Genomic DNA, 115,343 nt, shown 5'->3' on the forward strand with positions numbered 1-115,343 from the left:
CCTGGTCCGAGCTGTCGAACTCCTGGCGGATCGACGGTGACATCGGCGCCAGCCCCAGGGGCCAGAGCTTCCCGCTCACCAGCTGGGCGAACGTGTCCAAGCGGTTCGACGACGCGGCCAAGTACCAGCCGTACGCGGGGAAGGCCGGGTGGAACGACCTGGACTCCTTCGGCGTCGGCAACGGCGACAACGACGGCATCACACCGCCCCAGCGGCAGACGAACATGGCGCTGTGGGCGCTGGCCGCCTCCCAGTACATGCTGGGCGCCGACCTGACGCATCTCGACCCGGGCGACAAGGCGCTGCTGGCCAACAAGAGGCTCATCGCGATCGACCAGGACGGCATTCCCGCCGCCCGGGTCATCAAGAGCGGCAACGAGCAGGTCTTCGCCAAGCGGGAGAAGAACGGCACCTGGTACATCGGTGTGTTCAACACCGACACCTCCTCCAGCCACACCTTCAGCCTTCCGCTGGACCAGCTCGGGCTCAGCGGCTCGGCGAAGATCACCGACGTGATCAACAACGACAAGCCGCTGGGTACCGTCAGCACCTACACCACCAGCGTGGCCCCCGGCGGAGTAGCCCTCATCGCGGCGGTCCCCACCTCCGGGACGGGTGGCACCGGCGCCCTGGTCAGCGCCCAGTCCGGCAAGTGCGTCGACACCGACGGCGGCAACGTCTACCTCCCCGGAACCAAGGAGCAGATCTGGGACTGCAACGGCGGCCTCAACCAGCAGATCTCACCGACCTCCACCGGTGAACTGCGCACCATGGGCGCCACGGAGTGCCTGGACGTCTACGAGAACGGAACCACCCCCGGAACGAAGGTCTCGCAGTGGGACTGCCACGGCGGGACGTCCCAGAAGTGGACCGTGAGGAGCGACGGCACCATCGTCGCCCAGAAGTCCGGGCTGTGCCTGGACGTGAAGGGCGCCAAGACCGCGAACGGCACCGAGCTGCAGTTGTGGACCTGCAACGGCGCGGCGAACCAGAAGTGGAGCTGGGACCGGGGCTGATCCGGATCCCGGTGCCCCGGCCGCCGGCCGGGGCACCGTCGGATGCGGAGCGGCTCCCACGCGGCGGACGGGCCGCAGGAGAGGTCCTCCTCGGCGTGGAAGACCGTGCAACATGTCAGTGGGAACAAGGTCGCCGTGAGCTCCGCCACGGTGTGGTCTTGCCATGCCTGGCCGGCCATGGAATACGTACCCGGTTCATCGCGCGAACTTTGTCTCACCGGACAAGTTCCGTGAGTAGGCTGCCGGTATGGAGTACGAGACCCCAACAGCCTGGCCCGTACGTCGGAGCATGCCGGACCTCGCCACCCTCGACGCCCCGACCCACAGCACCGTCATCGCCGCCGTCGCGCGCCTGCGCACCCTGCACGACGTCTTCGGGGACCGCCTGGTCCCGCTCATCCGCCGGCACCTCCCGGGTTACGCGGTGCTCCCGGACGCGGAGATCCGGTCCTCCGCCCGGCGGTTCATGGACATCCTCGTCTCCGAGCTCGCCTCCCTGCGCGTTCCCGACGCGGCCCTGCGCGAAATGCTCCGCGGTTACGCGGTCGAGCGGGCCGCCCAGGGTGTTCCGCTCGACGTGCTCACCATCGGCTACCAACTGGGCTCCCGGGAGATGCTCGCCCTGCTGGACGAGGTGGCGGCCGAAGTGGGTCTGCCCCCCGACCTCCTGCTCGCGGTGCATGACAGCACCTGGGAGTTCTCCAACGAGGCGTCCGCCATCTTCGCCCGGGTCCAGCACGATCTCGCCCTGGAGCGCGCGCACTTCGACGCCGAACGCCGCTCGGCCTTCGCGAGCGGTGTGCTCGGCGGGACCTTCCCGGCCGAGCGGATCAGCCGCGACGCCCACCTCTTCGGTCTCGCGCCCCAGGCCCACCACGTAGCCCTCGCCGCGCAGGCCGCGTCGACGGGCGAAGCCGACGCGGTCCGCCGCGCCGTCGCCTCCGTCCTATGTGTGCCGGCCGATCGGCTGCTGCTCGCCCAGGTCGGGTCGGTACTCGGCTTCATCGCGCCGAGGGCACCCGAATCCATCGCCGGTCACCTGGTCGCGGCCGGTCCGCCGCTCCCGCTCGACGAACTCGGCGCCGGGTTCGACGAGGCGGTGCTGGCCCTGTCGACCGCGCGGCGGTTCGCCATGTCGGGCCTCGTGCGCCTGGCGGACCTCGGGCCGCGACCGCTCGTACTGTCCGACGCGCACACCGCGGAGGGGCTCTGCGCACGCCACCTGGCGGCACTCGACGCCGCCGGGCGTTCCAGCGGCGAGATCGAGCAGACCACACGCGAGTACCTCGAACGCGACCAGGACGTGCGCGAGGTCGCCGCACGGCTCGCCGTGCACCCGAACACCGTCCGATACCGGGTGAACCGGTTCCAGGAACTCACCGGACTCAACCTGCGCCGCACCGAGGACCTGGTGACCTCGTGGTGGCTGCTCAACCGCCGCCGCACCTGAGTCCGGACGGTCCGCCCGCGCCGGCCGGCGCGGGCGGATGCCGGTCAGGGCAGGTTCCACTTCTGAGCGTTGGTGCCGTTGCAGGCGTAGATCTGCACCTGGGCACCTCCTTCGGTGGAGGCGGCCGGAATGTCGAGGCACTTGCCCGAACCCTGGTTGAGCAGCGCGCCGTTGGACTGCGGCTTCCAGACCTGAGCGCCGGAACCGTTGCAGCCGTAGATGCCGACGGGGGTCTTGTCAGCCGTGCCGGCGGCCTTGACGTCCAGGCATTTGCCCAGGACGCGGAGCGTGTCGTCCGAGCCCACGGTCCACTGCTGGGCCTGGCTGCCGTTGCAGGCGTAGGTCTGCACCGGGTTGGAGTCGGCGGTGTCCGCCGCACGGTCGTCCAGGCAGAGCGAGGACGACAGCCCGGAGGTGACCGGCCCGGACCTGCCGGGCTTCACCACGGACCACACGAAGGTGGTGCTGCCCTTCGCTCCCGTCCCGTCGGTGGCGGTGACCGTGACCGTGTTCGTGCCGGCCGATGTCGCCTTGCCGGAGATCACCCCGGTGCCGGAGTCGATGGAGAGACCGGCGGGGAGCGCGGAGGCGCTGTAGGTGAGCTTCTGCCCGGAGGCCGAGTCGGAGGCGTGCATCGCCAGCGTCGCCGAGTTGCCCGCCAGGCTGCTCATACCGGCCGGGTTGCTCACGGTGACGGAGTTGCCGGTCGAGGTGGAGGCGACCTTCAGCGTGCCGTCGAGCTTGCTGCCCGCGGACGAGCCGCCGACGTAGATGCCGTAGTTTCCCTTGTCGGCCGCCCATGCGTGGGCCTGGGTGTCCCAGTGCGACAGGTCGCGCATGGAGACGGGGAAGGCGACCTGCTTGCTCTCGCCCGGCTTCAGGTCCACCCGCTGGAAGCCCTTGAGCTGCTTTCCGGGCTCACCGGCGGCGGGCGAGGTGACGTAGAGCTGAGCGACCTCCGCGCCCGCGCGGCTGCCGGTGTTGGTGATGGTGGCCTTCACCGTGGAGTCGCCGTGCGCGTCGGGTCCGCTGATGCCCAGGCCGCCGTACCCGAACGTGGTGTAGGACAGCCCGTAGCCGAACGGGAAGAGCGGTTCGACGCCCTTGCTCTCGTACCAGCGGTAGCCCATGGCCAGGCCCTCGCTGTAATGCACCTGGTCCTTCTGCCCCGGCCACTGAGCCGCCGTGTTGGCGGGTACGTCGTTGAGCGACTTCGGGAACGACACCGGGAGCTTGCCGGACGGATTGACGTCGCCGAAGAGCAGCGAGGCGATCGCGGTGCCCTCGCTCTGTCCGGAGTACCAGCCTTCGAGTACTGCGGACACCTTGTCCAGCCAGGGCATGGTGACGGCCGAGCCGGTGTTGAGTACGACGACGGTGTGCGGGTTGGCCGCGGCCACCTGCGCGATCAACTGGTTCTGGTCACCCGGGAGTTCGATGTCCTTGAGGTCGGAGCCCTCCGATGTGTCGGTCTTGGCGAAGACCACCGCGACCGAGGACTTCCTGGCCAGCGAGACGGCTTCGGTGATCGCGCTGTCGGTGTAGTCGGCCGGCGTCCAGGACAGGCTGAGCCGGCTGTCCTGGGACTTGTTGTAGTAGTCGACCTCGATCGGGACGGACTGTCCGGCGGTCAGGCTGACGCTGGCCGACCGGGTCTGTTCGGCCTGGTCACCCCACTGGTCGACCAGCTTCTTGCCGTTCAGGATCAGCCGGCTGCCGTCGTCGCTGGTGGTGGCGAAGGTGTAGACGCCGGTCGCCGGGGCCTTCAGCGTGCCGGTCCACTTCGCCGACCAGTTGCTGGAGTTGACGCCCTGGCCGGGGCTGGAGCCGTTCCAGTTGTAGTCCAGGCCGGTGGTGTTCTTGGTGAGCACCGGTGAGCCGGAGAGATCGGTGTTGTTGTAGAACTGCCCGGTCAGACCGTTCCCGCTGCCGGAGGCCGGCTTCAGCGCTCCCGCCGGTATGCCGGCCAGCGTGGACTTGGCCGTAGAACCCTGCGCGTACTGGACGTTCACACCCGAGCCCGCCCGTGCGGCGATGCCCTGCTGCGGGGACACCACGGAGTCGGCGTGTACGGAGGCGCTGCCGCCCCCGGAGTTCTGCCAGCTGCCCAGGACGGCGACCGATGATCCCTTGGTGGCGCTGAGCGGGAGGACGCCGGAGTTCTTCAGCAGCACAGCGCCCTTCTGGGCGACCTCCGTGCCCGTCGCGACGTGGTCCGCGGTGCTCACATGGGTGCCGGTCGAGCCCGAGGGCGCCTTGTCGAACAGCCCGAAGGTGAACATCTCCGTGAGGATGCGCCCCACCATCGTGTTGAGGGTGGACTGCTTGACGGAGCCGTCGGCCAGCGCGGTCTCCAGCTGGTCACCGAAGTAGTTCCGGCTTCCCATCTCCATGTCCATGCCGGCGTTGGCCGACCCGGCGGCCGCGTGGGTGGCGCCCCAGTCGGCGGTGACGAAGCCCGTGAAGTCGAACTGATCGCGCAGGACGGTGGAGAGCAGATTCTTGTTCTGGCAGGCGTAGTCACCGTTGACCGTGCTGTACGAGCACATCACCGAGGACGGCGCACCCTTCCGCACCGCAGTCTCGAAGGCCGGCAGATAGAGCTCCTGCAGCGTCCGCTCGTCGATGGAGACGGCGTCGCTGGGACTGTTGCGGTAGGTCTCCTGGTTGTACACCGCCAGGTGTTTGAGCTGGGCCATCACACCTTGGCCCTGCACGCCCTGGATGACCGACGTGCCCATCGCCCCGGCGAGGTGCGGATCCTCGCCCATCGTCTCGAAGGCCCGGCCGAAGCGGGGGTCGCGGACCAGGTTCACGGTCGGACCGAGATCGACCTCGGAGCCCTTGCCCGCCTGCTCGGCACCGACCACCGCCCCGTACTCCTTCGCTGCGGCGGTGTCCCAGGTGGCTGCCGCGCTGACGGCCGACGGCAACTGCGTCACGCCGGTGAGCTGCTGGCCCACTCCGGACGGGCCGTCCTCCAGATCCAGCTCGGGCACGCACAGCTCCGGAATCGCCCGGACCACACCGGCGTACGTGTTGCTGCCGGTACCGGCGACCATGGACAGCTTCTGATCCTGGGACATCGCACCCAGCAGCTGCGACACCCGGTCGGCGACCGGCGCGCCCGTCCCGACCCAGGGACACCGCGCGCTCGCGGCGACGGCCGAGGGTGCGCTGTCAGCCTGTCCGGCGAGTCCGACCATCAACAGAGTGCCGCCGACAGCGGCACTCAACCAACGGTTCCTTAACATGAGATTTCTCCGTTCAGCACACTGATGACGTGGCCGTCCGCAGGTCAGGACGGCCTGACGGGCGGGAATGCCGTTGCGGTCACGGCGTGATGGTGACGAGAGCCTGATCGGTCGGTCCCGCTGCCTTGCCTGCGGCGATCGTGGTACCGGTCGTCGGGGGAGCCGGCCGAGCCCGGCCGTACTGGCCCGCTGGATGAAGATGCTCTCCACTCAGAGAACGGGCGTTGCACAGTGTGCAGTTGTGTTTCTTTTAAGGTCAAGGTGAAAGACAAAGAAACAGTTATCAACACTTGCTGGCCCGGCAGTCAGCCGCAGGTGGCGGCGCATTTCGCAGGTTGCGTTCATTCATGTGAACTCTGACGCTGGATTCGGGCTGGTCGAGTCCGGCGTCATTGCCTCGTCCGGCAGGGTTGACCGCCGAGTTGGCCGGGCCTACCGTCACGTCCTGCAACGTTCATACTGCAGACGAATGTTCATATCCTTGAACTTCCTGAGTCAGGCTCAGCTGCCTCCGCCGTGCGTGTGAGACAGGCGCCACCCAGGAGCCCCCCACTTTCCACGGAGGCACGTCATGAACGAACTTCCAAGTCGGCGACTGGTTCTGGGAACCATGGCGGGTGGAGTCCTCGCCGCGCTCGCCTCGGGCGGTGTGGCTGCCGCCTCGTCGGCGGCGGTGCAGAGTTACACCCCGCCCGCCCGGCGCGTCCGGCTCGGCCTCAACTCCGGATGGCTCTTCCACAAGGGCGACGTCACCGGAGCCGAGGGTCCCGGCTTCGACGACAGCGCCTGGGACTCCCTGAGCGTCCCGCACACCTGGAACGCGCAGGACGGCGCCGACGGCGGCAGCTACTACCGGGGCGTCGGCTGGTACCGCAAACGCGTGACGGTTCCGGAGAACCTCTCGGGAATGATGCTCTTCCTCCAGTTCGCCGGGGTCAACCAGGTAGCGGACGTCTGGGTCGACGGAGTCCACCTCGGTACGCACGAGGGCGGCTACGCCCGTTTCCGGTTCGGCGTCACGGAGGCCTTCACGCCAGGGGAGAGCGGTGTTCTGGCCGTGAAGGTGACGAACGCGCCCAACCCCGACATCGCACCGCTGGGCGCGGACTACACCTTCCAGGGAGGCATCTACCGCAACGTCAGCCTGCACGCGATCGACAGACTCGCGGTGCGGATGCTCGACTACTCCGGGCCCGGCGTCTATCTGCGCCAGCGCAGCGTCACGAGTTCCTCGGCGACCGTCGATGTGAAGGCGACCCTGTTCAACAACAACAGCACCGGCCGCTCCGTGGTGGTGCGTGCCGTCGTCACCCACGCCAACGGCACGGTCGTGGCCGACCGGAGCACCGCGCCGCAGACGCTCAAGGCCAACAGCGGCATGGACGTCGTGCAGACGCTCACGATCGCCAACCCGCGCCGGTGGAACGGCCTGGCCGACCCCTACCTGTACCGCGCCCATGTCGAGATCCGGGACGCCGCCTCCGACACCGTCACGGACGTGGTCACCGAGCCGCTCGGCCTGCGCAGCTTCAGCCTCGACGCCGCAGACGGCTTCCGACTCAACGGAAACCACCTGAACCTGCACGGAGTCAACCTGCACCAGGACCGCGCGGACGTCGGCTGGGCCGTCACCGATGCCGACCACGAGCAGGACTTCGCCCTCATCAAGGAGATCGGTGCCACCGCGGTGCGGATGGCGCACTACCAGCACGACCAGAAGGACTACGACCTCGCGGACGCCGCGGGAGTGGTGGTGTGGGCGGAGATTCCCCTGGTGGACGCCATCACGGACTCGGCCGCGTTCACGGCGAGCACCCAGACCCAGTTGCGTGAGCTGATCCGGCAGAACTACAACCATCCGTCGATCGTCTTCTGGGGGATCGGCAACGAGCAGCGCAGCGACAACGCCCCCACCAACAAGCTGCTGGACCAACTGGCCTCGCTCGTCGAGAGCGAGGACGCGGAGCGCATCAGCACCTACGCCAACAACCTCGGCAACGACGCCGGGGTGGCCGGCCATGCGGAGACGACGGCGTACAACAAGTACTTCGGCTGGTACGGAGGCTCCTACAACGACCTGGGCGGCTGGGCCGACGGCCTGCACAAGGACCTGCCGGAGCGCAGCTTCGCCGTCTCCGAGTTCGGCGCGGGAGCCAACCCCGACCAGCACGCGCTCAACCCCTCCGCACCCAGCTCGGGAGGCTCGTTCCACCCGGAGGAGTACCAGGCCCTGCTGCACGAGGCGTCCTGGAAGCAGCTCGCCGGCCGGCCCTTCGTCTGGGGCTCGTTCGTCTGGAACATGTTCGACTTCGCCTCCGACGGGCGCAACGAGGGCAGCCGGCCCGGAATCAACGACAAGGGGCTGGTGACCCGCGACCGGAAGATCCGCAAGGACGCCTTCTACTGGTACAAGGCCAACTGGTCCGCCGTGCCGACTCTCCACATCACCAGCCGTCGCTGGACCTCGCGCACCGACGCCGCGACCGAGCTGAAGGTCTACTCGAACGCGTCGGAGGTCACCGCCGTGCTCAACGGCGCGTCGCTGGGCAAGCGGAGCAGCGCCGACCGCACCTTCAAGTGGACCGGCGTGAAGCTGCGTTCAGGAGCCAACACCGTCACCGTGACGGCCTCGATCGACGGGGCGACGCACACCGACAGCGTTACCTGGAACCTGGATTCCGGTGTGCCGGCTGAAGGCTGACCACCCTGACCGGGCGCCCCTACCTCCATCCGCTGCGTACCCTGACCGGCGGTCTCGTCTCCGGCTACCGGCCCAACGACCATCGCTGGCACAAGGGCCTTCAGCTGGCCGGCGCCCATCTCTCCGGTCAGAACTTCTGGGGCGGTGACTGCCTCCCGGGGAGAGTTTCGGCTGCCGCTACCGCGTTGTGGTCGCGGACGGTGCCTGGGACCGCGCCCACGCCGAGGCCTACCTCGGCACCCACCGGTGGTAAGTGCCGTTCACCCGTTCTGGGCGGCAGCACCAATCAAGTGACCTAGTACGCCGTCCAGTTGGTCCCCACGACAAGTCTTGTTGGAGTTCTGTTCATTTTTGTGCGGACCGTTGACGCTCAATCCAACAGGTCTACACACTGTGCCGCACTGCCCCCACAGAAGGAGTTCGCCATGTATGGGAGCAAGCTCAGAAGTCCACGCCTCCTACTCATGTACATGCTCGCGGTCGCCCTCGCCGCTGTCGTCCTCCCCGCGGCTCCCGCCCGCGCCGCCGCGGCCACCACGTGGACGGTCACGGGCCCCTCCGCCGACGCGCCGGTCTCCGCACAGGTCAGCCTCGGCGGCGACGACGGAGTGTTGCGCCTCGCGGTCTCCCGCCAGGGAGCAGCCGTACTGAACCCCGCCCCGATCGGGATCGAGACCACGGCCGCCGATCTGACGAAGGGCCTGTCCTTCACCGGGCGCAAGGACCGGACGGTCACCGAGTCCTACACGATGACGACAGGTAAGAAGCGCTCGCGGAAGACCGACTACACCGAGACGACCCTCTCCTTCACCGGCTCCGGCGGTGCACGGCTGGACGTCCTGGTGCGGGTGTCGAGCACCGGCGCCGCATACCGGTACGTCCTGCCCGGCTCCGGGAGCGTGACGGTAAAACGGGAGGCGTCTTCCTGGGAAGTGCCGGCATCGGCGAAGGCCTGGCTGGTCCCGGCCCATCGCGAGGATCAGGGACAGTGGGTCAGCACGACCGCGGGCGGCGCTCCGGCCAACGACTACGCCGTACCCGCTCTGTTCCAGGTCGGTTCGAGTTACGCGCTGCTGGCCGAGACGGACATCGACGGCCGTTACGCCGGCAGCCGCCTGACACACCGGGCGGGGTCCGGGAACTACAGCACCTCGATCACCAACGCTCCCGTCACCGCGGCCCTGCCGCTGGCCACGCCGTGGCGCACCGCCGCCGTCGGGGACCTGGCAAGCGTCACCGAATCCACGATCGTCGACGACCTCGCGCAGCCGTCCAAGGTGAGCGACACCTCCTGGATCAAGCCGGGCGCATCCGCCTGGTCCTGGCTGACCGAGCACTCGAGCCCTTCGGACCCCGCCCGCCAGCGCAAGTACATCGACTTCGCCCAGCACCACGGCTGGGGCTACGTCCTGGTCGACGAGGGCTGGCAGTCCAGCTGGATGCCGGACCTCGTGAAGTACGCCGACGCGCGGGGCGTCAAGGTGATCGCCTGGTTCAACTCCTCCGGCCTCCAGACGGCCGAGCAGCGTGACAAGTGGCTGCCCCTCGTCAAGAGCTGGGGCGTGGCGGGAGTGAAGATCGACTTCAGCTACGAGTACACCCAGCCCACCCTCAAGTGGTACGACACCGTGCTCGCGCAGACCGCCCAACTCAAGCTGCTGGTCAACTTCCACGGCTCCGCCACGGAGCGCGGCATGCAGCGAACCTGGCCGCATGTCATGACGGGTGAGGCGGTCTACGGCGCGGAACAGCAGAACAACCGGGCCGCCCGCAACACCGTGCTCCCGTTCACCCGCAACGTCATCTCCAGCATGGACTTCACTCCCGTCGTCTTCAGCATGAACAATCGGGACACCACCGACGCCCATGAGCTGGCGACCGCCGTGGTGTTCGAGTCGGGCTGGCAGCACTACGCCGACAACCCCGAGAGCTACCAGTCCCGGCCCGAGGCGCTGCGCATCCTCGATCAGCTCCCGACGGCCTGGGACGAGACGCGGCTTCTCGCCGGCACCCCCGGCCAGGACGCCTACATGGCTCGCCGGGCGGGCGGCAAGTGGTACGTCGGCGGCATCTCGTCCGTGTCCGCGAAGAAGTTCCAGACATCGCTCGGCTTCCTCGGCGACGGCCGGTGGCTCCTGGAGACCGTCCGCGACGGCTCCGGCCCGCTGGTACGCGAGACCAGGGTGGTCTCCCGCACGGACACCCTGTCCGTGGCGATGCAGCGCAATGGCGGCTTCGCCTCGGTCCTGTGCCCCTACACGGAGGCCATGACGACCTGCGGTTCCTCCGATACCGACGGGGTGCTCAAGGGCCAGGAGTCCGGCCTGTGCGTCGACGTGCCGGACGGTACGCAGACCAACGGGACCGACGTCCGGCTCGCGGACTGCAACGGCGACAACAACCAGCTCTGGACGCAGAACCCGGCCAAGCAGCTCCGGGTGTTCCCCGGCAAGTGCCTGGACGTCGACGGCGGAGCGACCGCCGACGGCACAGCGGCCCAGATCTGGGACTGCAACAACACCGGCGCCCAGACGTGGACGGTGAGGGACGACGGCTCCGTGCTCAACCCCGCCTCCGGCAAGTGCCTGGAAGCCCGTGACCACGGTACGGGAGCCGGTACGGGGCTGGTGATCCGTGGCTGTGACGGCGGAGCCCAGCAGAAGTGGGCGCGCGGCGCGGCGACCGGAGCGCTGAAGGGGCAGGAGTCCGGTCGCTGCCTCGATGTGCCCAACAGCGCGACGGACAACGGAACCCGCCCGGCGTTGTGGGACTGCAACGGCGGAGCCAATCAGACCTGGACGTCCACGGCCTCCAACCAGCTGCGTATCTACCCCACCGAGTGCCTGGACGTCCGCGACGGCGCGAGCGCCGACGGAAGCGCCGTCGTCATCACGGACTGCACGAACGCGACGAGCCAGAGGTGGCGTGTCATGGCCGGCGGTTCGATCGTCAACGTGGCGTCCGGCAAGTGCCTGGACGCCTACGACCGCGGCACGACGAACGGCACTCAGGTGATCATCTGGCCGTGCAGCGGAGCCGTCAACCAGAAGTGGAACCGCGGCTGACCTGTCCTGTCGCCCCAGAAACAGGAACAGGAACAGGAACAGGAACACAGGAACAGAACGACTCGCTTCCCCCCACGGAGGTCCAGACACCATGACCATCTCACGACGTCAGTTCGGTCTCGGAGCGGCGGCAGCAGTTCTCGCTGTGCCGCTGATCGACCGGATGGGCAACCGGAGCGCGGACGCCGCCGAGCCGGCGGCCGCGGCGACCGTCACGACGTATCCCACTCCTTCCTACTTCAACGAGAGTTCCTCCTATTCGCTGAAGGTGGAGTCGGACGAGATCGATGTCGTGAAGAACTTCGGCTACTCCTGGGCGCGGTTCTCGTACTCCGGAACAGCCGAATTCACCGTGACCGCGAAGGAGGACATCGATTCGTATGACATCAGCCCGCACAGCTACGGGGTAAAGGCAACCACGAACGGCAGGGACCTCACCTTCTCCCTCTCCCAGGAGGAGTCGCGGTACCTGGTCATCAAGATCAACGGTCTGGAGAACCTCGCCATCACGGCCGACCCGCTGGAAACGGGGAGGCCGTCGCCCAATGGTCGCGAGGTGAAGAGCATCAACGACTACTCGGGCGTCGACAACACGGGCGGCAAGTTGATGACTTCGATCATCCAGGACGCCATTGACGACGCGAACGCCCGCGACGGCGGCGGCACGGTCTACTTCCCGAACGGCGTGTACAAGTTCTCCCAGATCGAGCTCAAGAGCGATGTCACGCTCTACCTGGCAGCCGGTGCCGTGCTCCGCGGATCGGAGAAGCTCAGTGACTACGACTGGACCGGTGACCACTTTCGCGCGGCGAACATCCGTATCAACGGAGCGTCCGATGTCGCCATCACGGGAAGGGGGATCATCGATTCCAACGGGAGCGCACTGACGTCAGGAGACAGCGGGCCGAACCGCGAGAACATCGTCTCGTCCTACAAGGGTTCCAACGGGAGCAAGCCGAAGGGGCTGACCTTCGAAGGGATCACGCTGAGGGACGGGACGACCTGGAACTTCAATCTCCAGAGCTCCACCGACGTAAAGATCCACAACGTCAAGATATTCAACAACGACACCTGGATCCACGGTGACGGATTCGATCTCGTCACCACGTCGCATGCGGTGGTCGACCAGTGCTTCGCCTACACCGGGGACGACGCGTTCTGTGCGAAGGGCTCGGCCGACGACACGATGACGGACGTCGTATTCCAGAACTCGGTCGCCTACACCAGGTCCGCCGGCGCGAAGGTGGGAATGCAGGGGGCCTCCGACATCAGTGACATCTGGTTCAAGAACATCGACGTGATCCAGGGGTACCGGGGCGTGAGCGTGGACCACGACCAGGGATCCGGAAGCTGGACGGACCTTCACTTCATCGACATCCGGACCCAGAAGATCTATGACAACGGAACGCAGGGGCAGTTCAGGACGGCTCCGATCCTCATCTGGACCGAGGAGAAGGACGGAGTGGGTCCTGTGAGCAAGGTGGAACTGACCCGCTGCAGCTTCGAGGACATAGAGGACTTCCACTCCATCATCCAGGGGCATGACGAATCGAGCAGAGTCACCGACGTGACCATTACGGATCTGACGGTCAACGGCGAACTGATCGAGAAGGCCTCGGATGCCTTGATCGACATCAAGGAACACACCTCCGACATCACATTCGCCACCTCCTGACGAGCTCGTGCCAGGAAAGCGGTGGGAGCCCGCCGCCCACGAACTCGTCATCGCCCAGCCCCACTCTCGCGGGACAATCCTCAGGAGCCGCACATGTTCAACGAACGGCATGATCTCAGACGACGCATGGCGGCTTCGGTCGCATCCTTCACACTGACCGTCGGTGGCCTGGCAGGCGCGGCCGCGGTGACCTCGGGAGTCACTGTCGGCGTGCAGGCCGCCACCGTGGCGGCCGCGCCGCAGGCCGCCGCGGTCGAGAACGGCCTCGCCCGGACCCCGCAGATGGGGTTCAACAACTGGAACACCACGGGCTGCGGATCGCAGTTCAACGAGGCGATGGTCAAGGGCATCGCTGACCTCTTCGTCTCCAAGGGCCTCAAGGCCGCCGGTTACACCTACGTCAACCTCGACGACTGCTGGGCGCTGCCCTCGCGGAACGCCTCCGGCAACCTGGTACCCGACCCGGTGCGCTTCCCGAACGGCATCAAGGCCGTCGCGGACTACGTCCACTCCAAGGGGCTGAAGTTCGGCCTCTACTCCAGTGCGGGCACCAAGACCTGTGCGGACAACGGCTTCCCCGGCGGTCTCGGGCACGAGAAGCAGGACGCCGACCAGTGGGCCTCCTGGGGCGTGGACTACCTGAAGTACGACAACTGCAACAACACCGGCGCCGATGCCAAGACCCGTTACACGACGATGGGCGACGCGCTGAAGGCCACCGGCCGTCCGATCCTCTACAGCATCTGCGAGTGGGGCTCCAACTCGCCCTGGAACTGGGCGCCGGCCATCGGTAACTCCTGGCGCACCACCGGAGACATCAACGACACCTGGTCGAAGATGATCGAGATCGCCCACAAGAACCAGCCACGGGCGCAGTACGCCAAACCCGGTGCCTGGAACGACCCGGACATGCTGGAGGTCGGCAACGGTGGCATGACCGACACCGAATACCGCACCCACTTCAGCCTCTGGTCCCAGATGGCCGCGCCCCTGCTCATCGGCAGCGACATCCGCAGCGCGAGCCCGGCGACGTTCACCATCCTGGAGAACAGTGACGTCATAGCCGTCGACCAGGACCCCCTGGGCAAGCAGGGCACCGTCGTCTCGTCCTCCGGCGGACACGTCGTCATGTCCAAGCAACTGGCCAACGGCGACCGGTCGGTCACCCTCACCAACGAGAACGGTTCCGCCGCCACCGTCAGCACCACGGCCGCCGAGGCCGGGCTGCCGGCGGCGTCCTCGTACCGGCTCGCCAACCTGTGGTCCAAGGCGGTGTCGTCGACGAGCGGCACGATCAGCGCGTCGGTGCCCGCGCACGGCACGGTCATGTACCGGGTCTCGGCCGGCACCGGCAGCAGCACCGGCACGACCCATCCCCTGATCAGCGCCTCGTCCCAGCGCTGCCTGGACGCGGAAGGCGCTGAGACGGAGCCCGGCACCAAGATCGAGATCTGGGACTGCAACGGACGCCCCAACCAGGCCGTGACGCTCACCGCCGCAGGTGAACTGCGGCTCTACAACGGCTCGCAGTGCCTCGACGCCTACGACAAGGGGACCACCCGGGGCACGGCGGTGCAGCTGTGGACCTGCAACGGCGGTGCCAACCAGAAGTGGAGGCTCAACCCCGACGGATCCATCACCGGTACCCAGTCGGGGCTGTGCCTCGATGTGACGGGTGGCGACAAGCCGGCAGGGAACGTCAACGGCGCCGCGCTGGAGCTGTGGACCTGCAACGGGGGAGCCAACCAGAAGTGGAGCCTGGGCTGATCGCCTCCGATCGCCTCTGATCCGGCCGGATCCGGACAACCAGGCACCTCAGAGGCCGTGGACGTGACGGCGCGGCTTCGAGAACAGCAGACCCACCCACTCAGGCATGGGAGACACGATGAAGCGCGAACAGATCAAACGCAGGACCGTGCTCGCGACGGCAGCGGGCGCCCTGGCCGCAAGCGCGGTCACCGCTCTGCCGCAGCGCGCCCTCGCGGCCGGTGGCGAAACGGAGCGGCTCGGGGACTACGCCAAACACAGCGTCGAAGGCGGCCGGAGCGTCACCGTCACCAGCGTGAGCGGACAGCGGCTCCGGCTCACCGCGTACGGAGACCAGATGGTCAGGGTGAGCGCGGCCCGCGCCGAGGAGGACTTCTTCTCCGACACCCGCTACGAGATGGTGCAGCCGGAGAGCCATACCGCTCTCGGCGGCAGCCTCAAGGTCACGGTCACCAACGACACGCTGGAGATCCGCACCGCCGCGGCCGACGGTCTGCGCATAGTGCTGCGCAAGAAGCCACTACGGCTGGAGTTCTACTCCCTGGCCACCGGCGCCCTGCTGACAAGGGAGGACGCCACACGCGGCATCTCCTGGAGCGGGGCGAACAACACCGTCGTCACCGAAGCGTTCGTCCCGCCGTCCTCCGGTGAGCGCTTCCTCAAGGCCGGACACGGCATGCTCGGCCGCACACCGCGGCTCGACCGCACCGGTGACACGGTCTCCCACAACTACGCCGACGCCTCGGCCAAGAACCCGGACAACCAGGCACCGGCCATCGTGCCGTTCTACCTGTCCGACCAGGGATACGGCGTCTTCTTCAACACCACGTTCGACACGACCTTCCACTTCGGCGGGGCGAACGGGTACGGATTCCTCGCCGACGGGCACGACTCCGGCGGGGTGAGCCCCCAGCTGGACTACTTCCTGATCAACGGCCCCCGGTTCGCCCAGCTCCTCGACCGCTACACGCAGCTCACCGGCCGTCCGAGGCTGCCTCAGCGATCCGTGTTCGGGCTCCAGCTCTCCGACAAGAACTTCGCCGACGTGAGCGACCAGAACTGGTGGCGGGAGAAGATCACCCAGCACCGCGCCGCCGGCTTCCCCTTCGACCACCAGGTCAATGACAACCGCTGGCGCGAGGGCTCGGGCTCCTGGTCCGGATCGTGGTTCGAGTTCAGCCACGACCGCTGGCCCGACCCCGCCGGCTACCAGAAGTGGGCCGCCGGGAGCGGCGTCACCGTGACTCTGGACTACAACCGGAACAACACCAATGAGATGGCGGGATGGAAGGGGGGCCCGCCGCCCGGATACAGCTTCGCGACGGCTGACCTGAAGGACGTGAAGGAGAACAACGCCGTCCCCGACTGGAGCAACCCCGACACCCGCGCCTGGGTGTGGAAGGTGTTCTGGGACAAGGCCCTCAACCCGGCGCTCAAGTACCCCGGCGACGCCTTGTGGATCGATGAGGTCGACGACCTCGGAGCGATCCCGTACACGGCGAAGACGGCTGATGGCCGCCGCTGGGCAGAAGAGCGCAACGCCTACTTCCTGAACGTGCACAAGGCAGTCGGCAAGGAGGGCTGGGACCCCGACAAGAGCGGGCACATCGGAGCCGCCAAGCGCCCCTGGAACTGGAGTCGTGGTGCCACCGCGGGCCAGCAGCGCTACGGGCACTACTGGACGGGCGACATCCGCTCGACCTACGACGAGATGCGGAACCAGATCCGGGGCATGCAGACAGCCGGTCTGGGCGGCTTTCCCTTCGCCAACATCGACGGCGGCGGCTTCGGCGACGGCAACCTGATCTCCGACGCGTTCTACCGCAACTGGCCCGCAGGCTGGTCCAGCCTCGCACCGATCTGGCGCCCCCACGGCACTGCCTCGACCAAGGACCGGGGCAAGCTGGCGTCGCGCTGGCCGCTCGACCAGGGCACCCAGGCGCGGGCGGACTTCGCCAAGTACGGTCAACTGCGGTACGGACTGATGCCGTACATCTACACGCTCGCCCACCAGGCCAACGCCACCGGCATGCCCATGGCGAGGGCCATGGTGATCGACTATCAGGACAGGCCGCAGGCCTACACCCACGACCTGCAGTACATGTGGGGTCCCTCGCTCCTCGTCGCCCCTGTCACCTCCGACGGCGGGAGCGTCCAGCAGATCTGGCTGCCGGCCGGAACCACCTGGTACAACTTCTGGGCGGACATCAAGCACACCGGCTCCGACAGCGCGGACCTCCCGTACACCACCCGCACCGGGGAAACACCGCTGTTCGTCAAGGCGGGCGCCATTCTGCCCAGGTACCCCTACGCGCAGAGCACCGCCTACCTCACCGGGCGGCAGCTGGAGATGGACGTCTACGCGGGGGCCGACGGCGCCTTCGAGGTCGTCGAGGACGACGGGGTGACCGAGGCGTACCGGACCGGCAAGAAGACAAGTACCACTCGTCTCACCTACACCAACGCCTCCAAGCGTGTCGTCATCGCCCACCCGAAGGGCACGTACGAGGGCGCGCCCGGCAAACGGCGCTACGTGATCCGCATCCACGGCCTGGACGCACCCGTGGGAATGCGGGTCAACGGCGGCGCCACCCTGCCCGCCTTCACCAGCGAGGCAGCGGCCCTTCTCAGCGAGAAGGGAGCCGGCAGCGTATGGGACGCGAAGGCGAAGGTCCTGAGCGTCGTCACGCCGGAGATTCCCGTCGCGGAGGGCGGCGGCAACGCCGCCACCGTCGAACCCAGCGGTGGCGCCTTCCCCGCCGTCGGAGGCGGCACGGTCTACCAGGCCGAGAGCGCACGGCTCGACAGCACCTTCGCCATCGACACGAGCCACCCCGGTTACACCGGCACCGGATACGCCGATTTCACCGGCACATCCGCGGACGGATCGACCATCGCGTGGACGGTCTCCGCCGCGACGGCCGGCACGAAGCGACTCCTCGTCCGCTACGCCAACGGAAGCGACAGGGACCGCCCCGTGACCGTCGACGTCAACGGCAAGAAGGCCGGCACCCTGGCCATGGCACCCACCGGCAGCTGGGACACCTGGGCGACTGCCTCCGTCACCGCGGACCTCCCGAAGGGGGACAGCATCACCGTCCGTGCCGTCCTCACACAGGCTCAGGGCGCCAACATCGACAGCCTGACCCTGCTGTAGCGAAGGGGGACGCCGTGCTCGCACGCATCCTGACGTCCATTCGACGCCTGTCCTCCGGCGTCCTCACGCTCCTCGCCGCCGCTGCCATGGTGCTGGTGGCGGTGGAGCCCGCGCACGCCGACCCGACCAGCGCGTTCACCCCCGGCAAGGCCTGGACCGACAGCTCGGGCCGCACCCTTCAGATGCACGGACTGGGCATCGTCGAAGTGGGGTCCGCCTGGTACGCCTTCGGCGAGAACAAGACCGGCGAGAGTTCGGCGGACACGAGCTTCCAGTCCATCGACTGCTACCGGTCCACCGACCTGTCGCACTGGACCTACCAACGTACGGCGCTGAGCCGGCAGGCCGACGGTGACCTGGGGCCGGGCCGGGTGGTGGAGCGCCCCAAGGTCCTCTACAACGCCTCCACCGACACGTATGTGATGTACCTGCACATCGACAGCCCCTCCTACGGCGAGGCGAAGGTCGGCGTGGCCACCAGCAGGACTCCGTGCGGTGCCTACGACTACCGGGGAAGTTCGAGGCCACTGGGCGCCCAGAGCAAGGACATCGGGGTCTTCCAGGACACCGACGGATCCGGCTACCTGATGCGCAGGGATCCGGAGCAAGGCCTGCGCATCGAGAAGCTCTCGTCCGACTACCTCACCGTCACCGGTACGGTCCGGACCTTCCCCGACTACGAGTCCCCCGCGATGGTCAAGTCGGGGGGCCGTTACTACCTGCTCGCATCCAACCTGACGGGCTGGCGGACCAACGACAACGTCTACGCGACCGCCACCTCGCTCTCCGGCCCCTGGACTCCCTTCCGCACCTTCGCACCCCCCGGCACCATGACGTACAACTCGCAGACCGCCAACATCATCCCGGTGCAAGGCACCGCGGCCACCACCTTCATCTACGCGGGCGACCGCTGGAACACCGGCGATCTCGGCTCGTCCCCCCTGGTGTGGCTTCCCCTGACCATCAGCGGGACCACGGTGACGGTCAGCTGGCAGAACTCCTGGACGCTCGACACGGGGACCGGCACCTGGACGGGCACCTCCAACCCGGCCGACGCGGCCCGCCACCTCACCAGTGCCGCGAGCGGACACCTGATGGACGTGAGCGGCGGCGCCACCGCCAACGGAACGGGGGTCATCCAATGGCCCTCCACCGGAGGGCCGAACCAGCGATGGGCGCTCCATCGGATCCGCGAGAACGTCTACACCCTCGTCGGCGCCGACAGCGGCAAATGCCTGGAGGTACCGGGCCGGTCCGCGGCACAGGGCACCCGCCTCGACGTGTGGACCTGCGACAACGGCACCAACCAGCAGTGGGCGCTGCAGGCAGCCGGCACCTACTCCTCGTCCTCCAACGCCTCCTACGCCCTGGTCAACCTCAGCAGCGGCTTGGTGGCCGACGTGGCAAAGGAGTCCACCGCCCCCGGCGCGGCGCTCCAGCAGTGGGCCGCCACCGGCGGGACGAACCAGATCTGGAGCCTGAACTGAACGACGCGGCCCAGCCCGCCTGGACCTGCAACCAGGGCGTCGTCCCGGGCGCGGCGGGGTCATCGCACCCGGCCGGGTGGCTCCGCAGATCCCGACTCCGTCAGGGCGCGCTCCTCCAGGGCCCAGTACTGGGCCCTGGACCTCGGCCCGGACCCCGTCGTACGGCTCGCGGCCCACCCGGTGAGGAAGCCCACCGGCACGGACACGAGGCCGGTCGACTCCAGGGGGAACCAGGCGAAGTCGGCCCCGGGCAGGACGGCGGCTGCCGCGGCCGTGATGGCGAACTGGGCGAGGAAGGTGACTTCCCTTCCTTCCAACGCGACCGCGAGCACCACCGCCGGCGCGCCGACGGCGACCGCAGACCAGCGCAGAGTGCGCATCTCACCCGTAGCTCGCCGGTCGTACCCGTCTCTGCCGGCGAAGATGTCGTGCGCCAGAGAAGCTGCCGACGAAAGGGTCAGCGCGGCCGCCACCGTGAGGCTGGTCAGGAAGAACATGGATACGGTGAGGGCGATGGTCATGCCGTCGGCGGAGCCGTCGGCAGCCAGTCGTATGGCGGCTTCTTCATGTACCTCGGCCCGTACCGGTACGACGTGGACCATGGGTGAGCAGGGCTGGAGGGCAGGAGGCCGGTGCGATTCGTGCCTCGGTGCGGCGGGGGATTGCCCCGAGCCCGGGTCTGTCCCGTAGCGGGTGGTGAGACGGGCGCTCTTCAGGCCCGCGGCCGGCCTTCCGCTACCGGTCGCAGGGCATCCACCACGAGGTCCAGCAGCCGCCCCGTCAGCTCCGGGCTGTTGCCGGCCGTCGTGGACAGGAACACCCCGAGGAGCATCATCGTGACCTCGTCCGGCTCGACGTCCGCCCGTAGTGAGCCGGCCTGCGCCCCGGCGTCGAGGATGACCGCGATCGCCGCAGTGAGCCGTTCCCGGGTAGCCGGTGTCGCGATGGCGCCCGAGGCCCAGCCTGCGCGGAGGGTATCGGAAATGCCGCGTTTGGCCGCGAAGAACGCCGCGTAGCGGTCCATCCACGCACGCAGCGCTGCCTCGGGCGGCAGCGTGGAGAGCAGGGCCGGGGCGCTGGTGACGACGGCGTCGAGTTCGGCGGCATAGATGGCCTCGACGAGCGCTTCGCGGGTGGGGAAGTGACGGTAGAGCGTGCCGATCCCGACGCCGGCCTCGCGGGCGATGGCGTCGAGGGGGGCCTTGCCACTGGTCGCGGTGAAGGCATCGCGGGCGACTTCGAGCAGCCGCTCGCGATTGCGCCGGGCGTCGGCGCGGGCCGGGCGCCCAGCCGTGTTCGCTGATCCGTCGGGCGCGGTCGAGTCTGACGCGGTCAAAGCGGAGGCCCTCCGTTTAGTGTTACGGTCGGTGGTAACGGAGTCTCTCCGTTTACTTCCATCGTCTCATGAGAGCGGCCCTGCCATGACGTCCACCGCGCGATCTACCCAGCTCACGGCCACCGGAGCAGCACGAGTCGGCGGGCCCGGCGCGCTCGCGGGCCGCACCGTCTCCCGCGTCGGCTACGGCGCCATGCAGCTGCGGCGGTTGGATCGCGCTGCGGCGATCACGCTGTTGCGCCGCTCCGTCGAACTGGGCATTGATCACGTCGACACCGCCCACTTCTACGGCACGGGCTTCGTCAACGAGGTGATCGCCGCCGCCCTCCGCCCCGAGGACGACGTCCTGGTCGTCAGCAAGGTCGGGGCCGAACCCGCTGCGGGTGGTCCCGTCCCGCTGCGCCTCGCCCAGCGGCCCGAACAGCTGCGGGCCGGCGTAGAGGACAACCTCAAGAGCCTCGGATTCGAACAGATTCCCCTGGTCAACCTGCGCCGCGCCGACCACGGTCCCGGCCTGCGAGCCGAAGGCGACCAGATCGTCGACCTCGACGATCAGCTCGCCGTCATGGCCGAACTGCGGGACGAGGGAAAGATCGGCGCCATCGGTCTCAGCAGTGTCTCCCTCGACGGCCTGCGCCGAGCCCTCTCCGTGGGCATCGCCTGCGTGCAGAACGCCTACAGCCTGGTGTCGCGCGACGACGAGGACGTGCTGCGGCTCTGCCTCGCCGAGGACATCGCCTGGGTGCCGTACTTCCCGCTCGGCGGCGCCTACGCGGGCCTGCCGAAGGTCACCGACGAGCCCGCCGTCGCCGCAGCCGCGCAGGCGCTGGGCGTCGCCCCCGCCCAGATCGGCCTTGCCTGGCTGCTGCAGCACACCCCGAACACGCTCCTCATCCCCGGCACCGCCGACCTTGAGCACCTGCGGGCGAACACCGAGGCAGGCGCGATCACCCTCGATGAGGCCACTCTCGCCGCACTCGACGCCGTTCCCTCGCGCCCCGGCGACATCGAGGTCGGATAGCCCCGTTCGCCCGCACCACCACACCGGGAGGTCACCCTTGACACTGAACGCCGCCGAACGGCACCGCACGGGCGAGGAGTTCGCCCAGAACCTCGCACTGTCCGGGCTCACGCCCCACGACGTCGCCACCGATCTGGCCTTCACGCCGGAGCGGCTGCGCCGGACGCTCGACGTCGACCCCGCATCCGACCCCGTCGACGTATGGCAGCTGCGCGACTACCTCCGGCAGGCCGTCCTGGACGCCGGGGGTACGCCTGCCCCCTATACCGTGCTCAACGACCGCTCCCGGCTCAGGGCGCGCCTCTGGTTCCGACTGCGCGACGCCCCACGGCACGTCTTTACCAGGGCGTGAACCGGCCCAGGACCGCAGAGGAGCACGAGCTCACTCCCTCCTCGCACAGTGGAGCGCTTAGGCTGCCTCGCAGCGTCGGCACGGTGCGGGCCAGGACGCGGGAGGTCCGATGGAGCCGATGGGCCAACCGCAGGCCGACGATGTGCTCGCTTCGTGGGCGCCGGCCGGGATGGGAAGCATCGTCGTCGTCCTCGGCCGGGGCGTGGTGATCCACAAGGCGATCGTCTCGGGCAAGGCCGGTGCCGCCTCTTCGCGCGGTTGGAGACCGGCTTCTGCCGCGGGGCTCAGAGGGTAGTCGTGCGAGAACCGGTGCGAGTGCGCTGGTAGCGCGCGGGCGTGGTGCCGACGTGGCGTGTGAAGTGCCGGTTCAGGTGGGCTTGATCGTGCAGGCCAACAGTTGTGGCGACCTCGGCGGGTCGGTGGCCGTCGAGCAGAAGGCGACGTGCGTGTTCGATGCGCTTACCGGTGAGGTAGGCGTGTGGGGGCAGGCCGTATGCCTGTTTGAAGCAGCGGATCAGATGGGTGGGGTGGGCGTGCAGGGTGGCTGCGGCCTCGTGCAGGGAGAGGCCGGCGCGGGTTCGTGAGTCCAGCAGTTCTCGCAGCCCGGCGGCGAGGTGGTTCGTCTCACGCCCCGGTGCGCGGGGCTGGAGCGCGGTGAGGTGGAAGCGAAGCCGCTCTTGGATGAACGAGAGGCGCGACTCGGCTTCGAACCCGTCTCCGGCGTGGATCAGGGTGGTGTGCAGTTGGTCGATCCGCCGATGCAACAGCCCATCAGTGAGGACCGGAGTGTCCGCTGCCCGGCCGGCCAGACTCTGCGGGAGTACGGAGTCGTCAAGGTAGAGGTTGCGCTTGCGGAACCCGGACTCGGTAACGGTCCGGCCGTCATGGGGGACGCCGGGAGGCAGCAGGAGGACGCCGGCGCTGCCGGTCGCCCCGTGGCGGCGACCGTCCAGGCCGAAGTCCACCGAGCCGTCGTCGAGGATCATCAGGTCCCACGTGTCGTGGGTGTGGGCCGGGTAGGCGTGGTCGGTGAAGTGTGCGTGGAACACCTCCGCCCCGGCGGAAGTCCTTCGCGGCCCGGAGTGCGCCTCCAGGGTGAGCATGCCGGCCGGCCCCGGGTGGTGCGGGGCTGCCGCCTGCCGGGATGAGACGGGCAGGCACGCCATCACTGGCGTCGCAGCCTCCGCCGGAGCACCAGGAGGTCGATGCCGGCGGTCGCGGCGAGGAGGGCGCACACCCCTGCGAGAACGGCCAGCTCCGTGCGGGTCGGTGTGTCGCCGGGACCGGCGGCAGCCGCCCCGAGGGCGAGCAGCACCGCGGCCACCACGAAGACCGACAGAGCCGTCGTGGCGAGAATTCTCCTGAGGCGCAGCGCACTGCGAGCGTTTGCGGGTTCCGTGCCTCGTCGCATCCGAATCTCGCGCTCCTCCGGCGTGTCGTGTCAGCCCTTGGCCACCGTAGCGGTCAGGAGTCTGCCTGGACGGTGCCGGCGGTCTCCCGGAACGCCGGAATGCGCAGTGGCGCTGGAGCTGCCCGGGGACCGAGAGCAGGAGGCGGCATCGTGCATTGGGGTGAAACCGGCAGCGCGTAGACGGTTCGGCATCGCACATGTCGCCGTTGCGCAGCCGCCACCGCTGCCTCCACTCGCGGTCCACGGCCGAACGAGGTCAAGCGGGCCGGAGATGTGATGGATCGCCCGGATCAGGGAACTCGTCTCCCGTCGCACGGTCTCTCCCCCTCGCACCCGTACGAAAGGCCCGGCCATGCCCACCCGACCGACCACGCTCGATTCCAGCAGCGACCTGCACCAGATCTTCGAGCTTGCCCAGCAACTGCGCGTGGACTCCGTTCGGTCCAGCACGTCCGCGGGTTCGGGGCACCCCACCTCCAGTCTCTCGGCGGCCGATCTGATGGCCGTCCTGCTAGCCCGCCACCTGCACTACGACTGGTCGGCGCCGGACAATCCCGCCGGTGACCACCTGATCTTCTCCAAGGGGCACGCGTCACCCCTCCTCTACGCCATGTTCAAGGCCGTCGGAGTCGTCGGTGACGAGGAGCTGATGACCACCTACCGCCGATTCGGTCACCGCCTCCAGGGCCACCCCACCCCGGTGCTGCCCTGGGTGGACCTGGCCACCGGCTCGCTGGGCCAGGGCATCGCGTACGGGGTCGGCATCGCGCTGGCCGGCCGGGACCTGGAGAAACAGCCCTACCGGGTATGGGTGCTCTGCGGGGACAGCGAGATGAGCGAGGGTTCCGTCTGGGAGGCGCTCGACAAGGCGGGACGGCACCAGCTGGCCAACTTCACCGCGATCGTCGACGTGAACAGGCTCGGCCAGAGCGGACCGACCGAGCTGCAGTGGGACACGGCTGCCTACGCGCGGCGGGCGGAGGCATTCGGCTGCCGGGCCGTCGTGGTCGACGGCCACGACCTCGAAGCGGTCGACCGGGCCCTGACCACGGCCGCCGACGGGCAGGCGCCCACCGTCATCGTCGCGAGGACCGTGAAGGGCCAGGGCGTCAGCGAGGTCGCCGACCAGGAAGGCTGGCACGGCAAACCGCTGCCAGAGGATCTGGCCGAGCGGGCCGTGGCGGAACTGGGCGGCATCCGCGATCTCCGGGTGCGCGGCCCCCGGCCCCCGGAGGCCACGCCCGTCCCGGCCCCGGCAGCGGGTCCGGTGGAGCTGCCCCGCTATGACGTGGGGGACGAAGTCGCCACCCGGGTCGCCTTCGGCAAGGCACTGGCTGCCCTCGGGGCCCGCCCCGACGTGGTCGCCCTGGACGCCGAGGTCGGCAACTCGACGCACGCGGAGGACTTCAAGAAGGCCCACCCGGAGCGCTACTTCCAGACCTACATCGCCGAACAGCAGATGATCGCCACCGCCGTCGGCATGGCCGTGCGCGGCTACCGCCCCTACGCCACCACTTTCGCCGCCTTCCTCACCCGGGCACACGACTTCATCCGGATGGCCGCCGTCTCCGGGGTCACCATGGCCCTGTGCGGGACCCACAGCGGTGTGGAGATCGGGGCCGACGGCCCGTCCCAGATGGGTGTCGAGGACCTCGCGATGATGCGTGCCGTCCTCGGATCCACCGTCCTCTACCCGTCCGACGCGACCTCGGCCGCCGCCCTGACGGCCGCCATGGCCGACATCGACGGCATCTCGTACCTGCGCACCACCCGCGGCGCCTATCCGGTCCTCTACGACGGGGACGAAACCTTCCAGCCCGGAGGCTCCAAGACCCTGCGCGCAGGTGACGGCGACCAGGTCACCCTGATCGGCGCCGGTGTGACCCTGCACGAGTGCCTGGCCGCCGCCGACGAACTCGCCGCCGATGGCATCCCGGCCCGCGTGATCGACCTGTACTCGGTCAAGCCCGTCGACGCCGGGACCCTGCACCGCGCGGCCTCGGACACGGGAGCCCTGGTCGTCGTCGAAGACCACCATCCCGAAGGCGGTATCGGCGAGGCGGTCCTCTCGGCACTCGCGACGTCCGGCGGCAACCCGCGCTTCGCCCACCTCGCCGTCACCGGCCTGCCGGGATCGGGCACCCCGCAGGAGCTCCTCGACGCGGCCGGGATCTCCCGCTCCCACATCGCCGACTCGGCCCGCGGTCTGGTCGGGCGCCGCTGACATGCGGTCAGGGAGCGTTCTTCCGCCATGTCTCGCTCAGGGTCACAAGGGACCCGAGGCTTTGAGTTCGGTCCCGTCCCGTTGGTGCGGTTCAGGAGGATCAGCACGCGATCGAGGAGCTTGCTCACGTTCTGAATGCCCGGTTCGAGCCCTCGTCGGTGGACGAAGGCGGTGAGTTCAACGACGACGTGGGCGAAGCAGTAGGCAAGGGCGCCGGGCCCGGCGGCCCGTTCGCCGACGGTACTGAGGATGTCCATCGTGCTGATGCTGCGGTCACTCGGCCTTCGCCGCGACCGGGTACGAACTCCTGAATCCGGTAGCCGAAGCCTTCTGAGGTGGCGCCTACGGCAAGCCAGGCCGGGGTGGGACATCCAGTGGAGCGGATCTTCGGGACACCGCCGGCGGCACGGGCGATCTGTGCGGCCCAGCTGCGGTCGGGGCTCCATTTCAACACCGCCTGCTGCCGAGCTGCTCGCCCGGCGGCTACCCCGGGCTGCCCATTCTTCCGGCGGATGGTGGTCTCGGGCCGGGAGGAACTGCTGCCGGAGGAAACCGCGGAGGCCAGGGCCCAGCTGGAAGTCGAGTTGGACTGGCGCGTGCGTACCGTCCGGGTCGGGCCGGTGGAACCGACTGTGGCGGGAAACTCTGAATGGTGGTTCACTTTTTATATGGCCTACCGCAAGACCCCAGCCGAAATCAGTCGGCTCGAAGCCGCCAGAGAGCACCTGATCACCTGTGCCACCTCGGTGATCACGGAAGTGGGCTGGTCACAGGCGTCCGTCACCGCCGTCGCCGACTCGGCGGGCATCGCGGCCGGTTCCGTCTACCAGCACTTCGCGTCCAAGACCGCCCTCGCCGTCGAGGTGTTCCGGCGCGCCGCCGGGCGCGAGGTCGACGTACTGGGCGAGGTGCTCCAGGGGCCGGGCGACCCCGTCGGGCGGATCGGACGCGGCGTCGAGGTCTTCGCCCGCCGCGCCCTGGAGAACCGAGGGCTGGCCTACGCGCTGCTCGCCGCCCCCGCAGAGCCGGCGGTCGGCGCCGAACGCCTCGAATTCCGCCGCCGCTACCGCGCCCTGTTCGCCCAGGTCGTGCACGAGGGCATCGAGTCCGGCCTGCTGCCCGCCCAGAACGGCGAGATCACCGCGGCCGCGCTCACCGGGGCGATCGGTGAAGTGCTCGTCGACCCGCTCGGCGCCCGCGACGAGAAGGCCGCGGAGGCGCTCCTCGCCGAACTCGTCGCCATGGCGTTGCGCTGCGCGGGCGCCCCGCCCCCCGCAGCCCTGACCGGACCCGCGCGAACCCCTGCCTCCCGTCCATCCCACTCGGAGGAAAACCGTGACCACGACCGACGCCCCCCGCAGCCACCCCACCGCCCTGACTCACGAAGTAACGAACCAGACACCGCCGTTGACCGGCCATGACGTCGCGGACGACGCCGTGCTGCTGGAGGGCGTGCGCCGCGAGGGCGCCGAGTGGCACACCGGGGAACTGCACCGCCTCGGCCGCCTCGTCGGCAGCGAGGAGGCGCAGGGCTGGGCCGACCAGGCCAATGACCACGAACCCGTCCTGCGCACCCACGACCGCTACGGACACCGCGTCGACGAGGTCGAGTTCCACCCCGCCTACCACCACCTGATGGACACCTCGGTGGGCGCAGGCCTGGCCGGAGCCGCCTGGGCCGACGAGCGACCGGGCGCCCACGTGGCCCGCGCGGCGGGCTTCATGCTGATGACGACCCTGGAACCGGGGCACCTGTGCCCGGTCTCCATGACGTACGCCGTGGTCCCGGCGCTGCGCCACTCACCCGACCTGGCCAAGACGTACGAGCCGCTGCTCACCAGCCGGGTCTACGAGTCCGGCCTGCGCACCCCGGCCGAGAAGCCCGGACTGCTCGCCGGGATGGGCATGACGGAGAAGCAGGGCGGCACCGACGTGCGCGCCAACACCACCGCGGCCACCGAAGCGGCCGACGGAACCTGGCGGCTGCGCGGGCACAAGTGGTTCACCAGCGCGCCGATGAACGACCTCTTCCTCGTGCTCGCCCAGTCGCCCGGCGGGCTCTCCTGCTTCCTGGTGCCGCGCGTACTGCCGGACGGCAGCCGCAACACCTTCCGCATCCAGCGGCTCAAGGACAAGCTCGGCAACCGCGCCAACGCCAGCAGCGAGCCCGAGTTCGACGACACGGTGGCCTGGCTCGTCGGCACCGAGGGCAAGGGCGTACGCACCATCATCGACATGGTCACCATGACGCGCCTGGACTGCGTCCTGGGTTCCGCCGCCGGTACCCGGGCCGCCCTCGCCCAGGCCGCCCACCACGCCCGCCACCGCTCGGTGTTCGGCGCCAGGCTGATCGACCAGCCCCTCATGCGCAACGTACTCGGTGACCTCTCCGTGGAGTCGGAGGCCGCGACGACGCTGGCGCTGCGGCTGGCCGGCGCCGCCGACCGGGCGCAGCGGGGCGATACCGGGGAGCGCGCGTTCCTGCGGCTCGCCACGGCCGTCAGCAAGTACTGGGTCTGCAAGCGCCAGCCCGTCGCGGTGGCCGAAGCGCTGGAATGCCTCGGCGGCAACGGATACGTCGAGGAGTCGGGGATGCCGCGCCTCTACCGGGAGGCCCCGCTCAACGGCATCTGGGAGGGCTCCGGCAATGTGAACGCCCTCGACCTGCTGCGGGCGCTGGCCCGTGAGCCCGAGTCCTTCGAGGCCTTCCACGCCGAGATCGACGCCGCCGCCGGCGCCGACCGGCGACTGGACGCCGCCTGGCAGGACCTGCGCGGCGAACTCGTGCTCACCGAGGACGCCCCGCTGCGCGCCCGCCGTCTCATCGAACGCGCCGCGCTCGTGCTCCAGGGCTCACTCCTCGTCCGGCACGCCCCGGCCCCGGTCGCGGACGCCTTCTGCGCGTCCCGGCTGGACGGGGACCGGGGCCTGGCGTTCGGCACCCTCGCGCCGGGTACGGACTTCGCCGGACTGCTGGAGCGGCTCCCCGCCTGAGACCGGGGAGACGGAGGAGATGGGGGAGACGTGGGAGACGGGGGTGGGGACAGACGCGCCCCCGTCTCAGGCGACCTCGTCCATCAGGCGGCGCGCGTCGGCCGCGTGACGGATCCCCGCCGGATACGGCAGCGCCCGTACCAGTTCCTCGGCCCGCTCCAGGGCCTCCCGCGCGGCCGCGTGCTCCGCGAGCCGGAACAGGGCCACGGCCAGGGCGATCCGGGCGTCCGCCTCGGCGATCCGCTCGCCGGTCCGCGCCGCCCGCTCGACCTCCGCGTGCGCGATCCGCCACGCCGGTCCGGCATGTCCCGCCCGCAGTCGCCCCCAGGCGGCCAGCACCGGGGCCTCCTCCGCGAAGCCGTCCACGGCGCTGAGCGCATCGCCCGGAAGACCGGCGAGCAGGGCGAGTTCGGCACGGGCCGTGCGGACCTCGCGGCCGGCCTGCCGGTCCACCATCCCCACGGCGGACCGCTCGGCCCGGTCCAGCAGGTCCGCCGCTTCCGAGGGCTCTCCGGTGCGTATCCGCACCAGGGCCAGCGTCGCCAGGGTGTAGGGCAGACACCACGCGTCGTCCGGTTCCGCGCTCGCCACCGCCGCCTCCGCGAGCATCCGCGCGGTGGTGAACTCTTCGAGCAGCAGGAAGAGTTCGGCGAGGTTCGCCCGCTCGAACGCGGCCGCGATCGGATCGCCCGACTGCTCGGCGAGATCGAGGGCGCGCTCTCCCATGGCCACCGCCTCGCGCAGCCGGCCGCCCCGCCGGCGGTTCTCCCGCAAGGTCGACAGGACCGAGCCGAGCAGGGTCGGATCCCCGTACTCCTCGGCCGGAGCGAGCGCCTGGCCGGCCGCCGTACGCGCCTCGTCCAGCCGCCCGTTGAGGCCCAGGTTGCTGGCCTGGAGGGCGTACGAGCGCGCCACGAGCCCCTGCCCCTGTTTTCCTGACACCCGCAGCGCGACCGCGAGCGCCTGCCGGGCGGCCAGGTAGCCCTCCTCGTACCGCCCCTGGATCTTGCAGATCATGGAGAGCGCGAGGTAGTGCCCGGCGGCCGGCTCCACCGGGGTGTCCTCGGTCACCGGATGCTCGCCCAGTACCTGCCTGCCGGAGTCCGGGCCCCCCGCCCGCGCCAGTGCGTCGGCCAGCCAGGCGGCGGTGAGTACGACGTCCTCGTGGTCGCCCCGGCGGGCGAACTCGTCCAGCGCGAGCCGCAGCACCTCGGCCGCCTCACCGAAGTTGCCCATCCGGCAGAGCACCTGGCTGTGCGCGAGGCGGGCACGGGCCGCGTCCACGTCGAGCCGTGCCACCAGGTCCCGGTAGTAGCGGTCCGCGGTGTCGTTGGCGAAGAGGGCCGCGGCCCGTGCGGCGGCCCTGCGCAGGTACTCGGCGGCGCGCGGATCGTCGGCGTGCGCGAAGTGCGAGGCGAGGGTGTCGACGGCGTCGGGGCGGCGGCGCAGCACCGCCTGGGCGAACGCGCCGTGCAACTGCCTGCGGCGGACGGCGGAGAGCTCCTCGTAGCAGGTGAGACGGACCAGGGGGTGCCGGAAGATCAGCCCGGCCTCGTGCTGGCCCGCCAGCACGATATCGCGCTCCTCGACGAGGGAGGCGCCGATGGCGTGCTCCAGCGCGTCGGTGGCGGCGCCGCCGGAGACCGGCGGATGGAGTCCGTGCGCGGCGACGTCGAGCAGTTCCGACAGGGCGGTCTCTGGCCCCGCGACGGAGAGCGCCTCGACGATGCGCCGCGTGTCGGGGTCGAGCCGGCCCAGGCGCTCCGCCACCAGCTGCCGGATTCCGTCCGGCGCCGGGACACCGGGCACGTCCTCCGCCAGTCCGTGGGCGAGCTCCACGGCGAACAGCGGATTGCCGAGGGAGAGTTCCCACACCCGGTTCAGCCGTTCGTCCTTCGCGACGTCACCGGCCGGGGCGTCGGGTCCCGGCGCCGGATGCCGCGCGGCGGGCAGCAGCACCGTGTCGCGCACCACCGCGAGACAGGCCTCCTGGCTCAGCCGCCCCACCTCCTCGCGCGTGGCCAGCCCCTGGCGCAGCAGTGACGTCAGCCCGGTCCTGCGCGGATCGCCGTCGGGTATCTCCTCCTCGCGGCACGTCACCAGGAACCGGGGGCCGCCCGTCTGTGCCGCCCTCCGCGCCAAGTGGCTCAGCAGCTGGAACGAGCCCTCGTCCGCCGCGTGCAGGTCGTCCAGGACGATCAGCACCGGCTGCACGGAGGACAGTTCGCCGAGCAGCCCGGCCGTGGCGCGGAACAGCCGGTCCCGCTCCTCCTCCGGGCTCCGCTCCTCGTCCGCGCGCACCCGGCCCAGCGCCGGGAGGAACGCGGCCAGCTCCGGGTACTCCGTGCCGACCCCGGCCCGTTGGTCCGGGTCGCGTTCGGCCAGCCATCCGTCGAGCGCCTCCGCGAACGCCCCGTACGGCGTGTGCCCCTCCGCGTCGTGCCCGCCGCCCCACAGCACCGCCGTACCGGATGCGGCGGCCCGCCGCGCCACCTCGCCCACCAGCCGGGTCTTGCCCACCCCCGCCTCGCCGGTCAGCAGCCTCACGACCGCGGGGCCGTCCGCCGCGAGCAGCCGTTGCAGGACGGCCTCGCGTCCGCGCAGCGGGGTCGTCACAGGGACCCGCAGGACGGCCGGCAGGGACGGTGCGGACGGTACGAGCGGAAGCTCCGCCGCCAGTGCGACTCGGTGCAGACGCTCTGTCTCCGCGCCCGGCCGCACCCCCAGCTCCGCGTCCAGTGCGGCCCGGCACACGTGGTACTGCCGCACCGCGCGACGCCGCAGCCCCTGCCGGGTGTACACGTCGATGAGGATGCGGTGCGCCAGCTCCTCGGCGGGACTCGATTCGAGCACCCGCTCGGCGGCGGCCGCCGCCTCCGGCACCGCGCCCGCCTCCAGATGTGCCGAGGCGAGCCCGAGCAGCACCCGCTCCTTCAGCTCCGCGAGCTGCGAGCGACGGCCCTCGGCCCAGTCGGCGTAACGGTCCTCGGGCAGCAGTTCGCCGGAGAACCACTCCAGGGCCCGCGCCAGCTCCGCCACGCCGCCGCTCGCCAGCGCGTCGAGCGCGTCCCGTTCGGCCTGGTCCGCGTCGATCCACACCGTTTCCGGGTTCAGGAACAGCAGCGCGCCCTCGGCGACCAGGTAGGAGGACGTGGCGCGCGAGGCGAGTTCGGGCTCCAGGATCCGGCGCGCCGAGTGGAGAGCGACGCGCAGGCTGCCCTGTGCCGCGTGCGGCTCTGCGCCGGGCCAGCAGATGTCGATGACCTGCTCGCGGTGCAGGCGGTGTTCCGGCACCACGGCGAGCAGCTTCACCAGGGCCTGTGCGGTCAGTCTCGGCCAGCGTTCTGCGGGCGCCGCGCCGGACTCCCGGGTGACCCGAAAACCGCCGAAAAGGTGCAGGTTCAAACGTGGCGCCACGGGATCGGTGCCGGTGGTACGTCGTGCGTTCATGAGGGCGCAACTGTAACCGAGCATGCCGAGGACCCCCGGGCGCGGCCCGGGAGTCCTCAGTGGTCAACGCATGCACGGGTCGTCACGGCGCGGTGCCGCACGGACCCGGCGGTGCGTCAGGACAGGGTGTACACCGCCATCTGGCGACCGGAGTCGTTCAGGGACAGGACGCCGCCGCCCAGCTGCTCGGCCATGCGGTTGTTGCCGTGGTCGTCGAAGTTCAGCGAGACCATGTCGTCGACGCCGTCGCCGTCCAGGTCGGCGGCGAGGTAGTTGCGGCCTCCGCCGTTGGTCACGCTGCCGAGGCCGGACTGGAAGGACGATTCCTCGGTGAGGACCGACGGGTCCCACACGCCCAGACCGCCCTCCACACCACCGGCCACCAGCCGCCGGCCGCCGGGTCCGTCGATGAACTGGGCGGTCCGCAGGGGCGCCACCACCGAACTGGTGGTGTCCTTGCCGTCGGCGCCGTAGCCGCGGAAGGTGCCGAAGCTCAGGTCGTAGAGCGGGTCGCCCTTGCCGTCGATGAAGAAGTTGCCGTGCGACCACGGACTGCCGTTCACGGTGCGGTGCAGCAGTTCGCCGGTGCGCCCGTCACGGATCTCGATGACATCGCGCGGGGTGGCGGTGGAGATGTCGCCCGCCGTGGTCGGATCGGCCAGCACCATCCAGGTGTAGACGACCGCGTGCCCGTCCGCGTACGGAATGTTCGGCGAGGCGAAGACGGCGTGGTCCAGGAGCGCGCCGTGCAGCTTGCCGTCGACCGCGTTGGCCGGTGCCTCGGGATCGGCCTTCCAGTTCACCGTGCCCTTCGCACCGTCGAGCGCGACACCGTTCTCGGCGGCGTCGGGCAGGTCCAGCGCGTTCTTGGAGGCGTACTGCGTGTACACCTGGCCGTCACCGGTCACGGTGTCGGAGAAGACCACATCGCCGTCGGCCGCGGGGGCCGAATACGTCCACAGCGCCTTGCCGTTGCCCTTGTAGACGCGCAGCGCGTCGGTCGGGACCAGGATCTCGGCCTTGCCCTTGCCGTCGGTGTCGGCGACCGTGACGGAGCGGACGTACTGCCCGCCGCCGTCGATGGTCGTCAGGATCTTGCCGGTGGTGCCGTCGAGCACGACCACCGCCGTCTCCGCGGCGACGATCACCTCGGGCTTCTTGTCACCGGTCACGTCACCGGTCTGGACGCTGAGGACGGAGCCGGGGACGGTGGTCTTCCACAGCTGCTTGGGCGCGCCCTTGACCAGCGACGGGCCCGACCACGCCCAGACACCGTTCGAGGTGCCGCCTGCGACCACGTCCAGCTTCTTGTCGCCGTCCAGATCGGCGGCCTGGGCGTAGTTGAGGTCGCCCTGGAGCGGCGTCAGGCTCTGCTGCTTGCCGTTGCCCAGCTTGTACTCGTGGATGTTCTGCTGCGGGTCGATGGTCCGCACGTAGTCGCTGCCGCCGGAGCGGTACGCCTGCTGGAACATCGGTGAGGCGGTCAGCCCGGCGTGCTGCCAGCTGATCTTTCCCTTGGCGTTGAACGCCGTCAGCGAGCCGTACCGCAGGCTGCTGACGTTCTGCGCCAGCGCGCTGTCCGTGTCGTCCTGGGCAGCGGTGATCAGCTTGCCGCCGACGACGTCCATGTGCCAGGTGGCCGGAGCGTTCCTCGTGTTGCCGGGCGCGCGCTTGGTCGTGTGCGTCCACTGGACCGTGGCACCGTCAGAGCCGCTCAGGAGGCGGACGGTACTGGAGTTCAGCGACATGGCGGAGTCGAGGGTCGACTCGCTGACCGCGTACTCGGTCCCGCCGCCCGCGGCCACGTCACCGATCGTCATGGCGGTCGGCAGGGCGTTGATCCGGGTGTCCAGCGCGATGCGCTTGCCGCTGCCCAGTTCGTAGGAGACAACCTGGTACTCGACCGCGTCCGAGGTGTCCGCCTGCTCCAGGGCCACCATCCGGCCCCGGGCGGCGTCCAGGTGCAGCTGACGCCCGTACAGCTCGCTGTCCTTCTGCCAGACGACGGAACCGTCGGCGGTGTCCAGGACCAGGGTGCGCCCGCGTGCGGCGGCCGTGGCGGTCTTGCTGAGGTTCCAGGAGGCGGCGACCTTCCCGTCGCCCGCGTCCTCCAGCGAACCCCAGGCGGCCGCCCCGGTCTCCCCGGTGTCGTAGGTCCAGGTCGAGGAGGGGGTCAGCGCGCCGTCGGCGTACGAGAACCGGGTCCCGTACAGGGCGCCGGTCGCCTCGGCCGGCGCTGTGCCGTTCAGCTGGGGCGAGTCGGCGACCAGCAGCGTCCCGTCGACGATCTTGACCATGCCGGCGTAGGCGTACACCTTCGACCAGAGCGTGTTCCCGGACTTGCCGTCCAGGACGGTCACCATCGTGCCGGACGTCATCTTGGTGCCGGGGATGGTGACGCCGGTCGGCGGGTTCATGCCGACGCTCGCCGAGAAGACCAGGTCCGGGACGCCGTCACCGGTCAGGTCGCCGGTGTCGTAACCCTGGTCGGAGTAGGGAGAGAACGGGCTGACAGCGTTGTACCCCATCAGGACCCGGGCCGGGTAGAACTCGGTCTCCCACGGCCGCAAGTGGGTGATGCCCCAGTCCGCGTACAGCGAGTTGCTGCTGCGGGACCAGGTAGTGGAGCCGTCGGGCTTGTGGAGCTGGATGGTGGCGAGGCTGTGCACGGTGAAGTAGCCGTGCGACCCGGCCTGCACGGTGGCGCCCAGACCGGTGACGCCGTCCAGCGCGGACTTCTTGGTGAAGGTGACGGGCGTGTCCGCGGCGGCGGTGCCGGACGCCGCGCCGGATGCCTTGGACTTCGGTGCGCCCTTGCCGGACGAGTCCTGGAGCGAGGTGCCGTGATCCGTGGCGGCGGGGTCGTCCGACGCGCCGTCCTTGGCCGTGCCGTCGCCGTACACATCGACGTGGGCGTTCGCGGCCAGCTGCTTCGCCTGCTCAGCGGTGAGCCGCATCGCCGTGGGGGAGCTGTCGGCGGCCAGTGCGTGCGGGGCCACGGTCAGCGCGAGACCGGCCGCGACGAGGGTGGAGGCGAGCCGCAGGGCCCGCCGCGAGGCGTGGGTTCTCATTACTTGCCTTCCGGCGCGATACGAACGGCGGAACCGGCGGTCAGCACCGGCTGGTTGTACGAGTACTGGAGTGCGTCGACGCCGGCCTGGTTCTCGATGCCGACCGTCGCACCGACGCCGCGGTCGTCGACCGTGTTGTACTGCAGCGTCACCGCACCGGTGGCCTCGTCGAAGACGGCCTCGAAGGTGGCGCGGCCGCCGGAGCCGTCCGCGTAGGCGGCCTTGTTCCACACGACGGCGAACGTACGGTGGCCGACATCGCCCTTGGTGGCCGTCTGCACGCTGGACTTCTTGTCCAGGACCAGGTCGTCCCAGAGGGCGGCGACGGCGCCGTTGGGTTTGGCGACGGACGGCAGCGCGACGTTGTCGAAGTCACCGAGCCGCGGCTCCATGAAGTTGATCAGACCGTTCGTGGTGACCGAGGCGCTGGTGTAGGAAACGCCGTACAGCTCCACGGGGAACGGCAGCGAGATCGTCTTGGCGTCCTCGTCACCGCTGAGCGCCACCTTCGTGGTGCCCTTGACCCAGGAGTACGTGGCCGGGGAGCAGGTGTGGCCGTAGGAGTCGGTGCGCAGCGGGAGCTTGACCTTCTCCGACATGTCACCGGCCACCTTGAGGGACTCGGCGTACACACCGTTGCAGAGCACCGGGGCGGTGGGCGTCACGGTCAGGGTGTAGCTGCCCTCGGCGACCGCGGGCAGGGTGAACGTGCCGTCGGTACCGGTGGTGACCGGCTTCACCGGCGTACCGGAGACCGCGACGGTGGCCTTGCCCAGCGGCCGGCCCTGGACGTCCTTGACGGTGCCGGAGACCTGGTGCGAGGCGACGGCGTCGAGTGCGAAGTCCTGGGTGAGGTCGCCACTTTCGGTGACCTCGACGCCGGAGACGCTGGACGTCGCGTAGCCGTAGCCGCTCACCGTGAAGTCGTACGTGCCGGCCGAGAGGGTCAGCCGGTAGCCGCCGGTCCCGGTGGTGTGCACGGTGCGCGAGGTGCCTGCGGTGTCGGTGGCCTGGATGGAGAGGCCGGACAGCGCGGTGCCGGTGGCCTTGTCGGTGACCTTGCCGGTCACGGTGCCGGCGCTGTGCGGAGCCTTCTCGACGGAGGAGTAGATGTCGAGCTTGCCCTCGCCCCAGACGTTGTTGGCGGCCGTGGTGCCACCGCAGTGCGTGTCGTCGACGTCGGTCGCGCCCTCGTTGAGCAGGGTGCGGGTGGTGTCGATGTCACCGATGAGCGACGGGGCCGCCGACCAGAGCAGCGCCACCGCGCCCGCGACGTGCGGAGTCGCCATCGACGTACCGGAGATGGTGTTGTACGAGTCGCCCGGCCAGGTGGAGCGGACGTCGACGCCCGGGGCCGAGATGTTCGGCTTCATCGAGCCGTCGACGAGCGACGGGCCGAAGCCGGAGAACTTCGCGATCTTCCCGGTCGAGTCGTACGCGCCGACACCGTAGGCCGGAGCCTGCGCGCCGGGCGCCTCCGTGGTCGAGCAGGTAGCGCCGTCACCGGCGTTGCCGGCCGCGAACGCCTCGAAGATCCCCGCGGCGTTCCATGCCTCGACGATGTCCTGGTAGAACGTCGTCTGGCCGCCGCCCCAGGAGTTGTTGACGATGTTCGGCGCGAGGTCCGGGCGCGGGTTCTCACCGTTGTGGTCGGTCGGCGCGAGAATCCACTGGCCGGCCGCGAGCAGCGCCCCGTCCGAGCAGCTCTCCGTCTCGCAGCCCTTCGCGGCGATCCAGGTCGCGCCGGGGGCGACGCCGACGCCGCCCTTGCCCGCCATGGTGCCCATGGTGTGGGTGCCGTGGCCGTTGTTGTCGCACGGAGCGCTGGTCGGGCACTGACCGCTGGCGTCGAACCAGTTGTAGTCGTGCGTGAAGGAGCCGTCGCCGTTGTTGCCGCGGTAGTTGTCCACCAGATCCGGGTGGTCGTACTGGACGCCCGAGTCGACGCTGGCGATGACGATGCCCTCGCCCCGGTCCCGGTACTCGTCCCAGACCTGATCGGCCTTGATGTCCTTGACGCCCCACTCGGGCGCGCCGTCCTCTTCGGTGGCCGCGGCCTTCGAGGCGGCGTTGACGGCCGCCTTCGTCGCTGCCTTCGAGGGCTTGCTCTCGATGTCGTCGAGCTTGTAGTGCTGCTCCTTGACGATCTGCGCGACGTCGGAGCGCTTCGAGAGTTCCGCGATCAGGTCCGCGTCACCGGTGACCTTGACGGCGTTGGCGATCCAGAAGTCCTGGTGGCCGACCTTCTTCTTGTCGAGGAAGGAGTTGAGCGAGCGCTGGCTCGTCTGTGCCTTCGTCTTCAGCTCGCTGAACGCCGACTTCGCCTTCGCGGCGTGGGCGCGCTTGCCCTTGGCCGGCGACAGGTCGGCCTTGTCCTTGAGGACGACGAAGAACGACGCGTCGCCGCCGCCGTCCACGGCGTTCAGCAGGGCGGCGTCGACCTGGGCGGTCGGCCCGGAAGCGGCGGCCGCGGACGGTGGGCCGATCAGCAGGCCCGTGACGGTGAGCGCTGCGGCCGCCCATGCGGCGGTTCTGCGCCGGGGCGATCGGGACAGGTGCATCGGGATGCTCCTCCAGGAACGGTACGGGGGAGTCCGCACGCTAGAAGGGCACCGTTACTCGGGCATTACAAGGCCCTCAGGGGCGTTGGCCAGGGGACTTCGTCCGGTTCAGGAGCCGTCCGGCGAACCGTCGCCCGAGTGACCGCGGGCCCACGTACGGCTCTGCGCGAGCGCCTCCTCCAGCGGCTCGAACAGCGCGCCTCCGGCGGGGATCACCCCGTCGGGGCCGAGATCCCCGGCGATTCCGGTCGTCTCCAGGAGGCGGCCGAGCTCCGGCTGCACGCCCACGAGGACCAGCCGGGCCCCGTTCCGGTCGAGTTCACGGATCCGGCGCCGCAGCAGCTTGACCACCATGGAGGACGGTACGTCCGGCAGCCCGCGCATCACGAGGACGAGCACGGCGCCCGTCGCCCCGTCCGCCCGCGGCAGCGACGCCTCGATCCTGGGCAGCTCCGCGAACAGGCTGACCCCGTCGTAGTACAGGACGGTGACCTCGCCGGGCGTCAGCCGCTCCGGAACCGGCGCCGGATGCCAACGCCCCTCCGGGTCGCGCACCAGTGCCAGCAGCCGCGCCCGGCGCGCCGCCTGCGCGCAGTACAGCAGGAGCGACAGGACCGCGCCGAGCACGATCGCCCGCTGCAACGGGATCTGAGTGGTGGCCAGGAAGGTCACCGCCATCGCCGCGAACGACAGCCGCGAGGTGCGCAGCACCAGCCGCACGTCATCGCGCTTGCCCAGGATCAGCTCCCCGCCGACCACCAGGATCAGCCCGCCGATGACCGGCATGGGGATGCGTTCGGCGAGCGGCGCGCACACCAGCACGACGGCGGCGAGCAGCACCCCCGAAAGGACCCCCGCCCACCGGGTACGGGCGCCTGCGGACACGGCCACCCCGGTGCGGGACAACGAGCCGCCGGCCGGCAGCGACTGGAAGAAACCGCCCGCGAGGTTGGCCAGCCCCTGGGCCGCGAAGTCGCCGTTGACGGAGGAGCGGGAGCCGTCGGGGTTGGGCATGGACGGCCCGATCCCGGCGGCCTGCGCCAGCGCCACCAGGGCCACCGCGCACGCCCCGCCGAGCAGCTTCGGCGCGGCGGACAGGTCGGGCGCGGAGAACCCGGGGAGGGCGGCGGGGATGTGCGCGATGTCGCGCACCAGCTCGACGTCCACTCCGAACACCGCGACTCCGGCGGTCGAGACGGTCATGGCGATCAGCAGGGCCACCGGCTTCAGGGGGCGCACCAGCCGGGCGAGCGCCCACACCGCGATGGTGACGAGGGCGACGAGCGTGGTGTCGAGCTGCCAGTCCGTGAGATGCGCGAGCCAGTCGCCCAGCTGGTACAGGCGGTTGTGGCCGTGCGGGTCGTAGCCGGTGGCGTCCTTGAGGACGCCGGTGACGATCTGCAGTGCGATCCCGACGGAGAAGCCCGTCATCACGGCGTTGGACACGAAGCTCAGCAGCACCCCGAGCCGCAGCGCACCCATGAGCAGCATGACCACGCCCGCCATGAGCGTCAGGGTGGCGATGCTGCCGGTGTCCTTCGGGTCGAGTCCGGCGTCCTTCAGCACGCTCTGGGAGGTGAGGGCGATCGCACTGGTGAGGGTGGTGACCATGAGGACGGTTCGGGCGGTGAGCGAGCCGACGATCGCCGGTACGACGCCCGCGTACAGCCCGGCGACCGGATTGAACCCGGCGATCGCCGCGTACGCCATGCCCTCCGGGATGGAGAACAGGCCCGTGACCAGTCCGGAACCCACATCCGCCGGGCGCGGCCTGCCCAGCCGGGACCTCGCAGCCTTGAACACGGCCCGCACCGGGATCACGCGGCCAGACCGCTCACCGCGTCACCCACGTACTTGACGCCCAGGACGATCAGCAGCGTCGTCATGATGGCGGCGTTGTGCAGTGCCATCCACTCCTTCCAGCCGCCGAGCACCCGAGCCGAACGTTCGCCGCCCAGGAGATAGACGGCGAGCGGGACCACCGTGCACAGCGACGCGATCAGGACCATCACCACGATGGCGACCACCCGGCCGGCCACGGTGGCGTCGGCTCCGGCGACGGACACACCGCCGCCGACGGCCAGCACCAGGTTCTTGGGGTTGGCGACGACCAGCGCCACGGCGAGGCCCGCCGTCCGGGCCGGGGTGAAGGCGTCGATGGCCGCCATCCAGCCGGGGTTCTCGGCCTTCTGCCCCTCCCTGGGCCGGAGCGTCCACTGCCGGGCGCCGAGCAGCAGGAAGAGCACGCCGAAGGCCAGCTTCAGCCAGGAGGTCCAGCTTGCGGGCGTGCCGCCGGAGGACGCGTCCGCACCGGCGCCGACCAGCACCACCACGGTGACGAGGACGGACAGCGAGACGATCCATCCGACGGTGAACACGATGCCGTTGGTCCGCCCGCGCGGTGTCGCCAGCATCAGCACCATCGCGATCAGCGGGACGGGGCTGATGGCGATGCCGACCGCCGGGGCGAGTACTTGTCCGATGGCGTCGCCCATGCCCGGCCTCCGTGCTGCGTCGGTTCTGCGGCCTTCTGTGGAGACCGGCGGTGCATATGGGTCAAGGTAGTTGAAAAAGATGACAAGCTGCCATGTAGTGACTTGATCCCCTCGTTAATACCCCGAATGGCCCAGCTCGGCTCGCGCCCTCCTGCCGCAGACCGTTCCCTGACAGGCAGACAGACAGAAGGCGAGCCGGACGGGGCAGGGGAGCAGGGGGCAGGGTGGAGGACGGAAGCACGCGAGGCGACGACGCAGCCGAACAGCCGGAGCGATCGGAACAGCCGCGGCGTCCGGAGCAGTTGGAACAGCCGCGACGTCCGGAGAAGTTGGAGCAGTCGGAACAGCCCCGGCGTCCCGAGCAGTCGGAACTCGATGCTCTGCGCACGCGGATGGCCGCACTCGAGAGCGAGCGCGCCAGGCCGCCCCGGCACCGCGGCCGGTCCTTCCTCGCCGCGGTGCTCATCACCGTGGGGTGCCTGCTCGCCCCGCTCTCCGTCGTCGCCGCCTGGGCGGCCGACCAGGTGGGGGACACCGGCCGTTACGTGGACACGGTCGCGCCCCTGGCGTCCGATCCCGATGTCCAGGACGCCGTGGCCGGGCGGGTGACCGACGCGCTCATGACCCGGATCGACCTCCCGGCCCTCCTCGCGGACGTGGCGCCCGCGGACCGGCCCCGCCTGGAAAAGGCGCTCGGTCAACTCGGCGACTCGTTGGAGGGCGCGGTCCGCAGCTTCGTGCACGACAAGGCGCACGCCGTCGTGTCCTCCGACGCGTTCGCAACGGTCTGGACCGAGGCCAACCGGCGGGCCCACAGCGCCGTGGACAAAGCGCTGACCGGCAAGGGCGGCGGAGCCGTCGAGCTGACCAACGACGCGGTCACGCTCGACCTCGCACCCGTGATCGACCAGGTCGAGCAACGCCTGGTCGACGCCGGCCTGACGGCCGCCGGACGGATCCCCGAGATCCACACCGACATCACGCTCGTCAGGTCCGACGACATCGGCAAGGTCAAGACCTACCTGCGGGTCCTGCAGTTCCTGGGCAACTGGCTGCCGGTGATCGCGGTCCTCCTCATCGCCGCCGGTGTCCTGCTCGCGGTACGCCGGCGCCGGGCCCTGGTCGCGGGAAGCCTCGGCGCCGCGGCCGCCGCCGGTGTCCTCGGCATCGGACTGCGCGTCTTCCGGGCGGTCTACCTGGACGCGCTGCCCGCCGACGTCTCCCAGGGCGCCGCGGGCGCGGTCTACGACGCGATGACCCACTTCCTGCAGACCACGGTCCGGATGGTCGTCGCCGTCGGCGTCGTCATCGCCCTGGCGGCCTGGCTCACCGGTCCGGGCCGGCGCGCCGGACTCGTACGACGGCTGTGGGTCACCGGCATCGCGGCGGTGCGCTCCACCGCCGACGGCGCCGGGCTGCGCACCGGGCCGGTGAGCCCCTTCGTGCGCCGCCGGCGCACCTGGATCACCTGGGTGCTGGTGGCCGCCTCACTGCTGGTGTACCTGCTGTGGTCGCGCCCCACCGGCTGGGTGGTCGTCGGCATCGCGCTCTGCCTGCTGTTCCTCCTGGCCGTGGTGGAGTTCCTGGCAGCCCGGCCGGGCACGGGGGACCGGGCACCGGTGGCGCCCCCTGCCTGACCGGCGGTCACCGACAGAAAGGACCTCTGCCATGGCGGGAGTCGACCCGGACGCGGTCCGGCGGATGACCGGAACCCTGTTCATCGAGCGCGGATTCCGCAGCCCCGGCTCCACCCGGTTCTGGGGCCTGCTCGTGCTGGCCGCCGTCATCGCGAGCGCCGGCGTGGTCGGGGACTCGACCGCCACCGTGATCGGCGCGATGATCGTCGCCCCGCTGATGACCCCGATCCTCGGCTGCGCCCTGGCCCTCGTCCTGGCGCGCCGCCGCCAGGTGACACGTTGTCTGCTGCTCGTGATCGGCGGCGCCCTCGCGGTCGTCACGATCGGTCTGCTGCTCGGCTGGATCGTCACCCCGCCCGACGCCTACGCCTCCAACAGCCAGGTCTCCTCACGCATCAGCCCCCGCCTCATCGACCTGCTCGCGGCGCTGGCCACCGGCACCGTCGGCGCGTTCGCCCTCGTGCGCGCCGACATCTCCGACACGCTGCCCGGTGTCGCGATCGCCATCTCGCTCGTGCCACCGCTCGCCGTCACCGGACTGCTGCTCACCGTGCACCGCTACCACGACGCCGGTCAGTCGGCGCTGCTGTTCGCCACCAACGTGGCCGCCATCGTCGCCACCGGAACCGTGGTCTTCCTGATCTACGGGGTCCGGGCGGGAGCCGAAAGGGCGGACATGCGGGTCGGGGAGTTCCGCGGCAGAACGCTCGCCGCGGTGGTGTGCGTGGTCGTGCTCGTCGCGGCGCCGCTCACCGCGGGCACCGTCACCGTCGCCCGGGACCGCTCGCTGGCAGCCGACGCCCGGCCGGTCGCGGAGAAGTGGGCCGCCACCGGGAAATGGCAGATCGCGTCCGTCGAGGCCCGCAACGGCATCGTCGTGATCGGCGTACTCGGACTCCCTCCGCAGCCCGCGCCGACCGCGCTGCGCGCCGCTCTCGACGAGCACGGCATGCGCGACGCCGACCTCGAACTCCATCTGTTCGGCGGGCGCACCCAGTGGTGCCCCGCGGACACGGACACCTGCACGGTGCGAGTGGGCGGGCGCAGCTGACGGCTTCCCCAGAGGCCCTAGCTCTGCGGGACGTCCTTGACGAACACGATGCCGTCGATCCGGTCCAGGTGGGCCGGGTCGAGCGGTGAGTAGCCGTAGTACGGGGACATCCGGGGGGCGGGCCGGCTGTCACCGAGGGCGGCGGCCAGCCCCGCCGTGTCGACGAGGCAGCGGTCGTCCGGGAGCGCGTACAGGAGCCCTTCGACGCTGTCCGGCGGCGGGGTGTCCACGCCCTGGTGCCGGATCGTGCCGAGGACCGTGGCGAGGAAGGCGTACCCCTCGCCCAGGCGGGCGCTCACGAGTGCTCCGGCGCTCCACCACTCCAGCGGCCGGCCCGCCATCCGCGTCGTGCTCCTGTCCCGCTGGAGGTGCCCGTTGTGGGCGTTGACCAGTGCCGGGCCCTGCTCGGCGAGGGCGAGCAGGTTGGCGGCCATCATCGAGTCCCGCAGGCCCATCAGCCAGGAGAGGCGGCTCGGTGACGTGTCGGCCATCCAGAAGTGGTACCGGAGCAGTCCGACGGCGGTGCGCCCGTACAGGCGCGCCCGGTGCCAGCCCGCCCGCGAGTCCGACGCGATCAGCTGCGGCGCGCGGGCATCGAGCAGCGCCACCAGATCGTCGGTGAGCAGCCGCAGCCGCCCGGCCTCCTCCGACCGCCCGAACGACCTGGCCGGGTCCATCATGGCGGCGGGCTCGGTCCACCGGTCGTCGGGGCCGAGCAGCCGGTCGAGCGTCTGCGCGGTGCACGGGAGCAGCTCCGCGTCCACGTGGGAGGAGAGCCGGCCGTGGAGCGCGATGAGGGCCTGCCGGGGGCTCGCGGCGCCGGTGATCTCCAGCGGCCCGTCGAAACCGGCGAAGCGGACCTGTTCGGACGCGGGCCGGCCCTCGTTGTGCGCCCTCATCCACCGTACGAGCTCGCGGTTGCCCGCGAAGGCGCCCCACTCGTGGCTGAATCCGTGCTCCATGACCTCGTCGAGCGTCCCCGTGCCCGAGGTGACGTAGTCGTCCACGAGCAGGCCCATCAGGCAGTCGCTCTCGATCGCGATCGTCCGGTAGCCCTCCTGCTCGACCAGCTGACGGAACAGCCTGTTGCGTGCGTCGAGCACCGTGCCCGCGCCGTGGGTGGGCTCGCCCAGAGCCAGCAGCCGAGGCCGGCCCGGGAGCAGCTTCATGACTGCGTGGGCCTCCACGGCCCGTGTGGTGTCCTTGATGTCAGTAGCCATGCCTTAAACGCTATCGTTGAACCTACGGTGGAAACTTCTGCTCACAACCGGGGCCATAATGCAGGGGAGTACGAGAGGCTGTGAGGCAAAACCTTCAAAGCAGTGAGAGGCTCAGGCCGGTTGATCTGGCACGCGGGCACGGTCTGTCCACCCAGGCGGTGCGCAATTACGAGGAGGCCGGCATCCTTCCGGCGGCCGGCCGCACACCCAACGGCTACCGCACCTACACGCCCCTGCACGCGGTCGCCCTGCGCGCGTTCCTCGCCCTGGTGCCCGGCCACGGGCACCGGACGGCGACGCTCATCATGCGGGCGGTGAACGAGGGCGCCGTCGATCAGGCGTTCCACCTCATCGACGAGAGCCACGCCCAGCTCCTCGACGACCGCCGGACCCTCCAGGCCGTGGAGAGCGCCCTCCGCGACCTGGAGCCCGCTCCGGCTTCCGAGCCCGGTGCGGGCTCCGGGGGCCCGCCCGGTTCGGTCACCGGGGCGACCGGCGTCACGTTCATCGGGCCGCTAGCCGGGAGGCTCGGGATCAGGCCCGCGACGCTGCGGAAATGGGAGGGCGCCGGACTGCTGAGCCCGGACCGTGAACCGCTGACCGGCTACCGCGTCTACGACGAGGCCGACGTGCGGGACGCCCGGCTGACCCACCAGCTGAGGCGGGGCGGATACCTCCTGGAGCAGATCGCCCCGCTGATCGCCCAGGTGCGGGCGGCCGGCGGCCCCGAGCCGCTGGAGGCCGCACTGGGCGACTGGCGCGCCCGGCTGTCCGCCCGCGGCCGGGCGATGCTGACCGGAGCGGCGGAGCTGGACGGATACCTCGGCGAGCGCGGCTGAGACCTGAGCGCGGAGTCAGGAAAGCACGCCTGAGCGCGGAGTCAGGGGAGCACGGCCTTGTCGCCTCCCTCGCTGTGGCTGTGGCTGGGGCGCGGCACGGCCCCGTTGCCGGGCGGCGGTGGGTAGAACCGCCGGGCCCAGCGCCGGAACGGGCCGATCGGGCCGTCACCGGAGGCCAGCCGGGGTGGCTGCTGGTACTGCTTGTGGTGCCAGATCGGGAAGTCGGCCGCGGTGAACTCGCAACTGGACCGGAAGATGACCCGGTCCAGAAGCCGGGCGGCGGTACGGCTGACCGCCCGCGCGAGCGGGGCCGGCAGCCGGCCCGGCTCGGTGAAGGCGATGCGGTTCAGCTGCCGGAACTGCATCCGGTTGGGCGCGATCGCCGTCGGCATCACCATCGTGCACATCCGCAGCCCGAAGCGCGGCGTGAACACGTCGGCGTGCAGGCAGCCGAGCCCGTATCCGTCCACCTCGACATCGACGGTCAAGCTGCCCACGAGCGGCGCCGTCTCGTGGGCCCGCATGGATACGTGGAACGCGGCGTCGTCGTACACCACCGGCCCGCCGATCTCGGCCTTGGCCCAGCCGTGCAGGGTGGCGAAGTGCCCGAGGTCCACGGAGTTCTCGATGACCTCCTGGACGTTTCCGGCCAGCTCCCAGGCGGCGGTGCGGGCGGGCCGGTGGCCGATCTCGTGCCAGCGGGGGACCGTCCAGTCCGGGGCGCGCCCATCGTGGTGCCGCCACACGAAGACGGCGCCGTTGACCTCGTCCACGGGCAGCTGCGTCAACGGGGAACGCGGCGGCGGCGTGCCGTACCCCGTGCGTACGCACGCGCCGTCGGGGCCGAACGCGAAGAAGTGGAAGGGGCACGTGAGCTCGTCCCCCTCGACCTTCGCCAGCCCGAGATGGGCGCCGAGGTGTGGACAGTACGGATGGACGGCCCGCAGCGCCCCGCTGCCCAGCCGGTACAGCACGACGTCCTGCCCCGCCAGCGGGCGGGTCAGGACGGTGCCCGGCCGCAGCTCGTGCGAGAAGGCCAGTGCGGACCAGCCGCTCGGGTAGGGCAGGGCCGGCGCTCCGGCGGCGTCAGCCGGGGTCGGACCCTCGCTGATGGTGTGCCCGTACTCGGGTGACACTTCCAAGGCTTCCTTTCGACGAATTCCCTTTGACGGTCTTTCGCCGGGAGGCTGCCCAGATCTCCGCGTGATTCCCTCGACACGTCGCACGCCACCCGAACGGGATTCGGTGCGTGACGAGTTGACGACGGGGGAGCAGGTGGTCCCTCAGGGACGGCGGGCAGCCGTTCCTGACCCGCGTTCCACGTTCTCGGTGAGCGTGATTCCCGCTCCTGTGGGACGAATGGAGTGCCCCACCCGGAGGCGGGCCGGGCGCCGCCGGAGCCGGGGGCGGCCGAGGACATCAGGTGACGGGGCCGCCATGCATCGGCGCCGGTCGCCCGGGTACCTGCAACGGGTGGGATGCCTACTGGAGGAAGTGAGCACATCGTGAACGACGTTCACTCGAATGGCCGCGGGAACAGCGCGGACCCGATTCCCCGTGACCCGCCCGATCAGCAGGCCGGGGCCGACGAGGACCCCCTGGACGTGGTCGGCGGCACGAAGCGGCGGACGGCCGATGAGCGGCCCGATCCGGGGATACCCGACACGGACGAGGCGGGCACCGGCCGACGCGGTGCTTCGCAGGCCGGCCATCGGCCCCATCCCGAACACCCCGTGCCCGACGAACCGTCCGGCTGACCCGGTCCCGGTACGGGCGGCGGGCCGGAAGCGGCGGGCGCCGGGTCCGGTGCGGGCGGTCCGGTACCGCTCTCCTCAGGCCTCGCCGAGGTCCGAGGAGAGCCAGTGCTGCGGCCGCAGGTGGATGACCACCTGCTCGCCGTGCTCCTTCCAGGCGAAGTCGACGTAACCCTCGACCTTCTCCGCGGCGAGGTAGCGCGACGCCATCTCCACCAGTTGCTCGCGGGTGGCCGGGACGGTCGAGACGACGGGGCCTTCGACCGAGACGTACCGGACGGTCGGTGAGACGCGTTCGACCATCAGGGAGAACCGGCCCGCCGCCGCGATCGCCTTCCCCTTGCGGGAGTTGAGCCCTGTCATGATCCAGACGTCGCCGCCCGGCCGGTACTGGTACCAGATCGGGACCGTCAGCGGGGACCGGTCCCGCTCGATCGCGGTCACGGCCAGTGCCGCGATGTGCGGCTCCGTCAGAAACTGCTCGCGCTCTTCACGGGTCAAAGCCACGGGGACTCCTTCGTGGTGGGTGTCGTGAGCTCCTGGTGCTGTGAATTATGCAGGGTTCGTGTCGTCTCGTCCTGGGAGCCGCGGCAGGGGTGTCAGGGGGTCAGGACGATGCGCTGGCCAGGGGCTGTTGGAGTGTTCCACGCCTCCTCGATCTGGCTGAGCGGGATGAGCAGAGGGTCCACGGCGAGTGCGCCGGAGACGATCTGCTCGGCCAGGGACGGCAGCTCGGCGACGATCCCGGCGGTGGTCACCGAGCCCTGGCCGCTGCCCATGATGTTCAGGTTCGCCGCGCGCAGCAGGGACGAGGGCAGGTTGATGTTCTGGCCTGCCATGGACCCGATCTGGATCCAGGTCAGCGCCCTCGCTCGGTCGGCGCGGGCCATCAGCAGTGCGGGCATGGCCTGCTGGGTGACGTGGCCCCACAGGTAGTCGATGACGACGTCGACGTCAGCGGCCGCCTGCCCGAGCCGCTCCGCCACGGTCTCGTCGTCGCCGGTCAGGCTCACCGTCTCGTCGGCTCCGATGCCCTCCAGCAGCCGGAGCCGTTCCGGGGAGCGGCCCGCGCCGATCACCCGGCCGGCCCCGAGGTGCCGGGCGATCTGGACGGCCAGCTGTCCGGCGTTGCCCGTGGCGCCCAGGACCAGGACGGAACTGCCGGGCCGCAACGTGATGCGGGAGCGCAGCGCCACCCAGGAGGACATGCCGGGGTTCATCGCCGCGGCCACGTCGGCCGGGTCCGTTCCGGACGGCAGCGCGATGGCCCGGCGGCGGTCGACCACCGCGTTCTCCGCCATGGTGCCCGGAGCCGTGTCCGAGGCGACGAAGTAGAGCAGTTCGCCCTGCGGGGTGCGGCCGACCGCGTCGAATCCGGGGATCAGGGGCAGTGTGCCGTCGGAGGTGTAGTGGCTGCCGTTCGCGGCCGAGCGGACCCGGGGGTGCAGACCGGCGGCCAGTACGTCGACCAGGACCTCGTGGTCCCCGGAGGCGCTGGGGGTCGGGAAGCTCTCGAACCGGGGCGGCGAGCCGAAGGACCGTACGACTGCGGCGTGCATGGGGTTCTCCCGTTCCGATGTGGCTGCCGCGACCATTTGGTTTGCGGCACGTACTAAAATCGAAAATAGTTTGTGCCGCGTACTACGTCAAATAGGCTGGCCCCATGACCCTCGAATCCGACCCGTCCGGCCTTGCCGGCGACGGGCCCCCGAACACGGTGGACGCGCTGGTGCAGCTGTCCTTCCTGATTCACCGCATCGTCTCCGCCGCCGGTGCCGAGCACGACCTGTCGGTCATCCAGATCAGGCTGCTCGGCATCCTGCGCGACCGGCAGGCCGGGATGGTCGAACTCGGACGCCACCTGGGCCTGGACAAGTCCTCGATGACCGGACTGGTCGGCCGCGCGGAGAAGCGCGGCCTGGTCGAGCGCACCCCCTCCCCGTACGACGGCCGCGCCGTCCTCGTCACCCTGACCCCCGACGGCAGGCGGCTCGCCGGGCGGTGCGCGGACGGGATCGGCCGGCGGGTGAACGCGCTCACCGACGAGCTGCCCGCAGAAGGGCGCGCCCGGCTCACCGAGCTCGCCGCATCACTCCTGGCACGGGCGGGCCGGTCCGGCCCCCCGGAGCAGGCGCGCTGAGAAGGGCGCGAAACCATGGGGCGGCCGCGCGGGCGGAGGTACCCTCGTCGCATGGACGACCAGCGCCTCGCCAACCTCGCGCACCTGCGCCGGGCGCGGGATCTCGTCGACCGGGAGTACGCGCGGCCGCTCGACGTGGCGGCCATGGCGAACCGGGCGCTGATGTCACCGGGGCACTTCTCCCGGGCGTTCCGGGAGGCCTACGGCGAGACGCCGTACAGCTACCTCATGACCCGGCGGGTCGAGCGGGCGATGGCGCTGCTGCGCGCGGGCATGAGTGTGACCGACGCGTGCATGACGGTCGGCTGTACCTCCCTCGGCTCGTTCAGCTCACGGTTCACCGAACTGGTCGGCATGACGCCGACTGCGTACCGGGCCGGAGACCACAGTGCCGTGCTGGCGCTGCCCGCGTGTCTGGCCAAGGCGCACACCCGGCCGGTCAGGGACCGGCCGGCCACGATCGGTGAGGCGTCGGCCTGACGCGCGCGGTCGTCGGCGCAACGGCGGCAGCGGCGGCGGCGCATGTGCAAGTCATGTTCCGGACGCACCGGGTTCACCCCGGGCGATCATGAACTGCGAGCCGGTGGCGACGGGCGGTTACTTCTACGACGCCGACGACCTGGAGCGCTGCTTCGGGCGCGCCACGTCCTGACATCCCGTCCCGCGGGCGTGAGCAGGACCGCGGCGACGGCGGGCCCAACGACACCTACTCGCCGGACGGGGCATCCCCGGAAGCGGCGGCGGTGGCCCCGGCGGCCGACGCGAGCATCGCGATCAACCCCCGCACCTGCTCCCGGGGGTCGGCGCCGCCGGGCCGGCCCGTCATCAGCAGGTGATGGGTGGTTCCGACCACGGCGAGCGCGACCGCGGCCGTGTCGGTGCCTGCCGAGACGCGGCCCAGGCGCTGTTCGGCGTCCAGGTAACGGGTGATCGACTCCTGGACCGCCGAGAAGCCCGGCGCCCCCGACTCCAGTGCCTGGCGCAGCCGCAGGGAGGCGGCGGGGCGGGTCATGGCGAGACCGGCGATCGTGGGACCGGCGGAGTCCAGCAGCGCGAGCGCGACATCGCAGAGGTTCCCGGCCACTGTGTCCCCTCCGGCCCGTCCGGCGAGCTCCTCGGCCGCCCGAGCCGTGTGCGCGAACCTGTCCAGCACCAGATCCGCGACGAACTCGTCCAACCCGGCGAAATGGGCGTGCAGTACGCCCTTGGCGCAGCCCGCCTCCGCAGTGACCGCCCTGCTGGTCAGCGCGCCCGGCCCCTCGCGGGCCAGTACGCGCTCCGCCGCGGCGAACAACCGCTCCCGAACGTCCGGCATCGCCACTCCACGCGGTGACATGAGGCTCCTTCCGCTTCCTGATTCCCGGTTCCCGATGTGATGTCGCGGCCCGCCCGGCAAGGCCGGGGTTGCCAGTATGGGCGCGCGCCCATACCGTGATGGGCACACGCCCATCATAGGTCCGGCGTTCCCGCATCCAGCAGGAGGCACCCGATGTCCGACATCGCAAACATCGCCAACACCGAGCAGGCGCAGGCATGGAACGGCTACGAAGGCGCTTACTGGGCCCGCAATCAGGACCGCTGGGACGCGGTGAACGGGGGGTTCGACGAACCGCTGCTCACCGCCGCCGCGATAGGTGAGCGGGACCGGGTGCTCGATGTCGGCTGCGGGGCCGGAAAGACGGCACGGCTCGCCGCGGGGCGAGCGCCGCGCGGGAGGGTGCTGGGGGTCGATCTGTCGCTCCCCATGCTGGAGCGCGCCCGGCTGACGGCGGCGCGGGAGGGCGTCGGCAACGCGACGTTCGACCACGCGGACGCCCAGGTCCACTCCTTCGCACCCGCGGCCTTCGACGTGGCGGTCAGCCGGTTCGGGGTGATGTTCTTCGGTGACCCCGTCGAGGCCTTCGCCAACATCGGCCGGGCCCTGCGCCCCGGCGGCCACCTGGCGTTCATCTGCGCCGCGGAGGCCGGGGGCAACGAGTGGATCACGGCCATGGCCGCGCTGCGGGACCACCTGCCCTTCGGGGAGTTCGGGACGTCGGGCGGTCCGGGCATGTTCTCGCTGGCCGACCCGGACCGCATCCGCGCCGTGCTGTCCGCCGCGGGGTTCGTGGGCATCGGCGTCGCGGGTGTGGAGGCGTACGGGGACTGGGGGCGCGACGCCGAGGACGCGGCGGACTTCCTGCTGGACAGCGGCCCCGGACGCCATCTGACCGGCCAGGTGGACCAGGAGACCCGCGGTCGCGCCCGCGAGGCGCTGGTGAACCGGCTGCGCGAGCACGAGGAGCGCGGCGCCGTCCGGCTGCGCGGCACCGCTTGGCTGGTCACCGCGGACCGCCCGGCGTGATGGTGCCTGATGCCATCGTGCCCGAGTTGACCGTGTCCGCTGGTTGAGCGAGCACCCGGGCGGCCGGTGAGTGGGACGTGCCTCGCTTGCGGCAGGGAGGCGGGGGCGGCAGGGTTCGGGGGTGTGGCCACCTTGCTGATCGTCCATCACACGCCCTCGCCGAACTGCCAGGCGCTGTTCGAAGCCGTCGTCTCCGGTGCGACGACGGAGGGGATCGAAGGCGTCCGGGTCGTGCGGCGCGCGGCGCTCGCCGCCACGGCGTCCGACGTGCTCGACGCCGACGGGCTGCTGCTCGGGACCCCGGCCAACCTCGGCTACATGTCCGGGGCCCTCAAGCACTTCTTCGACCAGGTCTACTACCCCTGCCTGGACACGACGCGCGGCCGGCCCTTCGGGTACTACGTGCACGGCGGCAACGACGTCACCGGGGCGGTCCGGGCCATCGAGTCGATCACCACGGGTCTGGGATGGCGCCGGGCGGCGGACGCCGTGACGGTGACCGGAGAGCCGGGCAAGGCCGATACCGAGGCGTGCTGGGAGCTGGGAGCGACACTCGCGAGCGGCCTGATGGACTGAGCCCAGGGCCGTCCGCCTGCGAAGACGTCACCCGCTTGCCGGTCCAGCGGTTGCCGCTGATTCCGGCGACGACGCACAGGAACCGGCACCCGCCGCCACCCCCGCCGTCGACACCCGGCTGCTCGTCCGCGAGGAGGGGATCCGGGGGTACCTGTGGGAGTTCTGGCGCAAGACGCGCAGCGGTGAGTTGGGTTCCCTTCCGGTCGTCCTCGCCGTGATCATCATCTGGACCGTGTTCGGCAGCCTCAACAGCACGTTCCTCTCGGCACAGAACCTCTCCGACCTCAGCTGGCAGATCGTCGGCACCGGCATGACCGCCGTCGGAATCGTCTTCGTCCTGCTCCTCGGCGAGATCGACCTCTCCGTCGGCTCCGTCAGCGGTGTGTGCGCCGCGGTCTTCGCCGTGCTCAACGTCCTGAACGGGATGAACGAGTGGCTGGCGCTCCTCATCGCCGTCCTCGGCGGAGCGGCCGTGGGCCTCATCCAGGGATTCTTCTTCGCGCAGGAGCCAGAAGGCCGCAGGACGGGCCTGACGCGAGCCCGGCCTGATCCAGACGAAAGCCTTTAGAGGGTCACGACCGTCGTCTCGGTCGCCTTGACGCTCGTCCACACCGAGACCCCGTCGGCGAGGCCGAGTTCGGCCGCGGCCTGGGGGGTGATCTCCGCGACGAGATCCGGTGCCTGCGGGGACGTGATGAGCACGCGCAGCCGGCTGCCGCTGGTGGTGATCTCCCGGACGGTGCCCGCCCAGATGTTGCGCGGGCTGCCGCCGGGCTCGGTGCGGTGCACGGAGACCGCTTCTGGGGCGATGACCGCGAGTGCGGCGGTGCCGGCCGGCAGCGGGTCGGCGATGACCAGGAGGCCGCCGTCGTGGAGCCGGAGCCCCTCGGCGGTTGCGGTGCCGGGCCACGCGTTGCGGCCGAGCATGCGCGCGACCCAGGGGGAGTGGGGGTGCCGGGTGACCTCGCCGGGCGGGGCGTCCTGGAGGACGTGGCCGTCCTCCAGGACGAGGACCCGGTCCGCGAGGGAGACGGCCTCCACCGGGTCGTGGGTGACGATCAGGCAGACGCCGCCGAAGCCGTTGAGGTGGGTGCGCAGGGTGTGCCGGACATGTGCCCGGGTGGTCTGGTCGAGCGCGGCCAGCGGCTCGTCGAGCAGCAGCAGCCGGGGCCGGGTGGCGAGTGCCCTGGCCAGAGCGATGCGCTGGGCCTGGCCGCCGGAGACCTGGGACGGCTTGCGGGCGCTCAGGTGCCCGACCCCGAGCCGGTCCAGCCACTCCTGGGCCCGGCGGCGGGCCTCGGCGCGCGCCATGCCCTGGGCACGCAGTCCGTAGGCGGTGTTCGCGAGTGCGCTGAGGTGCGGGAACAACGCACCGTCCTGCGGCACCCAGGCGACGCCGCGGCGGTGCGTGGGCAGGGTGCTGACGTCCAGCTTGCCGAGTTGCAGCGCGGCGTGGGCGCGCGGGGTGAGTCCGAGCAGGGCGCGCAGCAGGGTCGTCTTGCCCGCCCCGTTGGGTCCGACGACAGCGATGGTGGTCCCGGCGTCGGCGTCGAGCGTGAGCTGGTTGAAGCCGGTGACCTCGGCGTGCAGCGGCCAGTTGTCCCGGCCGGTCTCGTTCCCGGTCTCGGCCTCGACGTGGTCCGGCGCGGCCGGCCGGACGTCCTGGGACGGGACGGAGGCCGGCTCGTCGGCCGGTCCGCGCGGACCGGCGGTCGCCGCGCTCGGGGTGCCGGTCCACCGCCCGCGCAGCCCGATGAGGACGAGCATGGCGATCGCGAGCAGGAGCAGCGAGACCGAGGTGGCGGCTTCCGGGTTGTCCTGGAGGAGCAGGTACACCTGGAGCGGCAGGGTCTGGGTGGTCCCGGGAAGGTTTCCGGCGAAGGTGATGGTGGCGCCGAACTCACCGAGTGCCCGCGCCCAGGTGAGCGCGGCTCCGGCGGCGAGGCCGGGGGCGACCATGGGCAGGGTGACGGTGAAGAACACCCGTACCGGCGAGGCTCCGAGGGAGGACGCCGTCTCCTCGTAGCGGGGACGCAGCCCGCCGAGCGCCCCTTCGAGGCTGATGACGAGGAACGGCATCGCGACGAAGGTCGCCGCCAGAACGGCGCCGGAGGTGTGGAAGGGCAGCGTGATGCCGAACGTGTCCTCCAGCCACGGCCCGAGCAGACCGCGCCGGCCGAAGGCGAGCAGCAGGGCCACACCGCCCACCGTGGGCGGCAGCACCATCGGCAGGAGTACGAGCGAACGGACGAAGGTCTTGCCGGGGAACTCGGTACGAGCCAGCAGCCAGGCCAGCGGCACGCCGAGCACGAGCGACAGCCCGAGCGCCCAGAAGGAGACGAGCAGCGACAGCTTCAGCGCCTGGGTGGTATCGGGGCTGGTCAGGTGAGTGCCCAGGTCGCCCCATGAGGTGCGGGCGAGGATCCCGATCAGCGGCAGCAACAGAAAGGCGATGGCCAGCAGCGCGGGGACCGCCAGGGCGATCGGTGCGCGGGGGCCGGTCGTGCGGCTGCGAAGGCGTCTCATCGAAGTCCCTGAAGCTGGAGGTCCCTGAAGCAGTAAACACCGTGCGGGCGGCCGGACCCGGGGCCCGGCCGCCCGCACGGGGCGGTCACCGGTTACGGCTGCTGGAAGCCGGCGTCGGTAAGGATCTTCAGGGCCTCCGGGGTGGAGAGCCACTTCACGAACGCGTCCGCGGCTTCGCTGTTCTTCGTGGTCTTCAGCGTCGCGGCCGGGTAAGAGGCGACGGCGTTCTGGGCATCGGGGATGTCGATGGCCTCCACCTTGTCGGTGGCCGTCGCGGCATCCGTCTTGTAGACGAGACCGGCATCCGCCTCACCGAGCTCGACCTTGCTGAGGACGGCGCGGACGTTGGGCTCCTGCGAGACCGGCTTCACGGTGATCTTCTGGGCGTCCAGGATCTGCTTGCTGTAGCGGCCCACCGGCACCTCGGGGGCGGCGAGCACCACCTTGAGCTTGGTGTCGGAGAGGTCCTTGAGGTTGTCGATCTTCTCCGGGTTGCCCTTGCCGGTGGCGATAACCAGGCGGTTCTTGGCGATGACGGCCGGCGTGCCGGTGTCGGACTTGAGGCCGTCCATCGTCTTGGTGTCCGCGGTGACCAGGGCGTCGGCGGGCGCGCCCTGCTTGACCTGGGCGGCGAGTTCCTGCGAACCGGCGAAGGAGAACTTCACCTCGGTGCCGGGGTGCTCCTTCTCGTACGCCGCACCGGCCGTCTTGAAGACGTCGGTGAGGGACGAGGCGGCCAGCACCGTCAGGTCCGCCTTCGGGACTCCGGTGGCGGAGGCGCTCGCGTCGGCGCCGGAGTCCTTCTTGTCGTCGTCACTGCCGCAGGCTGCCAGCGGGACGAGGAGAGCCGCCGTGAGGATCGCGGCGGCGGTACGGCGTCTGGTGAAGGCGAGGGACATGAGGGTCGGGACTCCTTGGGAACGCGGTCGGCTGGTGCCGCCCGAGCGGATGGTGGTGAGCCGCGCCGGGGACGGGCGACGCCGCTTGGTGGAGCTGTGGGGATTGTGGGGTCGTGGGCTCAGGTGCGGTCGGTGTGCACGCCGGGCGACGTACAGCGGGTGGTGGTCACCCGAGTTGCGAGATCGCCCGAGACGGGGGGCCGCATGTGCCACACAGTAGGTGCTTTCACTTTGCATTTACAACGTGTAATGCGATGCTCCATAGCAGATGCGGTGCCGTTCAGAGGAAGCTCCGAAGCGGTTGCCGCAGGGCAGCCGTCCAGCTGACGGCAGGCGGACGTCGTCATACGGAGACCGGCCACGCCCCGACCCACACCCGCGTGATGGCGCTGATGTAGCGCGCGCCGCACCGGTCGGCGGGCACCACGAGCTGGCTTCCCGCCTCGTCCAGCCCGCGGCCGTCCATCCTGGTGGCCAGGAGGACCGGGACGTCGCCGAAATCGGCGTCCACCTCCGCCCACGACAGCACCGTGTGGTGCCCGTCCCCGCCGGTGACCGCCACCAGGTAGCGGGACCGGTCCTTGCGCTTGCGCGCGTCGAACGCCGGGTGGGCGTCGAGCACCACCTCGCGGAGCAGGGGGCCCTCGAAGCTGTGGTGCTGCGGGCCGTTGGTGGCGCAGTCGAAGACCACCTCCGCCCGGTGCTGCTCCCAGCCGCTGCGCAGGTCCGCCACGGTCAGCGTGGCCGGGCACTCGACGTCCCCGCGCAGGGCGAAGGGCGTGAACAGCGAGGCGGGTGTGCGGGGTTGCGCGCTGAGTCTGCTCATGGGGATCCCCAAATCGGACGGCCCGCAGGGCGGCTGTCAGAAGGTATGCCCAGCAGTCGCCCCACGAAATCGCGCGTACGAGGCGATGTCCGCCAAAAGCCTGGCGTTTGTGAACCGACACCAGCAATATCAAGCGTTTCTGCCGCATCCCCGGATCACTGACCGCCCGGTCGGCCGGACCGGACCCGGGCCCGTTCGTCCAGGGCCAGCCAGACGCGGTCCCTGGTGACGGGCAGTTCGGTGAACCGGACCCCGGTGGCGTTCCGCAGCGCGTTCACGAACGCCGGCGCGACCGGATTGAACGGGCTCTCACTCATCGACTTCGCTCCCAGCGGGCCGATCGAGTCCTCGGTCTCCATGAAATGGACCTCCGTACGGGGGATGTCCGCGTACTGCGGCAGCCGGTACTGCCGGAACGCGGCGGTGGTGACCTTGCCCCGCTCGTCCAGCCTGACGTTCTCGAAGAGCGTGGCCCCCAGCGCCTGGGCGATGCCGCCCTCGACCTGGCCCCGGCACTGCATGGGGTTCATGACCTTGCCCGCGTCCGCCGCGTGCACACTGCGCAGGATCCTGATCTCACCGGTTCCCGGATCGACGGCGAGCCGGAACCACTGGGCGTTGAAGGCGACGGAACGCGGCGTCCCGCCGAAGTGGCCGTCCGCCGCGAGTTCCCGGCCGGCCGACTGCGCCGCGGCGTACAGCTCCTTCAGCAGGATGCGGGTGTCGCGGTACTCGACCGCGTCCTCCAGGAGGCGGCACTCGTCGCGGTGCCCCCCGAGGTGCTGGGCCGCGAAGGTGAGGAGGGTCTCCGCCAGGGCCTGGGAGGCGCGGAGCGTCGCCTTGCCGGCCACCACGGTCCCGGTCGATCCGAAGGCCCCGGTGTCGTGTTTCACGACATCGGTGTCCGACTGGCGCACGGTGATCCGGTCGACGGTGGTGCCCAGTTCACCGGCCGCGATCTGCCGGTGGACCGTGGTGGTGCCGTTGCCGAACTCCGCGGTCCCCACGGCCAGATCGAGGGTCCCGTCGGCCAGCAGACTGATCCGGGCGTCGGCGATGTGCCCGCCGGGCGGCCCGGTCGCGATCATGGACAGCGCGGACCCTTCCCCCACGAGCCACCCCTCGGGCGCCGCTCCGGCCGGCTCGGCACGGGCGTCCCGCACGATGCCCAGGCACTGGTCGAGCCCGTAGCTGGCGATGTGCAGGTCCTCCTCCTCGCCGCCCGGACTGATCATGGGTTCCCCCGGACCGATGATGTTGCGTTCCCGGAACTCCAGCGGGTCCATGGCGAGCAGCCGGGCCAGTTCGTCCATGACCGACTCCATGGCGAAGACGACCTGCCCGAGCCCGTAGCCGCGGAACGCGCCCGCCGGCACGGCGTGCGTGTAGACGGCGTAGGCGTCCGCCTTCTTGTGCGGCGCTCGGTACACGGCCATCGACTCACCGACGCTGTGGAACATCACGGCAGGCCCGTGGTTGCCGTACGCCCCGGTGTTGGACACCACCCGCAGCTGCAGTGCGGTCAGGCTCCCGTCACGACGGGCCCCGGCCTTGACCCGGACGGTGAACGGGTGCCGGGTGGTGGCACCGAAGAACTGCTCGGCGCGGGTGTACTCAAGCTTCACCGGACGGTGCAGACGCATCGCGGCGAGTACGACGATGTCCTCGACGATCATCTCCTGCTTGCCGCCGAACCCGCCGCCCACCCGCCCCGCCAGCACCCGCACCTTCTCCAGCGGCAGGTCGAACAGAGCGCAGAGCGCCCGCCGGGTGAGGAAGGGGGTCTGGGTGCTGGACCGCACCACGACGCGCTCCGGCCCCTCCTCCGGCTGCTCGAACCAGGCGACCGCGCCGTGCGTCTCCAGGCTCGCGTGCTGGACCCGCTGGGTACGGAACGTCTCCTCGTACACCACCTCGGCGGCCGCGAACCCCTCCTCGACCGAGCCGATCTCGCCGTGCGACTCGCCCACGACGTTGTCGAGCGGCCGGGCGATCCGGGCCTCCTCGGCGTCCTTGGCGTGCACCACAGGCGCGCCCGGCAGCATCGCCTCCTCCGGATCGAGGACCGCCGGCAGCACCTCGTACGTCACCTCGACGCGCCGGCAGCCCTCCTCGGCCGCCGCCTCGCTGTCGGCGACGACCGCGGCCACCCGCTGGCCGATGTAGCGCACCGTGTCGTCCAGGACCCGGGTGTCGTCGGGGTCCTCTGTGGGGTGCTCGTGCCGGGCGGTGGAGTAGTGGCGTTCGGGGGCGTCGTGGTGGGTGAGCACCAGACGCACCCCCGGGACGCGCAGCGCGGCGGACGTGTCGATGCCGGTGATCCGGGCGTGCGCGTGCGGGGAGCGCAGCAGCTTCATGTGCAGGAGGCCGGGGACGTCGATGTCGAAGGTGTACCGGGCGGTCCCGGTCACCACCTGGGGGCCCGCCGGGGCCGGCAGGTTGCGGCCGACCGCCGCGCCCGCGCACGGGGCCTCGACGTGCTTCACCCCGCGGACCGCGTCCTCGATGGCGCGGTACCCGGTGCAGCGGCACAGGTTTCCCTTGAACGCGCGCGGCAGGTCGGTGAGTTGTTCCTCGTCGAGAGCCGCGGTGGTCATCAGGTACCCGGCGGTGCAGAAACCGCACTGGAATCCCTGCGCGTCCAGGAACCCCTGCTGTACGGGATGGAGTTCGCCGTCCGTGGCCAGGCCCTCCACGGTGGTCACGGAGCGGCCCTGCGCCCGTACGGCCGGGTAGATGCAGCTGTGCACCGGCTCCCCGTCGACATGGACGGTGCAGGCCCCGCAGTCACCGGCGTCGCAGCCCTTCTTCACGCCGAACCAGCCGCGTTCGCGCAGATAGGTGCGCAGGCACTGTCCGGGCCGCGGTTCGGCGTCGAAGGGCTGCTCGTTGACATGGATACCGAAACTCATCGCGTTCCTTCCGTGGTCAGCTCGCGCCGGACCTCCTCGGCCAGGCGGAAGGCCATATGGCGCCGCCAGGCGGGCAGCCCGTGGATGTCGTCGAACCAGTCGGCGTCGTCGATGGCCGCCTCCATGGCGCCGCGCAGGCCCGCCCGGTCCGGTGGCAGCGGGAACCAGAACCGGAAGGGGCGCACGGTCGCCGCGGTGACCGTCACGGCCAGCGAGCCGTCCTGCTCGTCGAGCACCCCGATGACCAGGGCGCCGGACCTGCCCAGTCCGTAGAGCGAGGCCTGCCGGAAGGCGGTACGCGAGGCCAGTGTCCGGGCGGGCAGGGTGACGGAGCGCAGCAACTCGCCCTCGCCCAGGTCCTTGCGCCCCGCGCCGGTGACGAAATCGGCCACCCGGACCCGGCGCAGCGAGCCGTCCTGCGCCTGGAGGAGGCACTCACCGTCGAGGGCCGAGGTGAGGGAGATCATCGGCCCGGCCGGCAGCGCGTTGCAGAGGTTCCCGCCGACGGTGGCCATGTTCCAGATCTTGAAGGAGGCGAGGAACGCCCGGCAGCACTGCTCGAACAGCGGCGCGGCCCGTACCCGGCTCCGCTTCCCGTGGCGGGACAGCTGGGCGATGGTGCACGTCGCGGCGAACTCCACGGAACCGTCGTGGTGGTGGGTGACCGGCTCCCAGCCCATCCTGCTCAGGTCCACCAGCCGCCGCAGGTGTGGCTGGGGCTCGGAGAACAGGTAGGTGCCCCCGCCGAGCCAGGCGTCACCGGGCCGCCAAGGCTCGTGGGAACGGGCGTCCCGCACGTCCCGCACGGTGTTGAGATCCATGTCGTTCTCCACTCCGGCCGCTGCGTCGTCGGCCATCGAGAAGCCCAGTGAAGCAACGCCGCCGCCCCGCGCACGACTGGTGCACCACACGGAAAAACACCAGTCCCCGCGTCGCGTCCTGGAGGATCGACCAAGAGGTGTATCGATCCCTTCACCTTGCATTTACGATGACAGGACTCGCAGTCGCCTCGTGAATGTGAGATGTCGGGGCCCGGACCCGGCAGTCGCGCAAGGAGCCACACCATGCACGTCGAACACCTTCTCCAGCTCGAATCGCTCGGCCTCACCCTGCTGTGGGGCGAAGAGCCCCTGCCGGTCCGGGAGATCAGCGGGGTCACCGCCACCGACCTGGAGGACCCGGCCCGTTTCCTCCAGCAGGGGGAGATCGTGCTCAGCGGCCTGGTGTGGTGGCGTCCCGACGACGAGCCCGAGAAGGCCGCGCGATTCGTCACCGCGCTGCGGACGGCCGGAGCCGTGGCCCTGCTCGCGGGCGAGGAGACGCACGGGACCGTGCCCGATGTCCTGGTCGACGCCTGCCGGACCCACGGAGTCACCCTCGTCGCCGTTCCCGCGCGCACCAGCTTCCGGGCCATCACAGAGGCGGTCTACCTACGGCAGTGGGGCGATCTCAGCCGCCGCCCCACCCACCACTACGCGACCCCTGAGAACGTACGCAACGAACTCAGCGTCCTGCTCGCGGCCGGCGCGCACCCGGACACACTGCTCGACCGGGCCTTCGCCCACCTGGGCACCCCGCCCGCCTACCTCCTCAGCGCGACCGGGCGCAGCCTCGCCCGCACGCCGTCCGCCCCGCCGCTGACCGCGCGACGGGGCGCGGAATGCCTGCACGGGCCCGCCGGAGTCACCTTGCGCATCGAGTCGGACGGATCCCCCTACGACGTCTGGCACCTGTACGTCCCCGACACGGCCGGGGCGCCGCCCCGTGTGCTCCACGAGATAGCCGACGTGCTCGCCCAGCACCGGCACCGCGCCGCCCCGGCCGAGAACGCGGCACGCCGCAAGGGCGACGAACTCGTCTCACTGATCGACGCCCCGCACACCGACGGGACATCACTGCGCACCGCCCTCCACGGCTGCGGCCTCTCCGACCGGGGGCCCTACCAGGTCCTCACCGCCCGGCCGGCCCATGAGGACGACGCGGACGCGGCGGCGGACGCCCTGGCCGAGGCACTGCACCACGACTCGGAGCGCCCCTTCGCCGTGGGCAGACTCACCGGAGGCACGGCCGTGGCCGTCGTCCAGGGCGAACCGGGGGACAGCGGGGCCCGGTTGCACGCCCTGTGGCCCGTACTGGACGGCTGCCACCCCGGCGCGCCGCTCCACGGCGGGCTGGGCGCCGCGGCAGCCGGTCCCGAGGAACTGCACGGCAGCCTCGTACAGGCGCGCTATGCCCTGACGGCGTCCCGCACCACCGCACCCGCGGGGGCCGGACTGACCTCCGTGGACGACCTCACCACCCTGCGCACGCTGCTCGCGGGACTGCCCGGAGAGGTCCGCGAGGTCTTCAGCGCCCGGACCCTGGGCCCGTTGACCGAGGAGGACGGCGCCTCGCAGCGCATGATGCTGCACACCCTCGAGGTCTTCCTCGCGCACAACTGCTCCTGGGCCCGCGCCGCCGAGGCCCTTCACCTCCACGTCAACACGGTCCACTACCGGGTCCGGCGCATCGAGCAGCTCACCGGCCGCGATCTGTCGCGCCTCGATCACCGACTCGACCTGCAGGCCGCGCTGATGTGCCGCTGACCGGAAACGGGCCGGGGCCCGGGATCAGCCCCGGCTGCCCGGCCGGTCGATGTGCACGTTCGTCGACTTCACCCGGGCCGTGGCCATGACCCCGACCTCCAGACCGAGTTCATCGACGGACTCGCGGCTGATCAGCGACACCAGCCGGTGCGGCCCCGACTGGATCTCCACCTGCGCCACCACGTCGTCGGCCGTCACCGCGACGACGATCCCGGCGAACGAGTTCCGTACCGACGTCAGGACCTCCCCGGGTACCGGATGCAACCCGGCGGCACGCTCCGTCGCGAAGTACGCGAGGCTGACACCGTCGATCACCCGGTTCCCCGAACCGCCCCGGTCCATCGTGAGGTGACCGCCGTCGGCCCAGCGGCGGACGGTCTCCGGACTCACGGCCAGCAGCTCCGCGGCCTGGCCAATGCTGTACGAGGGCACCCGCGCACTCTAATCCCTCTCGTCCGGCTCAGGCTGGGCCCGGTGCCATGGGGTGCCCGCCGGACGCGCCCGCCCGCAGCCCGTCCATCACGAGGTCCAGCAGCCGGGCCGCGCGCGGCGGCCAGTCGCTGTGCGGGTCGATCTGCCAGAGCCCGGCGATGGCGAGCAGGAAGTCCTCCGCGGTCAGCCCCGGACGGATGGTGCCGGCCTTCTCGTTGGCGTCCAGCAGGAGTGTGACGGCCCCGGTCACCGGACCGTGGCCCAGCCGGGCCAGGCCGCCCTGCCGGCTGACCGTCGTGCGCAGCGCCTCGGCCAGACCCGCCTTGGCCATGGCGAACTGCGCGAGCCGGTCCATCCACTCACGCAGGGCCCGGTCGGGATCGTGGGTGAGGAGCAACTGGGCGGCGGAGTCCGCCACCTGCTGCATCTCGTAGCGGTAGACCTCCAGGACGAGCGCCTCCCGGTCGGGGAAGTTGCGGTAGAACGTCCCCTGTCCGACGCAGGCCTTCCTGGCGATCACGCTCACCGGAGCGTCCGCCGCCCGGGTCAGCTCGGCCAGCGCGACTTCAAGGATGCGTTCGCGATTGCGCTGTGCGTCAGGACGCAGAGGGGTGCTCTTCCGCTCCCGCACACGTCCTCCTTCCGGGCCCGCGGCCGTGGCCGCTCTTGATAACCGGACAGCTGTCCACTAGGTTCGATCATCGGCGGACAGCTGTCCGCTTAGCCTTACCCTAGCGGCAGTTCAAGCCACTCCTGCTCCTCCCGGACCGTCCACCGGGACCGGTCGACGCGTATCAGCAACGCGAAAGAAGGCTGATCATGGCCCCATCGACGTCCAGTGCGATCACCCTGAACATCAACGGCGAAAAGCACACGCTGCCCGTCGATCACCGCACCACCCTCCTCGACGCCCTGCGCGAGCGTCTCGATCTGACCGGCACCAAGAAGGGCTGCGACCAGGGCCAGTGCGGCGCCTGCACGGTACTGCTCGACGGGCGCAGAGCCGTGGCCTGTCTGCAACTGGCGGTCGCGGCCGAGGGGCGCGAGATCACCACCATCGAAGGAGTGGCCGACGGCGACCGGCTGCACCCGGTCCAGCAGGCCTTCCTCGATCTCGACGGCTACCAGTGCGGCTACTGCACCCCGGGGCAGATCTGTTCCGCCCTCGCGGTGATCGAGGAACACGCGGCGGGCTGGCCGAGCGCCGTGACCGACGATGTCCGGCCCGAAGCCGGGGTGCCCGCACTCACCGCGGAGGAGATCCGCGAGCGGATGAGCGGCAACCTGTGCCGCTGCGGCGCCTATGTGTCGATCGTGCGGGCGGTCGCACGGGCCGCGGAGACCTCCGCGGCCTCCGTCGACGGAGTCAGGGAGCCGCTCGCATGAGGGAATTCGGCTACGAGCGCGTCCATGACGTCTCCGGAGCGCTCGCGCTGCTCGGCACGGACCCGGAGGCCCGCTTCCTCGGCGGCGGCACCAACCTGGTGGATCTGATGAAGGCCGGTGTGGAGCGCCCCGCACTCCTCGTCGACGTACAGGAACTGCCGCTGGACACCATCGAGTTCACACCGGACGGCGGCCTGCGCATCGGCGCGACCGTCACCAACAGCGATCTCGCCGCCCACGCCGAGGTGCGGCGTCACTACCCGGCACTGGCGCAGGCACTCCTGGCCGGCGCGTCGGGACAGCTGCGCAACATGGCCACAGTCGGCGGGAATCTGCTCCAGCGCACCCGCTGCGGCTACTTCAGCGACCTCGCCAAGCCGTGCAACAAGCGTGTCCCCGGCAGCGGTTGCCCGGCCATCGCGGGTGAGCACCACAACCATGCGATCCTCGGCGCCTCCGAGCACTGTGTGGCCACCCACCCCTCGGACATGGCGGTCGCGCTCGCGGCGTTCGACGCCGTCATCTCGTACGAGACGGCCGACGGGCCCGGTGAGCTGCCGATCTCCGAGTTCTACCCGCCGGTCGGCGCCACCCCGCACATCGAGACCGCCCTGCCGCCCGGTGCCCTCATCACCGGTGTCACCCTGCCGCCGGCCGCGGTCGCCGCGCACTCCCGCTACCGGAAGGTGCGCGAGCGCGCCTCTTACGCCTTCGCGGTCGGTTCGATCGCCGCCGCGCTCGATGTGCGGGACGGGACGGTGGCCGAAGTACGCCTCGCGTTCGGAGCGGTCGCCTCCCGGCCGTGGCGGGCCCGCGCCGCCGAGCGGGCGCTGACCGGCGGACCGGCGACCGCCGAGGCGTACGCCGCCGCGGCGGACGCCGAACTGGCGGCGGCCGAGGCGCTCCCCGAGAACGGATACAAGGTGACCCTGACGCGCAATCTCGTGGTGGCCGTGCTGAGCGAACTCGCCGAGGAGGCAGCCCGATGACCACGACGACCGACAGCACGGCGTTCACCGGGGCCGTCGGCTCCGGCCTCACCCGGGTGGAGGGCCGCGACAAGGTCACCGGAGCGGCCCGCTACGCCGGCGAGATCCCCTTCGCGGACCTCGCCCACGGCTGGCTGGTGCTCTCGACCGTGGCCCGGGGCCGGATCAGTGAGGTGCGGGACGCCGACGTCCTGGCCATGCCCGGAGTCCTCACGGTGCTGCACCACGGGAACGCGCCGCGCGTCGAGACCGACTACGTCGGCATGCTGGGACGGCCCAACCCGGTCGTCGGGCTCTTCCAGCACGACCGGGTCCCCTTCGTGGGCTGGCCGGTGGCGATGGTCGTGGCCGAGACGCCGGAGCAGGCCAGGGAGGCGGCCGAGGCGCTGGTCGTCCGCTACGACGAGGAGGAGCCGCACGACGTGGCGTTCTTCGCCGGGCACCCCGGCGCGTACATGCCGCCGAGCGGTGTGATGGCCGAGGCCGAGACGGCGAAGGGTGATCTGGAGGCCGAACTGGCGGCGGCCGCCTTCGTCGTGGACGAGGCGTACACCACCCCGGAGGAGCACCACAGCTCGATGGAGCCGCACGCGGCGACGGCCCGCTGGGACGAAGGCCGGCTCGACGTCGTCGACTCCAACCAGGGCAGCACCTGGGTCGCCGCCGAGCTGGCACTGATCTTCTCCCTCGACCCGTCAGCCGTACGGGTACGGTCCGAGCATGTCGGCGGCGCCTTCGGCTCCAAGGGCCTGAGCCCCCATCAGGTGGCCGCCGTGATGGGCGCGACCGTCCTCCAGCGTCCCGTGCGCGTCGTCCTGACCCGACGTCAGATGTTCTCGCTGGTGGGGTTCCGCAGCCCCACGGCACAACGGGTCAGGCTCGCCGCCGACGCGGACGGCCGACTGCGCGTGTTCGACCACCGCTCGCAGAGCCTGACATCGACCGTGCACGAGTTCGTCGAGACGAGCGCCGTGCTGGGGCGGGTCCTGTACGACGCGGACGCGCACCACACCCTGCACACGCTGGTACGGCTCGACGTGCCGTCCCCGTCCTGGATGCGCGCACCGGGCGAGGCGCCGGGGTCCTTCGCCGTCGAATCGGCGCTCGACGAACTGGCCGAGAAGTGCGGCGTGGACCCGATAGCGCTGCGCGTCCGCAACGAGACCTCGGTCGGGCCCGTCTCCGGGCTGCCGTTCAGCAGCCGCAACGTGGTCACCTGTTTCGAGGAGGGGGCCCGCAGGTTCGGCTGGGCGGACCGGGACCCGCGCCCCGGCGTGCGCCGCGAGGGACGCTGGCTGATCGGGACCGGAACGGCCGCGGCCACCTACCCCTCGGGTGTCAGCCCGTCCACCGCGGCCGTGACCGCGGAGCCGGACGGCAGCTTCACCGTACGGATCAACGCGGCCGACATCGGCACCGGTGCCAGGACCGCGATGACGCTGGTCGCAGCGGACGCCCTGGAGGTGGACCCGGACCGCGTCCAGGTGCGGATCGGGGACAGCGACCTGGGACCGGCGATGATCGCCGGCGGCTCGATGGGCACCCGCTCCTGGGCCTGGGCGGTCATGCTGGCGGCGGGCGAGGTGCGCGAGCGGCTGGCGCTGGGCGGAGGTATCCCGCCGGAGGGAATCACCGCCAGGTCGAACACCGCGGACGTCATCGGCGCCCTCCCGCAGCTGGAACGGCACTCCTTCGGGGCGCAGTTCGCGGAGGCGGCGGTGGACGTCACCACCGGCGAGGTGCGGGTACGCAGGCTGCTCGGCATCTACGCCGCGGGCACCATCGTCAACCCGCTCACCGCCCGCAGCCAGTTCATCGGTGGGATGACCTGGGGACTGTCGATGGCCCTGCACGAGGAGGCGATCAGGGACCAGGCCTCCGGCGGCCATGTCGGCGCCGACCTGGCCGACTATCACTTCGCCTCGCACGCCGATGTGCCGGTCATCGAGGCGGACTGGGTGGACGACCACATTCCCGACGACCCCATCGGCATCAAGGGCATCGGTGAGATCGGTGTCGTCGGCGTCGCAGCCGCGATCGCCAACGCGGTGTGGCACGCGACCGGCGTCCGCCACCGGGAGCTGCCGATCCGCCCCGACCGCGTCCTGCGCGCGGCGCAGGCGGCCAAGGAGGCCAAGAGCGCTTGAGCAGCGGACGCCGTTCCCGGCCGCGGCGTGACCCGTAAGGGCCACGCCGCCGCCGTACGGGACAGGGAACCCGCGTCAGAACTTCCGCAGGGTGACAAAGCCGCCGGGTCGCAGTTCCACCCGCCGCGTCACGCCCTTCCAGCTCACCTCGGTGCTGCGGCCGCCGACACTGCGGATCCGCGCCTCGCGCACCTTCCCGTCGCGCCGGCTCAGATCCACCACGAACTCATCGAGTCGGCGGAGGCGGGCGTCCGGTACCACATCTCGGTGGCCCGCCCCCGGGGCGCGCGGCGGCGCCGCGGCGGGCCGCTCCGGGGCAGGCGTGGCGGCGAAGGCGGGCAGCGCGCCGAGGACGGTGGCCGAACCCACGGCCGCGGCGAGCGTGAGCAGGCGGCGGCTCGGCTGACCGGGCTCCGGCTGCGCGGGCGGCCGCGGGTGCTGGTCGTTCTGCGCCGGAGGTACGGCGATGGCCACGGCGGCGGTGACGGCGAGGGCCATCGCGGCCCGCGTCGGGTGACCGTTAGGACAGCGGTGCACGGCGGGCGCACGGCCTTGCTCGCGGCGGCCGACGTGGGCGCCGGGGACGTCTCGACGGGCCTGGTCGATGACATGGCCGGAAACATAGGGGAGTTAATTTCCTCTGCCAAGAAAAAAAGTACCCCGACCAGATGTGGCAGCGGCGGACCTCAACCGCCCGGAGGGTTCGCCCGGAGTGGCCGCGCCCGGTGCGGGCCGGGCCGTTGGCCGAGTCGTCATCGCCGCGAAATCCCCTGTACCCGGCAGGATTTCGGGGTTCCCCGACTATCGACATGGGCATGTCATCGCATGGTGCGGCCCCACCCGCTTCGACCAGGAGGAAGCAGTGAAGAACAGACGACGGATCCGCAACGTGCCACTCGTGCTGGCCGCGGCCGGGGTGTTGGTCCTGGCCTCGCCGGGCAGCGCCTTCGCCGATGTGCCGGGTGCGCTGCCCGCGAACGCGGACGGACTGGAGCAGACGTTCCAGCCGGCCTACGACTACGACGGTGACGGGTGCTATCCGACGCCCGCCATCGGTCCGGACGGCACCATAGCCCCCGGGCTGAAGACCACCGGAGCCGTCAACGGCAGCTGCCACGACTCCTGGGACCTGGACAACACCAACGGATACGCGCGCTCCAAGTGCAACAACGGCTGGTGCGCCATCATTTACGGCCTCTACTTCGAGAAGGACCAGGCCGTCGCCGGCAGCGGGCTCGGCGGACACCGCCACGACTGGGAGCACGTCGTGGTCTGGGTGCAGGACAACGAGGCCAAGTACGTCTCCACCTCGGCCCACGGCGGGTTCAGTGTCTACGGGCGCGACCAGATCCAGTGGGACGGCACCCATCCCAAGGCCGTCTACCACAAGGACGGGATCGGGACGCACTGCTTCCGTCCCGCGACGACGGGCGACGAGCCGCCCGAGAACCACTACCACCAGTGGCAGTTCCCCGACCTCATCGGCTGGAACGGTTACCCGGACGGCCTCCGGGACAAGCTGGTCCAGGCCGACTTCGGCAGCGCGGTCTTCGGCCTGAAGGACGGGAACCTCGCCGGCCACCTCCAGAAGGCGATGCCCGCCGGCATCCCCTTCGACCCCAACGCCTGACGGGACGGGAAGCGCCGGCACGGCGGGGCGGGGCGGCGCGGGTCAGTGCCGCCCCGCCCCGCCGGACCGGCCGGGGAGCGGGGCGAGGAGCCGGTGGGCCGCCATCGCCGCGCCACCGCGTGCCCACGCCTCGAACGGCAGCGGCCGCACCAGGAGTTCGCACCCGGCGGCGGCGCCGAAGGCCTGGTCCGCGAAGGCCCGCCGGATCTCGTCGGAGAACAGGTCGTACGCCGCCACGCCCTCGCCGGAGATGATGACGCGCTCCGGGCCGATGGGGTTGGCCACCGAGGCGATCCCCAGCCCCAGTGCCCGTCCCGCCCGGGTGAACACCTCGCGGGCGGCGGTATCCCCGGACCTGGCCAGGCGGACGGCGCCGGACAGGGAGAGGGTCCCGACGCCGGTCTGTTCCCGTACCTGGTCGACGATGGCCTGGGTGGACGCGACGGCCTCGACGCAGCCGGTGTTTCCGCAGGTGCAGACGCGTTCCGTACCGCTGACGGGCAGATGTCCCAGTTCGCCGGAGACCCCGTACGCCCCGGATACCACCCGCCCGTGGAGGGATATCCCGCATCCCACCCCCGCGCCGACCGTGACCAGGGCGAACGAGGAGAGTCCGACCCCGTCGCCGAACCACTGCTCGGCGACGGTGAGGCCCGGACGTCGTTGTCGATCACCGTCGCAATGCCGGTGGCCTCCTCGACCAGTGCGGCGAGCCGGACGCCGTGCCAGTCGAGGAAGGGTGAGTAACGGACCGTGCCGCCCGGTCCGTCCAGATCGCCGGAGACCGTCACGCCGACGCTGTGCACGGCCGGGCCGGACTCGCCAGCCCCCTTTCCCGCCCGGCCGGGGAGGGTGCCGACCAGTTGGGCGACGGCCCTGACCACTGTGCCGACATCCCGTGAGCGGAGCGGGGTCCGCCGGGTGGCCAGCGGGGCGGCCGTGAGGTCGACGAGCATGCCGATGAGCTCGTCGGACGTGATCTTGATCCCGATGAACCCGGCCCGCTCCGGCCGTACCGCCACCAGCGTGGCCGGGCGGCCGGGCTGCCGGTCACCGGCCGGGCCGAGCTCGGTGATCCAGCCGTCGTCGAGCAGTGGCGCCGAGACCTTGGTGACCGCCCCGGAGGAGAGGCCGGTGCGGCGTCCGAGCTCCGCCCGGGTCAACGGCCTGGGCAGGGAAATGACCCTGGAACAGCGCTGAATATATTGAACTCGGAAGGAAACTCTCGCTGCATTCGCCGCGCTCTCGCCGCAGGCGGCAGCCGAGCGGAGCCCCGTCCGCACCCGCTGGTCTCGAGAGGACATGCCATGACCCGCACCACCACCCGGATCGCGCATCTGCGGGCGGCCGGAGTGAGCTTCGTCGTCGAACTGCGCGCTCCGCTGCCCCGCGTCCTGCACTGGGGCGAAGACCTCGGCGAACTGACCGGCGAAGGTCTCGCGGCCCTCGGACTGACGGCCGAGGCCGCCGCACTCAACAACTCGCTGGACGGTCCGAGGCAGTTCACCGTCTGGCCCACGGAGGCCGATGGCTGGCCGGGCACCCCGGCCCAGCAGGGTCACCGGGCCGGGGCGGCCACCGCGCCCAGGGTCGTGATGACCGGGGCGGAGGAAGGCCCCGGCGAACTGGTCATCGCCCTCCACGACACCGACGCCGCCCTCGACATCACCCTCACCTATCGGCTGGACCCGTCAGGTGTCCTGGGCGTGCGCACCAGCGTCTCGTGCCCGGCGCCCGATCCCGGCCAGGACGCCACCCCGGCACCCGCCGCCGTGCCGTACGACCTCGCCGCCACCACCGCGCTGCTCCCGCTGCCGAACCGTGCCCAGGAGATCCTGGACTTCACCGGGAAGTGGTGCCGCGAACGCACCCCGCAGCGTGGCCGGCTGGCGTTCGCCGGCCATGTCCGCGAGGTACGCCGGGGCAAGCCCGCAGTGGACGCGCCGCACCTCCTGACGGTCGGGGTACCCGGATTCGGGTTCCGTACCGGCGAGGTCTGGGCCCTGCACGTGGGGTGGAGCGGCAACCAGCGCTGGCTCGCCGAGCGGCTGCCGGAGGGCGCCGGGGTGCACGGGGGAGTCCTCGGCGGCGGCGAACTGCTGGCTCCCGGTGAGATCCGGCTGGCCCCGGGCGACCGGTACACCTCGCCCGAATGCTTCTTCGCCTGGTCCGGTGAGGGCCTCGACGGGCTGGCCGGACGCTTCCACACGATGCTCCGCGCCCGTCCCGGTCACCCGTCGTCGCCGCGTCCGCTGACCCTGAACACCTGGGAGGCGGTCTACTTCGACCACCGCCCCGAACGGCTGCTGGCGCTGGCCGACGCCGCGGCCGCCGTCGGGGTGGAGCGACTGGTCCTGGACGACGGCTGGTTCCTCGGCCGCCGGGACGACACGGCGGGGCTCGGTGACTGGACGGTGGACCCGCAGGTGTGGCCCGAGGGGCTGACCCCGCTGGTGGACCGGGTGCACGGCCACGGGATGCAGTTCGGCCTCTGGGTGGAGCCGGAGATGGTCAATCTCGATTCGCGGATGGCCCGCGAGCACCCCGAGTGGATTCTCGGCCCGTCCGCCGGGGTGGGCCCCAGCTCCCGTCACCAGTACGTGGTGAACGTCGCCGACGAGCACGCCTTCGCCCATCTGCTGGAGCGGCTGGACGCGCTCGTCACCGAGTACGGCATCGACTATCTCAAGTGGGACCACAACCGGGACCTCCACGAAGCGGTGCGGCGCGGCGCGCACGGCGCCGACCGGCCCGGGGTGCACGCCCAGACGGCGGCCCTGTACCGGCTGATGGACGCCCTCAGGGCGCGCCACCCCGCGCTGGAGATCGAATCGTGCTCCGGCGGCGGCGGACGCGTGGACCTCGGCGTCCTCTCCCGTACGGACCGGGTCTGGGCCTCCGACTGCAACGACCCGGTGGAGCGCCAGTCGATCCAGCGCTGGACCGCGCAGCTGCTGCCGCCCGAGCTGATCGGCGCCCATGTCGGGGGCCCGCGCAGCCATACGACGGGGCGGGTCGCCGACGACTCGTTCCGGCTGATCACCGCGTTGTTCGGCCACGCGGGCATCGAGGACGACCTGACCGCGCGCACCCCGGAGCAACGCGCGGCGCTGGGCCGGTGGGCGGCGCTCTACAAGGAACTGCGCGGACTCCTGCACGGCGGACGGGTCGTCAGGGCGGACCTCGACGACGAGGCGACCCAGCTGCACGGTGTGGTCTCACCGGACGCCGGCTCCGCGCTGTACTGCTGGGTGCGCACGGAGACCTCGGTGCCGGGTCAGTCCGGCCGGGTCCGGCTGCCCGGTCTCACCCCCGGCCGGCCCTACCGGGTCCGGATCCGTACGGAGGCGGGGCTGCCCGCCCTCCACCAGGTCGCCGGCCCCCTCTGGTGCACGGCCGCGCTCGACGGCTGGGTCCCGGTGCCGGGCGCCGTGCTGACCGGTGCGGGGCTGCCGATGCCGACGCTCAACCCGGGGCAGGCCCTGCTGATCGAGGTCGCGGCGCAGGTGTCCGCGAGCTGACCGGCGGTGCGCCGGCCCGGGTGGGGCCGGCGCACCGCCGGCCGGGGTCACGGGCTGGCCGCGTCGTAGCCGTAGCGCAGCGGGCCGTCGCCCGGGGGCAGGCCGAGCCGGTACACGTACAGGGCCTCGGCCCGGACGCCACCCGGCGCGGCCTCCACCTCGCAGGGGCGGGTGACCTGTACGACCGTGGGCCGGTCGGTGACGCGCAGGCGCAGGCCGTGGGCGGGGCCCCCGACGAGCACCGCGTGCTCCTCGCGTGTCGTGCAATCGGTATCCATGCCCATACTTTAAAGGTTGCGCAATGAAAGGAGTGTGCACCTCCGCCCCTTTCGGGACCCGCTCCTTTCAGGCTTCGGACATTCAGGCTTCGGACATTCAGACCGCGGCCGGGGCCGCCGAGGCGCCGGACGCGATGCCGAAGGCGGGCTCGGGCACCTCTGTGGGGCTGATGAGGGTGGAGTGCCGGCCGTCCGTACCGACCGGGACGTCCCCGTCGATGGTGACGCGCCGCAGCTTGCGCTCGTGGGTGTCCGAGTCGTCCACCCCGTAGTGCTGGGTGGCGCGGTTGTCCCAGATGGCGACGTCGCCGGCCTGCCACTGCCAGCGCACGGTGTTCTCCGGACGCTCGATGTGGGACTGGAACAGGTCGATGAGGGCCCGGGAGTCGCGGCCGGTGAGTCCGCTGATGCGCTGGACGAAGTTGCCCAGGAGCAGCACCCGTTCGCCCGTCTCGGGGTGGACGCGGACCACCGGGTGCTCGGTGAGGAACTTCGTCGAGGTGAACACCTTCTGGTACTGGGCGAGTGCCTCCGGCAGAGCGTCGGGGCGCAGCGCGACGTAGTCGTAGTCGTTGGAGTGGACGGCCCGCAGGCCGTCGGCGAGGGTGCGCAGCGGCTCGGGCAGCCCGGCGTACGCGGCGGCGGTGTTGGACCACAGGGTGTTGCCGCCGTAGGGCGGGACGGTGACCGCGCGCAGGATGGAGAAGGCCGGATAGGCGGGTACGAAGGTGACGTCGGTGTGCCACTGGTTGGCCCGGCCTCCGTGGTCGGAGTCGATGCCCAGCGAGTAGCGGCCGTCGGCGGACGGGACGGTCGGGTGGGCGACCGGGGTGCCGAGCAGCCTGCCGAACGCCTCGTGGCTGTCCTCGTCCAGGTGGTCCTGGCCGCGGAAGAAGACGACCTTGCTGGCCAGCAGTGCGGACCGGACGGCCGCGACCGTCCCCGGGGCGAGGTCACCGCCGAGACGTACCCCGGAGATGACGGCGCCGATGCGGCCGCCGACCTTCTGGACGGTCACGGTGGAGGCGGGAGCGGAAGCGGTGGTTGCCGAGGACATTGCGGGAATCCTTTCGTGGGGTACGCCCCGCGGGGCGGCGGACTGCCGCCGCCGGACGTGGAGGGTCCGGTCGCGGGTTGCGTGCAGACGCGGGGATTGCGAGACGCGGGGGCTGCGAGGAGTGGGGATGCCGGGACGGGGTGTGCCGGGACGTGGCAGTGGCGCGGGATGGGGAGGCGCGGTGCGACAGGGGCGGTCAGGCAGCGCTACAGCGGCCCGGACACCCGGGCGGCAGTGCGGTGCGGCCGACGCGCGGGGCGGGCCGCGCATCGGGAGTGGCCGTCGCGAACATGTTCCGGAGACTCGCAGCGCCCCGCCGGGTACGTCAACCACGTACCCGTACGCCGCAGGGCGCGTGCGGGCGGTCCGCGACGCGTTCCGCCGGGCCCCGGAAAACCGCCTCCGACCAGGGCTTCGCAGCTCGTACCGGAGCGCCCGTGCGCGGTGCCGGGGGACCGGGTGCGAGGCCCCGCGCGAATTCACGCCGCCGTAATGTCGCGCCCGCGACCGCGCCCCCGCGCCGCCCGCCCGGGACTTCCATCGATTGGCGGTGGTCGACGGGCAGGACTAATCTCGTGTGAGTGAACGTAGGCGTTCACTCAACGGCTTGAGTCTCGAAGCGATCCCATGACGGAATCCCACGCGACACCCCGGCAGTCTGCCGAGTCCCCGAAGCGGGCACACGGCAGCGGAATCGCCCTACTCGTCATCTGCTCATGCCAGTTGATGGTGGTTCTCGACATCACCATCGTGAACATCGCCCTTCCGCACATCCAGACCGCGCTGGGCTTCTCCACCGAGAACCTCTCCTGGGTGGTCAACGCCTACACGCTGACGTTCGGCGGACTGCTGCTGCTGGGCGGGCGGCTCGGTGACATCCTCGGCCGCCGCAGAGTCTTCATGTTCGGCGTCGTGCTCTTCGCCTTCGCCTCGCTGCTCGCCGGGCTCTCCCAGGAATCCTGGCAGTTGCTGGCGGCGCGTTCCCTCCAGGGCGTCGGCGGTGCCATCGCCTCGCCGACCGCGCTCTCACTGATCACCACGACCTTCCGCGAGGGGCCCGACCGCAACAGGGCGTTCGGCGTCTTCGCCGCAGTCTCGGCCGGCGGCAGCGCCATCGGGCTGCTGGCGGGCGGGCTGCTGGTGGAGTGGCTCGACTGGCGGTGGATCTTCTTCGTCAACGTCCCCATCGGGCTGCTGATCGTGCTCGCCACCCCCCGCTTCATCCGGGAGTCCGAACGCCACCCGGGCCGCTTCGACGTGACGGGGGCGCTGACAGCCACGCTGGGCATGGTGCTGCTCGTCTACGGCTTCATCCGCGCGTCCGAGGAGGGCTGGAGCGACAGCCTCACCCTGGGAGCCTTCGCCGCGGCCGTTGTGCTGCTCGCCGTGTTCATCGTCATCGAGGGCCGGTCGCGGCAGCCGATCACGCCGCTGTGGATGTTCCGCGACCGCAATCGCGCGGGTGTGTACGGAATGATGCTGTGCCTGTCCGCCGCGATGTTCGGGATGTTCTTCTTCCTGACCCTCTTTGTGCAGAACATCCTGAGTTTCAGCCCGCTCCGGGCCGGCCTCGCCTTCCTGCCGGTCAGCGCGATCATCGCCGTGGGGGCCGGCTTCACTTCGCGGCTGCTCCCCAGATGGGGGCCGAAACCCTTCATGGTGACGGGCTCTCTCCTGTGTGCCGTGGGCCTCGGCTGGCTGACGCAGGCGGACGCCGACAGTACGTACCTGGGCAGTCTGCTCGGTCCGGTGCTGGTGTTCGGGCTCGGCATGGGGCTGCAGTTCGTGTCGCTGACGCTGATGGCCGTGTCCGGTGTGGCGTCGCGGGAGGCGGGCGCGGCGTCCGGAATCCTCAACACCATGCAGCAGGTGGGCGGTTCGCTCGGCCTGTCCATCCTGGTCACGGTCTTCGGTACGGCCAGCCGCAACGAGGCCACCCACCAGGTCCCGCGCTTCCTGTCGCAGGCGACCCCCGCAGAGGTGGCGCAGTTCCGCAGGACGGGCCAGCTCCCCGGGCAGTGGGGCGAGCAGGTGCTGGTGACGGGCATCTCCAGGGCCTTCGTCACCGCCGTCGTGTTCGCCGTGGTGGCCGCGCTGATCGCGCTGATCATCGTCAAGGTGCGCCCCTCGGACATCGAGCGGCTGCGGGGCGGCGGCGCCGCGATGCCCGCGGCGGCGGAGGCCGCCGACGCTCCGGGGGGAGCGGCGGCACCGGGTGCCGCGGACGGGCCCGCCCGGCAGCCGCCGCGGCCGGGCGGCCAGGATCCCCCCGACCCGGAACGATGACCCCCGGCCGCCCGGGCACCGCACCGGGCGCCCGGGGGCGCGGCTTTCAGCCCTTGACGGTGAAGCCCGCCCGCAGCAGCGCCTCGTCGCGCGAGGACGGGCCGACGAGCAGCTCGAACGCGCCCGGCTCGACGATACGGTTGCCCGCGGCGTCCACCAGACTGCACTCGGCGACCGGCAGTTCGATGACCACCTCGCGCGACTCGCCGGGTTCGAGCGTCACCTGACGGTAGGCCTTGAGCTCCTTCTCGGCCCACGTCACCGACGTGACGGTGTCGCTCACGTACGCCTGCACGGTCTCCCGCACCGGCCGGTCGCCGGTGTTGCTGACGAGGACGCGTGCGCGCAGGGTGTCGTCCGCGCCGAGGTCCTCGGTGAGCACCTCCAGCTCGGTGTACGAGACGCTCGTGTAGCTCAGGCCCTCACCGAACACGAACGCCGGACTCTGCGTCAGATCGGCGTAGCGGGAGCCGTGCTGGCCGCGTACCTGGTTGTAGTACGTCGGCTGCTGACCCGAGTGGCGGGCGAAGGAGACCGGCAGCCGGCCGGACGGCTCGATGAGGCCCAGCGCCAGTTCGGCGACCGCCCGGCCGCCGAGCATGCCCGGGTTGAAGGCGTGCACGATCGCCGCCGCGTTGTGCGCGGAGGGCGGCAGCACCAGCGGCTTGGAGCTGATGACGACCACCACCAGCGGCTTGCCCGTCGCGGCGAGCGCGTCGAGCAGCGCGACCTGGCCGCCGATCAGTTCCAGGGTCGCGGTCGAGCGCCCCTCACCGACCAGCTCGATCCGGTCACCGACGACCGCGACGACGTAGTCGGCGGCCTGCGCCGCGGCGACGGCCTCGCCGATCAGCGCCTCGGAGGGCTCCGCGGGGACGACGACCTCCGGCCGGGGCTGCCCGTCCGGGAAGAACGCGCCCAGCGGGTCGGGCCCCACGGTGAGGATGTCGGCCCCGCGTGCGTGGGTGACGGTCCAGCCGTCCGGCACGTGCTCCCGGAAGCCGTCCAGGACGGTACGGATCATGTCGCGCGGATGGCCGTCCGGCAGCCAGTCCGCCTGCCCGGAGGAACCCGCCCAGTCACCGAGCTGGGTCTGCGCGTCGTCGGCGTTGGGCCCGACGACCGCGACCGTGCGCGGCCCGGCGCCGGTGGCCGCGAGCGCGCGGCCGTCCGGACCGGCCGTGAGACCGCCGGCCAGCGGCAGGGTGCCGTCGTTGGTGAGGAGCACCAGCGAGCGGCGGCCCGCTTCGAGGTTCAGTTCGGCGTGCCCGGCGCTTCCGATGACCGCGGCCTGCCGGTCGCGGTCCGGGTGTCGCGGGTTCTCGAACAGGCCCAGCTCGAACTTGAGCGTGAGGATCCGGCGGACCGCCGCGTCGATCTCCGCCTCGTCGAGCGTGCCGGCGGCGACCGCCTCCTGCGCGCCCTGGAAGAAGTCCGGCGTCGTCATCACCATGTCGTTGCCCGCGCGCACCGCGGCGGCGGCGGCCTGCGCGTGGTCGGCGTAGACCCGCTGCTCCCACACCATCCGGCCGACGTTGTCCCAGTCGGTCACCAGCGTTCCGGTGTAGCCCCACTCGCCACGCAGTACCTCGTTGAGCAGCCAGTCGTTGACCGTGATCGGGACCCCGTCCATCGACTGGTACCCGAGCATGAACGTCCGGCAGCCCTCCTTGGCGACCCGCTCGAACGGGGGCAGGAACCACGAACGGAGCTTGCGGCGCGAGATGTCGGCCTCGCTCGCGTCCCGGCCGCCCTGGGTCTCGGAGTAGCCTGCGAAGTGCTTGGCGCAGGCCAGGATCGCGGTCGGGTCGTCGAGGCCGTCGCCCTGGTACCCGCGCACCATGGCGGAGGCGAGCTCACCGATGAGGAAGGGGTCCTCGCCGAACGTCTCGCTCACCCGGCCCCAGCGCAGGTCCCGGGTGATGCACAGGACCGGGGAGAACGTCCAGTGCACACCGGTCGCGGCGACCTCGACGGCCGTCGCCCGCGCGATGCGCTCGACGAGTTCGGGGTCCCAACTCGCGGCCATGCCGAGCTGGGTGGGGAAGATCGTGGCCCCTTCCCAGAACGAATGGCCGTGGATGCAGTCCTCCGCGACGAGCAACGGGATCCGCAGCCGGGTCCGCTCGGTGAGCGCGGCCGCCTCCAGGACGCGGTCGGGGGAGGCGTGCAGGATCGAGCCCGCGTGCATGCCCTCGATGTGGTGCCGGACCCCGTCCTTCGCGTTCAACTGGAGCATCTGGCCGACCTTCTCGGGCAGCGTCATCCGCCCGGCCAGATCGGCGACGCGCTCGGAGACGGACAGCGCGGGGTCGAGATAGGGCAGTGAGGAGCCCACAGGAGTTCCTTTCACAACGTCGGTGACGTTCTCGTCGGGCGGATGCCTGGGTGGTGGAAGGACCGGCCGGCCCAACTCGACCACACCGTCACACCGTACGCCGAATCCCGACCGGGTGGTAAGTATGTGAGTATGCAACTGTACTCATTGACGCCGTCGGGGACGGCCGGGGAGAGTGGCACATGACCGGCGACACACGGCGTGGCTACGCCAAGGGCCGGGCCAAACGCGTGGAGATCCTCGACCAGGCCATGGCCATCTTCGGTGAGGCCGGCTACCGGGGCGCGTCGTTGCGGGTGATCGCCACCCGCTGCGGGATCTCGCATCCCGGTCTGCTGCACCACTTCCCGACCAAGCAGTCGCTGCTGCTCGCGGTGCTGGAGCACCGCGACGAGGTGGACTCCGAATGGCTCGCCCTCGGCAGTCCGAAGAGCGTCGGCCGGCTGCGCAGGCTCGTCGACCTCGCCGCGCTGAACGCCGAACGCCGGGGGATCGTCGAGCTGTTCTCCGTACTCGCCGCAGAGGCGACCTCCGCCGACCACCCGGCCCACGCCTACTTCGTGGAGCGCTACCGCACCTCATTGCTCTCCACGGCCGTCTCCTACCGGGAGGCGCTGGACGAGGGCGCGCTGCGTGCCGGGATCGACCCCGACGAGGCGGCGCAGCAACTGATCGCGCTGATGGACGGACTCCAGGTCCAGTGGCTCATCAGCGGCTGCGTGACGGACATGGCCGGTGTGCTGCGGGCCCATGTGCAGGCGCAGTTGACCGTGGGGCTGTGAGGCCGGGGGCCCGTGCCGCCCGCGGGCGGCACGGGCGGGACCGGGCTCCCTACGAGCCGTCGCGTCCGGCCGCCAGTAGAGCGTCCCGGCCGATGAGGGCGGTCGAGCCGGGACCCGTGCAGGCGTAGGCACCCGCCACCGCGCCCAGCCGCGCGCAGTCGTGGACGTCCCTGCCCTCCAGCCTCCCGTACAGGAAGCCGGTGACGAACGCGTCGCCGGCCCCGTTGGTGTCCACCACCGGGGCGGGCGGCACGGTCGCCGGGACGTGGTACGGGTCCGGTCCGCCGTCCCGGGTGAGGAACCAGGAGCCCTCGGCCCCCGCCGTGGCGACCACGGTCCGCGCGCGGCCCTCCCGCAGGATCCGCCGCATCAGCGCGGGGGCGCGGTCGCCCGTGGACGCGGCGCTGAAGAAGACGAGATCGGACCGCAGGGCGAACTCCCGCTGGTGCTCGGCCAGTCCGTCCCAGTCGTGCAGATCGGTGGAGACGGGGACACCGAGGGCCTCGATGTCGTCGTACAGGAATCTGGTGAAGCCCGTGATGGACAGGTGGACATGGCGGGTGCGCCGCAGCCGGGGCAGGTAGAAGTCCCGCGGCATCCGCAGCTCCGCAGGGTCCCGGGCGTCGTAGAACGACATCCGGCGGCCCTTCGCGTCCACCAGGTTCACCGCGCGCCGGGTGCCCGCCGCGGAGATCAGCGGATGGAACTCCACGTCCCCCTCGGCCAGCCGTTCGCGCACCAGGGCGCCGGTCGGATCGTCGCCGATGCAGTCGAGCAGGGCCACGTCCAGACCGAGCGCCCGCGCGCCGAGGGCCACATTGCCCCCGGTCTGCCCGGCCCACTCCTGGATCGGACCCACCATGACGGAGTCGGCGAGGGGGACCGGCAGGGTGTCGACGCGGACGATCGTGTCCACCCCGCTGCCGCCTACCACCACAACGTCGTACCCGGATTGCCGCTGGATCACCGTGCCGCCTCTCTTGTCCCGCCGCGGCCCAGTATCGCGGACCGGCCGCCCTCACATCGGCCGTTCTCTGCGAGCGGTCCGGCGGACCGCTGCCTATGATCGACCGGGGGCCTTGGACCTGATCTGTGGAGGCTTTTCGATGCTGTCGGTGCTCGAACCGCGTGACATTCCTCCGCGCCTCGCCACTGGCGCGTTCATCCTGAACTCCGGCCTGGGCAAGCTCAAGGCCGACGAGGAGACCGCACAGACCCTGCACGGCATGGCCTGCACCGCCTACCCCTTCCTCGACCGGATCGAGGCCGGGCGGTTCACCCGGCTGCTCGCCTGGTCCGAGATCGCGGTCGGCGGCGCGCTGCTGGTCCCCGTCGTGCCGACCCGGCTCGCCGGACTGGCGCTGACCGGGTTCTCCGGCGGACTGCTCGGCCTGTATCTGCGGGTCCCCGGAATGCGTGAGCCGGGCAGCCTGCGCCCCAGTCAGGCCGGCGTCCCGCTGGCCAAGGACGCCTGGATGTTCGGCATCGGGCTGGGCTTCCTCGGCGCGGGGGCCCACCGCTGCGGCACGCCGCGCCGCCGCTGCCGCCGGCACCGCCGGTGCGGCCGCTGAACCACCCGGACAGGCCCTCGGGGTGGTGGCACGGGTCCCGCGCCACCGCCCGGTGTCAGTCGCGCACCCGGGCCATCAGCAACGCCACGTCGTCGTGGTGGCTGGGGTCCCGGAGCTTGCGCAGCAGCCGGTCGCAGGACGCCTCCAGCGAGGCGTCCGGCTCGCGGAGCAGTTCCCGCAGGGCGGCCAACCGGGTGTCTATGTCCTGGTCACGGGTCTCGACCAGACCGTCCGTGTACAGGACGAGCCGGTCGCCCGGTCCCAGGTCGAACGTGACGTCGCTGAACGGAACACCGCCCACGCCCAGCGGCGCCCCGGCCGGCAGATCGAGCAGCCGGGGCGGGCCCCCGGCCGGGATCAGTACCGGTGGCAGATGTCCGGCGGTGCTCACCCGGCAGCTGTCGTGGACCGGGTCGTACACGACGTAGACGCAGGTGGCGAACCACGGGTCCAGATCGGCCGTGATCTCGTCGAGGTGCCCGAGCACCTCCGCGGGCCGCAGACCTATCCTGGACAGCGTCTGGGTGGCGGTCCGCAGCCGCCCCATCGTGGTGGCCGCGTTGATACCGCTGCCCATGACGTCACCGACCACCAGAGCGGTCCCGCCGTCCCGCAGCGGGATGACGTCGAACCAGTCGCCGCCGACCTCGTACCGCGAGGCGGCCGGCCGGTAGCGGGACGCCACCTCCAGCCCGGCCGGGGCGTGGTGGTTGTGCGGGAGCATGCTGCGCTGGAGGGTGAGGGCGGTCTCCCGCTGTTGCCGGAACAGCCGGGCGTTGTCGATACAGACCGCCGCGCGGGCGGCCAGCTCACAGGCGAGCACCTCGTCGTCCTCGGTGAACGGCAGCGGATTGTCCGTCCGTATGAGGTCGATGGCGCCCAGGACCTCGCCCCGGGCGATCAGCGGCACCGCCAGGTAGGAGTGCGCACCGGCCTCGGCCAGCAGCCCCGCGGAGCGGCTGTCGCGGGCGACGCGCGACAGCGCCTCCGCGTCGAGATACGGCACCCGCACCGGTTGGGCCGTACGCACGCAGCGCGTGATCAGCCGGTCCGCTCCGTAGTGGGCCGCGTGACCCGGTGGATCCGCCGCCTCGACGACCGGCGTCGGCCGGGCCGCGACGACGGCCAGTGCCTGGATGAGGGCCGGGCCCTCGGTTTGGCTGGGACGGCCCTTCAGCACACTGTCCAGGACATCGACCGCCGCGACGTCGGCCAGCTCGGGAACCGTGACCTCGGCCAGCTCCCGCGCGGTCTGCTCCAGGTCCAGGGTGGTCCCGATGCGCACCGAGGCGTCCGCGACCAGTGCCAGCCGGTGCCGGGCCCGGTCCGCCTCGGCCTCCGCCCGGTGGTGGTCGGTCATGTCGATGAGCGAGACGGCGAGCCCCAGTACCTGGCCACCGGAGTCCTCCAGCCGGTACAGCGACATCGACCAGGCGCGGTCGGTCTCCGGATCGGCCGCGGTACGGCCCTCCACCTGATGGCCCACCTGCGGCACACCGCTCTTCAGGACCTCGCGCATCGCCGCCTCGACCACTTCGGCGTCGAGGAAGGGCAGCGCCTCCCCGACCCGGCGCCCGAGGTGCTCGGCCGCGCTCAGACCGTTCATCCGCTCCAGCGCGGGGTTGGCCGCCAGATACCGCAGATCGCTGCCCAGGACCGCCAGGCCGATCGGGGACTGGTCGACCAGGCGCACGGACAGCGCCAGATCGCGCTCCACCTGCCGCAGCGTCGCCCCGTCCGTGGCCAGCCCCAGCGCGAAGAAGTCACCCCGGTCGTCCTGCAGCCGCATGTTGCGGAACTCCAGCAGCCGGCTGGTGCCGTCCTTGCACCGTACGGGGAAGCTCCCCGCCCAGGTCTCGCCGCTGTTCATCACCTCCGAGAACAGCCTCAGCACCAGCTCGAAGTGTTCCTCGTCGACCAGGACGCGGGCGGCGAACCGGCCCAGCGCCTCCTGCGGCGTGTAGCCCAGCAGCCGCTCGGCCTGCGGGCTCCACAGCACGATGCGGCCCTCGGTGTCGAGCATCATCGCGGCCGTCCCGAGGACGTCCACCAGACCGTTCTCGGAAGAGCGGCGCACCGCTGCCCGGCGGGCGTCGCCCAAGCCGGTCCGCATGTCATCGGTGCCGTCCACGGACCATCCTTCCCAAGCCGTCGCCGTGCCCGGACACAAGGTTCGCGCTCTCCCATGGTCGCCCCGGACCCGCCGCCACCGCAGCTCCTGCGAACCGGGAGATCCTGGCGCGGGAGGTTTCGGAAGCCTGACGACGGTCACCCGCAGCGTACTGATCCGTACACAGCAACACGACCGTCTGGAGTGAGACCCATGCAGAACTGGCGCGAGCGGGCGGCTTGCCGCGACGAGGACCCGGACCTGTTCTTCCCCATCGGGGCCACCGGCCCCGCGCTCGTACAGACCGAGGACGCCAAGGCGGTGTGCCACGGCTGCCCCGTGCGGGCCGAGTGCCTGCGCTGGGCCCTGGAGAACGGCCAGGACACCGGCGTGTGGGGCGGTCTGGACGAGACCGAGCGGCGCGCGCTGAAGCGGCGCAGCCGCCGACGGGCCAAGGAGTACGGCTGACGCCGGGGCCTCTCGTACCCCAGGCGGCCGTCCCCCGTGATGATTCCCCCGCCACCGGGTACACGGTGAGTCATGGACACCACGGCCTGGCTCGTCATCGGCGCGGTTCTCGCGCTGCTCACCGTAGGTATCGCCGTCGTCCTCCTGGTGCGGGTGTTCCGGGCCAGGAAACTGCTGGTCGACGCCGGTATACCGCTGCAGAACAAGGCGCTGGTCTGGGCGGCGGTGATCTACACCGTGTCACCTGTCGACCTGCTGCCCGACCCCGTATACCTCGACGACATCGGCTTCCTGATGCTGGCGCTGCGCTCCCTGCACGCCGCCGCGCGGGCTGCCGGGGTCGGTGGCCGCACCGAGCGGCCGGCCGAGTCCACCCGGCTCGTGCCGTAGGGCCTGTCCGGCGGGACGCGCTGCGGCCCCGTTCGCCGAACCCGTCGCGTCAAGCTCGTTGACAGCTGAACAGCTACACGTCACTCTCCTGGGAGAGCGCTCTCCCATTCGGTTTCGGGACACCGTCCCGCACTCTTCTGCCAGGAGAGAATGTGCACAGACCTAGCGCAGCCCTGCCCGCGAGACCGCGAACGGGCACGCTGTTGATCACGCTTCTCGCGCTTCTCGCGTCGTCGCTCGTGATGCTCACGGCGACCTCCGCCCGAGCCGCCGATTCCCTGCTCTCCCAGGGGAAAACCGCCACCGCCTCCTCCCACGAGGGGGACGGTTACGCGGCGTCGGCGGCCGTGGACGGGGATACGACCGGCACCCGCTGGGCCAGTGAATGGAGCGACCCGCAGTGGATCCAGGTGGACCTGGGCGCCACCGCGGACCTGAGCAGGGTCGTCCTGACCTGGGAGTCCGCCTACGGCAAGGCGTACCGGATCGAGGCGTCCGACAACGGATCGGACTGGCGCACGCTCAAGACCGTCACCGACGGCGACGGCGGCACCGACGAACTGGCCGTCTCCGGATCCGGACGGTACGTCAGGATGTACGGCACCGCCCGCCCCGGCGGATACGGCTACTCCCTCTGGGAGTTCCAGGTGTACGGCAGCACCGACGGCACACCGCCCGCCACCGGCGGCGCGGTCCGGGTCACCGGCTCGCAGGGCAACTGGCAGCTGACCGTCGACGGCAAGCCCTATCAGGTCAAGGGACTGACCTGGGGCCCGTCCGTCGCCGACGCGGCACGCTATCTGCCCGACCTGAAGTCGATGGGTGTCAACACCATCCGGACCTGGGGCACCGACGGCTCCTCCAAGCCGCTGCTGGACGAGGCCGCGGCCAACGGCATCCGGGTCGTCAGCGGCTTCTGGCTCCAGCCGGGCGGGGGTCCCGGCAGCGGCGGCTGCGTCAACTACCTGACCGACGACGCGTACAAGGCGTCCTCGCTCACCGAGTTCGCCAAGTGGGTCGACACGTACAAGAACCACCCCGGCGTGCTCATGTGGAACGTCGGCAACGAGTCGGTCCTCGGTCTCCAGAACTGCTACAGCGGTGACGAACTGGAGAAGCAGCGCAACGCCTACACCACCTTCGTCAACGACGTGGCGAAGAAGATCCACACGATCGACCCCAACCACCCGGTGACCTCGACCGACGCCTGGACGGGAGCCTGGCCGTACTACAAGCGCAACGCCCCCGACCTGGACCTGTACTCGGTCAACTCCTACGGCGACATCTGCGGAGTGCGGGGCGCGTGGGAGTCCGGCGGCTACACCAAGCCCTACATCATCACCGAGGGCGGACCGGCCGGTGAGTGGGAGGTCCCCGACGACGCCAACGGCGTCCCGGACGAGCCCACCGACGTGCAGAAGGCCGAGGGCTACACCAAGGCCTGGAACTGCATCACCGCCCACCAGGGCGTCGCCCTGGGCGCCACGCTCTTCCACTACGGAACGGAGCACGACTTCGGCGGCGTCTGGTTCAACGTGGTGCCCGACGGCAAGAAGCGGCTCTCCTACTACGCGCTGAAGAAGGCGTACAAGGGCTCCACGGCCGGGGACAACACCCCGCCCGTCATCAGCAACATGAAGGTCCAGAACGCCAACGGCGCACCCGCCGGCAAGGAGTTCACCGTCGGCGCCGACATCCGCGACCCGGACAACGACGCGCTGACGTACAAGATCTATCTGAGCGGCAACTACGCCACCGGAGACAAGGCCCTGGTCGAGGCCGACTGGCGGTCCACGGGCAACGGCACCTTCGCGGTGAAGGCGCCGGAGCGGCTCGGGGTCTGGAAGGTCTACATCCAGGCCGAGGACGGACACGGCAACGCCGGCATCGAGACCAAGTCGGTGAAGGTCGTGGTGCCGCCGGTCACCGGCACCAATGTGGCGCTCGGCCGCCCGGCCACCGCCACCTCGGCCCAGGCCGGCAGCACCGGCTGCCCCTGCACCCCCGCGATGGCGGTCGACGGCAGGACCGACACCCGCTGGGCCAGCGACTGGAGCGACCCCCAGTCGATCCAGGTCGACCTCGGTGAGCGCAAGTCCTTCCGCCACCTCCAGCTGGTGTGGGACCCGGCCTACGCCAAGTCGTACGAGGTACTGGTCTCGGACGACGGCAGCAACTGGCGCTCGGTGTACTCCACCACCAGCGGGAACGGCGATGCCGACGATCTCGACATCGCCCAGACGGCCCGCTACGTGAAGCTCAGCCTCACGCAGCGGGGCACGGCCTGGGGCTACTCGCTCTGGGAGTTCGGCATCTACAGCTGATCACCCGGCGGCGCCGGTGAGGGGAGTCCGCCTCACCGGCGCCGCATTCCGCGGGGCGTGTCGTCGGCGTGGCCGGGCAGGGGAACGGCATGGTGATGACATGAACGTCGCAGATATTCTGGTGGATGGATACACCCGCGTCCGCGAGACGGTGCACGCGGCCGTCGAGGGCCTCGAACCCGACGACCTCCACGCCCGCCTAGACACGGGGGCGAACTCGATCGCCTGGCTCGTCTGGCACCTGACCAGGGTCCAGGACGACCACATCGCGGACGCGGCCGGCATCGAACAGGTCTGGTCGGCCCAGGACTGGTCCGCCCGCTTCGATCTGCCCTTCGCCGAGGGGGCCACCGGCTACGGGCAGAGCAGCAAGCAGGTCGGGGAGGTGAAGGTGGACTCGGCGGAGCTGCTGATCGGCTACCACGACGCGGTGCACCTCCAGACCATCAGCTTCGTCCAGGGCCTCGACGGCAAGGCGCTGGACCGCGTCGTGGACGAGGCCTGGTCGCCGCCGGTCACCCTGGGCGTACGGCTGATCAGCGTGCTGTCGGACGATCTCCAGCACGCCGGGCAGGCAGCCTTCGTGCGGGGCTCGCTGGAGCGCCGGTAGCCTCTCGGCCGGCGGCCGGGGCGAGCGGTCCGCGGGTGCGGGCGTAGTGCCCCGGGCTGGTGCCCACGACGCGCTTGAAATGGCGGGCCAGATGGGACTGGTCGTAGAAACCGGCGGACGTCGCCACCTCGGGCCCCGGCAGTCCCTGGAGGAGGAGCCGGCGCGCGAGATCGACCCGGCGCCCGGTCACGTACTGGTGCGGCGCCATCCCGAACTCCCGGCTGAAGGCCCGCACCAGATGCGTGTGGTGGGCGTGCAGGCGCTGCGCAGCCTCCTGGAGCGTGATGCCCGCCACGAACCGTTCGTCGAGGAGGTCGCGCAGCCGGTGGGCGACCCTGTGGTCGTGCACGTACCGGACGGGCTCCAGCCGGTTGCGCAGATGCTGGTCGAGCCGCTCGGCGACCAGGGCGAGCCGGCTCGCCGCCTCCAGTTCGTCACCCGGCCGGGAGAGCGTCGTGTGGAGCCGGGCGATCCGGCGCCGCAGCGCCGGATCGTGCAGCACGGGGCTGTCCACGGCCATGCCGATCAGCCGCTCGTCGACCTGCGCGGTGTTGAGGTACAGGACGCGTTTGCGGAAGCCCTCCGCGGTCGCGGCGCCGCCGTTGTGCGGAATGTGCGGCGGCAGCAGCGTCACCACATGGCTGAGCACGCCGTGCTCGTGGTGGTCCAGGTCGTACCGGACCATGCCCTCGTCCACGATGAGCAGGGTCCAGGCGTCATGCGTGTGCATGGGGTAGGAGTGATCGATGAAGTGGGCGTGGAAGACCTCTTCGATCCCCTCCACGGGCGGACACCACGCGGTGATGTCCGGACGAGCAGCCATGAACCGATCGTACGCCCGGCGGCCACGTCGCCCTGCCGCCCCCGGTCAGCCTGCAAAGTTCGTACAAGACGGCCCGGGGGAGGGGCGGGCAGGCTCGGAGCCATGACACACGAAACCGCCCCCGTCCGCTTCGACACCAAGATCGCCGTACTGCTCCGGGACGACCTGCTGACCTGGCAGCGGCTGAACGTCACGGCCTTCCTGGTCAGCGGGCTCGGCACGGCGGTGCCCGAACTCGTCGGTGAACCGTACGCCGACGCCGACGACACCCCCTACCTGCCGATGTTCCGCCAGCCGGTCCTGGTCCTCGAAGGCGGGAAGGAGGTGCTGACCGCGGCCCACACCCGCGCGATCAGCCGGGGTGTGCCGCTCTCGGTCTTCACGTCCGACCTCTTCTCGACGGGCAACGACCGGGACAACAGGGCCGCCGTCCGGGCCGTGCGGCGGGACGGGATGGACCTGGTCGGGCTGGCCGTGCACGGTCCCCGCAACGCCGTGGACAAGATCCTCAAGGGCGCGTCCATGCACTCCTGAACACGGTCGCCGCCGGCCCGGCGCGTGTACGGGGCCGGCGGCGCGCCCGGACCCGTCACACGGTGCGTTCGACGACGAAGGGGAACAGCGCGAGGAGTTCCCCGGCCGCCTCCGGCTCCAACGCGACGCTCTCCAGGCAGGCGCGGGCGCTGTCCAGGTGCCGATGGGCCTCGGCCACGGTGGCCGCCCGCCCGCCGGCCTTCTCCACCAGATCGGCCGCGCGCCGGGCCGCCGCGTCGTCGAGCGGCTCGCCGGTACGCAGCAGCGCGCCCAGTTCGAGCGCCGCCCGGTCGCCCGCCGCGAGGGCGGTGAGGACGGGGTACGTCTTCTTCTGCCGGCGCAGATCGCTGTGCACCGGCTTGCCCGTGACCTCCGGATCGCCCCAGATGCCGAGGACGTCGTCCATGGCCTGGAAGGCGACCCCGAGATGGCGTCCCGCCGAGGTGAGGGCGTCAGTAGCCGTCCGTCCGGCCCCGCCGAGCACGGCGCCCAGACCGGCGGCGCAGCCGAGCAGCGAGCCCGTCTTGTGCTCGGCCATCAGCCGGTACTCGTGCGGCCGCACGGCATCGGGCCCGGTCCAGGGCCGGGATTCGAAGAGCAGATCGTCGGCCTGGCCGCGGACCAGGTCGTTCAGCGTCCCGGACAGCAGCCGCACCGCCTGCACGCAGTGCGCGCCGGGGGTGTCCGCCAGGGTCTGCACGGCCAGCGCGAAGAGCGCGTCGCCGGCCAGGACGGCGGGCCCGGTGCCGTAGGCCTTCCAGGCGGTGGCGCGCTGCCTGCGGGTCTCGTCGCCGTCCATGATGTCGTCGTGGAGCAGCGAGAAGGTGTGGATCAGCTCGGCCGCGACGGCGCCCCGTACCGCGCTCCGCGCGTGCGCGCCGACAGCCTCCGCAGCGAGCACGGCGAGGGCCTGCCGGATCCCCTTGCCCTGCGCCCCGGGGACGGCCCGCCCACCGGGCCCGTCCCAGCCGAGCGAGAACGCGGTGATCTCGGCGTGCCACGGATGCAGCTGCCGCACGGCCCGCTCCAGACCGGGCCGGACGAGAGCGCGGCAGCGGGCGAGTATCTCCGGCGCCGTGGTCTGCTGGGTCACCGGCGGTGTCATCGGCGGCCGGCTTCCCCGGCCACCGTGTCACCGGCCGGTGTCACGCCGAGTTCCGTGTAGGCCTTGTCGACCATGTCACGGGCGTTGAGCAGCCCGATCCGGTCCAGCGTGACCCGCAGCCCGTCCAGTTCCGCGGCGGTCTGCGCGCGGTCCCGGCCCAGCCGGGCGCGCGACTTGACCAGACCTAGGCGGGCCAGCGCCTCGCCCCGGGGTTCGGTCATCGCCCGGAATTCCCCCAGCGCCTCCTCGTAGACCTGCCGGGCCTCCTCGTACCGCCCGGCGCGGTAGAGCACGTTGGCGCGCATCTTGTGGTTGTAGGCGAGGGCGCTGGACAAGTTCATTTCGCGGCAGGTCAGTTCGGCCTCTGACAGCAGGGCGAGCGCGCGCTCCGGGTCGTTGTCCCGTACGGAGATTATGTCGGCCATTCCGCGCAGGGCCCAGGCCCGGCCGCGCCGGTCGTCGGCGTTCCCGGCCAGCTGCGCCGCCTCCTCGAACATCTCCAGGGCGGTGTCGAACGAGCCGGTGTTGCGGTGGATCTGCGCGATACCCTCCAGGGCCCAGACGGTGTGCCGCGCCTCGCCCCGGGCCCGCGCCTCCGCGAGGAGCTGCTCGTGCAGCGCCGCGACGGTCCGGTAGTCGCCCTGGATGCGGCCGGTCTCCGCGAGCCCGGCGAGCGAGTAGCCCCGGGCGACCACATCGCCGCCCTTCTTGCCGAGGTCTGCCGCCAGGCCCAGCAGCCGGAAGGCGAGTCGCAGTGCGCCCCGCTGGCGGGCGAGGGTGCCGCCGCTCCACAGCGCCCAGGCCATCGCCCCGGTGTCCTCGGCCGACCGGGCAGCGCGGTAACTGGCCTTCCAGGCGCGGTCGGCGTCCTGCACATGGCCCAGCCTGCGGTGCGCCTCGGCCACCGCGAGGCCGGTGCGGGCCACCTCCTGCTGGGAGCCGGCGAGTTCGGCCGCCTTCAAGTGGCGTTCTCCCTCGGCCAGTACGTCGGTGAGGGAGGCGTTCACGGACATCTTGGTGAGGGCGCCCTGGTACTCGGGCGCCAGTGCTTTGCTGTGCATGGGAGCCTTTCGCGCGCGAACGGGCCGGCCACGCCAACTATACGCATGATGTATACATGCAGTGCATAGTTGCCCGGTGGTCCGACCTGTGCGCTCATGGGGGGTCGGAAGACGCTTATCGTGTGCGGCGTACCGCCTTGTTGTGGATCAAGACGGCTGTGGCGCGCTCAGGGTTGCTTCGAGTTCACCTATTCGTACGGACATCCGCTCCCGGCGTTCGTCCCGGTCAGCCGGACCGGTCAGCCGGACCGGTCCGCCAGGTGTTCGGTGAACCACTCCCGGGCCAGCTCCGCGACCTCGTCCAGCGCGCCCGGCTCCTCGAACAGGTGCGTCGCGCCGGCGACGACGTCCAGCCGGTTCTCGCAGCGCAGAGCCGACTTCGCCTGCTGGTTCAGCTCCAGTACCCGGCTGTCGCGGCCGCCCACGACAAGCAGCGTCGGAGACCGGACGTCACCGAGGCAGGGGCCCGCCAGATCGGGCCGGCCTCCCCGGGAGACGACCGCGCCGATCCCCGTGCCGGGCTCCGCTCCCACGGCCGCGGCCGCCCGCAGCGCGGCGGCGGCCCCGGTGCTCGCCCCGAAGACACCTACCGGCAGGGACTCGCGGCGCAGCAGCCAGTCGGTGGCGTTCACCAGCCGTTCCGCCAGGGTCTCGATGTCGAAGACGTTGGCGCGGTCCGCCTCCTCCGCCGGTGTGAGCAGGTCGAAGAGCAGGGTGCCGAACCCCGCCCGGTGCAGGGCCGCCGCCACCGCGCGGTTTCTCGGACTGTGCCGGCTGCTGCCCGAGCCGTGGGCGAACACCACGAGGGCGCGGGCGGATCCGGCAGCCGTGAGCTCACCCGGCAGCACGACGCCGCCCGCCTCCACGTCCACCTCGACGGGCGTCGGCGCGGAGGCCCGGTCCGCGGCCCGCGCCAGCAGCGCGACGACCTCCTCGTCCGCCGTCTGGCCGAAGTCCCGGTACCACTCGCCCACCGCCGAGAACCGGAGCGGCGTGGACAGGCAGACCAGCTCGTCCACCTGGCCGCGTACCCGCTCGGCGGCGTCCGGCGCCGCCACCGGTACGGCCAGCACGACGCGTGCAGCGCCCTGCGCACGGGCCACCTCGCACGCGGCCAGGGCGGTCGCGCCGGTCGCGATGCCGTCGTCCACGATGATCGCGACGCGTCCCTCGAAGCGGATGCGCGGCCGGTCGCCGCGGAAGGCGCGGGCCCGCCGCAGCAGCTCGGCGCCCTCGGCGCGCTCCACGGCGGCGAGGTCCGACGAGGAGGCCCCGCTGCGGCGCAGGATGTCCTCGCTGATGACCCGCACACCGCCCTCACCGATGGCGCCGAAGCCCAGTTCCGGGTGGCGCGGGACGCCGAGCTTGCGGACCACGATCACATCGAGCGGGGCGCCGAGCTCCTGGGCGACCCGGAAGGCCACCGGGACCCCGCCGCGGGGCAGGCCCAGCACGACGGGATCGCTACCCGCCAGCGGGCGGAGAGCCGCCGCGAGCCGTTGTCCCGCGTCGGCGCGATCGGAGAAAAGCACCGGGACTCACCCCAGACCGGGAGAGGAGGGACAGCCGTCCGCGCACCTTCTCCGAGTCGACACCGTGCACCACGGGTCCGCAAGCCGACGGCGGGGTTCGTTCCGCCGGGAACGGTCTCCCCGGAGGCCGTGGCACGTCACAGGACGGAACGTGCCACCCGGAACCCGGTGTCGTCGATCCGGAACGTCGGGTGGCTGCGCCGCCGCACCGATGCCCGGCAGCTCCAGTGCTCGTCGAACCAGCCGCCGCCGCGCAGTACCCGGTAGCTGCCGTACACCTCGGCGTCGTAGACGTCCCAGCACCATTCCCAGACATTGCCCAACGTGTCGTACAGGCCCCAGGCGTTGGGCTCCCTGCCGCCCACCTCGTGCATCCGCTCCCGCGAGTTTCCGCGGTGCCAGGCGATGTCGTCGAGCTCCCCGTAACGCGCGCCGGTCGTGCCGGCGCGGCAGGCGTGCTCCCACTCCGCCTCTGTGGGCAGCCGGTACCCGTCGGCGGCGGTGTCCCGGCCGACGGACTCCGTCCCCTCCGTACCGTCGGCGGCGGCTTCGAGGCGGTAGACGGGGGTCAGCCCGGCCTGTGCCGACAGGGCGTTGCAGAACCGGACCGCGTCCAGCCAGGAGACGCTCTCGACGGGCAGCCGGCCGCCCTGTGCGGTGGCCGGGCGCTCGCCGGTGACCCGCGCGTACAGGTCCTGTGTGACCACGGACGCGGCGATGCGGTACGGAGTGAGGGCGACCGTCCAACTGCGTTGCGTACGACGGTCGGACAGCGTGACCCGGCCTGCCGGGACGCTGATCATCCGGATGTCGGTGACTGTGTCCATGGAGCGCTGATCGTATCAACGTCGCTGGGGACGCTGCCCGGTTCGCGCCCGGCCGGGTCAGCCCGCCGACGCCTCGCGGGTGATCGCGTCGAACCGCGCGCCCATGGCCGCCGCCAGCGCCTGTGCCCCGGACAGCGGCCGGACCATCACGGTCATGTCGTCGATCTCGCCGGCCTCGTTCAGGTGCAGGAAGTCGCAGCCGCCGATCTCCCGGTCGCCCACCTTCGCGACGAACGCGAGCGCGTGGTCACGGCCGTCCGCGCTCGCCATCTCGCGGACGTACCGGAAGTCCGAGAACACCTCGGTGACCGCGCGCAGGATCGCGACGGTGAGGGGCCTGCCGGTGTACGGCTTGAACGCCACCGGGCTGGTGAAGACGACGTCCTCGGCCAGCATCGCCTCGATCGCGTCGAGATCGTGCGCCTCGACGGCTTCGCGGAAGGGGTGCATGCGGCGCTCCATAGTCAATTTGTTGAATAGGCGTGAAAGAGGTTAATCACATCGGTGTTAACGTGTCCAGATGTCTCTCAAGTACGCGGTCCTGGCGGCCCTGCTGGAAGGCGAGGCCTCCGGCTACGACCTGGCCAAGGTCTTCGACGTCGCGGTGGCGGACTTCTGGTCCACCACCCCGCAGCAGCTCTACCGGGAGCTGGACCGGCTGGCGGGGAGCGGCCTGATCGAGGCACGGGTGGTCGAGCAGCAGCGCAGGCCGAACAAGAGGATGTTCACCCTCACGGAGGCGGGCCGCGCCTCGCTGGCCGCGTTCACCGCGCAACCGCCCCGCCCCATCGCCATCCGGGACGAGCTCCTGGTCATGACCCAGGCGGTGGACGCCGGCGACCAGGACGCGGTTCGCGCCTCGGTCGCGGAACGCATGGAGTGGGCGCGCGCCAAGCTCGCCCGCTACGAACGGCTCCGGGACCGCCTGCTGGACGGCCGCGACGAGGAGACCTACCTGGCGGAGACCGACCGCGTCGGCCCCTACCTGACGCTGATGCGCGGACGGTCCTTCGAGGCGGAGAACCTGCGCTGGGGCGAACAGGTGCTGCGGATCCTGGACCGGCGGGCGACTCAACGGCGCTGTCAGACCCCTCGGTTAGGTTCGTCCCATGACTGAATTCGTACTGGTGGCAGGTGCCTGGCTGGGAGCGTCGGCGTGGGACGAGGTGGTACCCGGACTGCGCGCGGCCGGGCACGGCGCCCACCCGGTGACCCTGACCGGCGTCGGGGAGAGGCGAGGACTGCCGGTCGGCCCGCAGACCCATGTGACCGACATCGTCGACGAGGTGGAGCGCCTCGGCCCGCGCGACGTCGTCCTGGTCGGCCACAGCTACTCGGGCATCCCGGTCGGCCAGGCCGCCTCCCGCATCGGTGACCGGCTGGCCCGGGTCGTCTTCGTGGACGCCGGCGTTCCGGCCGACGGCGAGTCCTTCGTCTCCGCGTGGTGGCAGGGCCCGGCCGCGCTGGAGGCCGAGATCGCGGGCAACGGAGGCTCCTGGGCGCCGCCGGCCGCGGCCGACTTCGAGGGCCAGGGGCTCACCGAGGAGCAGACCGCGCGGATCGTGGCCGACGCGACGCCGCACCCCGGCGCCTCGCTGAGCGATCCCGCCGTGCTCGGCCGCCCGCTCGACGGCCTCCCGGCCACCTACGTCAAATGCCTGCTCGACGGCCCGGAACCGAGCGACGACGTGGCCGCGCTGCTGACCGGGGACAGCTGGGAGCTGGTCACCATGGACACCGGCCACTGGCCGATGTACTCCCGGCCGGCGGAGCTGGTCCGGATCCTCACCGCGGCGGCCGAGCGGCGGGAATGAGCGGGCGCCGGCAGCCCCTGCGGCCCGGCACCGCCCGCCGTCCCCGCCACGAACAGTCGATCAGTACGCGCGCTCCCGCCCCGTTCCGGGCTGCAATGGACGGGTGACCGCGCCCCCGGACGACTGCCTCGCGCGCAACGAATGGATCTGCGGCGCCTACCTGAGCAGCCGCCGGCACATCCTGTGGGAGGCCGTGCTCCAGCACCTCCAGCTGACCGTGATCGCCGTGCTCATCGGACTGGCGCTCGCCCTGCCGCTCGCCCTCGCCGCCCGCCGCTGGCGCTGGGCGGCGGGTCCGGTGCTCGGGGTCACCACCGTCCTGTACACCGTGCCGTCCCTAGCGATGTTCTCGCTGCTGCTGCCGGTGTACGGACTCTCCGCCGCGCTCGTCGTCGCGGGCCTGGTCCTCTACTCCCTCACCCTCCTCGTACGGAACATCCTGGCCGGACTCAGAGCCGTACCGGAGGAGACCCGGCAGGCGGCCCGGGGCATGGGATACGGACCCGTACGGCTGCTCGTCGCCGTGGAACTGCCCCTCGCCCTGCCCGCCGCCATGGCGGGCCTGCGCATCGCCACCGTCTCCGCGGTCTCCCTGGTCACCATCGGCGCGATCGTCGGCTACGGCGGACTCGGCAACCTCATCTACTCCGGGATGAACACCTACTTCAAGGCCCAGGTGCTCACCGCGTCCGTCCTCTGCGTCGTCATCGCCGTCGCCGCCGACCTGCTGCTCCTCCTCGTGCAGCGCCTGCTGACCCCCTGGACCCGGAGGCAGTCGTGAACACCCTCGGCAAGGCCTGGTCCTGGCTCACGACCTCCGCGCACTGGTACGGCGACGACGGCATCTGGACCCGGCTCGGCCAGCACCTCTACCTCACCGTCGTCTGCCTGCTGATCAGCTGCCTCATCGCGCTGCCGGTCGCTCTGGTCCTCGGCCACCTCGGCAAGGGCGGGGCCCTCGCCGTCAACATCTCCAACGTCGGCCGGGCCGTCCCCACCTTCGCGGTCCTGGTGCTGCTCCTGCTCACCCCGGTCGGCCGGTTCGGCGAAGGGCCGACCATCGTCGCCCTCGTCCTGTTCGCCGTACCGCCGCTGCTCACCAACGCCTACGTCGGCATGCGGGAGGTGGACCAGGACGTGGTGCGGGCGGCCCGGGGCATGGGGATGACCGGCAGGCAGCTGCTGTTCCAGGTCGAGGTGCCGCTCGCCCTGCCGCTCATCCTCACCGGCGTACGGATCGCCGCCGTGCAACTCGTCGCCACCGCCACCATCGCGGCCCTGGCGGGCGGCGGCGGTCTGGGCCGGATCATCACCGCCGGTTTCAACCTCGCCTCCACCGCCCAGGTCGTCGCCGGAGCGGTCCTGGTGGCCGTGTTCGCCCTGATCGTCGAAGGGCTCTTCGAGCTGGCGCAGCGGCTCGCACCCGACTGGGTCCGCGACGGGAACACCGGATGAGGGCCCGCCGCACGGTCCCCGCGATCCTGCTCCTCGCGCTGCCGATGACCGCCTGCACCACCGGACCGGCACTGGAGAACCAGGGCGAGGTCACCGCGCCACCCGGTGACAGCAAACACCTCACCATCGGCTCCGCGGGATTCACCGAGAGCGATCTGCTCGCCCAGATGTACGCCCTGCTGCTCGACCGGGCCGGATACTCCACGAAGATCATCTCCGTCACCAACCGGGAGATCTACGAACCGGCGCTGGAGAGCGGCCAGATCGACGTCGTACCGGAGTACGCCGCCACCTTCGGCGACTGGCTGAACGCCAAGAAGAACGGCGCCGACGCCGCGCCCGTCGGGTCCCCGGACCTCGCCGTCACCATGAAGGCCCTGCGCGCACTGGCCGCACCGCGCGGACTCACCGTCCTGGACCCCGGACGCGCCGTCGACCAGAACGCCTTCGCCGTCACTTCCGCGTACGCGAAGAAGCACCACCTGAAGTCGCTGAGCGACCTGGGCAGATCAGGGCTGCCGGTCCGGCTGGCGGCAGGCGACGAATGCGTGCAGCGCCCGTACTGCGCACCCGGACTGAAGAAGACGTACGGCATCGACATCACCGCCGTCGACCCCAAGGGCGTCGGCACCACCCAGGCCAAGCAGGCGGTCCAGAGCGGCCGGGACCAGATGGTGCTGACCACCACCACCGACGCCACCCTGGACGAGTTCGGGCTCGTCCTGCTCGCGGACGACAAGCACCTGCAGAACGCCGACTACCTCGTCCCCGTCGTGAACCGTTCCCGGGCGGGCAGCGAGGGCGTGCGCAAGGCGCTGGGCAAGCTCAACACCGTACTGACCACCGCGGACCTGGCCCGGCTGAACGAGCAGGTCGACAGCTGGCGACGGCTCCCGGAGGACGTGGCCCGCAACTATCTGCGCTCCGAGCACCTCATTCCGGCCGGCTGAGCGCGACCTGGCCCGGTCAGGAGATCCGGCCAGGTCGCGCCCGGTCGGCGCGGTCCGATGAGTTCGCACCTCCGGCGGAGTCATCCTGGTGAACCCCACACCTGAGAAGGCGGAGCGATGAGCACCCTGCGCGAAGTACTCGAAACGCATGTCCGTCATGGCTCTGTGCCGGGCGCGGTGGGGCTGGTGGCCCGCGGCGAACGCATCGAGGTGGAGGCCGCCGGTTCCGCCTTCACGGACGGCGGTACGCCGATGGCCCGGGACTCGATCTTCCGGATCGCCTCGATCACCAAGCCGCTCACCGCGGCGGCGGCCATGATGCTGATCGAGGACGGCCGGATCGCTGCCTCTGACCCGGTCGGGCGGTGGCTGCCGGAACTGGCGTCACCGAAGGTCGTACGCACCCCGGACGGCCCGGCCGACGACGTGGTCCCGGCCGTCCGGCCGATCACCGTGTTCGACCTGCTCACCTTCCGCGCCGGGTACGGATTCCCGTCCGACTTCTCGCTGCCCGCTCTCGCGCCGCTGTTCAGCGAGCTGCACCAGGGCTCGCCGGAGCCGCGGGGCGTCGCCGCCCCGGACGAGTGGATGGCCACACTGGCCCGCATTCCGATGCTCCACCAGCCGGGGGAGGCGTGGCTGTACAACACCTGCTCCGACATCCTGGGCGTCCTGATCGCCAGGGCCTCCGGCCAGTCGCTGCCGGAGTTCATGGCGGAGCGGCTGTTCGAACCCCTCGGGATGACCGACACCGGCTTCGCCGTCCCGGCGGACCGGCTCGACCGGTTCACCGGCTACTACCGGGCGGGCGCGGAGGGCGCACTGGAACTCCTGGACGCCCCTGACGGGCAGTGGAGCAGCATGCCGGACTTCCCGTCCGGGGCCGGCGGGCTCGTCTCGACCGTCGACGACTGGTACGCGTTCGCCCGGATGCTGCTCGACGAAGGGGCCGTCGGCAGCCGCAGCCTGCTGACGCCCGAATCGGTGCGGCAGATGACGACCGACCACCTGACACCTGCTCAGCGCGCGGCCAGCGGGCTGTTCACCGAGGGCCAGGGCTGGGGGTTCGGCGGTGCGGTCGACGTCGAGACGCTCGATTCCTGGAACGTGCTGGGGCGCTACGGCTGGGTCGGTGGCACCGGCACGACGGCGCACATCATCCCGTCCACCGGCACGGTCGCCATCATGCTGAGCCAGGTCGCGATGGCGGGCCCCACCCCGCCGGTCATGATGCGGGACTTCTGGCAGCACGCGGCGGGCGTCTGAACCCCGGGCGCCCGGACCCCGGTTCCCGGAGCGCTCCTCCGGACGGGGAATGCGATCACATGGGCTGCGGGCCCTCACTAGAGTCGCCGGCATGCCCGATCACACCTACCTCGCCGCCGTCCGGGAGTCGTACGACACCGTCGCCTCCGCCTACTTCGAACGGGTCAAGCCTCCGGAGGAGCTCGATCCGCTGTCACGGGGCATGCTGAACGTCTTCGCGGAGACGGTGCGAACGGCCGGCCTCGGGCCCGTCGCCGACCTGGGATGCGGGCCCGGCAGAGTCACGGCCTACCTCGCCGGGCGGCAAGTGGACGTATTCGGGCTGGACCTGTCGCCCGCCATGGTCGAGCTGGCCCGCATCGCCCACCCGGATCTGCGTTTCGGTGTCGGCTCGATGACCTCGCTCCCGGTCGGGGACGGCGGACTCGGCGGCATCCTGGCCTACTACTCCACCCACCACACCCCGCCGGCGCTGCTGCCCGTGGTGTTCGGCGAGTTCCGCCGCACCCTCGCGCCGGGCGGCTGCCTGATGCTGGCCGGCCACGTGGGGTCCGGCCAGCACTTCCGCCCCACCCAGGCGTACGGCGGTCACCCCGTCTCCTACGAGTCCTACCTGCTGCCGCCCGACCGGATCGCGGAGCTCCTGAAGCAGGCCGGGTTCGCCCTCACCGCACGACTGGTGGAGGAACCCCGTGAAGGTGCCGAGCGGACTTTCGCGACCTTCCTCGCACGCAGGCCCGAACAGCCCTGAGCACCGCATCCGTCCGGCGGCCCTGATCCGCGGCATGTCAGAGGGCTCTGGCAGCATCACGGTCATGACCGACAACGATGACCTCGTACAACGCGTCGCCGTCCGCGCCGCATCGGACAACGAGGACCTTCCCGCGCCTGTCGACGATGCCCGAATAGCGCAGGCCGAGGCCCGACTGGGCTTCGCGCTGCACCCCCTGCTGGCGCGCCTGTACCGCGAGGTCGCCGACGGTGGCTTCGGCCCCGAGTACCGGCTGCTGCCGCTGTCCGGTCCGGACGCCAGTGTCGTCGGCGAATACCTGACGCGGCGTGAGGCTTCCGTCGGGGTGGAGCACCCGGAGTGGCCCGAAGGCGTCGTACCGGTCCTGACCTGGGGCTGTGGCATGTACGCGGGCGTCGACTGTCTCAGTGAGGACGGTCAGGTCCTGCTCTTCGAACCGAACCCGTACGGCGGCGGATCGTGGGAGCAGTGCTGGTTCCTCGATTCCGCCGGCCTCGCGGAGTGGCTGGAGACCTGGCTCGCGGGGACGGGCTGGTTCGAGGAGGACGCCTACGAAAGGGACGACGTGGCCGAACCCGAGCCGTGGGAACAGGCCGGAAGCCGGCTGTCCGTCGGCGTCTAGACGCGGCGGGGGCGGGGGACGCGCGCCCGTCAGGCGTCCGACACCGAGTCGAAGTCGACCTCGTCGCGTCCCACGCCCTGCGCGTCCGCGTCCACGGAGCGGCGAAGCGCCTCGTGCAGCTTCGCCGGAGTCAGTACGCCGAGGAACCGCGCCCCGTCCAGCACCGCCACCCAGCCGGCGTCGTGCTGGAGCATCTCGCTGAACGCCTGCTTCAACGGGGCGCCGACCGGCACCCACGCGTCCATCCGGCGGGCGAGCTCGCCCACCGTGCCGTGCTCCCCGGCGATCCGCAGCGCGTCCGCCGACACCCAGCCGTGCAGGTCGCCCGTACCGTTGAGGACCACGGCCCACCGTGAGCCCGCGGCGCCGAGCCGGGCCGCCGCCACCCGGGCCGGCTCGTCCAGGCGGGCGACCGGGGGCTCCTCCAGGTCCTCCGGTTCGATCGTGGTGACCGAGAGCCGCTTGAGGCCCCGGTCGGCACCGACGAACCGGGCCACGTACGGGGTCGCGGGGGCCCCGAGCACCGCTCCCGGGCTGTCGTACTGCTCGATGCGGCCCTCCCCGTACACCGCGATCCGGTCACCCATCCGCACGGCCTCCTCGATGTCATGGGTGACCATCAGGACCGTCTTCCTGACCGTCGCCTGGAGGCTCAGGAACTCGTTCTGGAGCCGCTCCCGCACCACCGGGTCCACCGCGCCGAACGGTTCGTCCATCAGCAGCACCGGCGGGTCGGCGGCCAGCGCGCGTGCCACGCCGACCCGCTGGCGCTGGCCGCCGGAGAGCTGGGCGGGGTACCGGGAGCCGTACACCGCCGGATCGAGGCCGACCAGATCCAGCAGTTCGGCCGCCCGCTCCCGCGCCCTGGACCGCTTCCAGCCGACCAGTGCCGGGACCGTGGCGGTGTTGTCCAGGACCGTCCGGTGCGGGAAGAGCCCGACCTGCTGGATGACGTAGCCGATCCCGCGGCGCAGCTTCACCGGGTCGAGGGTCGAGATGTCCTCGCCGTTCACCAGGATCCGCCCGGAGGTCGGCTCGATCAGCCGGTTGACCATCATCATCGTGGTGGTCTTGCCGCAGCCGGACGGGCCGACGAGGGTGACGAGCTCACCCTCGCGGACTTCGAAGGACAGTTCGTGCACCGCCGTCGTGCCGTCCGGATAGACCTTGCCGACCTGCTCGAACCGGATCATGACTGCACGTTAGGAGGCCACCGGTCCCGCCGCACACGGGCCGGGACTGTCCGGGTCACCCGGGTGTGCTGAACTGTCCGGGAAACATCGGATTCAGGAGCACCCTTGAACAGCTACCGACAGCCCGGCGTCGTCCTCACCGACCGCCACTTCACCGTGCCGCTCGACCACACCGACCCCGGCGGTGAGCAGATCGAGATCTTCGGCCGGGAGGTGGTGGCGGGTTCCAGGGCCGCGGAGGAGCTGCCGTGGCTGCTGTACCTGGAGGGCGGGCCCGGCTTCGGCGCCCGCCGCTTCACCGGCACGGAGGCCTGGCTGGGCCGCGCGGTGCGGGAGTTCCGGGTGCTGCTCCTCGACCAGCGCGGCACCGGTCTGTCCGCCCCGGCCAACCGGCAGACCCTGCCGCTGCGCGGCGGCCCGCGCGAGCAGGCCGACTACCTGACGCACTTCCGGTCCGACAGCATCGTGCGGGACTGCGAGCTGATCCGCCCGCAGCTGACCGGCGGCGCGCCCTGGACGGTGCTGGGCCAGTCCTTCGGCGGCTTCTGCGCCGTGCGCTATCTCTCCGCCGCGCCCGAGGGGCTCAGCACCGTCCTGATCACCGGCGGTCTGCCCTCGCTCGACGCCCACGCGGACGACGTCTACCGGGCCGCGTACCCGAGGATCGAGCGGAAGAACGCCGCGCACTACGCCCGCTACCCGCAGGACGTCGAGCGCGCCCGCGAGATCACCGCTCACCTCGCGGAGCACCACCCCGAGAGCGGCGGACACCGGCTGACGCCCGAGGGGTTCCAGTCCCTCGGCATCATGCTCGGCGGGGGCAGCGGCAGCCATCAGCTCCACTACCTGCTGGAGAACGCCTTCGTCCGCACCCCGCACGGCACCGAGCTCTCGGACGCCTTCCAGGAGGCCATGCGCACGGCCTGCTCGTTCGCCGGGCATCCGCTGTACGCGCTCCTGCACGAGCCGATCTACGGCCAGGGCGAACGCCCCACAGGCTGGGCGGCCGAGCGGGTGCGCGCCGAGTTCCCGCAGTTCGACGCGGCGGCCGCGCTCCGGGGCGACGGCCCGGTCCTGTTCACCGGCGAGAGCATCCACCCCTGGCACTTCGACGTGGACCCGGCCCTGCGCCCGCTTCGCGAGACGGCCGAGCTGCTCGCCACCCGCGGCGACTGGGAGCCGCTGTACGACGCGGAGCGGCTGGCCGCCAACGAGGTACCGGTGGCCGCCGCCGTCTACCACGACGACATGTACGTGGACACGGCCCACGCGCTGCGGACCGCCGCCTCGATCCGCGGGCTGCGCACCTGGGTGACCGACGAGTACGAGCACGACGGGCTGCGCGCGGGCGGCCCGAAGGTCCTGGACCGGCTGCTCGCCCTGGTCCGCGACGAGGTCTGAGACCGCGAAGGGCTCCGGCCCGCGACGAAGCCCGGCGCCGCGACGGGGCCGGGCGGGTCGCGGGTCAGCCCTGGAGGGCGTCCAGCGTCGCGTTCAGGCTCGTCGCTCCCCGCGGGTCACGGTTGTACGGGAGCCTGGACAGGACCGCCGCGATGCCGCAGCTGTCGGTCACCGCGGAGTACACGAGACCGGAGCCGATACCGGCGGACAGCCAGCGCGCGGCCGGATAACGGACCCCCGCCAGCAGACCGGCCACCACCAGCGAACCGGCGGCGAGCCGCACCTGCCGCTCCAGCGGCCAGCCGGCCCGGGAGCCTGCGGGGCGGTCCAGGTCTCGGCCCTCGCCCTCCCAGGCGGAGGTGCCGCCGGTCAGCGTGGCGGCGTCGATGTCGGCGGCCGAGAGGATGTCGCAGGCCCGGGTGGAGCGGACTCCGGAGGCGCAGACGACGAGCAGTGCGCCGCGTGCAGAGGCGGACTTGAGCGCGGGGACGGCCTCGGAGAGACGGTCGAGCGGGATGTTCAGGGCGCCGGGAACGTGCCCGGAGGCGTACTCGCCGGGACCCCGCACATCGATGACGGTGAACTCCGTGAGGCGGGCCGCGGCCTGGGCTGGTGAGAGCGATACGGGGCTGGTCACGAGCGGTGTTTCCTTTCGTTCACCGGGCGGGGCGGGTTCTCGTTCTCTCCTGCCCCGGACGGGCCAGGGTACCCGTCGGGGTATCCGAAGCCGTGGTGAACGGAGTCCGGGCGGATGCGTGCGGGCCCCGGTCAGTCGGTGCCGAACTCCATGGCGGCGCGGTCGAGCATCTGGTCGTCGTCGCCCTCCGCGCGGTCGCGGGAGGCGATGACCTCGGCGCCGCCCTGCGGCATCGCGCCGATCAGCCCGGTCGAGGCCGCCTGGGCGGCACCGATGAGCGTCGCGTGCGTGTTGCCGACGATGCCGAGATCGGCGTACTGCTCCAGCTTGGCGCGGGAGTCGGCGATGTCGAGGTTGCGCATGGTGAGCTGGCCGATCCGGTCCACCGGGCCGAACGCGGAGTTGTCGGTGCGCTCCATGGACAGCTTGTCCGGGTGGTAGCTGAACGCCGGACCGGAGGTGTTCATGATCGAGTAGTCCTCGCCGCGCCGCAGCCGCAGCGTCACCTCGCCGGTGACCGCCGCGCCGACCCAGCGCTGGAGGGACTCGCGGATCATCAGCGCCTGCGGGTCGAGCCAGCGGCCCTCGTACATGAGACGGCCCAGGCGCCGGCCCTCGTTGTGGTACTGCGCGACGGTGTCCTCGTTGTGGATCGCGTTGACCAGCCGCTCGTAGGCGGCGTGCAGCAGGGCCAGTGCCGGGGCCTCGTAGATGCCGCGGCTCTTCGCCTCGATGACCCGGTTCTCGATCTGGTCGGACATGCCCATGCCGTGGCGGCCGCCGATGGCGTTCGCCTCCATCACCAGGTCGACGGCGGAGGCGAACTCCTTGCCGTTGATCGTCACCGGGCGGCCCTGGTCGAAGCCGATCGTGACGTCCTCGGTGGCGATCTCGACCGCCGGGTCCCAGAACCGCACACCCATGATCGGGTCGACGGTCTCGACGCCCGTGTCGAGGTGCTCAAGGGTCTTGGCCTCGTGGGTGGCGCCCCAGATGTTGGCGTCGGTGGAGTACGCCTTCTCGGTGCTGTCGCGGTAGGGGAGGTCGTGGGCGAGCAGCCACTCCGACATCTCCTTGCGGCCGCCCAGCTCATGGACGAAGTCCGCGTCGAGCCAGGGCTTGTAGATCCGCAGGTGCGGGTTGGCGAGCAGACCGTAGCGGTAGAACCGCTCGATGTCGTTGCCCTTGAACGTGGAGCCGTCGCCCCAGATCTGTACGTTGTCCTCGAGCATCGCCCGGACCAGCAGGGTGCCGGTGACGGCGCGGCCGAGCGGCGTGGTGTTGAAGTAGGCACGCCCGCCCGAGCGGATGTGGAACGCGCCGCACGTGAGCGCGGCCAGGCCCTCCTCGACCAGCGCCGCACGGCAGTCGACCAGGCGCGCGATCTCGGCGCCGTAGGCCGACGCGCGGCCCGGGACCGACGCGATGTCGGGCTCGTCGTACTGGCCGATATCGGCGGTGTAGGTGCACGGGACGGCACCCTTGTCGCGCATCCAGGCGACCGCGACGGAGGTGTCGAGGCCACCGGAGAAGGCGATGCCGACGCGCTCGCCGGCCGGCAGGGAGGTAAGAACCTTAGACATGGGAAGAGTATGCGCTATTACGCATGATCATGCAAAGTGGGGTCCGTGGACGCGTCACCGGGCGGGTCCGTGCCGGCGGGGCGGGTCCGCGTCGGCGGGTCCGTGCGCTGATCCGCCGGGGATCGCGGGGCAGCCCCTAGCCTGCCGGTATGACCGAGCAGCTGGAATCCATGCCCGTGGACTGGCGGCGCGCGCTCGCCGTCGTGGCGCACCCCGACGACCTGGAGTACGGCTGCGCGGCGGCCGTCGCCGTATGGACGGACGAAGGCCGAGAGGTCGGCTACCTGCTGGCGACCCGGGGCGAGGCCGGCATCGACACCCTCGAACCGGAGAAGTGCGCACCGCTGCGCGAGCGGGAGCAGCGCGCGAGCGCGGCGGTCGTCGGGGTCTCCCGGGTGGAGTTCCTGGACCATCGCGACGGGGTGATCGAATACGGCGTGGAGCTGCGCCGCGACATCGCGGCGGCCATCCGCCGCCACCGGCCCGAGCTGATCGTCACGCTCAACCACCGCGACACCTGGGGCGGCGTCGCCTGGAACACCCCCGATCACCGCGCGGTCGGCCGGGCGGCCCTGGACGCGGCGGGCGACGCGGGCAACCGCTGGATCTTCCCGGAGCTGGCCGAGCAGGGGCTCGATCCGTGGAACGGGGTGCGCTGGGTGGCCGTCGCCGGTTCTGCCACGCCGACGCACGCCGTCGATGTGACGGTCGGACTCGAACGCTCCGTGCACTCGCTGCTCGCCCACCGCACGTACATCGAGGTGCTCACGGACCAGGACCCGGAGGAGTACTGCCGCGCCTTCCTGGCCGGCAACGCGGAGGCGTCGGGCGAGCGGTTCGGCGGCCGGCCCGCCGTGACCTTCGAGCTGTTCGCGCGCTGAGCCGGACGGGCCCTGGCCGCCCCGGGCGTGCCGCCGTACTCTGTGCCGCACAAGGTATTCTGACGGTACGTCAGTTGAGGGCGGGAGGGGTGGCGGTGCTCGACATCCTCGATCACGGTATTGCGCAGGGCGAGGAGCGGATCACGCTCCGGATCGAGGACGGCGTGGGTGTGCTGACCCTCTGCCGCCCCGACCGGCTCAACGGCTGGAGCTGGGAGTCCAGCAGACAGCTCGGCATCATGGCGGACCGGATCAGGTTCGACGGCTCGATCCGGGCCGTTCTGCTGCGCGGCGAGGGCCGGGCCTTCTGCGCCGGGATCGACGTCACCGCGCCCGGTGGCGCCATCACCGGGCGTTCCCCCGCCGAGCGCACCCAGAACTACTACGAGGGCATCCGCTGGGTGCACGAACGCTTCGCCGCGTTCGCCGGGCTCCCGCAGCCGGTGGTCGCCGCCGTCCAGGGCTACTGCCTGGGCTTCGGCTTCGAGCTGGCGCTCATGGCCGATATCCGGATCGCCGCCGACGACGCCGTGTTCGCGCTGCCGGAGGCCGGCATCGGGGTCGCCGTCGACGCGGGCGGCGACATGCGCATCGCCCGCGAGGCCGGGGCGGGCTGGGCGAAGTACCTCGCGCTCACCGGAAACCGGATCGACGCGGCGACGGCCGAGCGGATCGGGCTGCTCCAGGGGGTCACGCCGCCCGGTGAACTGGCGGGCACCGCGCGGTCCGTCGCCGACGCGGTGGCGGCCAACGCCCCTTTGGCCGTACGGCACATCAAGCGCTCGGTCGACGCCTTCGCGGATGCCGGGATGGCTGCCGCGCTCGACCGGACGGCGCTGGCGGCCGCCGTCACCCTCACCTCGCAGGACTGCGCGGAGGGCTATGCGGCCAAGGCCGCCCGCCGGCCGCCGCACTTCGAGGGCGGCTAAGGGCTGTCCCGCAATTCCTGGCGGGCGCACGACGACAGCTACGGCACCTCGCCGCGTTGTCGAAACGCCCGAATACATCCAGTATGCGGGCGCCTCTCCGCCTTGCGATGCACCGCATCTGACGCCGTGCGCTGATCCACCAGGAATTGCGGGACAGCCCTTAGGTCTTTCGTTGGATCAGGCCGGATCCAACGAAAGACCCTGACTCACCGCCCGCCGGGCCCGGGTGGGGCGAACGGGCCACGGCCCAGCTGCTCGCGCACCGGTACCACGGGCGGGGCGACCAGCGAGCGCCGCTGCCAGTTCGCGCCGTCGACCACGAGTGAGTGGCCGGAGACGAAGCCGGCGTACGGCGAGGCCAGGAACGTCGCCGCCCAGCCCAGTTCGCGCGGCAGACCGACCCGCAACGCGGGCTGCCGCGCGTCGTGTTCATCGCGTGTGCTGTCTTCGCCGGGCTTGCCGTGATCGCTGTGTCCGTTGTGCCCGGGGTCCGTTTCGCCTGCCCGGTCCAGGTGGCCCCGGATGTCGGTCGTCATGTCCTCGTGCGGCATCAGCCCCGGCACCAGTCCGTTGATCCGGATTCCGTACGGACCCCACTCCACGGCGAGCGTCTCGACCAGGTTCTTGACCCCGGCCTTGGCGGCGGCCGAGTGGGCGTAGCCGGGGCCGCCGGTCCAGGCGTACGACGCGCCGACGCTGACGATCGAGCCCGCCGTGCCGGCTGCGAGGTGGCGCCGCCCGAACTCCCGGGTCATGAACCAGGTGCCGGTCAGCGTGATGTCGAGGACCGCCCGCCAGGCGTTCGGCGACAAGTCCTCCGCGGGGGAGGGGAAGTTGGCGGCCGCGTTGTTGATCAGTACTCCCGGCAGACCCACTTGGGCCTCGGCCGCGTCGAACACCTCGGCGATCCGGTCGGGGTCGCGTATGTCGGCCGGTGCGGTCATGACCCGGCCGCCGGTCAGTGGGGCCAGCTCGTCCCGGGCGGCGGCCAGCCGTTCGGCGTCGCGGCCGACCAGCACCAGATCCGCGCCCAGCCGGGCGAATTCGGCGGCGATCGCCTTGCCGAGTCCCGAGCCGCCGCCGGTCACCAGCACCACGACGCCGTCGTATGTGCCGGGTGGTAACGCACTGGCGCCCAGCGGGGGAGGAGCGGCGAATCCGGGGGTGCGCATGGGCTCTGTCATGGCGCATAAGTACCGCGTCCGAAGGCAAAACTCCAGGTCCACGCAGTGATGTTGTCCAGACCATTGACATGCCAGCGACAGGATGTTGAATTCAGTCCAGTTGTGTTGCGCGACTCTGATGACTTGAGTGATCAATGGAGGATCTGTGACGCCTCGCCCACCCCGTCTCACCGCCACGGCCGCAGCGGCGGCCCTGCTCATCGGTGGCCTGCTGGCCGCCGGGCCGTCCGCGCAGGCGGCCGGCCCCACCGCAACCGACACCGCGACGAAGGCCCAGGACAGCCCGGGGACCCCCGTCATCACCCCGACCCCGCAGTCGGTGAAGAGCCGGTCCGACCGGATCACCGTCACTCCCACCGTCACCGTGGTGGCCGGCGAAACGGCCGACGAGTCCTCGCTCGCCGTGGTCGAGACCGCCCTGAAGCGGGCCGGTGCGCAGCGCGTCGTCCGGAGCACGCGGGCATCCGCGAGCGGGCTCACCGTCCACGTCGGTGACGCCGGCGCGCTCGCCGCCCAGAAGCTCGAAGGCACCGACGGACTGCCCGCCGACGGCTACGTCCTCGGCATCGGGGCGGACCGCATCGTCCTCGCGGGCAAGGACACCACCGGCACGTACTACGCCGCACAGAGCCTGCGCCAGATCCTGCCGCACCAGCAGCGGCCGGGCGCCCGGGTCGGCGGACTCGCGGTACGCGACTGGCCGGGCACCGCGCTGCGCGGCGTCATCGAAGGGTTCTACGGCACCCCCTGGTCGCAGAAGGCCCGGCTGGACCAGCTGGACTACTACGGCGAGCACAAGATGAACATCTACGTGTACTCGCCCAAGGACGACGCCTACCTCCGCGAGAAGTGGCGCGACGCCTACCCGGCCGCCCAGCTGGCACAGATCAAGGAGCTCACCGACCGGGCGGTCCAGCGGCACGTCGAGTTCACCTACGCGCTCTCTCCCGGACTGTCGGTCTGCTACAGCTCGGACGCGGACGTCAAGGCCCTCGTCGACAAGTTCCAGACGATCTGGGACATCGGCGGACGGACGTTCGCGGTGCCGCTCGACGACATCAGCTACACCGACTGGAACTGCGACGCCGACAAGGAGAAGTGGGGGACCGGCGGCGGCGCGGCGGGAGCCGCGCAGGCGTACCTGCTGAACCGGGTCAACAAGGAGTTCATCGCCACCCACCCCGGTGCGCAACCGCTCCAGATGGTCCCCACCGAGTACTACAACATCAGCGAATCGGCCTACAAGACGGCCCTCTCCGAGCAGCTCGACCCGGATGTGCTCGTCGAATGGACCGGCGTGGGAGTCGTCGCGCCGACCATGACGGTGGCTCAGGCCGACACCGCCCGAAAGGTGTTCGGGCACCCGATCCTGACGTGGGACAACTACCCGGTGAACGACTACGCGACCGACCGGCTGCTCCTCGGCCCGTTCAACGGGCGCGAGAAGGGGCTCCCGGGCAGGCTCGCGGGCATCACCGCCAACCCGATGATCCAGCCGTACGCCTCGAAGCTCTCGCTGTACACCGTCGCGGACTACTCCTGGAACGACGCCGCGTACGACCCGCGCACCTCGTGGAGCAAGGGCCTCAAGGAGTACGCGGGGGGCGACGCCCGCACCGAGCAGGCGCTGCGCGCCTTCGCGGACGTCAACTACAGCTCCGCGCTCAACACCGACAAGGCGCCGGAGCTCGCGGCGGAGGTCGCGCGCTTCTGGAAGTCCGGCGACGCGAAGCGGCTCACCACCGTGCTCGGAGACCTCGGCGCGGCCCCCGCCCGGCTGCGCGCGGCACTTCCGGACCGGGGTTTCATCGAGGACTCCGGCCCCTGGCTGGACGCCACCGAGGCCTGGGCGACCGCGTCCCGCACCGCCCTGCGCATGGTCGAGGCGGCCCGAGCCGGGAACGGCGCACAGGCCTGGGACCTCCGGCAGCAACTGCCCGCGCAGGTCGAGCACGCCAAGTCCTTCGTGTACACAGGCCTCGGCGGCGGCAAGGTGCCGGTCCATGTCGGTGACGGGGTACTGGACGGGTTCGTCGACGCGGCCACCGCCGAGTACGACCGGATCCTCGGCGTGAGCGGCCGGCCCGGCGCATCGACGAGCCTCGGCACCTACCAGGGCAACACCGCCGCCCGGATGCTCGACGGCGACGACTCCACGTACTTCTGGAGCGACGGGGCGCCCGCGGTGGACGATCAGTTCACCGTCGACCTGGGCGAGTCCCGGGACATCGGCGACATCACCCTCGCGATGGGCAAGCCCGGCAGCACCGACGACTACCTGCACGACGGGGTGCTGGAGTACTCGGCCGACGGCAAGAGCTGGCAGTCGCTCACCGCCTTCTCCGGCAAGCCGGACGTCGCCGCGACCGCGCCCGCCGGCACGAAGGCCCGCTATGTGCGGGCGCGGGCGACCGCGGCCCAGACCAGCTGGGTCGTCGTCCGCGAGTTCCACGTCGCGACCACGGACGGCGCGGTCACCGGCAACCCGCCCGCTGCCACCGACTCCGCCATGGACTCGGCGGCCGACGGGGACCCGGGCACGGTCTACCGGGCCGCACGGGCCCCGCAGGCCGGTGAGTTCCTTGAAGTGGGGCTCGGCAGCGCGCGTGCGGTCGGCTCTGTCACGGTCCTGCGGCCGGCCGGTACCAAGGGCGCGGCGGACATCCAGCTGCGGAACGCGGACGGCGACTGGCAGACCGTCGGCCGGCTCGGCGGCGCGTACACCGGCATCGACACGCACGGCCGGACCGCCGACGCGGTGCGGCTGACCTGGCGCAAGGGCGCGCAGGCGCCGCAGATCGCGGAGGTGGTGGCGGGCAGGTAGCGGCCCGCCCGAAGTGCGCCCGGCACCCCCGCACCACAGCGGGCGGGGCCGGGCGCACAGCCATGTCACGGTTCACCTGCCACGGCCCAGCTGTCGGGGCCGGCCGAAACGGTCACCCTCGGGTTGTTCCCAGAGGGGCAAGCGACCGCTTAGTATGCGCCGGAGCAGTGGTAATGCCGACAGTGTTGTGGAGGCCCCTCATGCAGGCATGGCGAGTGCACCGGAACGGTGAGCCGAGCGAGGTGATGCGGCTGGAGGAGACGGACCGGCCCACGCCCGGCGACGGGCAGGCGCTCGTCGAGGTGCTCGCGGCGAACATCAACTTCCCCGACGCGCTGCTCTGCCGCGGCCAGTACCAGGTCAGGCCCCCGCTGCCGTTCACGCCCGGCGTGGAGATCTGCGGCAGGACCGAGGACGGGCGCCGGGTGCTTGCCACCCCCGCGCTGCCGCACGGCGGATTCGCCCAGTACGTCGTCGCGGACGAGGCGGCCCTGCTGCCCGCCCCGGACGCCCTGGACGACGCCGAGGCCGCCGCGCTGCACATCGGCTACCAGACCGGCTGGTTCGGACTGCACAGGCGGGCGCACCTGCGGGCCGGTGAGACGCTGCTCGTCCACGCGGCGGCCGGCGGCGTCGGCAGCGCGGCGGTCCAGCTCGGCAAGGCCGCCGGCGCGACCGTCATCGGAGTGGTCGGCGGCGCGGAGAAGGCCGAGGCCGCCACCGCGCTCGGCTGCGACCTGGTCATCGACCGGCGCACCGATGACATCATCGCGGCCGTCAAGGACGCGACCGGCGGACGCGGTGCCGACGTCGTCTACGACCCGGTCGGCGGCGACGCCTACGCCAAGTCCGTGAAGTGCGTCGCCTTCGAGGGACGGATCGTCGTCGTCGGCTTCGCCAGCGGCGTGATCCCCACCCCGGGGCTCAACCACGCGCTCGTGAAGAACTACTCGGTCCTCGGGCTCCACTGGGGCCTGTACAACACGAAGGACCCGCAGGCGGTCCGCGACTGTCACCGGGAGCTGACCCGGCTCGCCTCCGAGGGCGTCATCAAACCCCTGGTCAGCGAGCGCGTCCCGATGGACGGGGCGGCGGCCGCCGTCCAGCGCGTCGCCGACGGCACCAGCACCGGCCGCATCGTCGTCATCCCCTCGGGAGCCGCCCGATGACCGCGCCCGACGCGGCCGGACTGCGCCGCCTCACCCGGGAACTGCTCGCCGCCCACCCGCCGGCCACCACCGACCGCACCGACTTCCTCAAGGCGCGCTTCGACGCCGGACTGGCCTGGGTGCACTACCCGGCCGGACTCGGCGGCCTGGACGCGCCGCGCTCCCTGCAGCCCGTCGTCGACGCCGAACTCGCCGCGGCGGACGCACCGGACAACGATCCGCGCCGCATCGGCATCGGCCTCGGCATGGCCGCCCCGACCGTCCTCGGCTACGGAACCGAAGAGCAGAAGCGGCGCTTCCTGCGCCCGCTGTGGGTCGGGGAGGAGGTGTGGTGCCAGCTCTTCAGTGAGCCGGGCGCCGGCTCCGACCTGGCCGCCCTCGGTACCCGCGCCGTCCGCGACGGGGAGGACTGGGTGGTCGACGGGCAGAAGGTCTGGACGTCCAGTGCCCACCTGGCGCGCTGGGCGATCCTCATCGCCCGTACCGATCCCGACGTGCCCAAGCACCGCGGCATCAGCTACTTCATCTGCGATATGACCGACCCCGGTGTCGAGGTCCGGCCGCTGCGGCAGATCACCGGCGAGGCGGAGTTCAACGAGGTCTTCCTCACCGGGGTCCGCATCCCGGACAGCCACCGGCTCGGCCCGGTCGGTGAGGGCTGGAAGGTCGCGCAGACAACGCTCATGAACGAGCGCGTCTCCATCGGCGGAGCGCGCATCCCGCGCGAGGGCGGCATGATCGGACCGGTCGCCGCGACCTGGCGCGAACGCCCCGAACTGCGTACCCACGACCTGCACCAGCGCCTGCTCACCCTCTGGGTGGAGGCCGAGGTCGCCCGGCTCACCGGGGCGCGCCTGCGCCAGCAGCTCGTCGCCGGACAACCGGGCCCCGAGGGCTCCGGGATGAAGCTCGCCTTCGCCCGGCTCAACCAGGAGATCAGCGGACTCGAAGTCGAACTCCTGGGCGGCGAGGGGCTGCTGTACAGCGACTGGACGATGCGCAGGCCCGAACTCGTCGACTTCACCGGCCGGGACGCCGGGTACCGCTACCTCCGCTCGAAGGGCAACTCCATCGAGGGCGGCACGAGCGAGGTACTGCTGAACATCGTGGCCGAACGCGTCCTCGGCCTGCCCGCGGAGCCGCGTAACGACAAGGACGTCGCCTGGAAGGACCTGTCCCGATGACCGCACGGACCGAAGAGAGCCAGGCGCCCGATCTGCTGTACTCGGAGGCCGAGGAGGATCTGCGCGCCGCCGTCCGCTCGCTCCTGGACGCCCGGTGCGACGCGCCGGCCGTGATCGCCCGCACCGAGTCCGCCACGCCGTACGAGCCGGAGCTGTGGAAGGCGCTCGCCACCGGCATCGGCGCCGCCGGACTCCTGGTGCCGGAGAAGCTCGGCGGGCAGGGTGCCGGGCACCGCGAGGCCGCCGTGGTCATGGAGGAACTCGGGCGCCGCGTCGCCCCGGTGCCGTATCTGACCAGCTCCGTCGTCGCCACCCGGACGCTGCTCGTGCTCGGTGGCCAGGACGGGCCGGTGGCCGCGCTGCTGACCGAACTGGCCACGGGCCGCAGGACCGCCGTGCTCGCGGTGCCGTTCTCCGCCGCCGCCCCGGAGACCACCGCGGCGTTCTCAGCCGCGCCGGGGAACGCCGCGCCGGACGCCGGCACCCCGCTCGCCGCCCTCGACGGCACGCTCGGCCCGATCGCGGACGCGGCCAGCGCCGACGTCCTCCTGGTGCCCACCGCCGACGGCCTGTACGCGGTCGACGCGGACGCCCCCGGCGTCGCCGTCGAGCCGCTCGTCGCGCTCGACCTGACCCGTCCGCTCGCGACCGTCACCCTGACCGGCGCCACCGGCACCCGCCTCGCGGACGCCGGGACCGCGCGGGAAGCGGTGCGCGCCGGACTGCTGTCCGGAGCCGGGCTCCTCGCCTCCGAGCAGCTCGGGATCGCCGAGTGGTGCCTCACCGAGACGGTCGGGTACACCCGTGAGCGCCGCCAGTTCAACCGGCCCGTCGGCTCGTTCCAGTCGCTCAAGCACCGCATGGCGCAGCTCTGGCTGGAGGTCGTCTCGGCGCGGGCGGCGGCGCGCAACGCCGCGGACGCGCTGGCCACCGGCAGCCCCGACGCGCCGCTGGCGGTGGCCGTCGCGCAGGCGTACTGCTCCAAGGTCGCCGTTCACGCGGCGGAGGAGTGCGTCCAGTTGCACGGCGGCATCGGGATGACGTGGGAGCACCCGGCGCACCTGTACCTGAAGCGCGCCAAGGCCGACTCGATCGCGTACGGCACGGCGGGCCGCCACCGCGAGACCGTCGCCGAACTGATGGAGCTGCCCGCGCCCTGAGACCCGTTGGGCGGGCCCCCGGCAGGACCGGCCGGCCGGGGGCCCGCCCAGCCCCGTCCGTGGCCGCCCAGCCGTACCCGTTTGGCGGACACGCCAGTGCGCCGGATGGCTCCTCCGCTACGCCAAACTGGCCGCCGAATGCCGCAATTCAGGCGCGGCGGAGGAGGTTGGCCATGGCCATTTCGATCTCACTGGTGCTGCTTCTGCTGATCCTGGCGGTGATCTTCCTCCGCAACGGCGGACTGAAGATCTCACACGCGCTGGTCTGCGGCCTGCTGGGGTTCTTCCTCGCGGGGACGAGCATGGCGCCCACCATCCAGGAGGGCCTCACGGCCACCGCCGACGTCGTGAGCAGCATCAGGCCCTGACCCCGTCGCCGGTCCGGTGGCCCCGCCCGGCCGGCCCTGGCCACCGGACAGCGCCCCGAGCGCCGCGGCCAGCCGGTCCCGCGCCTCGGTCTGGGCGGCGATCCGCGCTTCGAGCACCGCGAGCCGCTCGCGGGCGATCCGCAGCCCCTGCGGTGAGGGCGGGGAGGCGGCCACATCGCCGTCCAGGCAGGGCAGGAACGCCCGCGCGTCGTCCAGCGTGAGCCCGGCGGCCAGCAGGTGGCGGATGTTCCGGACCCGGACGACCGTGCGCCCCTCGTACACGCGGTATCCGTTGGCCGCCCGCCGCGAAGTGATCAGCCCGGCCTGCTCGTAGTGGCGCAGCGCACGCGCGGTCGTGCCGGTGACCGCGGCCAGTTCGCCGATCAGCACGCCCACCACCTCCCCGTTCACTCTAATCACGCGACCACCGCACCGCCGTCGACCGGGAGAACCGCACCGGTGATGAACGAGGCGTCGGGTGAGGCGAGATACGTGATCGAGCGTGCCACTTCCGCCGGTGTGCCGCGCCGGCGCATCGGCGTGTGCGCCAGCTGCCATTCCCGCAGCGCCGCCAACTGCTCGGGCGTCAGACCCTGGTGCTTGCCGATCGGGGTCCCGATCGCACCGGGCGCGACCGCCACGACGCGGATGCCGCGCGGCGCGAGCTCGACCGCCCAGGTGCGGGTGAACAGCTCCATGGCCACCTTGGTCGCCGCGTAGACGGAGCCGCCCGGCCACCCCCGCTGTCCGATCGACGTGCTGATGTTCACGATGACGCCGCCCGAGGCCTCCAGCAGGGGCAGCGCGGCTTGGGAGAGCAGGAGGGGCGCGACCAGGTTGGTGGCGATCTGCGGCTCGATGATCTCGGTGGTCACGGCGTCGAGCGCGGCGCTGCGGACCACGGCGGCGTTGTTGACCAGCACATCGAGCCGCCCGTACGTCTCCTGCGCGGTGCGGACGATCCGCTCGGGCTCGCCGGGGCCGGTGATGTCGGCCACCAGCGGCACGATCCGGTCGTGCCCGGCCGCGGTCTCCTCCAGCGGGCCGGGGCGCCGCCCGATGACGAGCGCGGTGGCCCCCTCGGCGGCGAAGGCGTGGGCGGTGGCGCGGCCGATGCCGGTCCCGGCTCCGGTGATGGCGACGACGCGGTCGACGGAAGATCTGGAAGGTGCTGAGCTGCTGTTCATGCGGCAATCGTTCAACCCTGCCGCCAACGGCAAGGTCAAGCAGCGGCACGGAATCGCGCACAGATGGTCCCGGTACGTACAGGAACATATGTGTTTCGGTCGGTTGGTTGCCTTGTCCAGCCGTTCGGGGGCCCCGGGCATACGGGTGTGAAACGGTCCGGTGGGGTGCGCGGCAGCGCGTACCGTATCCCCGTCCGGCACGGCAACGGCTGCCGGGCGCCGCACCGAGCCGGGACCCGGAGAACGCAGCCATGTCATTGCCCCCACTGGGACGCGAACCGGGCGCCGTGCACCACGAGCACTGCCGCAGCAGCCGCTGCTGCCGTTGCCAGCAGCGGCCCTGGGCGACGGTCGTCGGCTTCGAACGGCTCTGCGGACTGTGCGCCTCCTGCTGCCGGGAGTGCGGCCGGGCGCCCGCCCGGCATCTGGACGGGCTCGACCACGGACTGTGCGGCGACTGCCGGGGCCTGTGCAACCGCTGCCGCACCCCGCTGACCCCGGACGGGGACTGCCAGTGCCGGAAGTGGCAGCGGCCGGGTGCGGACCCGGTCGGCTACCTCCTGCACGCCCTTCCGCAGCCGCTGATGAGGGAGTTCGGCGGCCAGTATCCGGCCGAACTCGTCGAGATGATCCACCGGGAGCTCGGCCGCCGAAGCCCGGACCAGCTCCTGGACCGGGTGGAGCGCCGGTGGAACGCGCGCTGGGCCCACACCCTCCAGGAGAAGGACGAGGACGGCGGGCGCCGCTGGCCGCCCCTGGAGATCGCCGGACACCTGCTCGGCTCGGCA

93 protein-coding genes and 4 pseudogenes (2 of these 97 only partly in view) are annotated in these 115,343 nt (G+C 71.3%); 56 read left to right on the top strand and 41 right to left on the bottom strand.

Annotated elements, in window-relative coordinates:
* Both OG892_RS36985 and OG892_RS36990 read left to right on the top strand, forming a co-directional pair.
* Positions 1-1,016, top strand: partial view of an RICIN domain-containing protein gene (locus tag OG892_RS36985; RefSeq protein WP_371631359.1) — the 3' portion only. 757 nt of this gene lie to the left of the window's left edge; 1,016 of the gene's 1,773 nt are visible here — the last part of the coding sequence; its start codon lies off the left edge, out of view; it ends in the stop codon at positions 1,014-1,016.
* Positions 1,017-1,263: 247 nt separating this feature from the next.
* Positions 1,264-2,466: a helix-turn-helix domain-containing protein gene (locus OG892_RS36990; RefSeq protein WP_327340364.1), complete on the top strand. Its 1,203-nt coding sequence runs from the start codon at positions 1,264-1,266 to the stop codon at positions 2,464-2,466.
* Between the two features lie 44 nt (positions 2,467-2,510).
* On the opposite strand, the gene OG892_RS36995 is transcribed toward OG892_RS36990, so the two are convergent.
* The gene (locus OG892_RS36995; protein WP_371631360.1) at positions 2,511-5,702 is read right to left on the bottom strand and encodes a glycoside hydrolase family 3 C-terminal domain-containing protein; all 3,192 of its coding nucleotides are present in this window, start codon (positions 5,700-5,702) and stop codon (positions 2,511-2,513) included.
* Positions 5,703-6,291: 589 nt separating this feature from the next.
* On the opposite strand from OG892_RS36995, the gene OG892_RS37000 reads away from it, so the two are divergent.
* From OG892_RS37000 to OG892_RS37030, 7 genes and pseudogenes are all read left to right on the top strand, one after another.
* A complete protein-coding gene (locus OG892_RS37000) occupies positions 6,292-8,421 on the top strand; it encodes a glycoside hydrolase family 2 protein (RefSeq protein WP_371631361.1) in 2,130 nt (709 codons plus the stop codon).
* Positions 8,422-8,435: 14 nt separating this feature from the next.
* Positions 8,436-8,573: pseudogene (locus OG892_RS37005) on the top strand (DUF6807 family protein); the annotation flags it as partial.
* Between the two features lie 312 nt (positions 8,574-8,885).
* Positions 8,886-11,486, top strand: coding sequence for a glycoside hydrolase family 97 catalytic domain-containing protein (locus OG892_RS37010; RefSeq protein WP_371631362.1), 2,601 nt, complete (start codon positions 8,886-8,888; stop codon positions 11,484-11,486).
* A gap of 91 nt (positions 11,487-11,577) precedes the next feature.
* Entirely contained in the window at positions 11,578-13,161 is a 1,584-nt protein-coding gene (locus tag OG892_RS37015; RefSeq protein WP_371631363.1) for a glycosyl hydrolase family 28 protein, read from the top strand.
* Positions 13,162-13,287: 126 nt separating this feature from the next.
* Positions 13,288-14,928 carry a ricin-type beta-trefoil lectin domain protein gene (locus OG892_RS37020; protein ID WP_371631752.1) on the top strand — a complete coding sequence of 547 codons (1,641 nt, stop codon included), beginning with the start codon at positions 13,288-13,290 and terminating at the stop codon, positions 14,926-14,928.
* 106 nt (positions 14,929-15,034) lie between these two features.
* Complete coding sequence (locus tag OG892_RS37025; protein ID WP_371631364.1) at positions 15,035-18,085, top strand: TIM-barrel domain-containing protein; 3,051 nt, start codon at positions 15,035-15,037, stop codon at positions 18,083-18,085.
* 14 nt (positions 18,086-18,099) lie between these two features.
* Positions 18,100-19,572 carry an RICIN domain-containing protein gene (locus tag OG892_RS37030; RefSeq protein WP_371631365.1) on the top strand — a complete coding sequence of 491 codons (1,473 nt, stop codon included), beginning with the start codon at positions 18,100-18,102 and terminating at the stop codon, positions 19,570-19,572.
* A gap of 59 nt (positions 19,573-19,631) precedes the next feature.
* Here OG892_RS37030 and OG892_RS37035 read toward each other — a convergent pair whose 3' ends face one another.
* Both OG892_RS37035 and OG892_RS37040 read right to left on the bottom strand, forming a co-directional pair.
* The gene (locus OG892_RS37035) at positions 19,632-20,174 is read right to left on the bottom strand and encodes a hypothetical protein (protein ID WP_371631366.1); all 543 of its coding nucleotides are present in this window, start codon (positions 20,172-20,174) and stop codon (positions 19,632-19,634) included.
* A gap of 110 nt (positions 20,175-20,284) precedes the next feature.
* On the bottom strand, positions 20,285-20,908 hold the full coding sequence (locus tag OG892_RS37040) for a TetR/AcrR family transcriptional regulator (protein ID WP_371631367.1): 624 nt from the start codon (positions 20,906-20,908) through the stop codon (positions 20,285-20,287).
* A gap of 85 nt (positions 20,909-20,993) precedes the next feature.
* On the opposite strand from OG892_RS37040, the gene OG892_RS37045 reads away from it, so the two are divergent.
* The 3 genes from OG892_RS37045 (at position 20,994) to OG892_RS37055 (ending at position 22,576) form a co-directional block, all read left to right on the top strand.
* Complete coding sequence (locus OG892_RS37045; RefSeq protein ID WP_371631368.1) at positions 20,994-21,929, top strand: aldo/keto reductase; 936 nt, start codon at positions 20,994-20,996, stop codon at positions 21,927-21,929.
* A gap of 37 nt (positions 21,930-21,966) precedes the next feature.
* Positions 21,967-22,281, top strand: coding sequence for a DUF2316 family protein (locus OG892_RS37050; RefSeq protein WP_371631369.1), 315 nt, complete (start codon positions 21,967-21,969; stop codon positions 22,279-22,281).
* A 118-nt stretch (positions 22,282-22,399) separates the two neighbouring features.
* Positions 22,400-22,576, top strand: coding sequence for a hypothetical protein (locus OG892_RS37055; RefSeq protein ID WP_371631370.1), 177 nt, complete (start codon positions 22,400-22,402; stop codon positions 22,574-22,576).
* Here the strand turns inward: OG892_RS37055 and OG892_RS37060 are convergent.
* Both OG892_RS37060 and OG892_RS37065 read right to left on the bottom strand, forming a co-directional pair.
* Positions 22,566-23,384 carry an AraC family transcriptional regulator gene (locus OG892_RS37060; RefSeq protein WP_073734700.1) on the bottom strand — a complete coding sequence of 273 codons (819 nt, stop codon included), beginning with the start codon at positions 23,382-23,384 and terminating at the stop codon, positions 22,566-22,568. The two genes, OG892_RS37055 and OG892_RS37060, sit on opposite strands and share 11 nt — an antisense overlap.
* A gap of 62 nt (positions 23,385-23,446) precedes the next feature.
* Positions 23,447-23,692, bottom strand: a complete 246-nt coding sequence (locus OG892_RS37065) for a DUF6343 family protein (protein WP_073734071.1) — start codon at positions 23,690-23,692, stop codon at positions 23,447-23,449.
* Positions 23,693-24,044: 352 nt separating this feature from the next.
* On the opposite strand from OG892_RS37065, the gene OG892_RS37070 reads away from it, so the two are divergent.
* From OG892_RS37070 to OG892_RS37080, 3 genes and pseudogenes are all read left to right on the top strand, one after another.
* A complete protein-coding gene (locus OG892_RS37070) occupies positions 24,045-25,916 on the top strand; it encodes a transketolase (protein ID WP_371631371.1) in 1,872 nt (623 codons plus the stop codon).
* A gap of 668 nt (positions 25,917-26,584) precedes the next feature.
* Positions 26,585-27,187 (top strand): annotated as a pseudogene (locus OG892_RS37075) (TetR/AcrR family transcriptional regulator); the annotation flags it as partial.
* A gap of 64 nt (positions 27,188-27,251) precedes the next feature.
* A complete protein-coding gene (locus OG892_RS37080; protein ID WP_371631372.1) occupies positions 27,252-28,910 on the top strand; it encodes an acyl-CoA dehydrogenase family protein in 1,659 nt (552 codons plus the stop codon).
* Positions 28,911-28,976: 66 nt separating this feature from the next.
* On the opposite strand, the gene OG892_RS37085 is transcribed toward OG892_RS37080, so the two are convergent.
* The 5 genes from OG892_RS37085 to OG892_RS37105 all read right to left on the bottom strand — a co-directional run bounded on the left by OG892_RS37085 (position 28,977) and on the right by OG892_RS37105 (position 40,487).
* Positions 28,977-32,360 carry an AAA family ATPase gene (locus tag OG892_RS37085; protein ID WP_371631373.1) on the bottom strand — a complete coding sequence of 1,128 codons (3,384 nt, stop codon included), beginning with the start codon at positions 32,358-32,360 and terminating at the stop codon, positions 28,977-28,979.
* Between the two features lie 116 nt (positions 32,361-32,476).
* Positions 32,477-35,431 (bottom strand): FG-GAP repeat domain-containing protein, encoded by a 2,955-nt coding sequence (locus OG892_RS37090; RefSeq protein ID WP_371631374.1) that lies wholly within the window; start codon positions 35,429-35,431, stop codon positions 32,477-32,479.
* The gene (locus OG892_RS37095; RefSeq protein WP_073734066.1) at positions 35,431-37,992 is read right to left on the bottom strand and encodes a S8 family serine peptidase; all 2,562 of its coding nucleotides are present in this window, start codon (positions 37,990-37,992) and stop codon (positions 35,431-35,433) included. The genes OG892_RS37090 and OG892_RS37095 overlap by 1 nt, the downstream gene beginning before the upstream one ends.
* A 108-nt stretch (positions 37,993-38,100) precedes the next feature.
* Entirely contained in the window at positions 38,101-39,795 is a 1,695-nt protein-coding gene (locus OG892_RS37100; protein ID WP_371631375.1) for a SulP family inorganic anion transporter, read from the bottom strand.
* A 14-nt stretch (positions 39,796-39,809) separates the two neighbouring features.
* The gene (locus OG892_RS37105; RefSeq protein ID WP_073734065.1) at positions 39,810-40,487 is read right to left on the bottom strand and encodes a GAP family protein; all 678 of its coding nucleotides are present in this window, start codon (positions 40,485-40,487) and stop codon (positions 39,810-39,812) included.
* A 392-nt stretch (positions 40,488-40,879) separates the two neighbouring features.
* On the opposite strand from OG892_RS37105, the gene OG892_RS37110 reads away from it, so the two are divergent.
* Positions 40,880-42,124 (top strand): hypothetical protein, encoded by a 1,245-nt coding sequence (locus tag OG892_RS37110; protein ID WP_371631376.1) that lies wholly within the window; start codon positions 40,880-40,882, stop codon positions 42,122-42,124.
* A gap of 31 nt (positions 42,125-42,155) precedes the next feature.
* Positions 42,156-43,175 carry a DUF389 domain-containing protein gene (locus tag OG892_RS37115; RefSeq protein WP_371631377.1) on the top strand — a complete coding sequence of 340 codons (1,020 nt, stop codon included), beginning with the start codon at positions 42,156-42,158 and terminating at the stop codon, positions 43,173-43,175.
* A gap of 17 nt (positions 43,176-43,192) precedes the next feature.
* On the opposite strand, the gene OG892_RS37120 is transcribed toward OG892_RS37115, so the two are convergent.
* Positions 43,193-44,395: an erythromycin esterase family protein gene (locus OG892_RS37120; RefSeq protein WP_371631378.1), complete on the bottom strand. Its 1,203-nt coding sequence runs from the start codon at positions 44,393-44,395 to the stop codon at positions 43,193-43,195.
* Positions 44,396-44,475: 80 nt separating this feature from the next.
* On the opposite strand from OG892_RS37120, the gene OG892_RS37125 reads away from it, so the two are divergent.
* Entirely contained in the window at positions 44,476-45,234 is a 759-nt protein-coding gene (locus OG892_RS37125) for a TioE family transcriptional regulator (protein ID WP_371631379.1), read from the top strand.
* Positions 45,235-45,275: 41 nt separating this feature from the next.
* Here OG892_RS37125 and OG892_RS37130 read toward each other — a convergent pair whose 3' ends face one another.
* A complete protein-coding gene (locus tag OG892_RS37130; RefSeq protein WP_371631380.1) occupies positions 45,276-46,376 on the bottom strand; it encodes a Rieske 2Fe-2S domain-containing protein in 1,101 nt (366 codons plus the stop codon).
* Positions 46,377-46,739: 363 nt separating this feature from the next.
* Between OG892_RS37130 and OG892_RS37135 the strand changes: the two genes are divergently transcribed.
* Positions 46,740-46,991, top strand: coding sequence for a hypothetical protein (locus OG892_RS37135; RefSeq protein WP_327340390.1), 252 nt, complete (start codon positions 46,740-46,742; stop codon positions 46,989-46,991).
* Between the two features lie 75 nt (positions 46,992-47,066).
* On the opposite strand, the gene OG892_RS37140 is transcribed toward OG892_RS37135, so the two are convergent.
* The gene (locus OG892_RS37140; RefSeq protein ID WP_328864373.1) at positions 47,067-47,495 is read right to left on the bottom strand and encodes a pyridoxamine 5'-phosphate oxidase family protein; all 429 of its coding nucleotides are present in this window, start codon (positions 47,493-47,495) and stop codon (positions 47,067-47,069) included.
* A gap of 92 nt (positions 47,496-47,587) precedes the next feature.
* The gene (locus tag OG892_RS37145) at positions 47,588-48,547 is read right to left on the bottom strand and encodes a zinc-binding alcohol dehydrogenase family protein (protein WP_328864372.1); all 960 of its coding nucleotides are present in this window, start codon (positions 48,545-48,547) and stop codon (positions 47,588-47,590) included.
* A 104-nt stretch (positions 48,548-48,651) separates the two neighbouring features.
* Here OG892_RS37145 and OG892_RS37150 point away from each other — a divergent pair, with 104 nt between their 5' ends.
* Together OG892_RS37150 and OG892_RS37155 are read left to right on the top strand one after the other, a co-directional pair.
* A complete protein-coding gene (locus OG892_RS37150) occupies positions 48,652-49,128 on the top strand; it encodes a MarR family winged helix-turn-helix transcriptional regulator (protein WP_073734056.1) in 477 nt (158 codons plus the stop codon).
* 51 nt (positions 49,129-49,179) lie between these two features.
* The gene (locus OG892_RS37155) at positions 49,180-49,608 is read left to right on the top strand and encodes a helix-turn-helix transcriptional regulator (RefSeq protein ID WP_073734055.1); all 429 of its coding nucleotides are present in this window, start codon (positions 49,180-49,182) and stop codon (positions 49,606-49,608) included.
* 226 nt (positions 49,609-49,834) lie between these two features.
* Here OG892_RS37155 and OG892_RS37160 read toward each other — a convergent pair whose 3' ends face one another.
* On the bottom strand, positions 49,835-50,464 hold the full coding sequence (locus OG892_RS37160) for a TetR family transcriptional regulator (RefSeq protein ID WP_073734054.1): 630 nt from the start codon (positions 50,462-50,464) through the stop codon (positions 49,835-49,837).
* A 162-nt stretch (positions 50,465-50,626) separates the two neighbouring features.
* Here OG892_RS37160 and OG892_RS37165 point away from each other — a divergent pair, with 162 nt between their 5' ends.
* From OG892_RS37165 to OG892_RS37175, 3 genes and pseudogenes are all read left to right on the top strand, one after another.
* Positions 50,627-51,472: a class I SAM-dependent methyltransferase gene (locus OG892_RS37165; RefSeq protein ID WP_079193340.1), complete on the top strand. Its 846-nt coding sequence runs from the start codon at positions 50,627-50,629 to the stop codon at positions 51,470-51,472.
* A gap of 123 nt (positions 51,473-51,595) precedes the next feature.
* Positions 51,596-52,048: a flavodoxin family protein gene (locus tag OG892_RS37170; protein WP_073734052.1), complete on the top strand. Its 453-nt coding sequence runs from the start codon at positions 51,596-51,598 to the stop codon at positions 52,046-52,048.
* A gap of 16 nt (positions 52,049-52,064) precedes the next feature.
* Positions 52,065-52,553, top strand: a pseudogene (locus OG892_RS37175) (sugar ABC transporter permease); the annotation flags it as partial.
* A 59-nt stretch (positions 52,554-52,612) separates the two neighbouring features.
* Here OG892_RS37175 and OG892_RS37180 read toward each other — a convergent pair.
* The 5 genes from OG892_RS37180 to OG892_RS37200 all read right to left on the bottom strand — a co-directional run bounded on the left by OG892_RS37180 (position 52,613) and on the right by OG892_RS37200 (position 60,032).
* Complete coding sequence (locus tag OG892_RS37180; protein ID WP_328864369.1) at positions 52,613-54,574, bottom strand: ABC transporter permease; 1,962 nt, start codon at positions 54,572-54,574, stop codon at positions 52,613-52,615.
* A 92-nt stretch (positions 54,575-54,666) separates the two neighbouring features.
* On the bottom strand, positions 54,667-55,473 hold the full coding sequence (gene modA / locus OG892_RS37185) for a molybdate ABC transporter substrate-binding protein (protein WP_073734050.1): 807 nt from the start codon (positions 55,471-55,473) through the stop codon (positions 54,667-54,669).
* Positions 55,474-55,816: 343 nt separating this feature from the next.
* Complete coding sequence (locus tag OG892_RS37190) at positions 55,817-56,299, bottom strand: molybdopterin-dependent oxidoreductase (protein WP_073734049.1); 483 nt, start codon at positions 56,297-56,299, stop codon at positions 55,817-55,819.
* Positions 56,300-56,454: 155 nt separating this feature from the next.
* Entirely contained in the window at positions 56,455-59,211 is a 2,757-nt protein-coding gene (locus tag OG892_RS37195) for a molybdopterin-dependent oxidoreductase (RefSeq protein WP_073734048.1), read from the bottom strand.
* Positions 59,208-60,032, bottom strand: a complete 825-nt coding sequence (locus OG892_RS37200) for an FAD binding domain-containing protein (RefSeq protein WP_327340808.1) — start codon at positions 60,030-60,032, stop codon at positions 59,208-59,210. The genes OG892_RS37195 and OG892_RS37200 overlap by 4 nt, the downstream gene beginning before the upstream one ends.
* Before the next feature lie 243 nt (positions 60,033-60,275).
* On the opposite strand from OG892_RS37200, the gene OG892_RS37205 reads away from it, so the two are divergent.
* Complete coding sequence (locus OG892_RS37205) at positions 60,276-61,796, top strand: PucR family transcriptional regulator (RefSeq protein ID WP_371631381.1); 1,521 nt, start codon at positions 60,276-60,278, stop codon at positions 61,794-61,796.
* A 24-nt stretch (positions 61,797-61,820) separates the two neighbouring features.
* On the opposite strand, the gene OG892_RS37210 is transcribed toward OG892_RS37205, so the two are convergent.
* Positions 61,821-62,228, bottom strand: a complete 408-nt coding sequence (locus OG892_RS37210; protein ID WP_371631382.1) for a molybdopterin-binding protein — start codon at positions 62,226-62,228, stop codon at positions 61,821-61,823.
* Between the two features lie 28 nt (positions 62,229-62,256).
* The gene (locus OG892_RS37215; protein ID WP_363221761.1) at positions 62,257-62,859 is read right to left on the bottom strand and encodes a TetR/AcrR family transcriptional regulator; all 603 of its coding nucleotides are present in this window, start codon (positions 62,857-62,859) and stop codon (positions 62,257-62,259) included.
* A gap of 188 nt (positions 62,860-63,047) precedes the next feature.
* Here OG892_RS37215 and OG892_RS37220 point away from each other — a divergent pair, with 188 nt between their 5' ends.
* Genes OG892_RS37220 through OG892_RS37230 form a run of 3 tightly spaced genes read left to right on the top strand, consistent with a single transcriptional unit; the run spans position 63,048 to position 66,750 of the window.
* A complete protein-coding gene (locus OG892_RS37220) occupies positions 63,048-63,614 on the top strand; it encodes a 2Fe-2S iron-sulfur cluster-binding protein (protein WP_327340404.1) in 567 nt (188 codons plus the stop codon).
* Positions 63,611-64,603, top strand: coding sequence for a xanthine dehydrogenase family protein subunit M (locus tag OG892_RS37225; RefSeq protein WP_371631383.1), 993 nt, complete (start codon positions 63,611-63,613; stop codon positions 64,601-64,603). The genes OG892_RS37220 and OG892_RS37225 overlap by 4 nt, the downstream gene beginning before the upstream one ends.
* Positions 64,600-66,750 (top strand): xanthine dehydrogenase family protein molybdopterin-binding subunit, encoded by a 2,151-nt coding sequence (locus OG892_RS37230; RefSeq protein ID WP_371631384.1) that lies wholly within the window; start codon positions 64,600-64,602, stop codon positions 66,748-66,750. The genes OG892_RS37225 and OG892_RS37230 overlap by 4 nt, the downstream gene beginning before the upstream one ends.
* Positions 66,751-66,825: 75 nt before the next feature.
* Here OG892_RS37230 and OG892_RS37235 read toward each other — a convergent pair whose 3' ends face one another.
* Entirely contained in the window at positions 66,826-67,248 is a 423-nt protein-coding gene (locus OG892_RS37235; RefSeq protein ID WP_328864365.1) for a hypothetical protein, read from the bottom strand.
* Between the two features lie 364 nt (positions 67,249-67,612).
* Here OG892_RS37235 and OG892_RS37240 point away from each other — a divergent pair, with 364 nt between their 5' ends.
* Complete coding sequence (locus OG892_RS37240; protein WP_073734040.1) at positions 67,613-68,380, top strand: NPP1 family protein; 768 nt, start codon at positions 67,613-67,615, stop codon at positions 68,378-68,380.
* A gap of 42 nt (positions 68,381-68,422) precedes the next feature.
* On the opposite strand, the gene OG892_RS37245 is transcribed toward OG892_RS37240, so the two are convergent.
* Positions 68,423-69,109, bottom strand: a complete 687-nt coding sequence (locus tag OG892_RS37245) for an ROK family protein (protein ID WP_371631753.1) — start codon at positions 69,107-69,109, stop codon at positions 68,423-68,425.
* 231 nt (positions 69,110-69,340) lie between these two features.
* On the opposite strand from OG892_RS37245, the gene OG892_RS37250 reads away from it, so the two are divergent.
* Together OG892_RS37250 and OG892_RS37255 are read left to right on the top strand one after the other, a co-directional pair.
* A complete protein-coding gene (locus OG892_RS37250; protein ID WP_371631385.1) occupies positions 69,341-69,580 on the top strand; it encodes a hypothetical protein in 240 nt (79 codons plus the stop codon).
* Between the two features lie 107 nt (positions 69,581-69,687).
* Entirely contained in the window at positions 69,688-71,901 is a 2,214-nt protein-coding gene (locus OG892_RS37255; protein ID WP_371631386.1) for an alpha-galactosidase, read from the top strand.
* Positions 71,902-71,948: 47 nt separating this feature from the next.
* Here the strand turns inward: OG892_RS37255 and OG892_RS37260 are convergent, their stop codons facing one another.
* Complete coding sequence (locus tag OG892_RS37260; protein WP_073734695.1) at positions 71,949-72,179, bottom strand: hypothetical protein; 231 nt, start codon at positions 72,177-72,179, stop codon at positions 71,949-71,951.
* 97 nt (positions 72,180-72,276) lie between these two features.
* On the bottom strand, positions 72,277-73,236 hold the full coding sequence (locus OG892_RS37265) for a TauD/TfdA dioxygenase family protein (protein ID WP_371631387.1): 960 nt from the start codon (positions 73,234-73,236) through the stop codon (positions 72,277-72,279).
* A 627-nt stretch (positions 73,237-73,863) separates the two neighbouring features.
* On the opposite strand from OG892_RS37265, the gene OG892_RS37270 reads away from it, so the two are divergent.
* Positions 73,864-75,522 (top strand): MFS transporter, encoded by a 1,659-nt coding sequence (locus tag OG892_RS37270; RefSeq protein WP_073734037.1) that lies wholly within the window; start codon positions 73,864-73,866, stop codon positions 75,520-75,522.
* Positions 75,523-75,568: 46 nt separating this feature from the next.
* On the opposite strand, the gene OG892_RS37275 is transcribed toward OG892_RS37270, so the two are convergent.
* Positions 75,569-77,860, bottom strand: a complete 2,292-nt coding sequence (locus OG892_RS37275; protein ID WP_073734036.1) for a glycoside hydrolase family 3 N-terminal domain-containing protein — start codon at positions 77,858-77,860, stop codon at positions 75,569-75,571.
* 182 nt (positions 77,861-78,042) lie between these two features.
* Here OG892_RS37275 and OG892_RS37280 point away from each other — a divergent pair, with 182 nt between their 5' ends.
* A complete protein-coding gene (locus tag OG892_RS37280) occupies positions 78,043-78,642 on the top strand; it encodes a TetR/AcrR family transcriptional regulator (protein ID WP_073734035.1) in 600 nt (199 codons plus the stop codon).
* Between the two features lie 49 nt (positions 78,643-78,691).
* On the opposite strand, the gene OG892_RS37285 is transcribed toward OG892_RS37280, so the two are convergent.
* Positions 78,692-79,579: a carbohydrate kinase family protein gene (locus tag OG892_RS37285; protein WP_371631754.1), complete on the bottom strand. Its 888-nt coding sequence runs from the start codon at positions 79,577-79,579 to the stop codon at positions 78,692-78,694.
* Between the two features lie 169 nt (positions 79,580-79,748).
* On the opposite strand from OG892_RS37285, the gene OG892_RS37290 reads away from it, so the two are divergent.
* Positions 79,749-80,213, top strand: coding sequence for a hypothetical protein (locus OG892_RS37290; protein ID WP_073734033.1), 465 nt, complete (start codon positions 79,749-79,751; stop codon positions 80,211-80,213).
* Between the two features lie 55 nt (positions 80,214-80,268).
* On the opposite strand, the gene OG892_RS37295 is transcribed toward OG892_RS37290, so the two are convergent.
* Positions 80,269-82,326: a SpoIIE family protein phosphatase gene (locus OG892_RS37295; RefSeq protein WP_073734694.1), complete on the bottom strand. Its 2,058-nt coding sequence runs from the start codon at positions 82,324-82,326 to the stop codon at positions 80,269-80,271.
* 210 nt (positions 82,327-82,536) lie between these two features.
* Here OG892_RS37295 and OG892_RS37300 point away from each other — a divergent pair, with 210 nt between their 5' ends.
* From OG892_RS37300 to OG892_RS37315, 4 genes are all read left to right on the top strand, one after another.
* On the top strand, positions 82,537-82,791 hold the full coding sequence (locus tag OG892_RS37300) for a WhiB family transcriptional regulator (RefSeq protein WP_073734032.1): 255 nt from the start codon (positions 82,537-82,539) through the stop codon (positions 82,789-82,791).
* Between the two features lie 72 nt (positions 82,792-82,863).
* A complete protein-coding gene (locus OG892_RS37305) occupies positions 82,864-83,181 on the top strand; it encodes a YkvA family protein (RefSeq protein ID WP_073734031.1) in 318 nt (105 codons plus the stop codon).
* Positions 83,182-83,333: 152 nt separating this feature from the next.
* On the top strand, positions 83,334-85,505 hold the full coding sequence (locus OG892_RS37310; protein WP_371631388.1) for a discoidin domain-containing protein: 2,172 nt from the start codon (positions 83,334-83,336) through the stop codon (positions 85,503-85,505).
* Positions 85,506-85,605: 100 nt separating this feature from the next.
* Positions 85,606-86,115, top strand: a complete 510-nt coding sequence (locus tag OG892_RS37315) for a DUF664 domain-containing protein (protein WP_073734029.1) — start codon at positions 85,606-85,608, stop codon at positions 86,113-86,115.
* Here OG892_RS37315 and OG892_RS37320 read toward each other — a convergent pair.
* Positions 86,042-86,938, bottom strand: a complete 897-nt coding sequence (locus tag OG892_RS37320) for an AraC family transcriptional regulator (protein WP_371631389.1) — start codon at positions 86,936-86,938, stop codon at positions 86,042-86,044. The genes OG892_RS37315 and OG892_RS37320 overlap by 74 nt on opposite strands.
* Before the next feature lie 102 nt (positions 86,939-87,040).
* Here OG892_RS37320 and OG892_RS37325 point away from each other — a divergent pair, with 102 nt between their 5' ends.
* The gene (locus OG892_RS37325) at positions 87,041-87,472 is read left to right on the top strand and encodes a DUF2000 domain-containing protein (RefSeq protein WP_328864359.1); all 432 of its coding nucleotides are present in this window, start codon (positions 87,041-87,043) and stop codon (positions 87,470-87,472) included.
* 55 nt (positions 87,473-87,527) lie between these two features.
* On the opposite strand, the gene OG892_RS37330 is transcribed toward OG892_RS37325, so the two are convergent.
* From OG892_RS37330 to OG892_RS37350, 5 genes are all read right to left on the bottom strand, one after another.
* On the bottom strand, positions 87,528-88,577 hold the full coding sequence (locus tag OG892_RS37330) for a polyprenyl synthetase family protein (protein WP_328864358.1): 1,050 nt from the start codon (positions 88,575-88,577) through the stop codon (positions 87,528-87,530).
* Positions 88,574-89,638 carry a tetratricopeptide repeat protein gene (locus OG892_RS37335; protein ID WP_073734026.1) on the bottom strand — a complete coding sequence of 355 codons (1,065 nt, stop codon included), beginning with the start codon at positions 89,636-89,638 and terminating at the stop codon, positions 88,574-88,576. Before OG892_RS37335 ends, OG892_RS37330 begins: the two co-directional genes overlap by 4 nt.
* 239 nt (positions 89,639-89,877) lie before the next feature.
* Complete coding sequence (locus OG892_RS37340; RefSeq protein WP_371631390.1) at positions 89,878-91,170, bottom strand: alpha/beta family hydrolase; 1,293 nt, start codon at positions 91,168-91,170, stop codon at positions 89,878-89,880.
* Positions 91,171-91,307: 137 nt separating this feature from the next.
* Positions 91,308-91,997, bottom strand: coding sequence for a formylglycine-generating enzyme family protein (locus OG892_RS37345; RefSeq protein WP_371631391.1), 690 nt, complete (start codon positions 91,995-91,997; stop codon positions 91,308-91,310).
* Between the two features lie 57 nt (positions 91,998-92,054).
* Positions 92,055-92,447: a nuclear transport factor 2 family protein gene (locus OG892_RS37350; protein WP_371631392.1), complete on the bottom strand. Its 393-nt coding sequence runs from the start codon at positions 92,445-92,447 to the stop codon at positions 92,055-92,057.
* Between the two features lie 70 nt (positions 92,448-92,517).
* Between OG892_RS37350 and OG892_RS37355 the strand changes: the two genes are divergently transcribed.
* The 8 genes from OG892_RS37355 to OG892_RS37390 all read left to right on the top strand — a co-directional run bounded on the left by OG892_RS37355 (position 92,518) and on the right by OG892_RS37390 (position 98,855).
* Positions 92,518-93,114 (top strand): PadR family transcriptional regulator, encoded by a 597-nt coding sequence (locus OG892_RS37355; RefSeq protein ID WP_328864353.1) that lies wholly within the window; start codon positions 92,518-92,520, stop codon positions 93,112-93,114.
* The gene (locus OG892_RS37360) at positions 93,107-93,811 is read left to right on the top strand and encodes an alpha/beta hydrolase (RefSeq protein WP_328864352.1); all 705 of its coding nucleotides are present in this window, start codon (positions 93,107-93,109) and stop codon (positions 93,809-93,811) included. Before OG892_RS37355 ends, OG892_RS37360 begins: the two co-directional genes overlap by 8 nt.
* 103 nt (positions 93,812-93,914) lie before the next feature.
* A complete protein-coding gene (locus OG892_RS37365) occupies positions 93,915-94,592 on the top strand; it encodes an ABC transporter permease (protein ID WP_073734020.1) in 678 nt (225 codons plus the stop codon).
* Complete coding sequence (locus tag OG892_RS37370; protein WP_073734019.1) at positions 94,589-95,266, top strand: ABC transporter permease; 678 nt, start codon at positions 94,589-94,591, stop codon at positions 95,264-95,266. The genes OG892_RS37365 and OG892_RS37370 overlap by 4 nt, the downstream gene beginning before the upstream one ends.
* Positions 95,263-96,216 carry an ABC transporter substrate-binding protein gene (locus OG892_RS37375; protein WP_073734018.1) on the top strand — a complete coding sequence of 318 codons (954 nt, stop codon included), beginning with the start codon at positions 95,263-95,265 and terminating at the stop codon, positions 96,214-96,216. Before OG892_RS37370 ends, OG892_RS37375 begins: the two co-directional genes overlap by 4 nt.
* 117 nt (positions 96,217-96,333) lie before the next feature.
* Positions 96,334-97,482: a serine hydrolase domain-containing protein gene (locus OG892_RS37380; protein WP_371631393.1), complete on the top strand. Its 1,149-nt coding sequence runs from the start codon at positions 96,334-96,336 to the stop codon at positions 97,480-97,482.
* 91 nt (positions 97,483-97,573) lie between these two features.
* Positions 97,574-98,233 carry a methyltransferase domain-containing protein gene (locus tag OG892_RS37385; RefSeq protein ID WP_328864349.1) on the top strand — a complete coding sequence of 220 codons (660 nt, stop codon included), beginning with the start codon at positions 97,574-97,576 and terminating at the stop codon, positions 98,231-98,233.
* Positions 98,234-98,297: 64 nt separating this feature from the next.
* Positions 98,298-98,855: an SMI1/KNR4 family protein gene (locus OG892_RS37390; RefSeq protein WP_371631394.1), complete on the top strand. Its 558-nt coding sequence runs from the start codon at positions 98,298-98,300 to the stop codon at positions 98,853-98,855.
* 29 nt (positions 98,856-98,884) lie between these two features.
* Here OG892_RS37390 and OG892_RS37395 read toward each other — a convergent pair whose 3' ends face one another.
* Complete coding sequence (locus tag OG892_RS37395; RefSeq protein WP_328864347.1) at positions 98,885-100,048, bottom strand: betaine/proline/choline family ABC transporter ATP-binding protein; 1,164 nt, start codon at positions 100,046-100,048, stop codon at positions 98,885-98,887.
* Positions 100,049-100,153: 105 nt separating this feature from the next.
* Between OG892_RS37395 and OG892_RS37400 the strand changes: the two genes are divergently transcribed.
* Positions 100,154-101,449 carry an alpha/beta fold hydrolase gene (locus OG892_RS37400; RefSeq protein WP_073734014.1) on the top strand — a complete coding sequence of 432 codons (1,296 nt, stop codon included), beginning with the start codon at positions 100,154-100,156 and terminating at the stop codon, positions 101,447-101,449.
* Positions 101,450-101,513: 64 nt separating this feature from the next.
* On the opposite strand, the gene OG892_RS37405 is transcribed toward OG892_RS37400, so the two are convergent.
* Positions 101,514-102,086: a rhodanese-like domain-containing protein gene (locus OG892_RS37405; RefSeq protein WP_328864346.1), complete on the bottom strand. Its 573-nt coding sequence runs from the start codon at positions 102,084-102,086 to the stop codon at positions 101,514-101,516.
* Positions 102,087-102,217: 131 nt separating this feature from the next.
* A complete protein-coding gene (argG, locus tag OG892_RS37410; RefSeq protein WP_073734012.1) occupies positions 102,218-103,669 on the bottom strand; it encodes an argininosuccinate synthase in 1,452 nt (483 codons plus the stop codon).
* A gap of 149 nt (positions 103,670-103,818) precedes the next feature.
* Between argG and OG892_RS37415 the strand changes: the two genes are divergently transcribed.
* Positions 103,819-104,550 (top strand): PIG-L deacetylase family protein, encoded by a 732-nt coding sequence (locus OG892_RS37415; protein WP_371631395.1) that lies wholly within the window; start codon positions 103,819-103,821, stop codon positions 104,548-104,550.
* Positions 104,551-104,624: 74 nt separating this feature from the next.
* Complete coding sequence (locus OG892_RS37420) at positions 104,625-105,479, top strand: enoyl-CoA hydratase/isomerase family protein (protein ID WP_371631396.1); 855 nt, start codon at positions 104,625-104,627, stop codon at positions 105,477-105,479.
* 206 nt (positions 105,480-105,685) lie between these two features.
* On the opposite strand, the gene OG892_RS37425 is transcribed toward OG892_RS37420, so the two are convergent.
* A complete protein-coding gene (locus OG892_RS37425; RefSeq protein ID WP_371631397.1) occupies positions 105,686-106,663 on the bottom strand; it encodes an SDR family oxidoreductase in 978 nt (325 codons plus the stop codon).
* A 145-nt stretch (positions 106,664-106,808) separates the two neighbouring features.
* Between OG892_RS37425 and OG892_RS37430 the strand changes: the two genes are divergently transcribed.
* From OG892_RS37430 to OG892_RS37450, 5 genes are all read left to right on the top strand, one after another.
* On the top strand, positions 106,809-109,487 hold the full coding sequence (locus OG892_RS37430) for a beta-N-acetylglucosaminidase domain-containing protein (RefSeq protein ID WP_371631398.1): 2,679 nt from the start codon (positions 106,809-106,811) through the stop codon (positions 109,485-109,487).
* Between the two features lie 200 nt (positions 109,488-109,687).
* Complete coding sequence (locus tag OG892_RS37435; RefSeq protein WP_371631399.1) at positions 109,688-110,656, top strand: NADPH:quinone oxidoreductase family protein; 969 nt, start codon at positions 109,688-109,690, stop codon at positions 110,654-110,656.
* Positions 110,653-111,840 carry an acyl-CoA dehydrogenase family protein gene (locus OG892_RS37440; RefSeq protein WP_371631400.1) on the top strand — a complete coding sequence of 396 codons (1,188 nt, stop codon included), beginning with the start codon at positions 110,653-110,655 and terminating at the stop codon, positions 111,838-111,840. Before OG892_RS37435 ends, OG892_RS37440 begins: the two co-directional genes overlap by 4 nt.
* Complete coding sequence (locus tag OG892_RS37445; RefSeq protein WP_371631401.1) at positions 111,837-113,000, top strand: acyl-CoA dehydrogenase family protein; 1,164 nt, start codon at positions 111,837-111,839, stop codon at positions 112,998-113,000. The genes OG892_RS37440 and OG892_RS37445 overlap by 4 nt, the downstream gene beginning before the upstream one ends.
* Positions 113,001-113,173: 173 nt before the next feature.
* On the top strand, positions 113,174-113,368 hold the full coding sequence (locus tag OG892_RS37450) for a hypothetical protein (protein WP_024489726.1): 195 nt from the start codon (positions 113,174-113,176) through the stop codon (positions 113,366-113,368).
* A gap of 27 nt (positions 113,369-113,395) precedes the next feature.
* Here OG892_RS37450 and OG892_RS37455 read toward each other — a convergent pair.
* Together OG892_RS37455 and OG892_RS37460 are read right to left on the bottom strand one after the other, a co-directional pair.
* Positions 113,396-113,758 (bottom strand): annotated as a pseudogene (locus OG892_RS37455) (MerR family transcriptional regulator); the annotation flags it as partial.
* Between the two features lie 26 nt (positions 113,759-113,784).
* A complete protein-coding gene (locus OG892_RS37460; RefSeq protein WP_371631402.1) occupies positions 113,785-114,555 on the bottom strand; it encodes an SDR family NAD(P)-dependent oxidoreductase in 771 nt (256 codons plus the stop codon).
* Positions 114,556-114,806: 251 nt separating this feature from the next.
* Here OG892_RS37460 and OG892_RS37465 point away from each other — a divergent pair, with 251 nt between their 5' ends.
* Positions 114,807-115,343, top strand: partial view of a hypothetical protein gene (locus OG892_RS37465; RefSeq protein WP_328864338.1) — the 5' portion only. It continues 246 nt past the right edge of the window; the window shows 537 of its 783 coding nt (coding positions 1-537); its start codon is at positions 114,807-114,809; its stop codon lies beyond the right edge, outside the window.

Source organism: Streptomyces sp. NBC_00341, assembly GCF_041435055.1.
In the GTDB taxonomy this organism is placed as follows: Bacteria; Actinomycetota; Actinomycetes; order Streptomycetales; family Streptomycetaceae; genus Streptomyces.

Bases quoted from the DNA above. Each gene is read 5' to 3' on its own strand.
- OG892_RS36990 (WP_327340364.1), top strand. From the start codon at position 1,264: ATGGAGTACGAGACCCCAACAGCCTGGCCCGTACGTCGGAGCATGCCG.
- OG892_RS37000 (WP_371631361.1), top strand. From the start codon at position 6,292: ATGAACGAACTTCCAAGTCGGCGACTGGTTCTGGGAACCATGGCGGGT.
- OG892_RS37010 (WP_371631362.1), top strand. From the start codon at position 8,886: ATGTACATGCTCGCGGTCGCCCTCGCCGCTGTCGTCCTCCCCGCGGCT.
- OG892_RS37015 (WP_371631363.1), top strand. From the start codon at position 11,578: ATGACCATCTCACGACGTCAGTTCGGTCTCGGAGCGGCGGCAGCAGTT.
- OG892_RS37020 (WP_371631752.1), top strand. From the start codon at position 13,288: ATGGCGGCTTCGGTCGCATCCTTCACACTGACCGTCGGTGGCCTGGCA.
- OG892_RS37025 (WP_371631364.1), top strand. From the start codon at position 15,035: ATGGGAGACACGATGAAGCGCGAACAGATCAAACGCAGGACCGTGCTC.
- OG892_RS37035 (WP_371631366.1), bottom strand. From the start codon at position 20,174: ATGGTCCACGTCGTACCGGTACGGGCCGAGGTACATGAAGAAGCCGCC.
- OG892_RS37045 (WP_371631368.1), top strand. From the start codon at position 20,994: ATGACGTCCACCGCGCGATCTACCCAGCTCACGGCCACCGGAGCAGCA.
- OG892_RS37055 (WP_371631370.1), top strand. From the start codon at position 22,400: ATGGGCCAACCGCAGGCCGACGATGTGCTCGCTTCGTGGGCGCCGGCC.
- OG892_RS37060 (WP_073734700.1), bottom strand. From the start codon at position 23,384: ATGCTCACCCTGGAGGCGCACTCCGGGCCGCGAAGGACTTCCGCCGGG.
- OG892_RS37065 (WP_073734071.1), bottom strand. From the start codon at position 23,692: ATGCGACGAGGCACGGAACCCGCAAACGCTCGCAGTGCGCTGCGCCTC.
- OG892_RS37070 (WP_371631371.1), top strand. From the start codon at position 24,045: ATGCCCACCCGACCGACCACGCTCGATTCCAGCAGCGACCTGCACCAG.
- OG892_RS37085 (WP_371631373.1), bottom strand. From the start codon at position 32,360: ATGAACGCACGACGTACCACCGGCACCGATCCCGTGGCGCCACGTTTG.
- OG892_RS37090 (WP_371631374.1), bottom strand. From the start codon at position 35,431: ATGAGAACCCACGCCTCGCGGCGGGCCCTGCGGCTCGCCTCCACCCTC.
- OG892_RS37095 (WP_073734066.1), bottom strand. From the start codon at position 37,992: ATGCACCTGTCCCGATCGCCCCGGCGCAGAACCGCCGCATGGGCGGCC.
- OG892_RS37105 (WP_073734065.1), bottom strand. From the start codon at position 40,487: ATGGGCGACGCCATCGGACAAGTACTCGCCCCGGCGGTCGGCATCGCC.
- OG892_RS37110 (WP_371631376.1), top strand. From the start codon at position 40,880: ATGGCCGCACTCGAGAGCGAGCGCGCCAGGCCGCCCCGGCACCGCGGC.
- OG892_RS37115 (WP_371631377.1), top strand. From the start codon at position 42,156: ATGGCGGGAGTCGACCCGGACGCGGTCCGGCGGATGACCGGAACCCTG.
- OG892_RS37120 (WP_371631378.1), bottom strand. From the start codon at position 44,395: ATGGCTACTGACATCAAGGACACCACACGGGCCGTGGAGGCCCACGCA.
- OG892_RS37145 (WP_328864372.1), bottom strand. From the start codon at position 48,547: ATGCACGCCGCAGTCGTACGGTCCTTCGGCTCGCCGCCCCGGTTCGAG.
- OG892_RS37150 (WP_073734056.1), top strand. From the start codon at position 48,652: ATGACCCTCGAATCCGACCCGTCCGGCCTTGCCGGCGACGGGCCCCCG.
- OG892_RS37155 (WP_073734055.1), top strand. From the start codon at position 49,180: ATGGACGACCAGCGCCTCGCCAACCTCGCGCACCTGCGCCGGGCGCGG.
- OG892_RS37160 (WP_073734054.1), bottom strand. From the start codon at position 50,464: ATGTCACCGCGTGGAGTGGCGATGCCGGACGTTCGGGAGCGGTTGTTC.
- OG892_RS37180 (WP_328864369.1), bottom strand. From the start codon at position 54,574: ATGAGACGCCTTCGCAGCCGCACGACCGGCCCCCGCGCACCGATCGCC.
- modA (WP_073734050.1), bottom strand. From the start codon at position 55,473: ATGTCCCTCGCCTTCACCAGACGCCGTACCGCCGCCGCGATCCTCACG.
- OG892_RS37190 (WP_073734049.1), bottom strand. From the start codon at position 56,299: ATGAGCAGACTCAGCGCGCAACCCCGCACACCCGCCTCGCTGTTCACG.
- OG892_RS37195 (WP_073734048.1), bottom strand. From the start codon at position 59,211: ATGAGTTTCGGTATCCATGTCAACGAGCAGCCCTTCGACGCCGAACCG.
- OG892_RS37200 (WP_327340808.1), bottom strand. From the start codon at position 60,032: ATGGATCTCAACACCGTGCGGGACGTGCGGGACGCCCGTTCCCACGAG.
- OG892_RS37205 (WP_371631381.1), top strand. From the start codon at position 60,276: ATGCACGTCGAACACCTTCTCCAGCTCGAATCGCTCGGCCTCACCCTG.
- OG892_RS37220 (WP_327340404.1), top strand. From the start codon at position 63,048: ATGGCCCCATCGACGTCCAGTGCGATCACCCTGAACATCAACGGCGAA.
- OG892_RS37225 (WP_371631383.1), top strand. From the start codon at position 63,611: ATGAGGGAATTCGGCTACGAGCGCGTCCATGACGTCTCCGGAGCGCTC.
- OG892_RS37230 (WP_371631384.1), top strand. From the start codon at position 64,600: ATGACCACGACGACCGACAGCACGGCGTTCACCGGGGCCGTCGGCTCC.
- OG892_RS37235 (WP_328864365.1), bottom strand. From the start codon at position 67,248: ATGGCCCTCGCCGTCACCGCCGCCGTGGCCATCGCCGTACCTCCGGCG.
- OG892_RS37250 (WP_371631385.1), top strand. From the start codon at position 69,341: ATGAGCTCGTCGGACGTGATCTTGATCCCGATGAACCCGGCCCGCTCC.
- OG892_RS37255 (WP_371631386.1), top strand. From the start codon at position 69,688: ATGACCCGCACCACCACCCGGATCGCGCATCTGCGGGCGGCCGGAGTG.
- OG892_RS37260 (WP_073734695.1), bottom strand. From the start codon at position 72,179: ATGGATACCGATTGCACGACACGCGAGGAGCACGCGGTGCTCGTCGGG.
- OG892_RS37265 (WP_371631387.1), bottom strand. From the start codon at position 73,236: ATGTCCTCGGCAACCACCGCTTCCGCTCCCGCCTCCACCGTGACCGTC.
- OG892_RS37270 (WP_073734037.1), top strand. From the start codon at position 73,864: ATGACGGAATCCCACGCGACACCCCGGCAGTCTGCCGAGTCCCCGAAG.
- OG892_RS37280 (WP_073734035.1), top strand. From the start codon at position 78,043: ATGACCGGCGACACACGGCGTGGCTACGCCAAGGGCCGGGCCAAACGC.
- OG892_RS37290 (WP_073734033.1), top strand. From the start codon at position 79,749: ATGCTGTCGGTGCTCGAACCGCGTGACATTCCTCCGCGCCTCGCCACT.
- OG892_RS37295 (WP_073734694.1), bottom strand. From the start codon at position 82,326: ATGCGGACCGGCTTGGGCGACGCCCGCCGGGCAGCGGTGCGCCGCTCT.
- OG892_RS37300 (WP_073734032.1), top strand. From the start codon at position 82,537: ATGCAGAACTGGCGCGAGCGGGCGGCTTGCCGCGACGAGGACCCGGAC.
- OG892_RS37305 (WP_073734031.1), top strand. From the start codon at position 82,864: ATGGACACCACGGCCTGGCTCGTCATCGGCGCGGTTCTCGCGCTGCTC.
- OG892_RS37315 (WP_073734029.1), top strand. From the start codon at position 85,606: ATGAACGTCGCAGATATTCTGGTGGATGGATACACCCGCGTCCGCGAG.
- OG892_RS37320 (WP_371631389.1), bottom strand. From the start codon at position 86,938: ATGGCTGCTCGTCCGGACATCACCGCGTGGTGTCCGCCCGTGGAGGGG.
- OG892_RS37325 (WP_328864359.1), top strand. From the start codon at position 87,041: ATGACACACGAAACCGCCCCCGTCCGCTTCGACACCAAGATCGCCGTA.
- OG892_RS37330 (WP_328864358.1), bottom strand. From the start codon at position 88,577: ATGACACCGCCGGTGACCCAGCAGACCACGGCGCCGGAGATACTCGCC.
- OG892_RS37335 (WP_073734026.1), bottom strand. From the start codon at position 89,638: ATGCACAGCAAAGCACTGGCGCCCGAGTACCAGGGCGCCCTCACCAAG.
- OG892_RS37345 (WP_371631391.1), bottom strand. From the start codon at position 91,997: ATGGACACAGTCACCGACATCCGGATGATCAGCGTCCCGGCAGGCCGG.
- OG892_RS37350 (WP_371631392.1), bottom strand. From the start codon at position 92,447: ATGCACCCCTTCCGCGAAGCCGTCGAGGCGCACGATCTCGACGCGATC.
- OG892_RS37355 (WP_328864353.1), top strand. From the start codon at position 92,518: ATGTCTCTCAAGTACGCGGTCCTGGCGGCCCTGCTGGAAGGCGAGGCC.
- OG892_RS37360 (WP_328864352.1), top strand. From the start codon at position 93,107: ATGACTGAATTCGTACTGGTGGCAGGTGCCTGGCTGGGAGCGTCGGCG.
- OG892_RS37375 (WP_073734018.1), top strand. From the start codon at position 95,263: ATGAGGGCCCGCCGCACGGTCCCCGCGATCCTGCTCCTCGCGCTGCCG.
- OG892_RS37380 (WP_371631393.1), top strand. From the start codon at position 96,334: ATGAGCACCCTGCGCGAAGTACTCGAAACGCATGTCCGTCATGGCTCT.
- OG892_RS37385 (WP_328864349.1), top strand. From the start codon at position 97,574: ATGCCCGATCACACCTACCTCGCCGCCGTCCGGGAGTCGTACGACACC.
- OG892_RS37390 (WP_371631394.1), top strand. From the start codon at position 98,298: ATGACCGACAACGATGACCTCGTACAACGCGTCGCCGTCCGCGCCGCA.
- OG892_RS37395 (WP_328864347.1), bottom strand. From the start codon at position 100,048: ATGATCCGGTTCGAGCAGGTCGGCAAGGTCTATCCGGACGGCACGACG.
- argG (WP_073734012.1), bottom strand. From the start codon at position 103,669: ATGTCTAAGGTTCTTACCTCCCTGCCGGCCGGCGAGCGCGTCGGCATC.
- OG892_RS37415 (WP_371631395.1), top strand. From the start codon at position 103,819: ATGACCGAGCAGCTGGAATCCATGCCCGTGGACTGGCGGCGCGCGCTC.
- OG892_RS37425 (WP_371631397.1), bottom strand. From the start codon at position 106,663: ATGACAGAGCCCATGCGCACCCCCGGATTCGCCGCTCCTCCCCCGCTG.
- OG892_RS37435 (WP_371631399.1), top strand. From the start codon at position 109,688: ATGCAGGCATGGCGAGTGCACCGGAACGGTGAGCCGAGCGAGGTGATG.
- OG892_RS37440 (WP_371631400.1), top strand. From the start codon at position 110,653: ATGACCGCGCCCGACGCGGCCGGACTGCGCCGCCTCACCCGGGAACTG.
- OG892_RS37445 (WP_371631401.1), top strand. From the start codon at position 111,837: ATGACCGCACGGACCGAAGAGAGCCAGGCGCCCGATCTGCTGTACTCG.
- OG892_RS37450 (WP_024489726.1), top strand. From the start codon at position 113,174: ATGGCCATTTCGATCTCACTGGTGCTGCTTCTGCTGATCCTGGCGGTG.
- OG892_RS37460 (WP_371631402.1), bottom strand. From the start codon at position 114,555: ATGAACAGCAGCTCAGCACCTTCCAGATCTTCCGTCGACCGCGTCGTC.